We start from the raw sequence: 88,465 nt of genomic DNA on the forward strand, positions 1-88,465 counted from the left end.
CCGTCGAAGACATGTTGGCGCCTCCCACAGTCAGATGTGTACTGTGAAAACCGATTCAACCGCCTGCCAGCTTCACTGTCATCGCATCCGGCTCACCATCAAAGAACGTATCCAGTACTTCCTGAAACACAGGCCGGTCAGGCGCAGCGAGTCGGAACAGGGTCATGCTTGAATGCAGCTTCAGGTCGTCCGGTGAATTGAATATTTGTCGCGCCGTACGTTCTACCTGTGGGGCGATGAGGTGCGCGCACTGTTCGAGGCGTGGGCCGAGTACAGGATGTTTCAGATATGCCCTGGCTTCATCGAGGCTGCTGATGGCATAGCGCTGGGCCATGTCGCTACGACCCAGGCCACGGATCTGCGGAAACACGAACCACATCCAGTGGCTGCGTTTCTTCCCGTCTTCAAGTTCCGCCAGCACCTGTGCAAATACCGGTTGCTGAGCCTCCACAAAGCGTTGCAGGTTGTAAGCATCGTTCACGATGAGCCTCCTGTTTTTGAGCGAGCCTGCGTTTGCGGCCGTATGATGGCCGACCTTCAGGGGTTGGTCCGGTATCAAGAGTTCTATTGCGTATGCCCGTTTTCAAGCGTTTTTCGTCGTTCATGCAGCAGGCCTTTCGGGCGATGCAACTGGTCTGGACCACCTCCAGATGGCTGTCGCTGGGCCTGATCCTTGCCACGCTGGTGGCCGGTCTGTTGCCCGCACTGGCCGCCTGGCTGGGTCAGCGCATTGTGGATGCCGTGGTCAGCGCCATGCAATTGCATGCCAGCACCGGCGAAGCGCCGCTCTGGCCAGTATTGCGCTACGTGCTGTTCGAGGCGGGCGTGCTGGCATTGCTGGCCGCTGCCCAGCGTGGCCTGTCTGTTCAGCAAGCGCTGTTGAGAGTGCTGTTGGGGCAGAAGGTCAACACCCTGATTCTGGAAAAGGCCCAGACCCTGTCTTTGATGCAGTTCGAAGACTCGGAGTTCTACGACAAGCTGGTGCGCGTGCGGCGAGAGGCCTCGACAAGACCGCTGGCGCTGGTCACCAAATCGCTGGGCCTGCTGCAGAACCTGATCTCGCTGATCAGCTTTGCCGTGCTGCTGGTGCATTTCTCACCTTGGGCGCTGGTAATTCTGGTGCTCGGCGCATTGCCGGTGTTCTTTGCCGAGGCGCATTTTTCCGGTGATGCATTCCGTCTGTTCACCCGCCGCGCTCCGGAAACACGCCGCCAGAACTACATCGAAACGCTGCTTTCTCACGAGGGCTACATCAAGGAGGTCAAGCTGTTCGGGTTCGCGCCGCTGCTGCTCAAGCGCTATCGCGAGACCTTCGAGCGACTGTACGCCGAAGACCGTCGCCTGACCGTTCGCCGCGACGGTTGGGGTTTCTTACTCGGTTTGCTGGGCACTGCCGCGTTCTATCTGGCCTACGCCTGGGTGGTGGTCGATGCGGTGCATGGCCGTATCACGCTCGGCCAGATGACCATGTACCTGGTGTTGTTCAAACAGGGGCAGGCCGCCGTCAGCAGCAGCCTCAGCGCGATCAGTGGCCTCTACGAAGATGGTCTGTATCTGGCGGACCTGTATGTCTACCTCGCCCAGCCGGTCGTCGTGCCAGCCGGAAGTCTGACGTACGGCGCCTTGCCGGGTGATGGCCTGCGTTTCGAAGACGTGAGCTTCACCTATCCCGGCACCAGCCGTCCTGCGCTTGAACACATTGACCTGCATCTGGCGCCGGGCCGCAGCGTGGCGCTGGTCGGCGAAAACGGTTCCGGCAAGACCACGCTGATCAAGCTGCTGACCCGTCTCTACAAGCCTGATCACGGGCGCATTCTGCTCGACGGCAGCGACCTTCAGGAATGGGATGAAGAGGCGCTGCGTACCCGTATCGGGGTGATCTTTCAGGACTTCATTCGCTACCAGTTTCTGGTCGGCGAAAACCTCGGCGTCGGTGACACTGACGCGTTTCATGACGAAAGCCGCTGGCGCGAAGCCGCAGCGCAGGGCATGGCTGCACAGTTCATCGAACAGCTCGACAAGGGGTACGAAACGCAATTGGGCCGCTGGTTCGCGGGCGGCCAGGAGCTGTCCGGCGGCCAATGGCAGAAGATTGCGCTGTCACGTGCGTACATGCGCCGCGACGCCGACATTCTGATTCTCGACGAGCCGACGGCCGCGCTGGATGCCGGGGCGGAAGCGGCAGTGTTCGATCATTTCCGCGAGTACGCCAAGGGGCGCATGACCCTGCTGATTTCCCACCGTTTCTCCAGCGTGCGCAACGCCGAACACATTGTGGTGCTGGAACACGGCAAGGTCCTGGAACGCGGCAGCCATGACAGCCTGATCGAGGCGCAAGGCCGCTATGCGGCGCTTTTCGACCTTCAGGCTCAGGGCTATCGCTAAATGAAGACTGTCATGAAAAGCGACAAAAGTCCTTGCAGTGCATCATCGACAGGCGTTTTATAGGGCTCGTTTTTATGGCACCCCTGTGTGCTTTTTTTCTGAAACCGGATGGAGTCATCAATGCAATTTCGTTCATTGGGCAAGACTGACCTGTCGGTCAGCGCCATCACCCTGGGCACCATGACCTGGGGCGAGCAGAACACGCAGGAAGAGGCATTCGAACAGATTCGCATGGCCAAAGAGGCTGGCGTCAACTTCCTTGACACCGCCGAGATGTACCCGGTGCCGCCGCGTGGCGAAACCTACACCAAGACCGAAAGCATCATCGGCGAGTACTTCAAGAAGTACGGCGACCGCAGCGACTGGGTGCTGGCCAGCAAGGTTGCCGGGCCGGGCCGCATGGACCATATCCGCGATGGCAACCCGCGTCTGGACCGCCACAACATTACCGCCGCGCTGGATGCCAGCCTCAAGCGTATGAACACCGATTATCTGGACCTGTACCAGTTGCACTGGCCGGACCGCAAGACCAACTTCTTCGGCGTTCTGGGCTACACCCACGACCCGGACGATCAGTCGGTCGAGATTGAGGAAACCCTGTCGGTGCTGGGCGATCTGGTCAAGGCGGGCAAGATCCGTCATTTCGGCCTGTCCAACGAAACGCCATGGGGCACCCAGCGTTTTCTGCATCTGGCTGAAAAGCTGGACTTGCCGCGCGCCGTGTCGATTCAGAACCCTTACAACCTGTTGAACCGCACCTTCGAAGTGGGCCTGGCGGAAATCGCCATTCGTGAGCAGATCGGTCTGCTGGCGTATTCGCCGCTGGCGTTCGGTGTTCTGGCTGGCAAATACCTGGACGGCGCACGTCCGGCCGATGGCCGTCTGACCCTGTTCGAGCGCTTCCAGCGTTACAACAACCCGCAGGCCGTCAGTGCAACAGCCAAGTACGTGGCATTGGCCCGCGAGCACGGCCTGGACCCCTCGCAGATGGCACTGGCCTATGTCACCAGCCGGCCTTTTGTAACCAGCAACATCATCGGGGCTACCAAGCTGGATCAACTGGCTGTCAACCTGGCGAGCATCGATGTCACGCTGTCCGACGACGTGATTGCCGGGATCGAAGCCATACATATTTCGCAACCTAACCCGGCTCCGTAAGCGCAACGGCAGTGAACTAACTTTCGGCCTCGCAAGTCAGCATCTAGGGTGCTTACTTCGAGGCTGAAAACCGATGCATATCTCTCTCAAGCAACAAGTCGCACTCGTCACCGGCGCCAGTTCCGGTCTGGGCGCTGCGGCTGCCCGCGCTCTGGCAGATGCCGGGGCGGCGGTCGTGATCAATTACCACTCCAAGGCTGAACCTGCTGAAAAGCTCGCGGAAGAAATTCGTGCGGCGGGCGGGCAGGCAATCGCCATTGGTGCCGATGTTTCCAAGGAAGACGAGGTCGAGCGGCTGTTTGCCCAGACCATCGAGCAGTTCGGTGCGCTGGACATCCTGTTCGCCAACTCGGGTCTGCAAAAGGACGCCGCGTTCGTCGACATGAGCCTTGAGGACTGGAACACGGTCATCAACGTCAACCTTACCGGCCAGTTTCTCTGTGCCCGCGCTGCCGTGCGTCAGTTCATCAGCCAGGGCATGCGCAAGGATGTATCACGGGCAATGGGCAAGATCATTCACATGAGTTCAGTGCACCAGCTGATTCCCTGGGCGGGGCACGTCAACTACGCGGCCTCCAAGGGCGGCGTCGATCTGTTGATGCGCAGCATTGCCCAGGAAGTGGGCGAGCAGAAGATTCGTGTCAACAGCATTGCACCTGGTGCCATCCGCACCCCGATCAATGCCGACGCGCGGCAGGGCGATGCAGAAAAGAAAATGCTCGAACTGATTCCCTATGGCCGCATCGGCGAGCCGGAAGACGTGGCCAATGCCGTGGTCTGGCTGGCGTCCGATGCTTCGGACTACGTGCATGGCACGACGCTGTTCATTGACGGCGGCATGACCCTTTACCCGGAGTTCCGCGGCAATGGCTGACTTTCCAGAAGAGGCGCAGAACGCGATCGAGAACCACGGCATCATTGGCGATATGCGCAGTGCTGCGTTGATCGCCGACACCGGGAGCATCGATTTCTGCTGCTGGCCGGATTTCGACAGTCCCTCGATCTTTACCGCATTGCTGGACACCAACGACGCGGGCATCTTTCAGCTGGCGCCAGACCTGCCCGATGCGCGGCGCCTGCAGATTTACCTGCCGGACACCAACGTGCTGCAGACCCGCTGGATATCAGAAGAAGCTGTCGTGGAAGTGACTGATCTGATGCCCATCGGCGAGGATCAGGACGACCTGCCGCGCATCGTGCGGCGCGTTCAGGTGCGCTTCGGCAAGGCCACGATCCGCATGCGCTGCAAGGTGCGCATGGATTACAGCCGCGCCGACACCACGGCGCATCAGGACGGCAATGACGTCTGCTTTCAGGCCGAGGGCCAGCCCGGCATGCGTCTGTCTGCGGCGACGCCTTTGCATGTGGAACACGACGCAGCGGTCGCCGAGTTCCAGATGGAAAAGGGCCAGACCATCGAATTCATTCTCGGCGGTGTCGATGATCCGCACGTGGCGGCGGGCAAGTGTTCACGCTATTTCGACGACACCCTGGCGTTCTGGCGTCGCTGGGCGGGCCAGTCCGAGTACAAGGGCCGCTGGCGCGAGATGGTCATGCGCTCGGCGCTGGCACTCAAGCTGCTGACGTCGCGCAAGCACGGCGGAATCATCGCCGCAGCGACCTTCGGCCTGCCGGAAACCCCCGGCGGCGAGCGTAACTGGGACTACCGCTACACCTGGATACGGGATGCATCCTTCACCGTGTATGCTTTCATGCGGCTGGGCTATACCGACGAAGCCAACGCTTTCATGGGCTGGATGCGCGGTCGGCTGGATGACAGCTGCGAGAACACGCAAAAGATGGGCATTCTTTATGCCCTGGACGGTCACGATAAGCTGCCTGAGGAACACCTGGATCACTTGACCGGCTACGGCGGCGCGTTACCCGTGCGCATCGGCAACGAAGCCTACGAACAGACGCAGCTGGATATCTATGGCGAACTGATGGATGCCGTTTACTTGGCCAACAAGTACGGCGACGCCATTTCCCATGATGGCTGGAAGCACGTGGTGCGTCAGGTGGATTACGTCTGCGAGCACTGGAGCGACCGGGACGTAGGCATCTGGGAAATGCGCGGCGGCGATCAGCACTTTCTGCATTCGCGGCTGATGTGCTGGGTGGCGCTGGACCGGGCGTTGCGCCTGGCGTTCAAACGTTCGCTGTCCGGGCCTTTCGAGCGCTGGACCAAGGTGCGCGAGCAGATTCACGACGACATCTGGGAAAACTTCTGGAACGACGAACTGGGGCATTTCGTGCAGCACAAGGGCAGCCGCAATCTGGATGCCTCGATGCTGTTGATGCCGCTGGTGCGTTTTGTCGGTGCCAGCGATCCCAAATGGCTGGCGACGCTGGATGCCATCGAACGCACACTGGTGCGTGACGGCATGGTGTTCCGCTATCGCAACGACGACGATCATGACGACGGCCTGGCAGGCGAAGAGGGTGCGTTTGTCGCCTGTTCGTTCTGGTACGTCGAATGCCTGGCCCGCGCCGGGCGGGTCGGTCAGGCGCACCTGGAGTTCGAGCAACTGCTGCGCTACGCCAACCCGTTGGGTCTGTACGCCGAAGAGTTCGACCCGCACGCCCGTCATCTAGGGAATACCCCGCAGGCGCTGAGTCATCTGGCGCTGATCAGTGCGGCCAGTTTCCTCGACCGCAAGCTCGGCGGAGGTCAGGCGCTCTGGCAGCCCTGATTCACTTGGTAGCATGGGATTTGCGTTACTTGGTGTGTAACGCAAATCCCACTGACTTGTCCTCCACCGCGTAATTGTCCGCAATCATCCCGCAATAGCTCAGGCGCGCCAGATAGACGCCCGGGTTGCCCAGATAGGCGCGGATGTCGATGTTGTCGCCGCACATCGCCAGCCTGCGACCGCGCAACAAACCGACTGCCTGCCCGGAGCGTATCGCGCCCATCGGCGTCCAGTCAGCGATGATCAGCGCGCCTTCCGGCACGGACTGCTCGTACGCGTTCACGAACTGCTCGGCAGACCGGTCGGGCAGGTAGGGCACCATGAAGTAATGAATGTCCTCGCGAAACGGCAGTTTCTCTTTGTGGGTCGGTAAATTGATCACACCGCTGGCATACAACGACCAGGCCAGCACGATTACCAGTGGCGACGTCAGCACCGAGGCATTGAGCAGCGCGGTGCCAGCTCGATTGCGAGGTAGCAGCGCAGGCAGCTGGATCATGCCGATAACGCTCAACATTGCGATTCCCGGCAGGAAGAAGGTAAAACGGTCGGTGACATTGTAGGAAATCGCGAAGATCAGATTCAGCAACGCTGCGCTCCACAGCAGGCGCAGTCGGCTGTCTCTGGGAAACAACAGCAGTCCGGCGATCTGCGGACCCATCAGCGACAACATCAGCAGCACCACCGAGTTTTTCTCGTGCCACATGTCATCGAAACGAAACAGGCTGCCTTCCCACTCAGGTCCGGCGATAGTGGTCGAGGCGCCTGTCAGGTAGCGGCGGGCGATATCGATCAGGCTCAATCCGGCATTCAGATCGTTGAACACCGCGACGGCGGCAGTGGCGAACCCGAGCGCGAATCCGGGCACGGTCATCAGGATCCGCGCCTTGTGCTGGATCAGCAACTGGATATAGAGCGGCAGCATCACGATGAAGGTCAGTTGATGAATCGACGCGCTTATGCCAGTCAGGACACCGATGACGAACAGCTTCTTCAACGGCGTCCATCGCGAGTGGGCGCTGAACTGCACGGCATAGGCCAAGAGCACGAACAGTGTGTGCAGCAGATACACCTCGGCTTTGGTCGACACCCAGAACACCGCGTGGGCCAGTACCGTGGCGGTCGCCGCAAGCAGCGCCTGACGGGCTGTTGCACCGACGCTGATGGCCAGTCGGTAGATGATCCACGCCAGCGGCAGCAGGAGCAGCGAGTTCATCAGGCTGAGCACCTGAGAGCCAAACAGGGCGTAAAACATCGAGCTGAAGAAGTGATAGAACGGATGATCCAGCGGGCCGAGTGACTGACTGAAATACTCGCCTGAGGTGGCATCCGCCAGAAACACACCATTGTCCATCCACTGGATCGGGCCGCTGGAAGCGATGAAGCTGGCTGCGATCGCAGCGCATAGCAGCAGCAACGGTATGACGACTGAATGCCTGGCGTTGAATGAACTCATTGAGCGGTTCCTCCTTGAAATGAGCAATGGGTAGTCCTTTGTTTGCTGCGCGACAGCGCTACGTCGAAGGCGTGGTGGGGTCTGCCACGGCGTTGTTCAGCGGCTATAGCTTGTCGAATCCCTGAACCGTCCCAGCATCACCGCGCCAATCGCGACTGCAAACCACAAGGTCGCGAGACGAATCAGGATGGTGGCGGCAATTGAGTCGGCAGCCGGCATGCCCTTGAACATCAGCAGCCCGATCATCACCGCCTCGGCACCGCCCAGCCCGCCGGGCATGAAGCTCAGGGCACCGGCGAGCATCGCCAGTGCATAAGTGAACACCGCGAAGGACAGTGGAATCTCTGCGCCCATCCAGCCGAGCACCCAATGAAACGCCAGCGCCTCGGCACTCCAGGCGATCAGGCTGAGCAGGCTGGCACCCAGCAACACATCCAGCCGATGGCATTGGCGAGCGGCCAGCAGCACGTCGAACAGGTGCCTGAACAGTGTCGGCAGTCGAGTCGCTGTTAGCGGAATCATCCCGCGCAGCCATTCCAGCAAACGCCGCTGGGAAAGAACCAGCAACCCCGGTAGCACCAGAACCAGACCCATCGCGATCATCGGTTGCGCGGACGGATACCAGGACAGGCCTAACAGCGTCAGCAGGGCAATCGCCAGCAGGTCGGACAGACGCTCACTGACAAACGCTGCAAAACTCTTCGGGTAGGGCACGCCCAGCGGCTTGAGCAACACCCCGCGCAACGCTTCGCCCGCTTTACCCGGCGTGGTGGTCAGGGCGAATCCGGCGAGATAGGCACCGAGGCTGGGACGCCAGGGCAGCGTATGGCCGAGCACACGAAGGTAAAGCTGCCAGCGCACGAAACGCAGCCCGTAATTGACGGCTGACATCAACAGAGCAAGGGCGATGCCCATCGCGCCAACCCTTGCTGCGGCCTGCGCCACCTCGTGCCAGCCGCCCCACAGACAAAAAGCCAGATAGCCCAGCGCCGAGCCGATGACCGACAGCACCATGGCTCTGTAGCGCCAGCCGGACAGCCAGGGCGCGGCCGTCACAGGTTCAGCCTCTTGAACAACGGCTGCGGAATCGAGCGGATGACCAGCATGATCAGTGCCCAGAATCCGGGCGCATACAGGCTGGTTGACTGCCGCGCGATACCGTTGACGATCCGTTCGGCGACCTGTTCCGGCTGCGCGAGCAACGCCGCTGGCAACGACAGGCCCTGAGTCATCGGCGTATCGACAAAACCGGGCTTGATAGTCAGCACGTGCACGCCGACCTTGAACAGGCGCGCCTGCAGACCGTCGCAAAAGGTCGAGACCGCAGCCTTGGCGGCCCCGTAAAGGTAATTGGAAGGCCGGCCCCGTTCACCTGCGACCGACGAGATGACCGCCAGTGTGCCGCAACGCTGGAGCTCGAAATGCTGGGCAAGCAGGGTCAGCAGCGCGATCACCGACGCGCTGTTGGTGATGAACTCCTGCAGGGCCAGCCCGACATCCTGCTCGCAGGCTCGCTGGTCAGGCAGGGTGCCATGGGCGATCAGTACCACATCGATCTGGCCGAGCACCTTGAGGCAGTCGGCGAGCATTCTCGGGTGCTCGGCAAAGTGCGTGGCATCCATTTCGTGCAGGGTGACGGTCCTGGCGCCGCGCCCCTCGAGATCGGCCGCCGTGACCTGCAGCCTGTCGGCACTGCGTGCCACCAGAAAGAAATCGCAGCCTTGCGCAGCCCAGAGACGGGCGCAGGCATGGGCGATGGCCGAGGTGGCTCCGATGATCAGAATTCGTTTCATGGCAGGACTCGTTTCCAGAAGCGGGACATCAGGGATGGGTCGCGCAGGGCTTCCAGTCGCTCCCAGGCCGGGTAGGCCTGGCGGAAATCGCTCCCGTTCATGTGGGCGTCCTTGGCCGGATACAGACGTCCGCCCGCGTCATGGACAATGGCGTCCAGACGCGGGAACAGCGCGCCGGCAAGGTCACGGTGTTGCGGAAAATCCAGCGCCAGCGAGGTGCCCGGCATCGGGAACGACAGCAACCCCGGCGAGGCAATATCGCCGCAGCGTTTGAGCACCGCCAGAAACGAGCCCTGACCGGACTCGGCGATGGTATCGAGCAGTGCCTGCATGGCGTCCTGCGCACAGTGTTCGGGGATCACGCACTGGTACTGCTGAAAGCCGCTGCGCCCATAGATCCGGTTCCAGTGCAGCACGCGGTCCAGCGGGTAGAAAAAGGGCTCGTAATCGCTGCGCTTCGGCGTCGGTCGGGCAGGGTGGGCATGCCAGTACAGCGAATTGAACAGGCGCAGCGACAGGTTATTGATCAGCGACAGCGGCGGGGTGACCGGCACGCTCAGTTTGCTGCGCCGCTCGACCTCAAGCGAGCCGAAGCGTGCATGGTCGCCCACGATGTATACGCCGCGCCCGCTGTTGCTGCCCCGCGCCAGACAATCGACCCAGGCCACGCTGTATTCATGCTGATGGTCGAGTTCCCGAGAGAGGGCGAAGAATTCACCAAGATTGGCGAAACGCACCACCGTGCTGTCGATCTGGCTGGTGCGGATCGGCATCAGCTGAATATCTGCCCAGTGAATTACCCCGGTCAGCCCCAGTCCGCCGATGCTGGCGGCATACAGCAGCGGGTTTTCCACGGGCGAGCAGATCATCGCCTGCTCACCCTGACGCAGCAGGCCGAAGCGCAGGGTATGGCAGCCGAACGTGCCGCGCAGATGGTGGTTCTTGCCGTGCACGTCGTTGGCAATCGCGCCGCCCACGGTAACGAACTGGGTGCCTGGTGTGACCGGCAGAAACCAGCCGTGCGCAATGGCCGCTGCGAGCAGTTGAGCCAGGGTCATGCCTGCTTCGACGCGTACGATGCCGGTTTTCCAGTTGGCAGCGATGAACCGGTCCAGCCTATGCATGTGCAGCACATGGCCGCTGCTGGCCAGGCAGCTGTCGCCGTAGCTGCGGCCATTGCCAAACGGCAGGCTGGTTTCGTGCCGGTCCAGTGTGGCCGTCAGGTGCCGTGGCAGGTCATCGATCCACGTGCATGCGTGGCCCTGCTGCGCGACCTGGGGATACCGACCCCACGGATAGAGAGGCACGGTCATGCGGCAATCCAGAACACGAGCAGGAACAGCGCACCGATCCCCTGGCTGATGCGGTCGCGAATGGCGAAGACCACGGGGTCATCGTTCATCAGCCCGCGGTGGGTGAGCATCCAGATGCGGGTGATCCAGAACAGCAGCAACGGACACGCCAGCCAGATGACATGCGGGTGCTGATAGAGCGCGACGGTGGCGCCTTCGTGGATGTACAGGGCCAGAACCATCACCGCGAGATTGCCGGAGGACGCGCCGAGGGACGCGATCATGTCCAGGTCGCCGGGGTAGTAACCACGGCCGCGAGTCTTGCCTTCCACCTCGCGCACCCGTGCTTCACGCAGTTCAGCGTAGCGCTTGACCAGCGCCAGGCTCAGGAACAGGAACATGGAGAACGCCAGAATCCAGAACGTCAGTGGCAGATGGAACGCTGCCGCGCCTGCGAGAATACGTGTGGTGTAAAGCATCGCGAGCACGATGACGTCCACTGCCATGTGCCGCTTCAGGTACAGCGAGTACACCAGCGTCAACAGGTAATAAGCGCCCAGCACGGCCGAAAACTGCCACGGCAGGAACGCCGCAGCACCGCCGAAGGCCAGCAGCAATAAGGTCGGTACGGCAATCAGCCCCGATTTGATGGGCAGACGGCCGCTGGCAAACGGGCGATTGCGTTTGCTGCGATGGTGCCGATCATCCGCCAGATCCAGCAGATCGTTGAGCACGTACACGCTCGACGCACACAGGCCGAAGAACAGAAATGCAAGCAATCCATCGATCACCTGCTGCGTTTGCTGAATCTGATGCGCCGCCAGCAGCGGGACGAAGATCAGTGCGTTCTTGAGCCATTGATGCAGGCGCAACGCCTTGCGCCAGTCCCCGAGGCTTGCTGCGCCCGCATTGAGCACTTGATCGACATTGCCCTGCGCCTGCGCCCGCCGCTGTACGCCAGTGTGCGGATTGGCAACGATGGCTTTTCGCGCTGCCGCCCAGATGCACAGATCGTCCGTGGAATTGCCGATGTAGTCGAAGCCGCTCTGACCGTAGTGATCGATCAGCAGGTCACGCTTGCGATGGGCCGACAGGTTGGTCTCGCCATCGGACGCCCACACCTGATCGAACAGATTGAGGTGCCCGGCAATTCGTGTGGCCAGTGTTTCGTGAGCAGCGGTCGCGAGGACGATCAGTCTTCCTGTGTTGCGCTGCACCTCAATGTACTCGATGACCTCCGCGTCGTAAGGCAGCAGGGCGATGTCGAGCCGGGTGGCCAGCGCGAGCCCGCGCTTGAGGGAGGCTTTGCCCTGTAACAGCCAGAGCAATAATTTGAACACCTGTAATGGATGTTGCCGGATGAATGCCATGGCGGTTTCAAACAGCAAGTCTGAACGCAACAGTGTCCCATCCAGATCGACCACCAGCGGTGGGTGGGTTTGCAGAACGCTTCCCTGAATTCCCGACATGGACGGTGGCTCCTGTGAACGTGAGCGCACTATGGAACGAAAACGGACAATCGCCTCTTGAATAAAATTAAACACAATGGAATTTATTGCCGTCGTCATGACGTCAGAAAACGCCCGTTTTATTTAGCTATTAGAGCGCTGACTCTATTGTTTCATCGAAGTTACACTTTCATCGGACAGTCCTCATTATTTGAACGCTATAAACGCCCGTGACGGCGGGGTATTGAACGGAATATATGTATCACTCTTGATACGACGCTGGCGGCATCGGGAGCACGGATGTAAGGCCGTTGAGACAGGTGTCGGGGTGATAGCAAATCGGGTCATAATGACACCTTCGCTTTCACTGTCCTGGAGTCATGATGACCCATCCACTGCTGCGTGCGCTGGTGCCGCTGGTTGCCGATCTGTCCCGTGAACTGCCGGATGAGGAACGGTATCGACGCTTGTTGCAGTCATTGCGTCAGTGGTTGCACTGCGATGCCGCCGCGCTGCTCAGACTGGACGAGGGTGTGCTGATTCCGCTGGCGGTGGATGGCCTTAGCCCTGACACGTTGGGTCGCCGCTTTCGGGTCGAAGAACATCCTCGTTTCAAGGCACTGCTGGAAAGCCCGGTCCCGGTACGCTTCTCCTACGACTGTCCGATGCCCGACCCCTATGACGGTCTGGTGGAGGGGCATGGCCCGCTGGAAGTCCACGACTGCGTTGGCTGCGTGCTGCACTTCCAGGAGCGGCCGTGGGGGCTGATCACGCTGGATTCTCTGGACCCGTCGAGCTTCGGCAAGGTCGATCTGGATAATCTGCAGGCGTTTGCCAGCCTGGCTGCCGCTACGGTCATGGCCAGCGAGCGTATTCAACACCTGTCGCGTGGGGTCGAGGATCAGCGGCAATTGGTCGAGGTCTACAAGCGGGCTGCAGGCGGTCGGGCGCCTCGCGAACTGATTGGCCAGAGTGAGGTGCTGGAGCGCTTGCAGCAGGAAATCCAGCTGGTCGCCAATAGCCCGCTCACCGTGCTGGTGACCGGTGAAACCGGCGTCGGCAAGGAGCTGGTGGCCGAGGCCATCCATTTGCATTCTCCCAGGGCTCACAAGCCGCTGATCAGCCTCAACTGCGCGGCACTCCCGGAAACGCTGGTCGAGAGTGAGCTGTTCGGACACGTCAAAGGTGCGTTCTCAGGCGCGGTCAACGGGCGCAGTGGCAAGTTCGAACTGGCCGATGGCGGCACGCTGTTTCTCGATGAAGTCGGCGAGTTGCCGCTTTCCGTGCAATCCAAGCTACTGCGAGTGCTGCAGAGCGGACAGTTGCAGCGGGTTGGCTCGGATCAGGAACATCGTGTGGACGTGCGCATTATCGCTGCCACCAACCGCAATCTGGCTGAAGAGGTACGCTCCGGTCGGTTTCGCGCCGATCTGTATCACCGCCTGAGCGTGTATCCGTTGCAGGTGCCGACATTGCGCGAGCGGGGCCGTGACGTGTTGCTGCTAGCCGGGTATTTTCTGGAGGAGAACCGTCTGCGCATGGGCTTGCGCAGCCTGCGTCTGAACCCCGAGGCGCAGCGGATGCTGCTGGCGCATGCCTGGCCCGGCAATGTCAGAGAACTTGAGCATCTGATCAGCCGTGCCGTGCTCAAGGCATTGTCCGGTCATGCACAGCGGCCGCGTATTCTGACCATCGAGCCTCAGTCCCTCGGCCTGGATGAAGCCGTCGACAGCCTGCCGCTGTTGCCGCCAGCCCTGGAGGTTGCCACGGGAGTCGAAGGGCAGGGGCTCAAGGCCGCGGTGGATGCCTATCAACGTGCATTGATTGCCAATGCACTTGATCGACATCAGGGACGATGGACCGAAGTTGCCCGCGAGTTATCGGTAGATCGCGCCAATCTCAACCGGCTTTCGAAACGACTGGGGATCCGCTGATATACCGTGACGCGTGTTATTGGTCGCTGAACGTTGAAAAAGACTGAATTTTTTCATAATGACTTGGGTCACCTGTTACTCAAGCCACCACTGAAAAAGGATCAGGCGTTCAATGGCACTGCCCAAACACTATCGAATCGATTATCTAATGAACGGCTCTTTCAAGAGTTTCTATATACGAACCGAACATATGGATAACGTTGAGGCCTGGCATTATGCGAGTGTTGACGCAGGCCTTGCGCGTATCCCGAAATACCGCCTGGAGAAAGTGCCCCGCGTCTCCAAACCCTACGCAGAACACTTTGGCGTGACCGATGTGGAGTGGGCTCAGGCCTGAGCCCACTGTCTGCGTGATCTAGCGATGGGCGATGTTTTCCAGCGCCAGATTGCGGGTACGAGGACCGAAACCGCCGATGGTGATGATCACGATCAACATGCTGCTGACGATGAACGCCAGGACGCCCGGTGTACCGAAGTGCTCCAGGAATATTCCGATCAGCAGACTGCTGAAAACCGTCGACAGGCGGCTGAACGAATAGCAGAAGCCCACGGCACGCGCACGAATGTTGGTTGGAAACAGCTCACCCTGATAGGAGTGATAACTGAAACTCAGCCAGGCGTTGCTGAAGGTGATCATGATGCCGCAGAAGATCAGCCCTGCTGCACTGGTCTGAAACGCGAACAGCGTGCCGAAGATCATCGAACTCAGGGCGGAACCCACAATCTGCCATTTGTTTTCAAACCGATTGGCAAACTTCACGAACAGCAGCGGACCCAGCGGATACGCCAGCGTAATCACGAAGGCGTAGCTCAGGCTGTGGGTCACGCTTACCCCCTGGCCCGATAACAACGCTGGCAGCCAGTTGCCGAAACCAAAGAAACCGATGGCCTGGAAAATGTGGAAGGCGATCAGCATCAAAGCGCGACGTCGGAACGGCGGCTGCCACATATCGGCGAAGCGACCCTTGCCCTCGACTGCAACGGTTTGCGGTTCAGGCTGATCCAGCGGCTGTTTGTGATCCCTCAGGCAGCGCGCTTCCAGATCATCCACGACCCGTTCGGCCTCCACGAAGCGCCCATGCTGGGCCAGCCAGCGCGGCGACTCGGGCAGGGAAGAACGCAGCCACCAGATGAACAGCGCAAACACCGCACTGCTGATCACCACCCAGCGCCAGCCGGCATAACCGAGCGGATCCTGCGGCACCAGCCACCACGACATCAACGCCACACTGGGCACGGCCAGAAATTGAATCGAGAAGGCAAACGCGAAGGCCGAACTGCGTATGCGTTTGGGGACCAGTTCCGACAGGTAAGCGTCGATGGTGACCAGTTCAACACCCAGGCCGATGCCGACCAGAAAGCGCATGCCGATCACGCCCATTGCCGAGGTCTGCAGGCCCATCATGACAGTCGCCACGGTGTACCAGATCAGTGCGCAGGTGAAGATGGCGCGGCGGCCGAAACGATCAGCGATTGGACTGACCAGACTGGCACCGAAGAATAGACCGAGAAAGGTCGCCGAAGCGAAGGCTGCCTGATCGGAGAAGCCGAACAGCCCCTGGCTGCCGGTGGCAAAGATACCTTCGCGAATCAGACCGGGGCTGATGTAAGCCGTCTGGAACAGATCATACAGCTCGAAGAAGCCGCCTATGGAAAGCAGGGCAATCAGTTTCCAGATGGTGGCGACGGCAGGCAATCGGTCGATCCGGGCCGAGATGAGGGCGGCGCGAGCTGGGTCGGCGTGCGTATTATTGTTTGAGTTGGAAGAGGCCATCGTTGGACCGTCCGGCAGGATAGGGATCGTCATCGTACTGGTTTTACATTTGGTAATACTTGCGAAATAAAGCGATTTAAGTGCCAGTTTTGGCGAATTATTGCTTTAAATCTTAGAGTTGCGATTTTTTCTGAAAGCGCGATAAAGATTTTTTTACAAATCCCGGACCGGTCGATTTGGGCCGGAATGCATGATCAACGGCATATGAAACGACGGGAACCGACCGTTACCGGCCACTCATGTATCAAGATGTGTAACAAAACCTTAGGATAGGCGCATCGATTTTTTGCCCTCCCGGATTCTCGTGACGTACAAACTGCCTACTACGGCGACAGCGCCGTTTTGCCCGTCGGCGACCACCGACAGTGTCTCCATCCCGGCCAATGCTTCGCCACTGCGCAAGATGATGTTGTTCATCGGCCCCGGCTTGCTGGTATCGATCGGCTATATGGACCCCGGCAACTGGGCCACAGCCATTGAAGCTGGGTCGCGCTTCGGCTACTCGCTGCTGTTTGTGGTGGTGCTGGCGAGCCTTTCCGGCATGGTGCTGCAAAACCTGTGTTCGCGTCTGGGCATTGCCACTGGCCGGGATCTGGCGCAACTGTCTGCGGCGCGTTACAGCCGCAACGTCGCCAAGGGGCAATGGCTGTTGGCAGAGCTGTCGATCATTGCCACCGATCTGGCCGAGGTGCTGGGGGCCGCGCTGGCGTTTCATCTGCTGCTGGGCGTATCGATCACCGTGGGTGTCGGCCTGACGGCTTTCGATACGCTGATCGTGCTCGCTTTGCAGGGCGCCAATTTTCGTCGCCTCGAAGCCATCGTACTCGGGCTGATCGCGACCATCGCCGCATGCTTTGCCGTCGAGTTGATCCTGATCAAACCGTTCTGGCCGGATGTGGCAGCAGGCCTCAAACCCAGTTGGGATGTGCTGAGCAGCCAGGAGCCGCTGTACATTGCAATCGGCATTCTTGGCGCGACGGTGATGCCGCATAACCTGTATTTGCATTCCTCTGTGGTGCAGACACGCGTCAACGGTTCTGATCTGGCGAGCAAGGCCACCGCCATCCGTTACGCCCGCCTGGACACCATCGGTTCGCTGAGCCTCGCACTGCTCATTAACGCTGCGATCCTGATTCTGGCTGCCGCCGCGTTCCACAAGACCGGCCATACCGACGTGGTCGAGATTCAGGACGCCTACCACCTGCTCGATCCGCTGGTGGGCGGCGCGATTGCCAGCGTGCTGTTCGGCGTGGCCTTGCTGGCAGCGGGGCAAAGCTCGACCTTTACCGGCACCATCGCCGGACAGGTCGTGCTCGAAGGTTTTCTGCAGGCGAAGATTCCCTGCTGGCAGCGGCGTCTGATCACCCGTGCGCTTGCCTTGATCCCTGCGCTGATCGGTGTGGTCTGGCTGGGTGACAGCTCGGTGGGGCAGATGCTGGTGCTCAGTCAGGTGGTGCTGAGTCTGCAGCTGCCTTTTGCCCTGTGGCCGCTGATCCGTTTCACGAGTGACAAAAGTTTAATGGGGCCTTTCGTCAACGGGCGACTGGTACAGATCGCGGCCTGGGGCCTGTTTGGTCTGATCTCTGCTGCCAACCTGACGCTGTTGTGGTTCTGGATCAGCTGAACTTAGGGTCTTGGGCGCGGCTCTCAATCCTGACATTCAGGTCCGTCGTGAAGGAGTCCCGAGATGACAACGATCCAGACGCCGGAAAAGGGCAAGGTGTTCGAGACGGATTTGCCTGCTCGACTGGATCGATTGCCCTGGGGACGTTTTCACACGCTGCTGGTCATAGCGCTGGGCATCACCTGGCTGCTTGACGGCCTGGAAGTGACCCTCGCCGGTTCGGTCGCCGGTGCGCTGAAGGCCAGTCCGGTACTCAACCTCAGCAACAGCGAGATCGGTCTGGCAGGCGCCGCCTACATTGCCGGCGCGGTATTGGGGGCGTTGTTCTTCGGCTGGCTGACCGACCGTCTGGGGCGGCGCAAGCTGTTCTTCATCACCTTGGCGCTTTATATCAGCGCCACCTTCGCCACGGCATTCTCGTTCAGTGTCTGGAGCTTCATGCTGTTCCGGTTTTTGACCGGCATGGGCATCGGCGGTGAATACACCGCCATCAACTCGACCATTCAGGAGTTCACCCCGGCGCGTTATCGCGGCTGGGTGGACCTGACCATCAATGGCACCTTCTGGCTGGGCGCCGCATTGGGTGCGGTCGGCTCCATCGTGTTGCTGGACCCGCAGTGGGTCGGCGCCGAACTGGGCTGGAGGCTGTGCTTTGGCATCGGTGCAGTGCTCGGCCTGTTCATCATGCTGATGCGCCTGTGGCTGCCGGAGAGTCCGCGCTGGCTGATGATTCATGGTCGCTCGGAGGAAGCACGCAAGATCGTCGAGCAGATCGAAGCCGATATGCAGCACCGCGGACATGTGCTGCCAGCTATCGAAGGCAAGCCGTTGCGATTGCATGCCCGCGACCACACGCCACTGGGCGAGATATTCCACACGCTGTTCGTGTCGTTCCGTCAGCGCTCGCTGGTCGGTCTGACGTTGCTCACGGCTCAGGCGTTTTTCTATAACGCGATCTTCTTCACCTACGCGCTGGTGCTCACCGACTTCTATGACGTGCCCTCGGAGCGCGTCGGCTGGTACGTGCTGCCGCTGGCACTGGGCAATTTCTGTGGGCCATTGTTGCTGGGTCGGCTGTTCGATGTGGTCGGGCGGCGGATCATGATCAGCCTGACCTACGGACTGTCGGGCGTCCTGCTGGCGATCAGCGGCTATCTGTTTCAGCAGGGCCTGCTGGACGTCACCCAGCAGGCCATCGCCTGGATGGTGATTTTCTTCTTCGCGTCGGCCGCTGCCAGCTCGGCGTACCTGACCGTCGCCGAAACCTTCCCGCTGGAAATCCGCGCGCTGGCCATTGCCGTGTTCTACGCCTTCGGCACGGGACTGGGCGGAATCATTGGTCCGACGCTGTTTGGTGAACTGATCGAGACGCACGACCGCAGCAATGTGCTGATCGGCTATCTCATTGGGGCGGGGTTGATGCTGTTGGCGGCGTTCGTGCAGTCGATCTGGGGCGCGGCGGCCGAACGCAAATCGCTGGAAGAAGTGGCGCGACCGCTGTCTCAGGCGAAGGATGACTAGCTGAAAACGCCCCGCAGGTCCATGACGGACGCCTTCAGGCCCTGGATCTGCTCGCTGACCGCCTGAGCCTCATTCGACCGTGAATTGTTCTGCAGGTAGGCGAGGTGGCCGGACATGTTGCGCGAAACGCGCTCAAGGTCGTCAGCGGTGCGCTGTACATAAGCCTGAATGTCTTTGAGCTGCTCGATGTGCACGAATGCATTCCTGTAGGTCGCATCCGAGCGCACTGATTGAAGAGGGTTTATCACACTGCTGACAGTCTATCGGCGTTGAAGGCGGGTTGCTTTAGGCCAGGCGATAAATAAATCGATGCTCCTAATCTTCGTCCTCATCGTCCTGCTCCGAATAGGAATCGAGCAGCTCTGCCAGCGCCAGGGTGCGTTTCAGTCCGCTCATGCTGGACATGATGTCAGCCACTGCTTGTGTCGCCGCAATCCTCGCGGCTTCGCGTTCGGCATCAGTGTTATTGGGCGTGGCATCCTGCGCCGCTTCAATAATCGACTGCTCAAAGGTATTCATGTAGCTCGCTCTTGGTATCCGGCAGACTTTGATACAGACAATGACCTATTGTTTCAAGAGCCATCAGTCCCCTTCGTACGGGAAGTCCTGCAAGGTCTGCGTCAGCGCGACTTCCTGCGGGCCCTGCAGGTCGTCGAGTGCCCAGCAGCCATTGGGGTTCTTGACCAGTCGCAGACGCGACGTCTGACTCGCAGGCGCCTGTTGCGGCGCATCCTTGTAGCCCAGCAGGTAGGTCATCTCGACCACGGCCTGTTTGTCTTCGCTGGAGACCAGCTTCCATTCGATGGGTTTGTGCACGTCGCCGTCCTGCGCGTCGGTCCATGGATTGGCGGTAATGGCGCACTGATCCCCACCGGGGCCCTGGCATGTCCAGTCCCGCTTCAACAGGCCCAACAGCGGTTTGGACAGATAGTCCGGCGCGCCTTTGCCGTTGATGTAGAAGTCCTGATGTTTCTCATAGATCCATCGGGCCGTATCAGCCGGTGTGGTCGCCGGGCAGGCGGCATGCGCAGTGGAAGAGAGTAGGCAGGCAAGGACGAGCGCAAGAGGTCGGGACATGTAGCGGACTCGCAGTGAGATAAGAATTGATTACACAGTGATGACATCGCATTTGTAGTCCACACGGTCAAAAAAGCAATCGTTTTGTTCTATGCACGGGTTACGTTTGAGAACGTCAAGGAGGGTAATTTCCTTCAATACGCCCGTGTTTCGGTCGGCTTACCTTGGTCCGGTCTTTCTGATCGTGGTCGAGGAGCTTTCATGAGCCTGTTCATTTCCATGGCCGCCTTTGCGCTGGCGTCGTCCATTACGCCGGGGCCGGTGAATATCGTTGCCCTGAGCACCGGGGCACATTATGGATTCTGGTCCGGCATGCGCCACGTGTTGGGCGCTACGCTGGGGTTCACCCTGTTGCTGGTGCTGATCGGTTTCGGCCTGCACGAAACCTTGCGCGAATGGCCGTTTCTGACCCGGATCATTCAATGGGCGGGCGTGGGGTTTCTGCTGTATATGGCTGTGCGGCTGGCGATGGACGACGGCCAACTGGCTGTGTCCGGGTCGGGGAAGGCTCCATCGATGCTGCACGGAGCGATCATGCAGTGGCTCAACCCCAAGGCGTGGCTGGCATCCATAGCGGGCATGGGCGTGTTCGTCGCCAATGGCGAGGCATTATTGATCGGCCAGTTTGCAGCGATCTATTTCGTCGTGTGTTACCTGTCTCTGGGCTGCTGGGCTTACGCGGGCAGCTTTTTGAGCCATTACCTGCGCAGTGCCAGAGGTGTGCGGGTGTTCAACCGGCTCATGGCGTTGATGCTGGCGGGGTGTGCCCTCTATCTGGTCGTCTGAATCCGGTGGCTCAGAACCGGTACTGCCCGGGCGTTGCAGCCAGGTGTTTTTTGAACTCGCGCTGGAAGTGCGCCTGATCGGCAAAGCCGGTTTCCAGCGCCACATCGGCGATCAGTCGGCCTTCACGCAACCGGTTGCGGGCGTGTTGAATGCGGCGATTAAGCAGGTAGGCGTGGGGTGTCATGTGATAACGCTGCTCGAACGCACGAATCAGGTAGGAAGCCGAAAGGTTGGCTGCTTCGCAGATATCGGACAGCCTGATGGCCTTGGTGAAGTGCTCGTTGATGTACTCGGCTGCGCGGGTCACTTTGGGTGAGCGCGGCTCGACGACGGTTGCTTCGCCGCCCAGCGTTTTGTGCATGAGGGCGAAGAATGACACGGCCGTGCAGTGCTTTTGCAGCGTATCGGCCTGCATATCGATCAGAGTCCCATACAGCGCCGTCAGTGCGGCGAACAGTGCGGGGCCGCGACTGTGGGTCGGTGTCAGCGGTCGAAAGGCCGCGCCGGGTTCGTCCTGGACAGAACCCAGCCAGTCACTGTCGACGTACAGCATCAGGTATGACCACGGCTGATCCTCGATTGGATTGCAGGCATGCACATCCCCCGGGTTCATCAGCACCACGGTGCCCGCAGTCACACGCTGGGAGGTTTTTTCGTGCAGGTAGGTGCTTTGGCCGCGAGTGATCGCGCCAATCGAGAAAATGTCGTGGGAATGACGTGCGTAACACACCTTGCGACCGTCCTGAACCGAACGTGCTTCGATGAACGGCAAGCGCTCGTCACGCCAGAAGAACGGCGTACTGTCAGACGGGCTGAGAGGATGGGTGGTCATGCTGATGTCCCTTCGGCTTGATGTTCTTGTGTGCCGAGGGTAGCTGATTTGGGCCGGGCACGGCCATTGAACCGGATGAAGCGGGAACGACCTGCGGCCGCTCCCGTGCACCTGCTGCTTACTTCTTGACCGGTACGATATCGACGATCTGTCCATTGACCTTCTGGAAACGCACGTACTTGTCGTTGATCTGTACCCACTCGCTTTCCTTGGCAGGCTCTTCCAGACCCTTGGCTTTCCAGTCCTTGATGCTGGAATCGCTGCGGCGGTACTTCTCGGGCACGCGCGAACCCATTTCAAGTTCGTGGGTGTTGTCCTTGGACTCGGCCACTTTTGGCTCGGGCGCATCGGCAGCGTGAACGGGCAGGGTGGCGACCGAGAAGCAGCCGAGCAGAGTCATGCAGGCGATCAACGATTTGCTTTTCATGTAAAGACTCCCAGTCTTTGTCGTAATGCGATGGCTTTATGCCTCGTAAAGACTGGGACCCTCAGCGGTGAAAATCATTCGATCAGGTTTTTCCGCCTCAGCTTTTCAGGGCGTCGGCGATGGTTGCGGAAAGTGGTGTGGTCGGACGGCCGATCAGGCGGCTCAACTGGCGGGTGTCGTCGAACAGCGCGCCCTTGGCGGCTGCCGTGTCCGAGTCGGCGAACAGATGGGCGTAGACCTCCGGCACACCTGCCTTCACCAACGCCGCCTCGAAATCAGCCTGCGAAAGATTCACGTAAGGCACGTCCTTGCCGCTCTGTTTTGACAGTTCGGCGGCGAACTCGGACAAGGTGTAAGTTTCATCACCGGCCAGTTCGTAAACGCGCCCTGACTGATCGTCTTTAGACGTCAGCACAGCCACGGCGGCCTCAGCGTAGTCAACACGTGCGGCCGAACTGATACGGCCCTGTTCCGCGCTGCCGATGAATGCGTCATGGGCCAGCGCGCCGGGAATGGAGGCGGCGTAGTTCTCGGTGTACCAGCCATTGCGCAACAGGGTGAACGGCAGGCCGCTGGCGCGCAGGTAGGCTTCGGTTTCAACGTGTTCGTCGGCCAGCCCCAGCGCAGAAGTGTCCGCACGCAGAACGCTGGTGTAGGCGAGCAATTTGACGCCAGCCTTTTTGGCAGCATCAATGGCGGCGCGGTGCTGGGGGAAGCGCTGGCCTATTTCGTTCGAGGAAATCAGCAGCACTTTGTCAGCGCCCGCGAACGCACTGTCCAGCGTCGCGGGTTGCGAATAATCGCCGTGGCGGACATGCACGCCCAGCGCCGCAAGGTCAGTGGCCTTTTCCGGGCTGCGCACTGCCGCGACGATTTGGTTCGCAGGGACGGTTTCGAGCAACTGTTCAATGACGAGACGACCCAATTGGCCGGTGGCAGCAGTGACAACGATCATGACGCGTGTCCTTGTATTGATTTGAAAGAAAGGCGAGCATAGCGACAGTGCTTACCTTTCGTAAGTACGTACGAAAAGGTAAGTGCCATGCACGATTCAGATACCCCAACCGCGGTCAGTGCTGGCGAGTCCCTGTTGGCGACTATCCGTCAGGGGCGGGTCCTGGCCAGTGACTGTCCATCCCGTATCATCCTCAACCACGTGTGTGGCCGTTGGGGTGTGCTGGTGCTGATTGTGTTGCGCGGTGGCATGCATCGCTTCAGTGAAGTGCGGCGCAAGATCGGCGGAGTCAGCGAAAAGATGCTCGCGCAGACCCTGCAACAGCTGGAGCACGACGGGTTTGTCGATCGCAGGGCGCTGCCGGTGGTGCCACCCCATGTCGAGTACAGGCTGACTGCGATGGGGGAGGAAGTGGCGTTGCAGGTCGAGACGCTGGCGGTCTGGGTCGAAACGAACCTGCCACGGATCATGCAGGCACGTGCTGCCTCTGAACGCGCCGATGCGCGCGCACAAGCCGAGCCTGCATGACGCTTCGCTGACAGATTTTTCATCCAGTGACAGTCAGGTCGGCCCCCTGCAATCACTACTTCTTGGTATGGTGCGCGCCGAAACATTCATTTACATGTTCCGTTGTACCGTGACTTTTACCGAGAAGCTGTAGAAATGCCCGAACCGATTCCTTTAAAGGACCATGAAAAAGAGACGCGACTGGTCAATCAGCGCCTGATTGCCTGCGCCATACTGGTCGCCGTACTGGCTGGCTCCCTGATCGCGCGGATGTATTTCCTGCAGGTCACCGAATTCGAATACCACTCGACCATTTCCGAAAACAACCGGGTGCACGTGTTGCCGATCCCGCCCGAGCGCGGGCTGATTTACGACCGCAATGGCGAGGTCCTGGCCGACAACCGCCCCAGCTTCAACCTGACCTTGACCCGCGAGCGCGCCGGTGACTGGCACAAGGTCATCGATGAACTGATGACCTTGCTGGAACTGCCCGATGAAGACCGCATCCTGTTCGACAAGGAACTGAAACAGGTTCGCCATCCGTTCGAGCCTGCGACGCTGCTATACGAACTGACCGAAGAGCAGATTGCCATTCTGGCCGTCAATCAGTACCTGCTGCCGGGCGTCGATGTAGCAGCGCAGTTCGTGCGTCACTATCCGCTGGGTGACCACTTTGCTCACTCCATCGGCTACGTCGGGCGTATCAACGAGAAAGAAGCCTCGCAACTGGACAACGAGTATCGCGGCACGCAATCCATCGGCAAGACCGGGATCGAGCGGTTCTACGAGTCCGAACTGCATGGCCACGTAGGCTACGAAGAAGTCGAAACCAATGCCCAGGGCCGCGTGTTGCGCGTTCTGAAACACACTGATCCGGTACCGGGCAAGAACATCACCCTGAGTCTTGACGTGCATCTGCAGGAGGCTGCCGAGAAAGCGCTGGGTGATCGTCGTGGTTCCGTGGTGGCGCTGGACCCAGAGACGGGCGAGGTGCTGGCGATGGTCAGCAAGCCCAGTTTCGACCCCAACCTGTTTGTGACGGGTATCAGCTTCAAGCAGTACGCCGCACTGCGGGATTCCATCGACCGGCCGCTGTTTAACCGCGTACTGCGTGGTCTGTACGCACCGGGCTCGACGGTCAAGCCGGAGGTGGCGATTGCCGGGCTGGACAGCGGCGTGGTCAATGCTTCCACCAAGGTCTTCGACCCCGGTTATTTCCAGCTGCCGGACTTCGATCACAAGTACCGTAACTGGAACCACAGCGGCGACGGCTGGGTAGATATGGACACGGCGATCATGCGGTCCAACGACACCTATTTCTACACGCTGGCACACAAGCTGGGCATCGACCGTCTGCACGACTACATGACCATGTTCGGCATCGGCCAGAAGGTCTCGCTGGACATGTTCGAAGAGTCGGCGGGCCTGATGCCGTCTCGCGAATGGAAGCGCGCCACACGCCGTCAGGCCTGGTTCCCCGGCGAGACCGTGATTCTCGGTATCGGCCAGGGCTACATGCAGGTCACACCGTTGCAACTGGCCCAGGCAACCTCGCTGATCGCCAGCAAAGGCGTCTGGCACCGTCCGCACCTGGCGATGGACGTGGGCCATGTGGCACCGGTGGACGAGCACCCGATGCCCAACATCGTGCTGCACGACCCGCGTGAGTGGGAGCAGGTCAACGAAGGCATGCAAATGGTCATGCACGACCCGCGCGGTATTGCGCGGGATGCGGCCAAGGGTGCGCAATACCGCATTGCGGGCAAGAGCGGCACGGCGCAGGTCGTGGCGATCAAGCAGGGCGAGCGTTACAACCGCCTCAAGACCCTGGAACGCAACCGGGACAACGCCCTGTTTGTCGGTTTCGCCCCGGCAGAGCATCCGAAAATCGTCGTCTCGGTGACCATCGAAAACGGCGAGGCGGGTGGTCGTGTGGCAGGTCCCGTAGTGCGCGAAATCCTCGACGCCTGGCTGCTGGACAACGACGGCAAGCTCAAACCGCAATACGCCGCACCGACCAAGCCTGCTGGCAACCCGCACGCCTGACCGTGCCTCAACTGATCGTGCCCATCGCTCTGCGTGGGCATGCCTCCCGTGACGCTCCGCGTCACAAATGTCACAGACTGCACATCCAATGAGCCTGGCACTTGGCTTCTAAGGCACTGGTGCGCCCAATCTGAACACCCCTCAGTTTCCCGGAACTGTCGAGAACGCAACAGGTCGACCACAACAGGCGTAGCAGAGCGCTGCGCAGTTTCTTCCAGTACGGAAGCTGAACCCTATTTGCCTCGACAAGGAACCCCGCATGTCCAAGACCATTGCCGACCATCTCGCGCAAACCCTCGCAGCGGCAGGTGTTTCTCACATCTGGGGCGTTTCCGGTGACAGCCTCAACGGCCTGACCGACAGCCTGGAACGCACCGATTCGATCCGCTGGATGCACACCCGCCATGAAGAAGTCGCCGCTTTCGCCGCCGGAGCCCAGGCTGCCAGCAGCGGCAAGCTGGCGGTGTGCGCGGGCAGTTGCGGACCCGGCAACCTGCACCTGATCAATGGCCTGTACGACTGTCATCGCAACCGCGTCCCGGTTCTTGCCATTGCTGCCCACATCCCGTCCTCGGAAATCGGCCTGGACTATTTCCAGGAAACCCACCCGCAGGAGTTATTCAAGGAGTGCAGCCATTTCGTCGAACTGGTCAGCAATCCGGAGCAATTCCCGCGTGTGCTGGAGCGTGCGATGCGCGCCGCGATCAGCCAGAAGGGCGTTGCGGTGGTCGTGTTGCCGGGTGACGTGGCGCTGAGCGCAGCGCCCGACGTTCAGGTCAAATGGGTTGAACCCACGCCACCGACTGTCGTTCCGGCTGAAAACGATCTGCAGGCCATGGTCGAGCTGCTCAATGACTCCAAGGCCACGACGCTGCTGTGCGGCGCTGGCTGCGCGGGTGCCCACGAACAGGTCGTTGCGCTGGCCGAAAAGCTCGGCGCGCCCATCGTGCATGCCCTGCGTGGCAAACAGCATGTCGAGTACGACAACCCGTTCGACGTCGGCATGACCGGCCTGATCGGCTTCAGCTCCGGCTACCACGCCATGCTGTCCTGCGACACGCTGGTAATACTTGGCAGCAGCTTTCCGTACCGAAACTTCTATCCCGAGAAAGCCAACGTCATCCAGATCGACCTGGACCCGACCCAGCTCGGCCGTCGCACTCCGGTAACGCTGGGGCTGACCGGCGGTGTGCGGGAAACCCTCGACGCGCTGCTGCCCAAACTCAAGCCGCACTCGGACCGCCGTTTCCTCGACAAGGCCCTCAAGCACTACGCCAAAGCCCGCGAAGAACTGGACGAACTGGCTACGCCCACACCCGCCGACACGCCGATCCACCCGCAGTACCTCACGCGCCTGATCGACGAACAGGCCGACGCTGACGCTATCTTCACCGTTGACGTCGGCACGCCGACACTGTGGGCGGCGCGCTACCTGCACATGAACGGCCAGCGCAGCCTGTTGGGCTCGTTCAACCACGGCTCCATGGCCAACGCACTGCCCCAGGCGCTGGGCGCCAAGGCCGAGCACCCGGATCGTCAGGTTGTGGCGCTGTGCGGCGACGGTGGGCTGTCCATGCTGATGGGCGACCTGCTGAGCATTCGTCAATTGAACCTGCCGATCAAAATGGTCGTGTTCAACAACAGCTCACTGGGCTTCGTCGACATGGAAATGAAAGCCGCTGGCTACGTGCCCCACGGCACCGATTTCCACGAAACCAACTTCGCCGGTGTGGCGCTGGGTGCCGGTATTCTGGGCATACGCGTGCAAAGTGCCGAAGAACTGCCCGGTGCCTTGCGTAAAGCCTTCGACCATCCCGGCCCGGTGCTGATCGACGTCGTGACCGCCAAGCAGGAGCTGGGCATCCCGCCAAAAATCAAACTTGCCCAGGCCAAAGGCTTCAGCCTGTACATGATGCGCGCCGTGTTCAGCGGCCGTGGCAGCGAAGTGCTGGAACTGGCCAAAACCAACCTGCGTTAATCACACAAGGGCAGGGGCTCGTCAGGCCGGTCGGCGGGGTGATTCACTCCGTCACTGGTCTGCACCGGTCCCAGATCGAACGGGTTTACACCCTCCAGGCAAGCGACGTTGTAGCCAAACTCATGCGGATTGGAGCGTCGCCGATGGTGCGTATAAACCCCGCACCGGCCGCAGAAATAGTGCTCGGCCGTGCGGCTGTTGAACTGATACAGCCTCAGCATCTTCTGGCCGTGGATCACGCGAATACCATCTTCCGCCACCGTCGCCACGATAGCCCCGCGCCGTCGACATAACGAACAGTCGCAGCGTCTGGGGTCTACAATGCCGTCCGGCAAATCCAGTTCCAATACGATTGCTCCGCAGTGGCAGGATGCGAGATGGGTGGGTTTGATCTCGGTCGGGCCGACTGATTTGATCATTGGGGGATCCCTCCTTGTTGTTTATTGAGGTTACCCCGCGAGCATCGTTTTACTGACACCTTTGGTCAGGCAAATGACCCGTCGACGCCGATCAGGTACTGCGCCAATCATTCAGGGAATGTGATCACCTCCTTGGCGACACCGGCCCGTAGGAGCGGACTTGTCCGCGAAAAGGCCCGTAGCGCTATTCGCGGACAAGTCCGCTCCCACGAAATCATGCTCCTCAGGAGGGCAGGTTGTTCGATAAGACGCGGACGGCGATTTGATCCTCGAGCTGCCACTCAGCACACCCATACAATCCCCGCGCCCTACATTCGTGCCTACTGACGTCAAAGCCTCGCCTCGCAGGCACTTTGATCATCAGCCCACGGAATCCTTCTCATGAATCGCAACGACCTGCGCCGCGTCGACCTCAATCTGCTGGTGATTTTTGAAGCGTTGATGTTCGAGCGCAATCTGACGCGTGTGGCGGAAAAGCTGTTTATCGGTCAGCCCGCCGTGAGTGCGGCGCTGGGGCGGTTGCGTGATCTGTTTGATGACCAGTTGCTGCTGCGCAATGGGCGGGCGATGGAGCCGACTGTGCGGGCGCTGGACATTCTCAAGGAGATACGCCCGGCGCTGGACACCATTTCCGGGGCGGTGAGTCGGGCCAAGGAGTTCGACCCGTCGACCAGTAACGACGTGTTCCGCATCGGCCTGTCCGATGACGCGGAGTTTGGCTTGCTGCCGCCACTGTTGTCGCGTCTGCGGGAAGAGGCGCCAGGCATCATTGTGGTGATTCGTCGGGCCAATTACCTGTTGCTGCCTGCGCTGCTAGCCTCTGGGGAGATTTCGGTCGGGGTCAGTTACACCGTCGATCTGCCGGCCAATGCCAAGCGCAAGAAGCTGCGGGACATCGGTTGCAAGGTCATCCGGGGCGACGCGCGACCGGAGCCGTTGACGCTGGACGAGTACTGCGAGCGGCAGCACGCGATGGTGTCGTTCTCCGGCGATCTGAGCGGCAATATCGATCTGGACCTTGCTCGTGTCGGACGCGCACGCAAGGTGGTGCTGGCGGTGCCCCAGTTCAATGGGTTGCGGGCGTTGCTGGCCGGTACTGAGTTGATCGCCACGGTGCCGGATTACGCCGCGTGTGCGCTGATCGAAGGCTGTCAGTTGCGCGCTGAAGAGCCGCCGTTTCCGATCGTGCCCGCCGAGCTGTCGATGGTGTGGAGCGGGGTGCATGACAACGACCCGGCCGAGCGCTGGTTGCGTGGGCGTATTGCCGAGTACATGGCAGGTCCGCTGGACATCAAGACGCCGCAGTAAGGCAGGCAAAAACAAAGACAGCACATACGTTCAATTTCTGACGCTGGTTTGACGGCAGTATCGTCGACATCCTGAGCCGTACAGATTCGACTGGCCAGGATCCGAATTCAATTTCTGTTTCTGGAGCCTCTGGCCATGTCCGAACCCATCCGTCTTGATACCGAAGCTCGTGTCGTCGGCAGTGCGGTCTTCAATGAAGTCGTCACCCTGGTGATCAAGCACCGGGTCAAGACCGGGCAGGAGAGTGCCTACGAGAGCTGGCTGCGTCGCATCGTGACCATTGCCAGCGGCAAACCCGGTCACTTGGGCGTCGATGTGATCCGTGCCAAGGAAGGCGGACTGCAGATGTTCACCAGCGTGCTGCGTTTTCATTCGACGCAGGCCATGCAGGACTGGCTCGACTCCGATGAACGGAAAAAGCTGGTGCAGGAAGCCGAGCCGATGCTTGCCGATGGCGACCAGACCCTGGTCAATCCGCATAACGAATTCTGGTTCACCCCGACCACCGAAGAAGGCAGTCCGCCGCCGCGCTGGAAGCAGGCGTGCGTGTCGTTCATGGTCATTCTGCCGCTGACGCTGTTCGTGCCGCTGTTCTGGGGACCGATTTTTGCCCGCGTACCGTGGCTGTCCAGCTACTTCGTCAGCACTGCGCTGGTAACCATCACCATCGTGCTGCTGGTGGTGTACCTGATGATGCCGGCCGCGACCCGCCTGATGGCGCCGTGGCTCAACGCGTCCGCGAAAAAATCACAAGGGAAGTGATCCGATGACAGACGACAAAACCGATCTGCAACGGCGCCGTTTCATTGCCAAAGGCTCGTTGTTGAGCGCGGCTGCGGCAATTCTTCCTTCTCTGTCTTTCTCCGGCCTCGCCGGTGCCTCTCAATCTTCCGCCAAAGGTGTAGCGATGAATGTCGAACTGATTCTGTTCAATGGTCAATTCCATACGGTTGACCGCGAAAAACCCAAAGCCAGTGCTGTAGCGATCAGCGGTGGCCGGTTTGTTGCGGTGGGCAGTGATGCTGAAGTCATGGCCATGCGCGGCAGTGCGACAAAGGTGATCGACCTCAAGCAGCGCACCGTGATCCCGGGCCTCAACGACTCTCACCTGCACCTGATTCGTGGCGGCCTTAACTACAACCTCGAACTGCGTTGGGAAGGCGTGCCCTCCGTGGTCGACGCGCTGCGCATGCTCAAGGACCAGGCTGATCGCACGCCGACGCCGCAATGGGTGCGTGTAGTGGGTGGCTGGAACGAATTCCAGTTCGCCGAAAAACGCATGCCGACGCTTGAGGAACTGAACCAGGCTGCACCCGATACGCCGGTGTTCGTTCTGCATTTGTATGACCGCGCGTTGCTTAACCGCGCTGCGTTGCGCGTTGCAGGTTATACCCGCGACACGCCGAACCCGCCGGGTGGCGAGATCGTGCGTGATTCGCAAGGCAATCCGACCGGCATGCTCGTGGCCAAGCCCAACGCGATGATTCTGTATTCGACGCTGGCCAAGGGGCCGAAGCTGCCGCTGGAATATCAGGTCAACTCGACGCGGCAGTTCATGCGTGAACTCAACCGTCTGGGCCTGACCAGCGCCATCGACGCCGGTGGCGGCTTCCAGAACTACCCCGATGATTACGCCGTCATCGAGCAACTGGCGCGTGAAAAACAGCTGACAGTGCGTATTGCCTACAACCTGTTTACCCAGAAGCCCAAGGAAGAGCTGGCCGACTTCAAGAACTGGACCAGCAGCGTGAAGTTGCATCAGGGCGATGACTTCCTGCGGCACAACGGGGCAGGGGAGATGCTGACCTTCTCGGCTGCCGACTTCGAAGACTTCCTCGAACCTCGTCCGGACCTGCCGCCTGGCATGGAAGGCGATCTGGAGCCTGTGGTGCGGCATCTGGTCGAGCATCGCTGGCCGTTCCGTCTGCACGCCACCTACGACGAGTCCATCAGCCGCATGCTGGACGTGTTCGAGAAGGTCAACCGCGACATGCCGTTCAATGGTCTGCCGTGGTTCTTCGACCACTGCGAAACCATTACGCCGAAGAACATTGAGCGTGTTCGTGCGCTGGGCGGCGGTATCGCGATTCAGGACCGCATGGCATTCCAGGGCGAGTATTTCGTGGAGCGCTACGGCGCCAAGGCAGCCGAAATGACGCCGCCGATCAAGCGCATGCTGTCCGAGGGCGTGCCAGTCGGCGCGGGCACCGATGCCACACGAGTGTCCAGCTACAACCCGTGGACCTCGCTGTACTGGATGGTCAGCGGTCGCACCGTCGGCGGTCTGGAGCTCTACCCCGAAGGGCTGCCACGCGAGACGGCGCTGGAACTGTTTACCCATGGCAGCGCCTGGTTCTCGTCGGAACAGGGCAAGAAAGGCCAGATCAAGGTCGGGCAACTGGCCGACGTAGTGGCGCTTTCTGCGGACTACTTCAGCGTCGAGCCTGAAGCCATCAAATGGATCGAATCGGTGCTGACCGTGGTTGACGGCAAGGTCGTATACGGCAGCGGCGATTTCGAAACCCTCGCGCCGCCAACCCTGCCAGTGCTGCCGGACTGGTCGCCGGTGGCCAAGGTTCCAGGCCACTGGCGTCCGACTTCGCCGATGGTCGCCCAGGTGCATCAGTGCAGCGGCCCTTGCGCCGTGCACTCCCACAGCCATGAGCGCGCGCGACTTTCCAATGCGCCGGTCAGCGATTTCCAGGGTTTCTGGGGCGCTTTCGGCTGTTCCTGCTTCGCTTTCTGATCGGATTACCCAGGACGCACGGGGCCGTCGCGCCCCGTGCCATTAGCGACAACCTTAAAGGAGTCAACCATGAGCACCGCAACCCCTTACAACCGTTTGAACAAAGACGACGCCGCCGTTTTGCTGGTCGATCATCAGACCGGTCTGATCTCGCTGGTGCAGGATTTCTCGCCCAACGAATTCAAGAACAACGTACTGGCACTGGGCGATCTGGCCAAGTTCTTCGGCCTGCCGACCATCCTGACCACCAGCTTTGAATCCGGCCCGAACGGTCCGCTGGTGCCTGAGCTGAAGGAAATGTTCCCGGACGCGCCTTACATCCCGCGTCCAGGCCAGATCAACGCCTGGGATAACGATGATTTCGTCGCAGCGGTCAAGGCGACCGGCCGCAAGCAATTGATCATTGCCGGTGTCGTGACCGACGTCTGCGTAGCGTTCCCGACCCTGTGCGCGCTGGCCGAAGGCTTCGAAGTGTTTGTGGTGACCGATGCGTCCGGCACCTTCAACGAAACCGTTCAGAAAGCGGCCTGGGCACGCATGAGCGCGGCCGGCGCACAACTGGTCAACTGGTTCTCGGTGGCCTGCGAGCTGCAGATTGACTGGCGCAACGACATGGAAGGCCTGGCCAACCTGCTGTCCCAGCGCATCCCGAACTACCGCAACCTGATGAACAGCTACAGCGCTTTTACCGCCAAATAACCTGCGGTTCCAGGCGGCACAGTGACTATCCGGTCACTGTGCCGTTTTTTTTTGCCTTGTCGGACAATTATGTAGTGCGTAAAAATATTCACTACATAATGATTGACGATCCCGGTTTCCTTTTGCATTATGCAGCTATCTCCCTGATCGGGAGCGCCGCAAAGATGTATTGAACAGGCTCGGCAAGCCGTCGAGATGTTCCCGGATGTAGGCTGCCCACAAGGCAGATTGATGAAGCTGAACTGGCATGATCGTCCTGATGAGCAGGCGAGAGGCTGGCGAAACGTTCTCATGAAGCTTGTGGTTGATCGTTCGATGATCATCAGGCCTTTGGGTTTCGCGACTTCTTCTCTCTTCGATGACGCTGCCATGTAGCGGCTTTACATCAAGGCTACCTGCAATTCCTTGAGGGCTGGATCTGTATTCGACGAACACTCCATCGTGTTTCGTGCATGAATCGTCTGGCACATGAACTTGATGTATCAACCATTGAACTGCTTACGAGCGAAGGAGCATCAACATGAACATGAACAATCAACCGAACATTGATGAACTGGCTCGTCTGTTTGCCGCCCGCAAAGATACGCTGGATAACCACATTGCATGGATTACCGATTCCGGCGAAGTTCATGTGGACCCCATGACGCCGCACACTCAGGAAGACGAGTTCCGCGACGCCCACCCAGAGCTGCGCGCCGCGCTGGGCATGTTCCGCCGGGGTCTGGGCTATGTAGGCAAGAAGGCTGCCGCTGACCGGTCCTACATGGAAAGCACGCTGCAGGCGCTGAAGATCGAGTGGCAGAACAGCCGCCGTCAGGCGCACAGTCGAGTGGCCTGAAACGATTGAAGTTTCGAACGGGAAGTTTTACCGATAAACGTTGCCAGTTGAAGAACAGGTCCGCTTCCTTGTCAGGCAGGGTGGCGGACTTGTCACTGATCAGCCAATTAACTAACGACGCTTTGACAGGGAACATTTCGTTCAACTGAAGAGTGTTCTTCTCCACGTTGTACATCCCCAATCCGTGTCTAACTTCCTTGCGAGGTGGTTGCTGCCGGTCGCGATTGTCGTCGGTTTTTTGCGTTTATCGCTTCCTCGCCGTTTTTTCACGGTCCAGACACGTCGCAGCAGCGGAGCCTGCCAATTTCCGGTGTTTCCAGCGGTTTCTTTGTACCAACCCGGCTAACTGCCTGTTTCAAATCTGAAAAAAAATCTTGTCTTATTGTTGTACAAAGCGGTGTCACTGGTATAGATTTTTATCACGAGTCAGCGTGTTTGGCGCTGTTTTTGCCGGTTTCGGTATAGACCACACCGCTGACTCTACTGACTTTCTTCACCCGCTGGCGTCCTTGCCAACGGTCCTGCAAGAGGCTGACGATGGTTGCGCCGAGATGGTTATTGATCGTGGTGCTGCTGCTCAGTAGCGGTGTTCAGGCCAGTTGGCGTGAAGCGCTGCCGAATGCTCAGGTCGTCGGTTCCGGTGAGCTCACCCTGTTCGGGTTCCGGATCTACACCGCCAGACTTCTGAGTCCCGCCACGCCTTTCACAGTCAATTCGCCCATGGCGCTTGAACTGACCTACCACCGCGACATCGACCGGCAAGATCTGGTCGACGCCAGCATCGATGAAATCAAGCGCATTTCCGGCAAGTCTGTCACGGCCGAGCAATTGGAAGCCTGGCGGCAGCAGATGAGTCAGGCATTTGTCGACGTCCAGCCAGGCATGAAAATCACCGGAGTCTATCTACCTGGACGCGAGGCGCGTTTCTACGTGGGCGAAAAGCTTCAGCACGTTGTTCCCGACAGTGCGTTCGCCAAAGCGTTCTTCGACATCTGGCTCGACCCGAAAACCCGCAATCCGGAACTCCGGGAACGTTTGCTGGGCAAGGCGCAATCTTGAGAATTCATGGAGGGCTCATGCTCAGAAAATGGTTAGTGTTGTTGTGCCTCGGTTCAGTCCTCGCGGGCTGTGGCGGCGTTCCGGTTACCCGATACAGCCAGGAAACGCCGAAGCTTGATCTTCGTGAATATTTCACCGGTCGCACAGAAGCCTGGGGCATGTTTCAGAAACGCTCGGGTGAGGTCACCAAGCGCTTTCACGTGATCATCAATGGCCACAGTGAAGGCGAAGTGCTGGTGATGCATGAGGCGTTCAGCTACAGCGATGGCACGACGCAGGTTCGCGAATGGCGCCTGCGTCCGGACGGGCCGGGGCGCTGGACGGGTACGGCGGGTGATGTAGTGGGGGTTGCCAGCGGCGAGGTGTCCGGCAACAGCTTTCATTGGCGCTATGTGCTGAGACTGCCGGTGGACGGCACCGAATATGACGTGAGCCTGGATGACTGGATGTACCTGATCGACAAGCAGACCATGGCCAATCGTTCATCCATGACCAAGCTGGGCGTGGAAGTCGGTCAGATCACTCTGTTCTTCCGCAAGCAGGACATGCCGAAATAATCGTGAACCGGCATTAACCGCCGGTCATGTTCATGAAGCGCACCACCTGCACGCCATCGTCATGGGTGAAGTTGTGGCTCCACGGCTTGATCTGCATGGCATCGATGATTGCCTTTTCCAGCTTGTGCGGCTGACCCGGGTTGGCTCTTAACACTGACTTCAGGTCAACCGAGTGCTCGTTGCCCAGGCACAGCAACAGGCGACCTTCCACCGTCAGGCGAACGCGATTGCAGGTGCCGCAGAAGTTGTGGCTGTGCGGCGAAATGAAACCTATACGAATACCCGGCGCCTCGGCCAGTCGCCAGTAGCGTGAAGGGCCCTGCGTCGAATCCGTGGAAGGCACCAGCGTGTAGCGTTCGGCAATGCGTTCACGCACCTGGTCGCTGGAACAAAAGGACTCGGCGCGGCTGTGCTCGCTGATGATACCCAGTGGCATTTCTTCGATGAACGACACATCCAGATTGCGATCGATAGCGAAGGCCAACAGATCGTTGACCTCATGATCGTTGCGACCCTGCATCACTACACAGTTGAGCTTGGTGTGGGTGAAACCGGCGGCGTTGGCTGCGTCGATACCGGCGATGACCTTGTTCAGATCGCCAGTCCGGGTCAATTCACGAAAGCGGGCCGGGTCCAGGCTGTCGAGGCTGATATTCAAACGCGTAACGCCCGCGTCGAACAGCGGCTTGGCCAGTTTGTCGAGCTGCGAGCCATTGGTGGTCATGCACAGTTCGCGCAAGCCGGGCAGGGCAGCGATGCGCTCGCACAGGCCCACCACACCGGCGCGTACCAGCGGCTCTCCACCGGTCAGACGAATCTTGCGCGTTCCCAGCGCAACAAAGCGCTCGGCCACCTGAAGAATTTCTTCCAGCGAAAGGATCTGTTGCCGAGGCAGAAACGTCATCTCTTCGGCCATGCAATACACGCAGCGGAAATCGCACCGGTCGGTCACCGACATGCGCAGATAATCGACTTTGCGGGCAAAGCGGTCCATCAGGACGGGTTCTGACATTTAACCTTCTTACTTGATCGATCAATGAAGTGGCTGCCCGATTTGGACGCCACTGCATGGAAGGAGTTTGATTTTTCGAGCGTGCCGTACAGACCCATAGTAGCCACAGGTCCCGATTATTGCACTGCTATTGAACTGGCTTCATGCCAGCAACGCTACCGAGTCGAAATGCCGCAGTCCAATCGCTTGTTCCAATGGCCTGATCGACTTGATCTATGGCATCCCCCGTGTCCTTTATTCCGGGGCAATACTGGCCTTGGAACTGCGCTCGTAGCGCTCCAGCAGTGGCTGGATACTGATGCCGTGTACCAGAATGCTCAGCGCCACGACTGACAGCGTCATGCCGATCACCAGATGGCCTACATCTTCAGCAAGGCCATGGGACAGGGCAAAACACAGGTAATACAGGCTGCCGATGCCGCGGATCCCGAACCAGCCCACCAGCGCTTTCTGTCGTTTATTGAGCAGGCGTTTGCTGATCAGCAGCCAGACACTCACAGGCCGGATGATGCAAAACAGCGCCAGCCCCAGACCGATTGCGCGCCAGTCCCAGTAAATGGCTAGCGCTGCGCCCAGCAGTGTGATCAGCAGCACTTCCATGGCCCGCTCGACGAGACTGCCGAATGCCAGCATGTCGCCCATCATGACGCCAGCAGCCAGTTGTGAGTCGCTCAGTTCCTCGGCTTCAGCCACCGTGCCTTTCTCGATCGAACCGGTCATGTGCCCGAGCACGGGTTGCGCGACGTGTTCGGAAGGCACCTCCGAGCGAGTGATGCGCGCTTCTGCCTGACGCAAGCCAACCCCGGCCGCGAACACCGAGAGAAAACCGAAAGCGTTCACGCTTTGCGCGACCACGTAGGACAGCGCGATAAGGGCTAGCGCCAGATAGTCGTTGGGCGAGGAGGTGCTGTCCGAATTTCTGATGCGCAGAAAAATCATCAAATGCCCGACGCCGCGACCCATGCCATATCCGATCAGCAAGCCGGCAGGGACGGCCCATATCAGGTGCTTGAAGAACCACAGTTGCACCCAGTCTGCCGTGCTCTCGCCAGAGCTCAGGTATAGCAGCGCAAAGATCACAAAGGGGAACGCCGTGCCATCATTCAGCCCCGCCTCGCCGGACAGCCCGAAGCGCAGGCGGTCCTGGTCCTGAGCATTATTGACCTGCACCATCCCGGCCAGCACCGGGTCGGTCGGCGACAGCACCGCGCCCAGCAGCAACGCGATCCCCCACGTCAGGCCGAACAGATAATGAGCGGCGATGGACACGCCGGCAATGGAGGCCAGCATCACCGGCCCCGCCAGCCAATAAGCCGAATGCCAGGCCTTGCCGCGTAAAGGCAGGCGCAATTTGATGCCGGTGCTGAACAACGAAAACAGCACCGCGGCTTCGGTGAGGCGTTCCAGCCATTCGTAGGACTCCTTGAAGTCCAGATCCAGAACGCCAAGCCCCATGGGGCCAATGCCGAAGCCAAACGCCAGGCACACCGCCGAGGTGGTGACCGGCATCCAGCGCAAATAGGAAGACGTTAATGCCAACAGCATCAACAGCGCGCCGAGCACGCTCATGCAGACAATGAAACTCATAATAGAAGGTTCGCCGTGAAAGCGCCTTGAAAAGAGGGCGTAACCTTGGGACTGCACTCAGGGGAAATAAGTTGAAATAATTTGTTCACGGATGGATGAGCGTGCTTTTTGCTGATCATTGCCGTGTTCTTACGGGGGAAATGATCGCTCCTACGCCTCTGCGCTCGTCGTTATACATAAGTCTGGAAGACGCGCAAAACGGGGGCCAAAAACGAAAGTGACTGACTGAATGCATACCCCGTGGGAGGCGGCTTGCCGGCGATGGCGTCCGTTCAGTCANTGGGTATAACGCTGAGCGCAAGCATGGGCATGATCGGCGTGCTTGAGATCACGCTGATCGTTCCTACGCTCCGCGTGGGAATGCCGCTCAGGACGCTCCGCGTCCGTATCGAATGTGGCGCAGATGCGTGGTCAAGCTCCAGCGTTATCCACGTCATGCGCTCGGCTCACTGAATCCGCAATCTGTGCCATTTGTGACGCGGAGCGTCANCGGCATGCCCACGCGGAGCATGGGCACGATCAGTGATGAGGCAGACTCATCATTCTGCGTCAGTCATTACTACCGCTCGATACTACGACTCCAGCGCGCATTCCACTCCGGACGAATCTGGTTCACCTGATCCCAGTCGATGGTCACGGCTGTCTCAAGGTACTTGTTCATCGCCTCGACCTGAGTGCGGGTCTTGTCGGTGGTCGGGGTTTTCGGGTTGGACGGGATTTGATCACCGAACTCCAGCGCCGGAGCCTGCGCTTCGGGAGTCAGCAGATAAGCCGCGAGTTTCTGAGCCAGTTCCGGCTGGGTGTTGTTAGCGATGGCGCATTCCGCCACGTTCAATACCACACCGCCTTCCTTCGGCGCTGCGTACTCCACCGGAACGCCCTTGATTTTCAAGGCGGTCACCTGAGTCGGGGTCAGCGGGAACAGCGCGGCTTCGTCGGTCTGCACCATCTCGGAAATCTTCGCCGAGCTGGCGATGTACTCCAGCACGTTCGGCCCCACGGTTTTCGGCCATGCCTTGAAGCCCGGCTCTACATCCTTCTCACTGCCGCCCTGAATGCGGTTGAACATCAGGAAACCATGCAGGCCGAAGGTCGAGGACGCCAGCGACTGAAACACCACCTTGTCCTTGAAACGCTTGTCCGCCAGGTCCATCCACGAGGTCGGCGCCGCCCAGCCTTGCTCCTTGAACATGCGCGTGTTGTACGCCAGGCCAGTCACGCCGAGGCTGACCGCTGCGGCCTGTTCCTTGATCTTCGCCTTGGCCGGCAAATCGCTGAGCGCCGCGCTGGGCTGCAGGGTGTCGCACAGGCCCATGGAAATAGCGCGGTACATGATGCCGTCGTCAAGAAAGATGACGTGCATCTGGGGGTTGTCCTTGCTGGCCTGAACCTTGGCCAGAATATCCGCCGAGGTGCCCGGCACGATCACCACTTTCACGTTGTTGGCTTTCTCGAAGGCGGGCAGTACTTGATCGGCGTAAAGACGCTCCATCGTCCCGCCATTCATGCCCAGATAGAGCGTGGTTTCGGCGCTGGCGGGCATGGACGTGAGCAAGGCCGCCAGGGGCAGGCAAGACAGACCAGTGAGGGCGACACGTTTGGCGATGTTCATAAAGGCGACCTTCCTCTGTGCAATGGGATGACGTTCGAAACGGGTTCGGGAGCAGAGCGGGGTGAGACGATGAGCGTTGAATCGGCAACGGATAGAGACTGTTCGGCCCGGAACCGGCCGATCGAGAAGGCATCCAGTGATATCGACGAGTGACCGGCGCAGACCCATTCAGCCAGTGCTTCGCCCGCTGCAGGCCCGATCTGGAAACCTGCGCCGGCAAAGCCGAAGCCATGCAACAGGCCCGGTTGGGCAAGGCTTGGACCCAGCACCGGCTCACGATCTGGCAGATAGCCCTCGGTACCACTCCAGGTACGAATGGCCTGAGCACCCTTGAGCGGGGGATACAGTTCGACGGCGTTGCGCAGGATATCCAGCACAGCAGCCTGACCCGGCCGCGCACGCGCGGGATCCAGTGCAAAACCCTGACCGCCACCCAGCACGCAATTGCCTCGCGCTACCTGACGTGCATAGATAACGCCACCTTCGACGCCGGTGCTGACATCCATGAACATGGGCAGCGGTTCGGTGACCAGCATGGCCGGGTGTCCTGAATACATGGGGACCGGCTCGTTGAATTGTGCGGCAAGCTGACCGGCCCAGGCCCCCGCGCAATTGAGCAGCCAGGGTGCGCGCAGTTTCAGGCCGTTGGCGGTTTCGACGATGAACGCCTGCCCGTCGTGATTGACCTGCGTAACCTGCGCCTGCTCGAAGACCTGAGCACCGGCCAGACGCGCGGCGCGGGCAAAGGCGGGCGAGACCAGACGCGGGTTGGCGTGTCCGTCATCGGCGCACAACGACGCGCCGACCGCGACATCACCGGCCCAGGGAAAACGCGCCCGAAGCTCGGCGCGATCCAGCAACTGCAAGTCCAGCCCGAAACCCTGACTGGCCTGGGCATAGGCGCGTAGCGCGTCCATGTCCTGGTCGGAGCGGGCCAGCTTGAGGTGCCCGGAGCGCTGATATTCGCCATCGATGCCGATCAGATCACGCAGATTGCCCCAGATCTGATGGGCGCGCTGCGACAGCGGGAGTTGTGACAGCGGACGACCCTGACGGCGAACGCCGCCGTAGTTCACGCCGCTGGAGTGCGAGCCGCAAAAGTCCCGTTCGAGCAGGGCAACGCGCTTGCCTTTCAGGGCCAGTGTCAGCGCCGCTGAAGCGCCGACAATGCCGCCGCCTATGATCAACGCATCGGTTTCGATCAGCGTGCTCATGCCTGTGTCTCCACACCAAACGGAATCGGCTTGATCGGCGATTGCCCGCGCAGACGACCCACCTCTTGCACCGTGCGACCGCTCTCACACGCGACCAGCTCTGCCGCCGCCAGGCCACACATGCGGCCCTGACAGCGTCCCATGCCGACCCGGCACATGGCTTTGACGCGGTTCATCTCCCAGTGGCCTTCCTGCACCGTGCGACGTATATCGCCTGCGCTCACTTCCTCGCAGCGGCAGATCAGCGTTTCATCGGGAATGTTGGCCGCCCAGTCATCCGGGAACGGGAAAGCAGTTTCCAATCCGTGACGAAAACGTGTGATGCGCTTGAGCTGTGCTTTCAGCCGGTCGATGCGATGCTCGTCCACGTCGCGACCACAATCCTGCAGCAGGCTCAGCGCGGCCAGTTCTCCGGCCATTTCGGCTGCGTCGGCGCCCATGATCCCGGCCCCGTCGCCTGCCAGATAAACCTGCTCCACGCTGCTGCGCCCGGCATCGTCGCGAACCGGTAGCCAGGCGCGGTTCAGCGGGCTCCAGTCGAACGCGCAGCCCAACAGGTCGGCAAGTTGCGTCTCGCTGCGCAAGGCATGAGCGAAGGCGACAGCGTCGCACTCCAGGCGTCTGGTCTGCCCGTTGCGCTCCCAGCTCACACTGCTGATCCGTTGCTGTCCCTCGACACGCTTCAGGTGCGCCCCTTGATGCACTGCAATGCCGTGCGCCGTCAGCCAGGCGCGGTAATATAGCCCTTTGGCGAGGGTTGCGGGCTGACCAAGCAGCGCGGGAAGCGCACGGCATTGCGCGGAGAACGGTGCACTGTCGAGCACCGCCAGCACCTTGGCACCGGCCTTGGCGTACTGATAGGCGACCAGATACAGCAACGGTCCGCTGCCGCAGAACACCACCCGCTCACCAATGGCGCAGCCCTGATATTTCAGGGCAATCTGCGCTGCGCCCAAGCTGTAAACGCCCGGCAGGGTCCAGCCAGGTACAGGCAGGACCCGATCGGTCGCGCCAGTGGCCACGATCAGATGGGAGTAGTCGACATGGCCGCAAAGCCCGTTCTGAAGAACGTCGAGTCGACCCTGTTCGGCGCTCCAGACCAGCGTTTGCGGGCGATAGTCGATGCTGTTCGTCAGCGCGTCCAGCGTCTGGTGCACGGCGACAGCCTTGTGTGCTTCAAAGCCGTAGAGCGCTTTTGGCGAACGCTTGAAATTTTCGGGCTGACGACGGTAGATCTGTCCGCCCCCGCGCAGCCCCTCGTCGATCAGGCAAGGCTTGATGCCATGAGTCTGTAACGTTTGCGCCGCCCGGATACCTGCAGGGCCGGCACCGATGACCACTACTTTTTCAGTGCTCACGAGCGTGGCTCCCCGGAAAGACGCCGCCCGGGCTCACGAATGACCGTCTGGCCAGTCTCCAGCAATGTCGAGCAGGCGCGTACCCGCTGACCGTCACCCAGGCGTACCCAGCAATCCTGGCAGGCGCCCATCATGCAGAAACCTGCGCGCGGTTCGGCGCTGAAGTCGCTGCCGCGCAAGTGATCACTCGCAGTGAGCAGCGCAGTCAGCAGCGTGTCGCCCAGCAGGCCGCTGGCCGGTTGCCCGTCGAGTGTGAAGGACAGCGCCGGGCGGTCTTGCTCGGCCAATCGTTTAAGCAGTGCCATCGCTATGCTCCAGGCCCGGAATCAATGTTTGCCGACCAGCACGCGGTCGAGTCCGTAGACCCGGTCGAGCAGAATCATGGTGGCGGCCGTGAGGGCGATGACCAGCGCCGAAACGGCAGCCATCATCGGGTCGATGGATTCGGTGGCGTACACGTACATGCGCACCGGCAGGGTCTGTGTCGCGGGCGAAGTGACAAAGATCGACAAGGTCACCTCGTCGAAGCTGTTGATGAACGCCAGCAGCCAGCCACCTGCAACGCCGGGCAGAATCATCGGCAGGGTGATCTGGCGAAACAGCGTGAAGCGACTGGCGCCCAGCGATTCGGCGGCGTGTTCGGCGCTGCGATCAATGCCGATGGCAGCGGCCAGTACCAGGCGCAGCACGTAGGGCGTGATGACCAGCACGTGGGCGAAGATCAGCCAGGTGAAGCTGCCGTTGACGCCCATCAAGGCAAACAGGCGCAGCATTGCCACACCCAGCACCAGATGCGGAATGATGATGGGCGACAGAAACAGGGCGTTGAAAAAGTTGCGTCCCGGAAAGCTGTGCCGAGTGATCGCCAGCGCGGCAGGTACCGCTATCAGCGTGGCCAGCGTTGCCGACACAAACGCCAGAATCAGGCTGTTGTAGAACGAATCAATGAAGTCGGCCCGTTCGAATACTGCCTTGAACCAGCGTAGCGAAAACTCCGTGGTCGGCAGGCTCAGGGTGTTTTCAGGCGTGAACGCCACCAGGCAGACGACCACCAGTGGCGCCATCATGAACACCACGACCAACGCATGAAACGACAGGGCCAGAGGACCGTTCTTGGACATGGATCATACCCCCAGGGTTTTCTTGTAACGGCCTTCGATCATGCGGTTCCACGACAGCATCACCAGCAGGTTCACCAGCAACAGCGCCACGGCCAGCGTCGCGCCCATAGGCCAGTTCAACTCGGACAGGTATTGGTCGTAGATCACCGTGGCGACCATTTTCAGGCGGCGTCCGCCGAGCAGACCGGGAATCGCGAACGAACTGGCAGCCAGACCGAAAACGATCAGCGATCCCGAAAGCACACCGGGCATGACCTGCGGCAACACAATCAGTCGCATGACTTTCGCCTGACTGGCGCCCAGTGACAGCGCCGCCTGTTCTGCGGTGGGGTCGAGCTTCTGCAGCGAGGTCCAGACCGGAATGATCATGAACGGCAGCATCACATGCACCAGCGCGATGACCACTGCGAACGGGGTATACAGAAGCTTGACCGGACGTCCGCCCAGGGCCTGGATGCCCTGATTGATCAGACCGTCCGCGCCCAGCAGCAGGCTCCAGCCAAAGGCCCGCACGACCACTGAAATCAGCAGCGGCGTGAGAATCAGGATCAGGAAAATCGAACGCCAGGGCGTACCCATGCGGCTCAGTATGTAGGCCTCGGGCACACCGATCACCACGCAGAGCAAAGTGACCAGCGCGCTGATCCAGAAGGTGCGCAGAAAGATTTCGTAGAAGTAGCTGTCGGTCAGCACCGCACCATAGTTATCCAGCGTGTAACTGTCGCTTTTGACGCCCACCTGATAGTCGAACACGTTGAACGACAACAGCAGCGTCAGGCCCAGCGGCAATACCAGCAGGCCGATATACAAGGCCAGCGCCGGGGCGGACAGCCAATAGCCGCGCCGACCCTGACGCATTTGAGTCAGCAGGCTCATGCGCGCACCTCGTCGGCATCCAGCACGCGCAGCAGTTCGGAGGACCAGTCCAGACCGACCGCTGCGCCTTGCTCGAGCGGTGGCTGCCCGTCGTTGCGGCGCACCACGGTCAACTCGCCAACGCCGGTCTGAATGCTGTACAGCCATTGGCTGCCGAGAAAGTAGCGGGTGACGATGCGTCCCGACAGACGACCACAGCCAGGCGCGACCAGATCGATCTTTTCCGGCCGCAGACTGAGGGTCAATGCACCTTCGCCCGGCAACTGACGTATCTGCGGCAAGCCGCTGTCGTCCAGATCACCCTGCAACATATTGGCCTTGCCGACGAAGCCGGAGATGAAGCGCGTACGCGGATGCTCGTAGAGTGTGTAGGGTTCATCGATCTGAGTGATACGTCCGGCCTGCATGACCACTACTCGGTCGCTGATCGACAACGCTTCTGCCTGATCGTGAGTCACCATCAGCGTGGTGATGCCCACTTCGTTCTGGATCCGGCGAATCTCGAACTGCATTTCTTCGCGCAGATTGGCGTCGAGGTTGGACAGCGGTTCATCGAGCAGCAGCACCGGTGGCTCGATCACCAGCGCACGTGCCAATGCCACACGCTGACGCTGACCGCCGGATAACTCTCTTGGATAGCGTTCTGCGTGCTGATCCAGGCGCACCAGCTTCAACACCTTGCCGACTCGGCTCTGGATCTCGGCGGCTGGCACCTTGCGCATGCGCAGGCCGAACGCCACGTTGTTGGCAACCGTCATGTGCGGGAAGAGCGCGTAACTCTGAAACACCACGCCCAGGCCACGGCTGCTGGGTTTGGCGTGAGTGATGTCGCGTCCGTCGAGCACGATGCGTCCGTCACTGACGTCGACAAAGCCGGCGATCATCTGCAGGGTGGTGGTTTTGCCGCAACCGGACGGGCCCAGCAGCGAAACGAATTCACCCTTGTCCACGTTCAGGTCGGTGGCAACCACGGCATTGATCGAGCCGTAGCGTTTGGAGAGACCTTCGAGCTGCAGAAATGCCATGCCTGCTTCCACCTTATATGCACGCGCGCCGGAGCACGCTTTTGTCATGGGCAGATGCGAAGTGAGCCTTTGCAGCATTGGACGTTGGTGCTCGATCTGGGTCGGCTACCGGTTGATTGTTCAAATCGCCCCTGTGGACTGAGAGTAGGACGAAGGCTAGGATGCGCTCAATCAGGAATTTCACTGAACAACATATTTTTTCAGATTCATTCACTGAGTGAAAATCTATATGAGCACTGGAATAAAAGATTCCACTGATCGGAATCATGAACACAAGGATGTGGGTGTTGGAGCCGTTTCCAGATTGTTCGCGGTACTGCGTTGCCTGGGTGAGTGTGATGAGGGCGGTGAGCGGGTGACGCAACTGGCGCAGCGCGTTGGCCTGTCCCAGCCCACGACTCACCGTTTGCTGCGCAGCCTGATGGACGAGGGCATGGTCGAGCAGGATCTACTCAGCAAGCGCTACCGGCTGAGCATCGAGTTCTTCGCGCTGGCCGCGAAGGCAGGCAATACCGGCAACCTGCGGGATCTGGTCAGGCCCAGCCTGCTTCGGTTGTCCGCCTCGCTGGGTGACTCGCTGTTTCTGCTGGCGCGCAGCGGCTTTGATGCCATCTGTCTGGACCGCAGCGAAGGACCGTACCCGATTCGCACGTTTACCGGCGACATCGGCGGGCGCGTTGCCTTGGGCGTGGGGCAGGGAAGCCTGGCCATTCTGGCGTTTCTGCCCGAAGACGAGCGCGAAACGGTGATCGCCTACAACCTGCCCAGGCTCAAGGATTTTCATCTGTACGACGAGGTCTTCCTGCGCTCTGAAGTCGAGAACGTCAGGCGTCTGGGTTATGCCGCGCGCAACACCGGCGCATTGCCAGGAATGGCCGGGCTGGCGGTACCCATTCTGGACCGTAACGGCCGCGCCGTCGCGGCGCTCAGTGTCGCCACTATCTCTGACCGTCTGGGCCCGGACCGGCTGACAACAGTGGTCGAATTGCTCAAGCGCGAAGCCACGGCGATCAGTGCGCGCATCAACCCGTTTGATCCGTCATTGAGGCGCCCGAGTCAGGTATTCGGGCAGGCTGAGTAGCAGCCGATGTTCATTGAATCTGTTCTGGGGCAGATTCGAATGAGCACCTGACGGCGCTTTATTGACGTGCTGAGCTTGCGGGTTCTTTTGTTACGGGTCGCTCAAGAAAAATTGACATATGCCGATGGTCATATCATGGGGCCATACATGCCGATTCCCTCGAACGGCTGTACAGGGAGGTGGCCTGTTCTTCTATCTGCACGCCTTTGCAGGTCCGTTTTTTTCCAGAGACGCAACCCATGTCCAAATCCCTGAAGCTTCAGATTCTTGCCTTGCTGGGCGGTAGCCTCGCACTGGTCTTGCTCATCGCCCTGGCCTGTTTCAGCTTCCTCTCCAACAACATCCAGGCGTATCGGAGCCTGCTTGACGGCCCCGTTCAATCTTCGCAAATGATCGACGAAGCCAATCTGCTGTTCAAGGTTCAGGTCCAGGAGTGGAAGAACGTACTGCTGCGCGGCAAGACGCCCGCCGAGCGTGACAAATACTGGGCGCAGTTTGAAGAGCAGGAGCGCCGGGTTCAGAGCACGCTGGGCAAGCTTGCCGAGTTGAAAGGCATTGATGCCGCGCTCAAGGGTCAGGTTCAGAAGCTTGCTCAGGAACACCGCACACTTGGATCGGCCTATCGCACCGGTCGCGATGCGTTCATTGCCTCTGGAGGTGACGCCACGGCGGGTGATCTGGCCGTCAAAGGCGTGGACCGTCCGACCAGCGAACAAATGGCCACTCTGGTTGACCAACTGCATAAGCTCAGTGCCGACCAGTCGATCATCATCAGCGATGAAGCTGCGCGGACCATTCTGGTGGGCACCTCAGTCATGCTGGCCTCGGCTCTGCTGGTCGGTCTGCTTGCACTGTGGATGGTCAACCGCAACATCGTTGCGCCGATTCGCATGCTCATTGAATACGTGGCTCAGTTGAGCGAAGGCAAGTTCGCCGACCGCGTCGAGGTCACCCGTCAGGATGAACTGGGTCGTCTGGCAATTGCCGCCAACACCCTGCGTGATTTTCTGGCAGATACGTTCAGCCGTCTGAAACGCAGCACCAGCGATCTTGATGCTGCGGGTGGTGAGCTGAACGCCATTGCAGCGCTGATGGCCCAAGGCACGCACGAACAGTTCGAACGTACCGATCAGGTCGCCACCGCCATGACCGAAATGTCGGCGACGGCTCAGGAAGTGGCTCGACACGCGGCCGCCGCAGCTCGCGCGGCAGATGAGGCTGATCAAAACGCACAGACAGGCGAAAAGGTCATGCAATCGACCATCGCTACCATTACCCGGATGCGTTCCGAGATAACGTCCACTGCCGGCGTCATCCAGCGTCTGGAAACGGACAGCGGGCGCATTGGCAAGGTGCTGGAAGTGATTCGCGGCATTGCCGAACAGACCAACCTGCTGGCGTTGAACGCGGCAATCGAGGCCGCACGGGCGGGCGATGCCGGGCGCGGTTTTGCAGTGGTTGCCGATGAGGTTCGCACCCTGGCGCAACGTACTGCAGTATCCACTGCCGAGATCAATCAGATCATCACGTCAGTGCAGACGGGCGCTACCGACGCCGTTCAAGCGATTCAGGGCGGCCAGGCGCGCAGTGAGGAAAGCATGGAGCAGGTCACCCATGCGGGTGAAACCCTGCAACGAATCACCGTGGCCGTGGAGAACATCCGCGACATGAACCGTCAGATCGCAACGGCGGCGGAAGAACAGACGTCGGTCGCCGAGGACATTTCGCGCAACCTGACAGAAATCACCGCCATCGCGGTGACCAATCAGGACAACGTCAAGCGTACACAGAGCGCCAGTCAGGACTTGAAAGGCCTGTCGACCGGGCTCAACGATGTGATTTCACGGCTGAGTGCCTGATCATTCCGACACGCTTCCTCAAGCGTGGAAAGCAGGTCAGGCCCAGCCTGACCGGCTTAATCCTTCGGCCTTGAACACCAGTGCTTTCAAACCGCCGTCCACACGCGCATCGGGAAACTCCGGTGGGTTCTCCAGACGCTGCTCGTAGCGCAGGCAGGGCGCTTCGGTGGCTGTGTGTTCGATCAGAAACTCAGGCCCTACCGCCGGATCGTTCATGCAGGCCAGCACCAGACCGTCTTCCTCCAACAACTCCGGCAGGCGGCGCAGGACACGCTGGTAATCCTTGTCGAGCATGAAGCTGCCTTTCTGGAAAGAAGGCGGGTCGATGATGACCAGATCATAAGGGCCGGAGCGCGTGACCTTGGCCCAGGACTTGAACAGGTCATGGCCCAGAAAGGTGACGCGACTCAGGTCATGTTCGTTCAGGCGATGGTTCTCGCGCCCTCGATTGAGCGCGGCGCGGGCCATGTCCAGATTCACCACATGGTCGGCGCCACCGGCAATCGCTGCGACCGAAAAGCCGCAGGTGTAGGCGAACAGGTTAAGGACGCGTTTGCCCCTGGCCTGGGCCTGCACCCATTCGCGGCCGTAGCGCATGTCCAGAAACAGTCCGCTGTTCTGCTTTTTGCCGAAATCGACCTTGTAGCGCAGACCGTTTTCAGTGATGACCCACTCATCCACTGCCTCACCCGTCAGCCACTGGGTGGTGCTCTGCGGCAGGTAACGGTGTTGCAGCAGCAAGGTATGAGCCTGACTCTGTTGCCATTGAGGCGTTTCGATCAGCGCCAGCAGCAGACGATTCAGTGCGGCAAGCTCGGATTCCTGCGGCTCCTTGAACAGCGACACGAGCACCACGCGTTGCATCCAGTCGACAGTGATGTGCTCCAGCCCGGGCCAGACGCGCCCGCGGCCGTGAAATAACCGGCGGGTTTCAGTCGGGACGTCGCTCAGGGCGTTGAGCAGATGCTGTTGCAGAATGGCGAGCGCTTCGGGAGTCATGGGGCAGGGTCGGTCTGAAAAATGGCGCGTATGGTAAACCTATTTGCTTCACCGCGGCATGTACAGGCGCTGCCACCGATGAGGGATGCCGAGCGAGGCGAGCCCCAGCAATGCCGACAGGCTGGCGCTGACCAGTAGGGCGTTCAGCCCGAGCTTACGTTCGATCAGGGCCCCGATCACTGCGCCGACGAACATGCCGAACCAGGGAATCAGTTGAACCTGCCAGCCATTCTTCCGCTCACCCATCAACCAGCGACACAGGCCACGTCCGAAGCGGGACAGGGCACCGGTCACGTAGGTCAGCCCCACCGACTGGCCGTTTACCTGTTCAACCGCAGCGTTGAGCATGCCCATCGCCAGAATCGCCCAGACCAGCGCCAGCAGATTCTTCTCCATTGGCCAGGCAGCGGCTGCACATAACAGCGTCGCGACAACCAGCAGCAGCGGCAATGCACGACGATTGCCCAGCCGGGCGATGACAATACCCAGCGCGTTGCCCGCAATGAACACGCTGATCGCCAGCGTCAGGCGAGCGGTCATGCCCATGTCTCCTTCGCTCAACGCCACTGCCAGTCGCGTGGTGTTACCGCTCATGAAGGAAACAAAATCGCCCGTTGCCATGAAGCCAATGGCGTCGGTCATCCCCGCCAGAACCGAAAGACTGGCGGCCAGAGTCATGCCGACCCCGGTCCGCCGTTTCTGTAACGCCAGGTATCGAACACGGGTATGAGTGAACGCTGACGGCATCGACGGCTCTCTGAAACGTTAGGACTGCGGGATCAAAAGGCTATTTGGGTCAACGATTCAAGGTAGCTTGGCGCGGACGATTCGCTTCGCCCTGACCTCATCGGCATAAGCCTTGAGCTGGTCGGCGTCGCTGTAAAGGCGATTGACCATTTGCAGAACGGCCGTGACATCGACCTCTTTCATCTGTGAGGCGAGCTTGAGAATTTCATCTGCGGTGGTTTCGAGGTTGGTGGCCGTGCCCTTGAGGTGCTTTTTCAGCTCCTGGGTCGACTTGTTGAGCGCCATGGGGTGTCCTGTCAGAAGTCGTTGAATTCCATACCCTGAGCATGGCTTTTTCTGCGCGTGTGCGCAATCCGACAAACTAAGTGTGATCGGGATGCTGAGAATAAACACGCAGCACGCCCGGCCGCACGGTCAATCGTCGCGTGTCAGGACTTCCAGCAGTTCTATGTCGAAGCTCAGGTCGGATCCCGGCTGAATGTGAGCGCCCATTTTCCGGTCACCGTAGGCGAGGTGAGCCGGAACGAACAGCGTGCGACGGCCTCCGACTTTCATGCCCATCAGGCCTTGATCCCAGCCCTTGATCACGCGCCCCGTGCCGATCACGCACTGAAAAGGCTTGCCGCGCTCGTGGGAAGAGTCGAACACCGTGCCGTCGGACAGGGTGCCGGTGTAGTGGGTAGTGATCAATGCGCCCTTGACCACGGTCTTGCCGTCGCCAATCTGCAGATCGGTTATGAGTAGTTCGTTGTTCATGGCCAGATATCTCCTTGCTTATGCGGGCAGCTTTCTCGCAGAAACCCAGGCATCTGACAAGCGTTGAAACGCAAACGGGGAAGCCTCAGCTTCCCCGTCCGGTGTTGCAGGCTGGCCGCTTACAGATTCTGCGAGCTGACCACCATCGCTTGCGCGATATTGGCTTTCTGTTCCTGAGTGAAGCCGTCCCAGACATTGACCTTGGCGTAGTAGCCCAGACCGGCCAGGCAATACAGGCTCAAGGTCAGAATGATAGCGACGGACACAAAGGTCCAGCGGCCTTCATCGTTTTTACGGGTGAAATCACGGGATTCGCTGTACTGCGATCCTCGGGAGAGCAGGCCGGAAGACAGGCGCTTGAGCCACTGGAATAGATGAACGACAACGATGCGCAACATGAAGCAAGATCCTCAAAGGTCAGAAAACGGGGTTGGTTGCCATGCGTGCGATTCATTGGCCGCATGGCGTGCAAAAGCTGAAAACGAAAAAAGCCCGTCTATGACGGGCTTTCTTTTTATGATTCTTGTCAGGTGGCGTCAGGGATGAGCCCTGCGCAGGTGTGACGTTATTGCAACATTTTAAAACAATTGCTCGGCGCCATCTACCGTACATCGGGCGTCGTCAGACAACTGGTCGTGGATTCGGGTGCGACAAAACGTCGCCCGGCAGGGCTTACGAGAAGTAGGTCAGCGGTTCAGCAGTCAACTCTTGTAATACTTATTCCGCGCGCGGATTTGATCTGTGTATTGTAGGATCATCGCCCGTATCAAATTTCAGGACCGTATGAACACCCTCCAGGAACCTCCGAGTCGTTTTCCTTCCTCAGCATCAGGCTGGCCATTCCTCTGCACCCCATGCGGCATAAAGCCTTATTCAAGCCTTGCTTCATCCCCTTTTTCGCGTATTGCTTCTGCCCAAGTCTATTCAGCCTGTCTGGATGCATCCCTGCATTCGGCGCTGAATCTCCGTGCGCAGCTCAACGCATCAGGCGCTCCCGCCCACTATTCTGTTCAGAAGGCTGAATAAATCCCATGGAATGGATTGCTGACCCCACGGCCTGGCTTGGCCTGCTGACTCTGATCATTCTGGAACTGGTACTGGGTATCGATAACCTGGTGTTCATTGCCATCCTGGCCGACAAGCTTCCACCCGCACAACGCGACAAGGCACGCGTGATCGGTCTTTCGCTGGCGCTGATCATGCGCCTTGGCCTGCTGGCCAGTATCTCCTGGATGGTGACGCTGACCGAACCCCTGTTCGAGGTCTTCGGCAAGACGTTCTCCGGCCGTGACCTGATCATGCTGTTTGGTGGTGTATTTCTGCTGTTCAAGGCCACCATGGAGCTGCACGAACGACTCGAAGGGCACGTCAGCCAGAAGGCTGGCAATGCCGGATACGCGCTGTTCTGGCCTATCGTGGCGCAGATCGTGGTGCTTGATGCGGTGTTCTCGCTCGACGCGGTGATTACTGCGGTGGGTATGGTCGAGCACCTGTCGGTGATGATGATCGCGGTGATCTTCTCCATCGGCCTGATGATGATTGCCAGCAAGCCTCTGACCAAGTTCGTCAACAGCCGCCCGACCGTCATCATGCTGTGTCTGGGCTTCCTGATGATGATCGGCTTCAGCCTGACCGCTGAAGGCCTGGGCTTCCACATTCCGAAAGGCTATCTGTATGCGGCCATCGGTTTCTCGATCCTGATCGAGGTCTTCAACCAGATCGCCCGCAAGCGCAGCAAGAAGTCCGCTCATGGTCATCTTCCACGTCGCGAACGTGCTGCCCATGCGGTCATGCGTCTGTTGGGTGGTCGCCGGCTGGAGTCGGGCGATGTCGACGAAGAAATCATCGAAATGATGGAAGGCGAAAGCACCGAGCCGGTGTTCGACCGCCGCGAGCGGGTGATGATCAGCGGCGTATTGCAATTGGCAGAGCGTCCGATCCGTACCGTCATGACGCCGCGCGCCGAGGTCGATTACATCGACCTGAGCGACGACGCCGACAAGATCCGTCTGAAACTGATGCATTCATCCTATTCGCGCCTGCCGTTGATCGGCGAGGGCGGCATCGATGAGCCGCTGGGCTTCGTTCACAAGAAGGAACTACTCAAGGAGTTGCTGTCCGGTAACGAGCCTGACCTGAAACTGCTGTCGCGCAAGGCCATCAACCTGCTCGAAAACTTTACGATCCTTAATGCATTGGAGCAGATGCGCAAGGAATCGACCCACATCGCGTTCGTGGTCAACGAATTCGGTGATTTCATCGGTGTGCTGAGCATGACCGACATCCTGGAATCCATTGCCGGCCAGCTGCCTGATGCCAGCGAAGTGGAAGGGCCGGACATTGTTGCGCAGGGTGATGACTTCATCGTCTCGGGCGCGTTGAACCTGAGCCTGATCCGCGAGCGGACCGGTTTCCAGGCCAAGGCCACCGACGATTACCAGACGCTGGCGGGGCTGGTCATGAGCCTGCTGGATCGTCTGCCAACCATGGGCGACAGCCTCCACTGGCAGGGTTGGGACCTCAAAGTGGTCGGTGTTGAAGAGCGCCGCGTCACCCGTGTGCTGCTGCAGCGTCAACCCGAAATGGGTGCTGGCAAATAGCGATATGAAACGTGAGTGAGAAACGGGCCGAAAGGCCCGTTTTTCGTGGCGTTGCGGTTTGTCGTCCGGTCGCAACGAAGGCATTTCAAGCGTGGTCTATTCTGCGTCAACCACGTGGCTTCACCGTGCAGTCAGCCACTTCATAGCGGAGACTGCCATGACTGCTGCCTTCATCTTCAACCCCAACCTGACCTATGACGTTATCTCCAGCCGCAAGCGCTATCCGGTGTGGCGCATTCGCGAACGCAAGGTCTACGCCTACCTCGAACATGACCCGCGACGGGACTGGAGTGGCGAAATAGGCACGCTAAGCCTGGGGACCCCGCAACGGCTGGTCGACCACGACGGGCAGACCATCGCCTACATCGTAGGGACCGAAGTGCGTGACACCAAGGGACACCGATTCTCGCTGAGCGAGGTCAAGGAATGAGCCGCCAGGCACATTGCAGCTTCAAGGGATAAAAAGCTGAGGGATGCAGGGAAGATGGCTCCCTTCAAGGTCGCAACCGGACCTGACGTGAGGGAGCCTGCACCAGACTATTTGCGGCGGGGGCGTGACACTACAGACTCGATATTCTTGCGACCGATCAGCAGGGTCCGCGCAGGCTCCTGAACTTCAGGGGCATCGCCCAGCCACTTGAACATCACCAGACAATCCACCAGCCCCAGGCGTGCATGCCGATAAGCCTTGGGCAGGCGACCCACTGTCTCAAAACCGAGCTTGTGCCACAGCGCGACCGCCACTTCATTGGTGGCAACCACTGAATTGAACTGCATGGCCAGAAAGCCGCTGTCGCGCGCCAACTGCTGCGAGTGCTCACACATCAACCGCGCCACCCCACGACCCCGCGCTGCGTCCGTCACCATATAGCCACAGTTGCAGACATGACTGCCCGGACCTGCCGCATTCGCCTTCAGGTAATAACTGCCCAACACCTTGCCATCCTCTTCCGCAATCAGCGTGTGCTGTGGCAGCTTGAGCCACAAGTCACGAGCCTGCTCGAACGTCAGCGCCGGGTCGTAGGCGTAGGTTTCCCGGGCCTGAACGACTGAGTGAAAGGTCGGCCAGAAGTGGTCGAAGTCGTCCGGGGTCATGGGGCGGATGTGGATCATTGGAGGCCTTTGGTAAACGTATTTCGTGGGATTGGTGCGACGGATAGCACCTTATTCGTTGGGTGGGGAGGGTGCAAGGGGAGCAGGTGAACCGCGATGACTGCGGTTCATATGGATGAGCCACTCACTGTGCACCCTGATCCAACTGGTACAGGAAGGAAAAATTGTCCGCCTTGGGGGATATATCGATTCCTTCGGCTTCCAGAGACCGATAGTACTCTTCAATGTTCAAGGTATCGCTTAGGCGAGCTTTCACGATGCACGGTGATTGCTGCCATGGATAGCGCTTCAACTGCTCGGTGAGCTGTTTTGCACCACCTGCTTTCCAGCCGTTTATCGTTTGGTCCCGCCATCGGCGTTCAGGTCTTCCGGTTTGTACATCATGAGCGGCAGTAACTGGGTCCAGATGCCGACTTTGTTCCAGCACCGGCAGGTCTGGTAGCGGTTGGGTAACGTCCATATATCGCTGCAGGCAATCCCAGAATGCCAACGCATTGACCCTGTCCAGCCCCAGCGCATGTACCTTGACGGCCAGGCAAAGTTTTTTATTGGTATAGCGGTGGTACAGCCAGATGGCATAGTCATGAGAACCATGGCCTGTCGGCATGACCCTGAGTACCGGATCAAACTCCTCGAACGGTGCGACGAACAATTTTCTGAACCGCCGCTTGAAGCGCACCATCCCGTCGATGCGGTTGAACTCACTGCCATCGTGCTTACTGAACAGGCTGTAAAGGTGCAGCAGAGCATCGCACCCTATGGCGCCCATGAAGTAAAGGAAGGTGCCGATCCAGAGTGAGATGTGCATGTCGGTCGAGCCCCATAGCGTGCCGGTAACCCATAGGACAACGCTGGAGCAGACTACGAAACCCGAGAGATTTAAATAGTGCCCGGCTTTTCTGGTTGTCATGCAAAGTATAAAAGAAGCAAAAAGTAAAACGACTGATAGTGTAGCGATCAGGGTGGCGAGTGCTGTGCCGGGGTTACCCTGCCCGAGTTCAGGCTGTATATCAGTGAATATGCCTATTCCCCAGGACAGCCACAAAAAGGAATAGCAAACCATCTTTAGCACAAATAAAAGGTGCGGGACGTTCCCTGAATACTGGAATCGCCAACGCCCAGCGTCACAATATGCTTCTGGGGGCATATTGGTTTCCTGTTGTCGCTCATAAATCTTATGTTCGCCAGACTCCAGTTGGGCGGTGATCTCTATTGCGGAATCCAAACTGGCGTAGTGCCCGAACGAGAGGAGAGTAGCGCTCTTGGCATTGCAGTGGGAAGACCTTATAGGCGCGGGAAGGTGCTTTGTCCTGTCGCTACGGTAGGCAGTGGTTTTGTAGGCGGTGCTACTCGGCTTCATAGGGGATGCTCATTTATTTCAACCTGCCAATACAGTGGCCTTTTATTTGATAAGTCACCTCCAGGTAGACGACGATTGTCATTTGTGGAAGGTTTCCAATTGCAGGTTTTGGCTGTGGCAGGGATCGCTTCGTGGCCCTTGAAGGCGAGTACCTGAAAGCCATGATCGATGCCATCAAGGTTGAGCTTGAAATGATTTTTACTGAAAGATTCAGGCTTCATGGCTTATCCCATGTTGATTGAGGCAAAGAACCATCGACCCTTTCGGGTCGATGGTGTTAATTACGCAGTCTTCTCTTTCCCGTGGGTACGCCAGTCATCAGAACCTGACGTTCCGCATACTTCATGAGTCCATGTGATTTTCCGATAGGCGAAATGTATGTCCTCAAGGTGGGTAAAACTAGCCATGGCAAGATCCTGGCAGTTGTGCATGTAATCCTTTATCTGAACTATCGTCGCGTCTGTCAGAACCGTTGTGAAGTAAAGCTCCTGTTGGCCTGCGGCTAATGTGCGGTACCACTCGATTCTGACTTCACTCAAGCACTCCCCCGACGTCAGTGCTTGCTGAAGCAATGGTGAGGCTTTGTCGAAGATTTTAGTGATGCACAGAGGTTTGTGTATTCGCAGTCCGCTGGGTTGCCCCGTCTGAGGATCGCAAGGAATAACAACCTCATGGCTGAAGGCTTGTACCAGCGCCTGATCTTCGTGACCTTCCTGATAAATGTTTCCTACTGAATGTGCCGTAAACGCACCTTCAGTTATAAGCTTCTGTTTTTCACCGATGATGGATATGTAAGCAGGTGTTGCCATTATAATGTCTCCTGATATCTGAGTGGTCAGCCAGAATTAGACGTGCCGACCATTGGATGATTAACAAGAACTATGCCAGTTACCCGTATGTCCTTTATTTCAAGGCTTTGATGAGATCTCAAGGTGCATTGTTGTCCTCGGAACTGTGTTAGGTAGCCGAAAATTGCGCATATTCTTGCGCACTAGGTAAAATTTCTGCGCAGGTGTACGGACGTCTCGATATCTGTTGGAGCAGAGAGGCTGGGTTTGTCGTAGCACGCGGTGAAGGTGCGCAATAAATAGCGCAGTTGAATCAGGTTTTGGGCAATGGGAAATATGCAGTTCAGCGTTATGGAAAAGCGATTTCTTTATTCCATGAATGCTGTGTGCTTTTGCTTCCTACATTTGTGCCATTCAGCAATGTAGGAAAATTCTGAAAAGATACTGTGTGGTATTTGGCGGCTTGTTAAACGAGGAGTGAGCAGTTAGTGTTTGCGTCGCTGACCAAGGGTTGGCATTTACGATACTTGACGCGTGAGGAGGTAACAGCGAATGACTCATTTGGATACATTGTCTGAACGCTACCTTCATTTAGTAAAAGGTCCTGTATCCAGCGATAATTATGCGGGCAGCGATGTCCGATTTTCCGAGGAGTTTGAGGCCTTGGAAGCACAATTGAATAGCGAACGATCAGTTTTGAAGTCTGTAAATGTCGATTGGTTAAAAGTTCGTGAAGAAAGCGAAAGCATTCTGCGTGATCAGTCGAGAGATCTGCGTGTGGCGTGCTGGTTGACATGGGCGCTTTATAAAGTTGAGGCGTTTCCGGGGTTACTGGCTGGTATGGGTATGCTGCGTTATCTCTGTGAATACCACTGGTCAGCGCTACACCCCGTCAAGCACAGGACGCGTATCGCCGCTTTTGCATGGTTGTTGCCCAGGCTTGACAAGGTTCTCGTCGACGACGTGTCCATGAAGCAACAATTTTCGCTGTTTCAACGTTTGTCAGGACATCTCGAAGCGCTTGACGGGCTGCTGAGGCAGCATCTGGGTGACGACGCGCCGTTGATCTTGCCGACCTGCAGACGATTGGCCCGAATGCTCCAGGCCGCCTCGCAAGACGAAAGCAAACCGATGACGATTGCTGCGCAGGTGAAGGAAGTAGCCACTCAGCTGTTCAGCCAGTCTTCTGTAGACAATGAAAAGGACGCCCGTAAAGCCCTGAATACGCAGCAGGACATAACACAGTCATTGTGTGCCTGGTGGTTGAAGCAGAAAGCCACCGATGTTCGCGCTTTGCGCCTGAATCGCACTGTGATCTGGCTCACGCTCGATGCTGTTCCCGTGTCTAACGCCGAGCGCATAACAGCAATACGCGGCTTGCCCATAGACCGATTGAATCAATACAAAGAGCGTTTCGAGCAAAGCAAATATGCGGACCTGATTGTGGACCTGGAGTTGAGCATCGCTCGTTCTCCCTTCTGGTTCGACGGCCAACGCATGGTATGGGAAAGTCTGCAGGCGCTCAACGCGGACCTCTCCATGCGTGAAGTTGAAGTTCAGTTCGCGCTTTTTTTGCAACGAGTGCCTGGCATCGCAGAATTGCGTTTCCACGACGGTGTGCCCTTTGCTGATGACGCAACACAGATCTGGATATCGACTCATGTGATGCCTCACGTAATTTCTGCCCAACCTGAACTTGTCCAGGACAATACCGATGTCCAGCCAGCCTGGAATGTCGTTCTGAATGAAATGATTCAGAGGCTGCACAAGGATGGCCTGAAGTCTGTGGTCAAGGAGTTAACCCTGCAGCTGAAAGATGCAAAGAGTGAGCGTGAACGATTCTTCTGGCAATTCAGCATTGCTCGTATCTGTCTCCGGGCAAAAAAATATGATTTGGCCAGGGTTCAACTTGAATTGCTTGATCAACAACTTGAGAGCGAAGGGCTTGAAACCTGGGAGTCCGAAGTGTTTCTTGAGATTTCTCGGCTTTTATACAATTGTCACGAGAAGCTTCCGTCTGATCAGACTTCACGAGCAAGCAAGGACAAAATATATCGGCGGTTGTGCAAATATGATGTTGAAACTGTTCTGAATAAAACATAAGCAGTGTAAAAGGCAAGGGGGAAATGCAATGGCAAAAGAAGGCTCTGTCGCGCCCAAAGAACGTATAAATGTTACTTTTAAGCCGGCGACTGGTGATGCACAGGAGGAAATCGAACTCCCTTTCAAGCTGTTGGTGCTGGGTGATTTTATTCAGCGAGCGGATGAGCGAAAGCTTGAAGACCGCAAGTCGATCACAGTTGATAAAAACAACTTCGATGATGTGCTTGCAAAACAGAATCTGACGCTTTCACTGAGTGTTCCCAATCGTCTGCAGGATGAAGGCGAGGCTGAAGAGTTGGCGATTGAAGTCCGCGTCAACGCAATGACTGATTTCAATCCGGCCAGCCTTGTAGAGCAAATTCCAGAGCTCAGGAAACTCATGGAATTGCGTGACGCCTTGATGGCCCTCAAGGGACCGTTGGGCAATGCGCCTGCCTTTCGCAAGGCGATTGAAAATGTGCTTGCCGACAAAACGTCGCGTGATCGAGTGCTTGGCGAGTTGGGACTCGATGCTGTAACGGAATGAAGTGTCTGGAACGTCAGGAAGAAAATCTATGAGCACCACCGCTGCACAACAGGATAACCACGGGACTGTCGAGTACGGAATTCTCGATCAGATTATCGCCGAGACCAGAATGTCTCCCGGCGACGAAGCCTATGCCATAGCCAAGCGTGGTGTTGCCGCTTTCATCGAGGAGTTACTGAAGCCACATAACAGCGCCGAGCCGGTAAAGAAGGCGCTCGTTGATCGAATGATCACCGAGATCGACGTCAAGCTGAGCCGTCAGATGGATGAAATTCTGCACCATTCCGAGTTTCAGTCGTTGGAATCCTCATGGCGCGGCTTGAAGTTGCTCATCGACCGAACGGACTTCCGGGAAAACATCAAGGTCGAGATGTTGAGCGTTTCGAAGCAGGACCTGCTCGATGACTTCGAAGATTCTCCGGAAGTGGTCCAGTCGGGTCTGTATAAACACGTTTATACCGCGGAGTACGGTCAGTTCGGGGGAAATCCGGTAGGTGCGATTATCGCAAACTACTACTTTTCGCCCAGTTCTCCGGACGTCAAGACAATGCAGTACGTTTCCAGCGTGGCCTGCATGGCACATGCGCCGTTCATCGCCGCTGCGGGACCTCAGTTTTTTGGGCTAGAGCAATTTACCAGTCTGCCTGATCTCAAGGATCTGAAGGACCATTTTGAAGGCCCGCAGTTTGCCAAATGGCAAAGTTTTCGTCAGCAGGAGGACGCTCGATACTTCGCATTGACGGTCCCTCGGTTTCTGCTTCGCAGCCCCTATGATCCTCAGGAAAATCCGGTCAGGACATTCGCCTACCGGGAGAACGTTGCAAACGCGCACGAACATTATCTCTGGGGTAACACTGCTTATGCGTTTGCTACCCGGTTCACGGACAGCTTCGCCAAGTTTCGCTGGTGCCCCAACATCATAGGACCGCAGAGCGGTGGAGCAGTTGAGGACCTTCCTCTGCATCATTTTGACAGCCTGGGTGAGATTGAAACCAAGGTGCCGACTGAAGTGCTGGTGTCCGATCGCCGGGAATATGAACTGGCAGAAGAGGGCTTCATTGCGTTGACAATGCGCAAGGGCAGTGACAACGCCGCTTTCTTCTCCGCCAGTTCCGTACAAAAGGCCAAATTCTTCGGCAACAACCCGGAAGGTAAGGTGGCCGAGCTCAATTATAAGTTGGGTACCCAACTGCCCTACATGATGATCGTCAATCGCCTGGCTCATTACATAAAGGTTCTTCAACGCGAGCAGATCGGATCATGGAAAGAACGTACGGACCTTGAGCTTCAACTCAATAAGTGGATACGCCAATACGTTTCCGATCAGGAAAATCCTGGTGCCGAGGTTCGCGGTCGACGACCCCTGCGTGCCGCACAGATCACGGTGAGTGATGTGGAAGGCGACCCAGGCTGGTACAGGGTTGCACTTAACGTGCGTCCGCATTTCAAGTACATGGGGGCCGCTTTTACATTGTCGCTGGTTGGGAAAATGGACAAGGAATGATTCGCTGCACGAGTCTTTTCGAAAGGCTGGCCGGGGTGTCTGAAAAGCGGCTCGGTTCGAACCGGGAAACGCAGCTTGTAACGTCAGTTGCCAGTCATCTTTCAAGGATGTTGAGCACTCGGGCGGGCAGCGTACAAACGCTGCCCGATTACGGGCTTCCGGATTTGAATGACCTGCGATTCAGCCTCAACGACGTGATGCGCTATTCCCGGACAGTCATTGAAGAGTTTATTTGTGCCTATGAGCCGCGACTCATGAATGTCCGTGTCGTTGCCAAGCCACGCGACGACGATGCGCTTGAACTGAGATTCGACATCCAGGCGTTTTTGAATGTCGACGGTGTGAACCGGGACGTGCTTTTTCAAGCGGTGCTCAATGGCCGAGGGCGCGTCGATGTGAAGGTGTGATCAATTTTGCCAGGAGCGGAGTGCCTGCTTGAACTTGCAAGTCAGGCACGTCGTTTCTCAACGCCTTTAATCGCTGTTCTCGATGAACTTGAAACAGGTAATCAACGTTGTCTTTCAATGACTACTATCAGGATGAACTTGCAGCCTTGCGCCAACTGGGTCGCCGTTTTTCCGAGCGCAATCCTGCGCTGGCGCCTTTTTTGGGACAGTCGGGACGTGATCCTGATGTCGAGCGATTGCTTGAGGGGTTTGCGTTTCTGACAGGACGGCTGCGTCAGAAGCTGGACGATGAGTTGCCAGAACTGACTCATTCATTAATGAACCTGCTCTGGCCAAACTATCTGCGACCGCTGCCATCGGTGAGCATGCTGCAGTTCGAGCCATTGCTTCGGTCAGGACCTGCGGTGCTGGTTGAACGATCGACGCCTGTTGAGAGCGATCCGGTCGGTGAACACATCTGCCGTTTTCGCACCTGCTTTGCAACCGAAGTCCTGCCACTTGAACTGAAAGACCTGTGTCATTCGCCCACCAGTGACGGAGCCACTCTGAAGTTGTCCTTCGTCATGAGTTGTGAAGGTCACATGGGTGAACTGGAGTTGAAAAGGTTACGGCTGCATCTTGCCGGTGATCGTCATGTCAGTCGGTCCCTGTATCTCGGGCTGATGCGCAAACTCGAGGGCATCACCCTACGCTTGCTTGACGCTGATGGGAGCGCACTGGAAGACGGACACGGAAATACGATCGAGTTCAATATCCCGGTCAGTGAAGTGCAAGCGGTCGGCTTTGCTGAAGAAGAAGCACTGATACCTTATCCTTTCAATACCTTTCGTGGTTATCGCTACTTGCAGGAGTACTTCTTCTTTCAGGAAAAATTCATGTTTGTCGACGTAATGGGGTTGGGCGTTCTGGGCGCTTTACCCGGTCCTGTACTCAAGCGTGCTCATGGCGTGCAGCTGGCGTTGAAGATCAAAGGTGCAGACATCCAGCGCCTTCGGCCCACCCTCGATAATGTAAAACTCTACTGCACGCCGATCGTCAATTTATTCAAACAGGATGCCTTGCCCATTCTGGTCGACGCCAAGCGGGACGATTATTTACTTATACCTTCCAGAGATGATCTCGACAGCTGTGCAGTGTATTCGGTGGACCGGGTAACCGGTTGGCAGTCTGGCGGTCTTGGCTATCAGGACTACGCCTTGTTTGAATCCTTCGAGCATGATTCAGGGCAGGGTTCGAAGAAGGGCAGGCCTTTTTACAGCGCTCGGCAGCGCCCATCGATGCAGTACGATGGCCTGGATACCTATTTAAGCTTTGATCATCGAAGTTCGGAATACCCTGAAACGGTATCTGTCGAGTTGACCTGCACCAATCATGACCTTCCCTTACAGATCAAAGCGGGCGGTATCTGCAGATCCTGTGACGGAACGCCGGATTTCCTTCGCTTCAAAAATATTACACCCACCACGCCGAGCTATGCGCCTCCTGTCACTCGCGATTTTCTATGGCGTGTGATCAGTAACATGTCGTTGAACTATCTGTCGCTGGCCAATATTGATGCGTTGAAAATCATACTCGAAACCTATGACTTGCCGCGCTATCACGATCAACAAGCCGAAAGAGCCAGTCAGCATCTTCTCAATGGCCTTGAATCGATAAGCCATCGTCCTGCTGATCGACTTTACAAGGGGCGGCCTGTGCGTGGTGTCAAGACAGAGTTGATCATCAATCCTGACGGATATGGGGGGGAAGGCACTCTTTTCCTGTTTGCATCCGTGCTGAACGAGTTTTTCGCACTGTATGCCAGCCTCAACTCTTTCCACGAACTGAATGTGAAAAGTACTCACGGAGAACGCTACGAATGGACACCTCGCATGGGGCACCAGCCGCTTCTTTAATTGCACTCAGTCATACAATCCGTGAGCACTCCATTTATCAGGCGATCCCGCAGATTCTGAAGCTGCTTCGCGAGGTTCATCCGAACGCTGATGACGAGTCGCTGCATGACTTTCTCTTGCTCAAGGCGAACCCGGGTTTCGGCTTTCCTGGAAGCGATATCGAATGTCTGGAACTGTTTGAAGCGCGCGGGAAATTGCACGTAAGGCTGTGCCTGAATGTCATCAGCCTTGTCGGATCCGGCTCCCCCTTGCCAGCCTTTTACGCGGAGCAGGTTTTGGACGAGGATAACTCGAGCGCAACGCGTGATTTTCTTGATGTTTTTCATCACCGTCTGCAGAAGCTAATGGTGCCCGTCTGGCGCAAATATCGTTACCACTCGGTGTTCGCTGACGGCGCGACGGACCGTTTTTCCGAGTATCTGTTTGCGCTGATCGGATTGGGTGGTGCAAGGGTCAGGGAGGCTGCCGAGCTCGACTGGAAGCGGCTCCTGCCTTACCTGGGGTTGCTCAGTTTGCGAGCGCACTCTGCGGCCCTGATCGAGTCGGTTCTGCGTTACTACTTCAAGCATGCTGATTTCTTCATCGAGCAGTGTGCCGAACGTGTCGTTCACATCAGTCCCGAACAGCGCAACTTCCTGGGCAAGGCCAATAGTCAGCTAGGCCACGATGCTGTTCTGGGTGAGCGGATTCGAGACCGAAGCGGCAAGTTTCGTATCCACATCAGGCGATTGTGCTGGGACAGCTTTCATCAGTTTCTTCCCCAGGGTGCCTGGAATCAGCCGCTCGGTGCCTTGGTGCGGTTCACGCAACGAGATTTTCTTGAGTACGACATATGTCTTGTACTGCTGCGAGAGGAAATCCGGGCTCTGCGTATCGGGGCACAGAACACCTGCCGCCTCGGCTGGACCAGCTGGCTGGGGCGTGAGCGTGCCGATGGTGTGGTGACGCTTGGCCAGTCGATTCATTAAGGACAGATATTCATGATCAATGTAGACCTGCAACAACTGGTCAACGCGCTGGACGTGCCCACCCGGATGAGTCTGGAGAGTTGCGCAGCGCGTTGCGTGGCGAGAGGAGGCAGCAGGATTCTTGTGGAGGATCTGCTGCTGGCACTTCTGGAGCACCCCCACAGTCTTCTTTCCCGAGCGATGTCGGATGCTGATGTCGACGCCGCGCATTTTGCGGCCCTGTTGCAGCCGGCCATGGAACACAGCGCTTCTCGTAATCCGGTGTTCGCGCCTGAACTTGTCCAGTGGCTACAGGACGCGTTGCTGGTGGCCAATCTTGAACTGGGCCAGAGCCATATTGAACAGGCGGCGCTCGTTCTTGCACTGTTGCGCAATCCGATTCGCTACGCAGGCAGCCGTTATCAGCCGCTGCTGGCCAAGATCAATGCGGACCGATTGAAGGATTTCTCTCTCGCCGAGCAGCGAGGCTGTGAAGGACATAAGCCGGAAAACGCAGATGAATCGCTGCTGGAACGCTTCACGCACAATCTGACACAACAGGCTCGGGAAGGCCGGATTGACCCTGTCCTGTGCCGCGATGAAGCAATCCGGCAGATGATTGACATCCTTTCCCGGCGACGCAAGAACAATCCGATCGTGGTGGGCGAAGCCGGGGTTGGTAAGACCGCTATCGTTGAAGGCCTGGCGCTGAGAATAGTTCAGGGTGAAGTGCCTGAGTCTCTCAAGGATGTCGAACTGCTGACACTGGATATGGGCCTGCTGCAGGCTGGGGCTAGCATCAAGGGCGAGTTCGAGCGTCGTCTGAACGGAGTGATCGAAGAGGTCAAGGCATCCGCGCGCAGCGTCATTCTGTTTATCGATGAAGCTCACACATTGATTGGCGCAGGAGGACAGTCGGGCGGTTCCGACGCCGCCAACCTGCTTAAGCCAGCGCTGGCCCGGGGAGAGCTTCGGACAATCGCTGCGACCACCTGGTCGGAATACAAGAAGTACTTCGAGAAGGATCCGGCTTTGGCCCGACGCTTCCAACCCGTTCGCCTGCTGGAGCCTACTGTGGATGAGGCGATAGCCATTCTGCGTGGCCTGGCTTCGGCCTATGAGAAAAGCCACGGTGTCTATTTGCGCGATGACGCTGTAGTGGCTGCGGCCCGCTTATCGGCGCGTTATCTCACTGGGCGGCAGCTACCGGACAAGGCAGTTGATCTGCTTGATACGGCCTGCGCCCGTGTTCGCATCAGCCTGGCGGCCGCCCCGCAACGACTGGAGCGCTTGCGTACCCGCTACGCCGAGGATCAACGGCAACTCGACGCTATGCGGCGCGACGCACAGGCGGGTCTGGGCGTTGATGAACGGGTTCTGCTGACTCTTGAAGAAAGTCTTCAGGAACTGCAGAGGCAAATAAGCGAAGTCGAAGCCCTATGGAACCAGCAGCGCACCGATGTCGAGCAGTTGCTCAGGCTACGCGGGCAATTATCCGCACTGCGTGCACAGCACGAGCTGGCAGCAAATACCGATACCGAGCGGTCTCCAGAGCTGTTCGCACTCATCGAGTCGCTGGAAACAGAACTGGCCGACGTTCATCAAACGTTGACTGAAGCAACAGAGCGACTGGTCAGTTTTGAGGTGTGTCCCCGATTGATCGCAGAGGTGGTCAGCGCCTGGACTGGCGTTCCGCTTTCACAGCTTGCACTGGAGCACAGTTCCAAAGTTGCCGGTTTCGCGGAGGACCTGAAAAAACGCATTCGTGGCCAGGATCAGGCTGTTTGTGCGCTTGACCGAGCGATGCGCGCGGCGGCGGCGGGGCTGAACAAGCCGGATGCACCGGCAGGTGTCTATCTTCTGGCCGGCCCCAGCGGCGTGGGCAAGACCGAAACAGCCATTGCGCTGGCTGACTTGTTGTATGGCGGCGAGCGTTTTCTCACGGTCATCAACATGTCCGAATTTCAAGAGAAACATACGGTTTCACGCCTGATAGGCGCGCCGCCCGGTTATGTCGGATACGGGGAGGGCGGTCTGCTCACAGAGGCTGTCCGGCAAAAGCCCTATTCGGTCATTCTGCTGGATGAAGTAGAGAAGGCCGATCCCGATGTGATGAATCTGTTTTATCAGATATTTGATAAGGGCATTGCCAATGATGGCGAGGGGCGAGAGATCGACTTTCGCAATACGCTTATTCTCATGACATCCAATCTTGGAAGCGAACTTATCACGACGTGCTGCCAGTCAGGTCAACGACCTGATGTCGAACAGCTCGAAGCACGCATTCGCCCGATTCTGACTGCGCATTTCAAGCCTGCACTGCTGGCGAGGATGCACGTCGTGCCGTATTACCCGGTCACTGGGGAAATACTGCGCGAACTGATCGAACTTAAACTTTTGCGTTTGGCAGATCGATTGAAAGGTCGAGGACTCACTTTCGCGTATTCAGAGCCTCTTGTCTCTTTCCTGCTTGAACGGTGCTCGCAAGGTGATACAGGGGCGAGGTTCGTTGATCGCTTGCTGGACACTTGCCTTATTCCGTTGATTGCCAATCGCCTGATCGACGCCATGTCAGACGGTCAGGATGTCCAGCGCGTTTACGCGACACTGGATGCTGCGGGCCTTGTCATTTGCGAGTTCGACTGAAATGACATCGATGTTCAATGCTGTCCACAATCCGCTCGACTACGCGCATACGCTATGTTCGGTCTATACCAGCCTGTCGCGCATAGGTGACAGCGAGGCGCTGTTGAAGGGCTTTGCCCAGGCCGCCTCTCAGCTTATCGGCTGTGAATTGATCCAGCTGTTCAGCTTCGACGCACCCACTGGACGCCTTGATCTGAAGGTTCAGGTTCTGGATGACATTGTTAAGCCGGAAACTCTCGCAGGCGACCACGCCGATTACAGTACAGAGAATCTGCTTGAGTTCGCCCTGTCGCAGGATAGGCCCGTCAGCGTGAACGAAATGGGTCCCGGTCTTTACGACACCAGCTTCCTGCCCTTAAGACCGTCAGGCTGGAACTCATTGCTGTGCGTGCGTCTCACCACTACGGATAACGTCACTGCGGGACTGCTTGTGTGTGCCAGCGATGCGTGCAGATCACTTGATTGTTTCGCTGCGTCACTGGAAGCGCTGGGTTCTTTCGTGCTTGCGCTGCAGGTTCTGCTCGAGCGCCGTCATGCCCTCACGGAGATGCCGAGGCTGGAGCCCAAGTCCTCGAGTTACGGACTGATCAGCAAAAGCGAACCCATGCGGCGGACCTGCCAACTGGTCGGCAAGGTGTTGCATAGCTCCTATACCGTTTTGCTGACGGGCGAGACCGGGACAGGCAAAGAGGTTGTGGCTCGAGCCATTCACACCTGTGGACCTCGGCGCAAAAAGGCTTTTGTGGTGCAGAACTGCGCCGCGTTTCCCGAAAACCTTTTGGAAAGCGAATTGTTCGGCTATCGCAAGGGCGCCTTCACCGGCGCTGATCGCGATCGACGCGGTCTTTTCGATATCGCGGATGGCGGCACCCTCCTGCTGGATGAAATCGGCGACATGCCACTCGGTCTTCAGGCAAAGCTTCTGCGAGTCCTGCAGGAAGGAGAAATACGACCGCTCGGTTCAGACACGGTACGCAAGGTCGATGTACGCATCATTGCCGCTACCCACAGAGACTTGCCAGCGCTGATATCGCAAGGACGATTTCGTGAGGATCTTTATTACCGACTTGCCCAGTTTCCCGTTTCATTACCTCCGTTGCGGCAACGAGTTGAAGACATCGAACTGCTGGCCAGACAGTTTGCATCCGACGCCTGCAGTGCTCTGCGACGTGAACCGGTGCGTTGGTCGGAGTCTGCGCTGTCTTTTCTCTGTGATTACTCTTTTCCCGGCAATGTGCGGCAGTTGAAAGGGTTTGTCGAACGCGCTGTTCTGCTTAGCGATGACGGGCACCTGTTGCCGGAACACTTTCCTGTTGCAACCGGTGCCGAAGTTTCTTCTCACGGGGTGACGTTGCGTGAACGGATGGAGCATTTCGAGCGCGATGTGTTGCTTGAATGCTTGCGCAAAAGCAACGGCAATCAAACGCAGACCGCGCGGAAGTTAGGTGTTTCACGACGTACGCTGCTTTATCGAATGACGCGCCTGGATATCAACAGCGCCAGAAAGAACACCGCCAAGTGCCATAAATAATCGGATTGTCAGTTTACGGAGATGCCTGATGAACATCAGTCAATGGAAGGCTGCGCTCTTTTTTTGTGCGCTGTCGATTCTTATGGGCGGTTGCAGTGGTCCGTTCAAGTTCAGCGATAGTGAATATCGCGTCTTGGGAAATTCGACTTCAAACCATCGCAATTAACGATCAGAGAGACAGGTTGATGGAACTGGTGTTGGAAGTAATCAACACGCCGGAACTCAAGGAGGGGTGCTCACAATCGTGGCGCTTCAAACAGAGCGGTGGTGTTTTGGGGCGCAGCTCCGAGTGTGAGTGGCGCATTGAAGATCAGTCGTTTTATGTGTCCAGGCAACATGCGCGCGTCAGTCATGACGACAACGCGTTCTACCTGACAGATATCAGTCGCAACGGCATTCTGCTGAATGGTGTTGAAGCCATTGCTGCCGGAGAAAAGCGACGTGTCGAGCATGGCGATACTTATCGAATGGGAGGTCTGGACCTGCGAGCTTGTCTGGTCGGCCCCCGAAACGTACGAGCCAACCCGGCAGCCCACTCATCGGATGCCGGATATCCGGTTTTCGCTGAACTCGATCCACTCGCCGCATGGCAGACAAGTGATGGAAACCACTATCTGTCCAATGATCTTTCATCCCCGATGGAGGAGCGGGGCGGGTCTTCAGGCGTTGATCCCTATGTGTCTTCAGATCGCGAGCAGTTGTTGCTGCCGGAGTTGGTACCTGTGCCGCTGCCTGCTGCGCGGTGTTATCCGAGAAGCGCCGATGACACGGCCGGCTTTTTCCGACAGCGGCTTGCCGAAGCGCTCGATGTGGACATGAGCGGCGTCGACTCGACGGCGTGCGAGGCGCTGGCGATAGAGGTGGCTCGGCTGTTCAAACAATGCATTGATGGCCTGGAGCACGGTGCATCGACTCGCAATGAGCTCGAGTCTGAATTGGGTGCCTGCCATCCCGAGGCCGGATCCGGCAGGGAACGCACGGTCGATTCGGTGGATGCTGGCCTGATCATCCAGCAGCTTTTGCAACGTCAATCCGGGCAGGCGTCCCGGATGATCTCCCGATCATTTCGAGCTTCCCGGTCCCATCAGGTTGCTCTTCTCGCGGGTTGTCGGGCTATGGCGCGCTCGGCCCTGGAGCATTTCTCTCCGCAAAGGCTGCACTGGCAGTTCGAACATGAAGACAAGCCTTGGCTACGTACGGCCGGGAACCGATGGCGCGCCTATGTTCGTCACCATCGCACCCTTGCTCAGGACGATCAGTGGACCACGGAACTCTGGAACCGGGATTTTCTGAAGGCGTACGACGAACATATCCGCCTGATCAACACCCTTTACCCGAACTGACTGAGATAAACCTGAATGCCTATGTATTACGCCAGGCCATTGATCCTGGCCGCGCTCATGTCGCTGGGCGGTTGCTCGGCGCTGTCGCCTTATTCCACACAAACCCGGCTGGAGATCAGTCTGACCGGTAGCGATCGACTCAATCCCGACCTCAATGGCCGACCATCACCGACCGTCCTGCGGCTGATGGAGCTGAAGCATCCCGCGACGTTTCAGAGCGTGGATTTCTTTTCCCTCTACGAACGCGCCAGAGACGTGCTCGCGCAGGATCTGGTCGCGACGGAGGAACTTGAGTTGCGACCTGGCGAGCGCGTTGATCTGAAGCTGAAGTTTCAACCCGGCAGTACTTATGTCGGGGTGCTGGCTGCGTATCGCGATCTGCCTGAGGCTCGATGGCGTTACGTGATCCAGTTGACCCCCGAAGCGCTGACGCGCGCCGAATTCACTCTGGATGAAGCCGGGTTGCATCGCAGTGACGAAACCGTTTCAAGGGCAGGGAGTTAATCATGAACGCTCATAAGGTTATCTGGCAGGAAGGCATGCTTTTGCGCCCTCAGCACTTTCAGCATAACGATCGATACCACGATCAGCAGATGAGGCTGTGCACGCAACTGACCGGCATCCATATGTGGGGCTTCAAAGCGGTTGAAATCAATCAGCAGTTTCTGGGCTCCGGTCAGATTGTTCTCAATCAGGCATCGGGTGTCCTGCCGGACGGCACCTTTTTCGATTTGGGTGACAGGGAAAAACCGTTGGCACTGGAGATACCGCCAAACACGGCCAACACTGCCGTCTATCTGGCGTTGCCACTGGTAACGGGTAACTGCATCGAGGCTCGTAGTTCCGAAGAGCCGGATGTGGTTGCGCGATTTACCGCCTACGCCACGGAGGTCGCCGATTCGAACGCCGGAGAAGATGCCCGCACCGAAATACTCTGCGCCCGGCCAGAATTTCAGTTGCTGCTTGGGGATCAGAAAACCGAGCACGCTTACGTGAAGCTCAAGCTGTGTCAGGTGCTGGTCAGCACGCCTGACAAGGCCATCAGACTCGACGCCGGATTTGTCCCTTCTTTCATCAATGCGGGCGGGTCGGCTTATCTGATGTCGTGCTTGAAAGAAGTCGTGAGCCTGCTTGAAAACAGAGGCAACGCCATCGCCGGACGTATTCGCTCCAACGGTCAGACAGGCAGCGCCGAGGTCGGTGATTTCATGATGCTGCAACTGATCAATCGTACGGAGCTGGTGCTTCGGCACTACCTGACCCTTCAGGACGTTCACCCCGAGCCCCTCTATCGCGCGCTTCTGGCGTTGCTGGGCGAGCTGTCGACCTTTGGCGCCGAAAGCAAGCGCCCGTTGCTGGACAGTCAGTATCAGCACAGCGATCAGGGCGCAACGTTCGGCAAGGTGATGATTGCGATTCGACAGGTGTTGTCGATGGTTCTTGAACAGCACGCGATTGAGCTGGAGTTACAAGTCCGCCAGTACGGCGTACTGGTTTCCCCGCGTGTGGATCGCCAACTGTTGGGCTCAGCCTCGTTCGTGCTCGCTGCCCGGGCGCAATGTGATGCTGAAGAGCTGCGTCACAGGTTGCCCGCCCACCTGAAGGTCGGCTCGGTCGAAAGTATCCGCGAGCTGGTCAGTCTGCATCTGCCGGGTATGCGTCTCAGGCCTTTGCCAGTGGCGCCGCGTCAGATCCCGTTTCATTCGAACAGAACCTATTTCAGCCTGGAGCTCAACGAGAAGGAGCAGGCGCAAGTGGATACGTCAGGTGGTTTCGCCTTCCATGTTTCAGGGGATTTCGCCGGGCTTGAACTGCAATTCTGGGCGGTCAGAAACTGATGGTCAGGGATATGCACGGCCATAACGATAACCCGACCCGCCTGCACGGTAAGCGCCCAGGTAACCGCACTCACGAGAGGCTTACTGACGCCGCTGAACGTCATCCTTTCGAAAGCCTTCAGGAACGATTGACCTACAGTGCCCGGCTGGCGCCCGAAGAGCGTGTGGACTTTCATATCAACCCGTTGATCGCTGCTGCAAGTGATCTGCTGTCACACCTTTCCAGGCTTGCCGCTGCACCTGAAGAAGGGGACATCCGCCCTTTGAACAGAACGCTGATCGGGCAGGTGAAGCTGTTCGAGGCCCATGCCGGCCATCACGCGATAGAGCACGACCAGATGCTGGCTGCACGTTACGTGCTGTGTACGGTGCTGGACGAGGCTGTCCTGACCACTGCCTGGGGCAGTGCGAGTAATTGGTCGACCATGAGTCTGCTGAGTCATTTCCATCAGGAGACGTTTGGCGGCGAGAAGTTTTTCCAGTTGCTGGAGAGACTGGGCAGTAACCCAGCCAAACACCTGCACCTGCTGGAACTGATGTACCTCTGTCTGGCCCTGGGATTCAAGGGCAAGTACCGAGTCACCCTGCGCGCAAATGACGAGCTGGACGATATTCGCGACGGCCTCTACCGACAGATACGTCAACTAAGAGGTGAGGTACCCATGATGCTTTCGCCTCATTGGCGTGGCTCGCAGGAAGATTCCCTGGAGCCTCCACGGCTCGTGCCGTCGTGGCTGGTCGTCATCTTCACGCTGATGACGCTGGCGGTGATGTATTCGGGCTTTGCGTGGGTGTTGGGCAAGCAGCGCGAGACAGTCCTCAAGCCTTATCAGTTCGTTGATTCAGTGGCGCTTGAGCGTCAGTCGCAAAACCGGGGAACCCGATGAAGATGTTCTGGAAAAAGCTGTTGTCCGTGCTAGGCAAGACCTGGGTCTGGTCGTTGTTGCTGGTGGTCGTCCTGAGCGCCCTGGTCTGGCTATTCGGGCCTTTGTTCGCGGTGGCTGAACTCAGGATTCTGGAAGGCGCGACGTCGCGTCTGCTGGTGGCCATCACGCTGTTGCTTGGCTGGGGGCTGGCAATGGTCTTCGTCGGATGGCGTGCTGGCAAACGCGATGAAAAACAACAGGCCAACGACACAGAAAGGGAGCGCGTGCTTGAGGGCATCGCGATCGACAAGGAGTCTCGGGAACTGACCCTCCGGTTCAAGGATGCCGTAAGGTTGATCAGCCGTTCGAGTCTTTACGACGGGCGCGGCGAGTCCGCCCGTCAGGAGTTGCCCTGGTACCTGATGATAGGCCCGGAAGGCAGCGGCAAGACCAGCTTGCTGGATTTTTCCGGGCTCGACTTCCCGTTGAACAAGGTGCAGCGCAAGCTCACACGCGATACCAGAAGCACGAGCTGTTGTGACTGGTACCTGACTGATCAGGCGGTGATCATGGATACCGCCGGCCGTTACCTGAGCCAGAAGCGGTCAGAAGTTGACGGCAGCGCGTGGCACACATTGTTGTCATTGTTGCGCGAGAGACGACGCGCGCGTCCGCTCAGTGGCGTGCTGGTCACTCTGCCAGTCGAGCTGCTGATCGAGGACAAGTCAAGCCAACTGGAATCGGTTGCCGAGACCGTTCGAGCGCGTCTGGACGAGATCCATCGTCAACTGAGCATTGAGGTTCCCGTCTATCTCGTGCTGACCAAGACGGACGCAGTAGAAGGCTTTGATGAGTTCTTCGATCAGTTGTCCCGCGAGGAAAGCCGACAGGTACTGGGCTCGACGTTCGGCAAGGGCGAGCGGGGCACCGACATCGATGTTGTCGGCAAGGCATTCGACTCGTTGTTGCAAAGGTTAAGCAGCCAGGTTATCACGCGACTTCATCAGGAACGCGACATTCAGCGCCGCGGGCGCATGCTTGAATTTCCCGCCCAGTTGGGACGTATCGCCCATAGTCTGAAGATATTTGTCGAACTGGCTTTTTCGGGAAATCGCTACCAGCGCGCCAGCCATCTGCGCGGTTTTTACCTCACCCGTGCGCCTCACATGGTCGATCAGGCCAAGCCTTCGCAAGAGCAGGCGGCGCAGGATCACGACAGCATCGGTCTGCCTTTGCGGCATGTCGGACGCCCGCGGTTTATCCATGATCTGCTGGCACGGGTCATCTTTCCCGAGTCCAGGCTGGCGATGCTCGACAAGGACGTGCGTCGACAGCTCGATTGGCGACAGCGCGCGGTGTTCGGTGGCGCTGTTCTCTCGGTCGCTTTAGCAGGCTTGGTCTGGTCAATCGGATTCAACACCAACCACGACCGCCTTGAAACACTTCGTCTTACCGCACAACAATTGGTCAAGCAGCGCTCGCAGATAGCGCCACAGGATGACGTTCTGACGGTGCTTGATGCTTTGAACACTCATTACCAGGCCACCCGGGTGTTCCCCGATACCGCAGATCTATCCTTGTACGAGCGCAACGGCTTGTATCAGGGCCCGGCCGCCAACGAGGCGTTGCTGGCCGGTTACCATGCACAACTGCAGCGCTTGTTGTTACCCCGTCTTGCAGGATTGCTTGAAGCACAGATGCAAGCGTCCACTTCCGATCGCGACCAGTTGCTGGGCAGCTTGCGCGCCTATCTGATGCTTACCCGCCAGGAGCGACGGGACCGTGCCTGGCTGAGGGAGTGGATCGCTGCTGACTGGACGATACGCTATGCCGCTCATGCCCAGGCACAGCGTCAGTTGAATGAACATGTGCAGCGTTTGCTGGATCTGCCGTTTGACTACCCCGGCAACGCCGAGCTGGTAGCACAGACTCGGCAGGTGTTGCGCAATGAGTCTCTGGCCAATGTGATTTACCGCGTGCTGCGTGAGAAGGCGCGCACGCTTCCTGAGTACAGCCTGGCTCAGCGAATCGGTCCGCAGCAGATAGCGCTGACAGGCACTGACTATCGTATTCCCGGCTTTTATACCCGGCATGGTTATCAGCAATATTTTGTGGTTCAGGGCTCGGCAGTGGTCAGCGACATCCTGCGCGACAATTGGGTGCTGGGCGAGAGCGCAGCGCTTGGTACGGCGGACTTGCGACGGTTGATGGTCGAACTGGAGCAGCTTTATTTCCGCGACTATGCCAATCACTGGTCCGAAGCGGTCGGCAAGACGTCGCTGCAGCCCTTTGAAGGGCCGAAGCCGGGGGCGTTGCAGATTGCCGGTCTGAGCGCAGCCAACTCGCCGCTGGTGCAGTTGCTGGTCGAAGTCCGGGAAAATACCCGCTTTGCGACCGTGGCCGAGAGCGTCGATAAACTGTCAATCCAGGACAAGACAGGTGCTATTGGCAAGGCTGTTTCAACCGTGGGAGGTCAGGCGCAGCAAGCGCTTGCCGATAGCCTGCCCGACGCTTCGAAGAAGGCGCTGCAACGTCGCTTCGATCCGTTGCATCGGCTACTGGACGAAGAAAATGCTCCCGGTCCTGATCTGATGTCCGTGTTCAGTGCACTGGATGACGTTCAGCGGCAAATGGCGACATTGGGCCGCTCTGGTCAGCCTGAACTGGCCGCATTCGAGATGGCACGAGGCCGCATGGGCGGGCAGCGAGACGCGTTGAGCAATCTGCGTAATACGTCGGCATCGCTGCCGCAGCCTGTGGCCGGCTGGTTCAACGGCCTGGCGGAAGATGCCTGGAGCTATGTCTTGCATCAGTCGTATCAGTACGTCAACCAGCGCTACAAGGACGAGTTGTACAGCTTTTACGGCCAGGCCCTCGACAAGCGTTATCCGTTTTACGCTCACAGTCACAGCGACGTTGCGATCAGCGATTTCCGCGAGTTCTTCAAATCCCAGGGGCTCGCTGACCGCTTCTTCAACAGTTACCTTAAGCCTTTTGTCAGCGGCGAGCCTGGGCACTACCGCTTGCGCAGCATCGATGGCTACAGCCTGCCAATGAGCCGGGCGTATCTTGATCAGATGTCTGTGGTGCACGCCATACGCAACAGTTTTTTCGCGGGAAGCGCTCAGGAACCCCAGGTGCAGTTCAAGCTGGAGCCTTACACACTGGACCCGAATGTCAGCCGCGCCGAGTTTCGTCTGGGCAACCAGTCGATGGAGTATCGTCATGGCCCCATCGTACCCGTGGCTTTCACATGGCCGACCGAGATCGAGAATGGCCGGGCCAGTCTGGTCATGGAGCGCATGGCAGATCGCCCGATTGGTATCGAGAAGAACACCGGTCCGTGGTCATTGTTCCGCCTGCTGGATCTGATGCAGACCGAACCACTCAAGGGACGTGACGTTCTGGTGCTCAAAGCCGATGTCGGCGGGATGCGAGCCAACTATCTGCTGTTGAGCCAGCGTTCTGCAAACCCCTTCGATATGTCGGCGTTGCGAGGGTTGCGCATGCCTGCACAGCTTTGAAACCCCGAGAGGCGCAAGACAGGCTCCCCGATGTGCTCTCACGCCGCTACAGAATCGAGCGTTTGCTTGGCTCTGGCGGCATGGGAGTCGTCTATCAGGCCCGCGACCTGCTGCATGAACTGATGGGCGAGCCTGATCCATGCATCGCAATCAAGGTGCTCAATGATGACCTGGCGACGGCACGGGACGCCGATGCGCTGCTTTACAGCGAGTTTGCCCTGACACGGCGACTTCATCATCCGCACATCGTTCGTTCTTATGCATTTGGCGTGGACGACGAATGCAGCCGAGCCTTCATGACGCTTGAATTCATGCGCGGTGTGCGCCTTGATCGAGTGCTCAATGAAAATCCCGGAGGATTGCCCTGGGCGCAGGCGAGGGAAATCGCAACAGCGCTGCTGGACGCCCTGACATATGTTCACCAAAAAGGCGTGCTGCATGGGGATGTGAAGCCCGAAAACATCATGCTCACCGAGCGGGGCTTGCGACTTTTTGACTTCGGCCTCGGGCAGCCCGTTGACGGCGTGCTCACCGGACTGCCGCAGCTGAACCGACAACACTTGCAGCCCTGGACACCTCGTTATGCGGCGCCTGAGGTGCGTGACGGTGGCCCACTCACGACACAAGCCGATGTTTACGCAGTTGCACGAGTGCTTTACGAAATGGCGGCAGGAAGAAAAGCACTCATGGATGTAAGCGACCTCCAGTCCTGCCCGGTTAGCGGGGCTTCATCGTTGCGAAAACCCGAAGGTTTGCCGTCCGCCTGCTGGTCTGAACTCCGTGTGGCGCTGATGGCTGATATCCGTGAAAGAACAATAAGCGCCCGCCAGTTACTCGACGTCTATCAGAGCGCGTCGAATCGGCGGTTTTGGCGATGGGGTCGAGCAATGATTACCCATAAATGACCCCCGACGACTAGGGTTAGTCCGTAGATCACACTTCATCCAACCTCAAGGAGCACGCATGCACCGTCTGGACTGGCTCGTCGACCACATGGAACACAGCGACATGATGGCGCTGTGGCTGCATCGGCAGTTCAACTACGAGTTTGCGCAGCAATCGCTGGCCGACTGGGAGGAAGAGTTTGCCGAGGGGCAGTACAACAATGAGTGGAAATGTCTCATCGCGATCGAGGACGGGCAGTTGCTGGGTGGCGCAGCGTTTGCCGATAACGATCTATCTGACCGACCCGAGCTCGGACCTTGGCTAGCGTGCGTGTTCGTCAGGTCGGAAGCTCGGGGCAGGGGACTTGCAGCCGAGTTGATCGAAAGCATTTGCAGCCATGCCAAACGGAGTGGCGTAGACCGGTTGTACCTGCACACGCACGATCAGCAAGCTTATTACGCCAAGCGTGGCTGGCATTTGCAGGAACGCTTTGATGCCTGGGGTATGGCGCAGTGGTTGATGTTTCGCGATCTGTAAAAGCCGAAGCATCTGAAGTCGCCTAATCGAGTAATCTCACCAGCTGCGGCTCCAGCGAAGGCCCCTGCACATCGAGCAACGCAAGCGTCACCGGCAGTTTGAAACGACGCCGTCCCGCACTGCCGGGGTTGATGTACAACCGCTCCCCGCGCCATTCAATAAGCGGTTTATGCGAATGCCCGGTGACTACGATCCGCGTGCGCTCATCAAGCAGGGCAGGCACATCGGCGATGTCGTGTACCAGCAATATCTGCCAGCCGCTTAGTTCGAAAATCAGGTGATCGGCAATCTCGCTCGCCCAGGGCGAATCCACGTCGTTGTTGCCACGCACAATGTGCAGCGGGGCGATGGCCTTGAGCTGCTCGACGATCTCTGCGCTGCCAATGTCTCCGGCGTGGATGATCTGCTCGCAGCCTTGGAGCGCGGTGACCGCTTCCGGGCGGAGCAAACCGTGAGTATCGGAAATGATGCCGATTTTCATGAGGGCCTCTTGGCGGGAGCTGAACCATTGGGACAGCTTTAATCGGCAAGCGTGCCTGTGAGTTGGCACCGTCACGACTTAATGCCGTCATCACAAATGAGCGCTTGCGTGACAATTTTCATAAGCGTACCGTAAGGTTCACTTATGAAGAGGGTCGCATCATGTTAGCCACTTCGAAAACGCGTCTGCTTCACGAGCCGATCAAGCCTGTCATCGGCACCCGGATTCTCAATACCAAAGAGGAGCTGCTGAGCGGCGAGCTTGCGGACGAGATTCGCGGTTTGCTGGAGCAGCGGGGCGTGCTGGTTTTTCCGCGAATCGGTTTCAGCGATGCCGAGCAGATCGCGTTCACCCGCACATTGGGCGCGTTTTCGGCGGAAGCCAGCGACGGTCAGAATGTCACCAAAATTACGCTGGATGCCAAGGTGAACCCGTCGGGTGCCGAGTTTCTGAAGGGTTCGCTGTATTGGCACATCGACGGCACCAGCAGTGATGTGCCCATCCTGGCCTCGCTTCTGGCCTGCAAGGTGACGGCGACCTGGGGTGGCAATACCGGGTTTTGCAATACCTATGCGGCGTATGAGGCGTTGTCTGCGGCGGACAAGCTGCGCTATGCAGGCATGCGTGTCGTGCACGCGCCCTGGTCGTCGCTGTTTTACTACAATCCTGAGCCGAGTCTGGCGACGCTCAAGGTCATGCAGGCCATTGGCGAGAAAGAGCTGCCGCTGGTGTGGACGCATCGCTCAGGTCGCAAATCGCTGATTCTGGGCTGCACGGCGCAGCAGGTGGCAGGCGTCAGCCGGGCCGAGAGCGCAGGGATTCTGGTCGAACTGCGTGAGTGGGCGACGGGTGATTCGTTCAGCTACAGCCACGAATGGCAGGTGGGTGATCTGGTGATCTGGGACAACACGGGCACCCTGCATCGTGCCGAGGCGTATGACCCGGAATGCGGGCGTTTGATGCATCGCACCAAGCTGCAAGGCGAGGAACCGTTTGAATGAGCCCGACTGTGATGTTGTTCGAAAACAGACTCATGTGTACATTTACGCATTGACTCACACCATGCGTTCACATGTTCGCGACATTCGGGCGCTTATGCTCGGTCAGTCATTGGTGTAACGAGCCGTTATCAGTCGGCTGGAGGAAAGACCCATGTGCGGATCCATGCGCGGTACCAAGGAACCCATCGCAGGTGTGTTCGTATTGCTGTTGCTGGCTGCAGGAGGCTGGGCGGCGCAAGAGCCTTTTCCCCACTTTGGCAGCGATATCACGCCCGATACGCAGGTGAATGAAAAGGTCCGTACACAGCCGGTTCAGTCACGTCAGCTGCCACCGGACAATCTGCGTCGTTTCAGTAACGCCGGATCCACGCCTGACTATGTCCATGCCGTTGCCAGCGCCCGCTGTTCGCCGAGTTCTGTCGCTAAGGCCTGAACAAATGGGCATGACCTGCCCGATACAGTGATGATTCGCTGAACGTATCGTTTGCCAGCACGCGTCCTACCAGTATCAACGCGGTGCGCCGGAACCCTTTGGCCTGCACCTTTTCTTCGATGTCCACCAGCGTGCCCTGTACCCAGTCCTGATCCGGCCAGCTGGCGCGATGCACCACGGCAATCGGGCAGTCCGCGCCATAATGCGGTATGAGCTCTTCGATGATCCGGTGCAGATTGTTGACCCCCAGATGAATCGCCATGGTGGCCCGATGCTGCGCAAGGCTGGCCAGTTCTTCGCCGGGCGGCATTGAAGTCTTGTCGGCGTAGCGGGTCAGGATCACGCTTTGCGAGATGTCCGGCAGGGTGAGTTCTGTGCCGAGCAACGCCGCGCAGGCGGCCGTTGCGGTGACGCCAGGGATGATTTCAAAGGGAATGCCCAGCTCGCGCAAATGACGGATCTGCTCGCCGATGGCGCCATACAGGCTTGGATCACCCGAATGCACGCGTGCCACGTCCTGGCCTTGCGCATGGGCGGTCTTGATCAGGTCGATGATCTGTTCCAGGTGCAGCTCGGCGCTGTTGACCACCTGCATAGCCTGATTGCCCTCCAGCACCGCGACGGGCACCAGCGAGCCTGCGTAGATGATGACAGGGCAAGTGCGAATCAGGCGCTGGCCCTTGACGGTGATCAGCTCCGGGTCGCCGGGGCCTGCGCCGATGAAAAAAACGGTCAAGGGAATCTCCTGAAGTGAGTCATTGCCGGAATTATCCGCCGGTTGCGGGGCTGGTTGCCAAGGCAAATGTGGCGTGGGTGCTTTTCTGGCGTTCGATCACCAGTCCGGCAGAGCCATCACCCAGTTGCGCCGCAAGAGCCAGCGCCGAACCTTCGGCGACGCCGTGGCAGCCGGTGTGTTGCAGCACATTCGCCGAGCGATGGGTGAGGTGAAGATCCCAGTACACCAGTTGCGCCGCGTTGAAGAACACCAGCGGCACGGCCAGTTGTCGCGCCAGTGCCAGCAGGCCGGGCTCTTCGCTTTTCAGGTCGATGGAGGCCAGCGCGGTGATGTCGCTCATGTCGAGTCCGTGCGCATTGAGATGGCGCTCCAGCAGTTCATGCAACTGCAGGGCAGAGCAACCGCGCCGACACCCCAAGCCCGCGACAATGACTGAAGCGGGCAGGGCGTTCGTCTGCTCAGGCCGGGTACGGTTCGGCATGCTGCAGATCGGCGTTGTTGCGGCGGAACAGCCAGGCGCTGATCAGGCCCAATGCTACCCAGAACACGGCATTGGTCAGCAGCGAAGCGATGATGAACTGCGATTCAAGTGCTTCAGGCGCGAGACTCTCATGAACCAGCGGCTGCGGTGCGCCGATCACATGAGGCGCAACCAGAATGGCAACGCCCAGCACTTTGAGCAGCAGGTTCTGACCGAAGATCAGCAGCGCGAGGCCAGCAGCGGTAGAGGCTGCGGTGCCAATCCACCAGAACTGACGCTGACTGAGTTCGGCGGCTGCGGTGCCCGGCAGTTCCGGTGGCAGGCCAAGGGTTGGAGCCAGCACGAAGACGGCGAAACCGGCCAGTCCCCATCCGGCGCCCTGAAGCGGGCTGCCCGGTGCGCGCAAGGTATAGAGCCCGGCAAGCATCAGCGCAAAACCGACCGCGACCACCAGATTGCCACCGGTGGTGGACAGCACGCGCTGCCAGCCGTTTTCCGGTTCCCAGGCGGCTTCGTCATGTTCGTGACTGTGCTCGGCCGCAACGCCGCCAGCCTGTTCATGCACGTGTTCGGCAGGTGCGTTTTCGTAAGTCTCGGCCTGTTGGATCAACGGGACGACCCAAAAGCTTTGCAGCAGGGTCAGCAGCAGCGCTGCGAGCAGGCCGGTGAAGCCTGCGGTGTAGGCGATTCGCTTGAACATTGTGTTGTCCTCAATGACAAGGGAAGGCGGCGCTGTGGCGAGTGTCGTGTGCCGCGTTGTGCACGGCGGCGATGTGCGAGAACCCGGCAAAGTACACAAGGCATGCGCCCAGCAGCGCGGCACTGATGGCGGCGGTGAGGCGTTGTGTGCGGGAGGAGCTGGATGTGGCCGAATGGCTGCTGCTGATGGTCGTCATGGCGTTCCCTCTGGAGACGTGGGCAAAAGCGGGCCATGCGCACAGATACCCGCTGACGAACGTCAGAGGTTTCAACGGCGCCCGCCCACCGCGGGTGTGTCATTTGCAAACGTAGCGGGCCGGTCTCCGGGCTCGCGAGGGGGCGTGACAGCACTGTCCGTCCTTCGAAGTCACCTTCCCATGCCTGAGCACAGTGGATCTGACTTCCTCTCGCTTACCGTTGCGGGGGCAGCACCGGACTTGCTCAGCGATCTGAGCGCACCGGTTTCCCGTTTCACCCCGTGAGGGGCACCCGTAACAAGGCGCACAGGAGACCACGCGTAGCGGGGGATCGTCAATCTCAGCGATTGACCTGCCAGCGGTCACTGCGTAGCCTTGCCGGTTCGAGGTTCTTCGCTTGCAGCCCAGTGCGCAAGCACAGCTAAGACGGGAATGCGGTCAATGCCGCAGCTGCCCCCGCAACTGTAAACGGTCATGTTCATCGCACAGCCACTGCCCAGGCGGGAAGGCGCGATGAGCGCGCGTTGGCAAGGCCCGAAAGCCTGCAATGTGCTGCCGTAAGCCAGGAGACCTGCCTCGAACCGGGCCAAGGCCTGCGAATTCTCACTACAACCGGGCGGGGTGATCCGGTGGCGATCTGATCCGTGTGCGTCGCACGCGGCTCTCGTCCTGTTTGCCCGCCGCATCGCCACAAGGGCATCTGATGAAAACACTGGCCAAGCTTCCCGTCACCATCGTCACCGGCTTCCTGGGGTCGGGCAAGACCACCCTGCTGCGGCACATGCTCGACAACGCCGAAGGGCGTCGTATTGCCGTGATCGTCAACGAATTCGGCGAGCTGGGCATCGACGGCGAAATCCTCAAGCAGTGCACCATCGGCTGTACCGAAGAGGAAGCCAATGGTCGTGTCTACGAGCTGGCCAATGGCTGCCTGTGCTGCACCGTTCAGGAAGAGTTCTTCCCGGTGATGCGCGAGCTGGTCGCCCGTCGTGGCGATCTTGATCACATCCTGATCGAAACCAGCGGGCTTGCACTGCCAAAGCCCTTGGTTCAAGCCTTCCAGTGGCCGGAAATCCGTAACGCCTGCACGGTCGATGCGGTCATCACCGTCGTCGACAGCCCGGCGGTACTGGCGGGCACTTTTGCGGCCTTCCCGGATCAGGTCGATGCCCAGCGCAAGCTGGACCCGAACCTGGACCACGAATCGCCCCTGCACGAGCTGTTCGCCGATCAACTGGCCAGTGCCGATCTGGTGATCCTCAACAAGGCCGACATGATAGACGCTGACGGTCTTGCCAGGGTTCGCGCCGAAGTCGCTGAAGAACTGCCGCCTGCCGTCAAGGTGATCGAGGCCAGCAGTGGCCGCCTGCCGATCAGCGTCTTGCTGGGTGTCGGTGCCGAATCCGAAGTCCACATCGACGGTCGCAAGACGCACCATGACCATCATGACGGTGAAGACGATGATCACGATCACGACGCCTTCGATTCGATCTCCATCAAGCTGCCACAGGCCGATGAAGCAGTATTGCTCAAGGCGCTGACCCAACTGGTCGTGCAGCACGGCATCCTGCGGGTCAAAGGCTTCGCGGCGATTCCCGGCAAGCCGATGCGCCTGCTGATCCAGGGCGTGGGCACACGTTTCGACAAGCATTTCGACCGTGCCTGGCGCACCGACGAAGAGCGCCTGACCAATCTGGTGCTGATCGGCCAGGAACTGGACGCCGCCGCGCTGGAAGCTCAACTCAACGCCGCGATCGCAGGCTGACCCATGCACCTGCTGAGAACCCAGCCCGGCGGTTTCGTACCCGACGACAGCATCGCTGACCTGGGGCAGACCCCGGCCGATCTGGTGATTCTCTGCAGCGGCGATTCGAGCCTCGCGCTGCTCGCCGAAGCGGCCCGGCAGTTGCCGGAGGACTACCCCAGCCTGCGTCTGGCCAACCCGATGCAGGTGCAGAATCACGCGTCGGTCGACCTGTACGTCGACGACGTGCTGCGTCACGCCAAGGTCATCCTGCTGTCGTTGCATGGCGGCATCGGCTACTGGCGCTACGGCGTCGAGCGGTTGATGGAGCTGGCCGCGCAGGGCGTCACGGTGATTATGGTGCCGGGTTGTGACCGGCATGATCCGGAACTGATCGACCTGAGCACCGTTGCAGCAGCCGACTGCAACCGCCTGTGGCAGTTCCTGCGTCAGGGCGGCCTGCAGAATGCGCTGGACCTTTATAGCTGCATCGCCAGCACCTGGCTGGCACGCGATTATTCATGGGCCGAACCCCAGCCACTGCCACGCACCGCTATTTATCATCCGAAGCGGGCAACTGCCGGATTGGCGGACTGGCAGGCTGACTGGCGCAACGATCAGCCTGTTGCAGCGCTGCTGTTCTATCGTTCGCACCTGCAGGCCGCCAACACCGGGTTCATCGACGAGTTCTGCGAGCGATTACAGGCACAGGGTCTCAACCCTTTGCCGATCGCCGTCGCCAGCCTCAAGGAGGCTGGCTGCTTCACGCAGGTAGAAGACTGGCTGGATGAGGGCGGAGTCGAGCTGATCCTCAATACCACCGGCTTTGCCCAGTCGAGCCCTGAAACGCCGCATCTGCGGCCGTTTCGGCGCGATGTACCGGTGATCCAGGCCATCTGTGCGCAAGACAACGAGCCTGCCTGGAGTGCCAGTGCACAAGGCCTGGGCGCCCGCGATCTGGCAATGCACATCGCGTTGCCGGAGCTCGACGGACGCATCATCAGTCGCCCTATCAGTTTCAAGGACCTGGCATGGCGCAGCGAGCGCAGTCAGTCTGATGTGGTCTGTTACCGGGCGCATCCCGAGCGCATGGACTTCGTTGCCCAACTGGCACGACGCTGGATTCTGCTGGCGCGCCTGCCCAACGCCGATAAGCGTGTGGCGCTGATTCTGGCCAACTATCCCACTCGCGACGGCCGAATCGGCAACGGCGTCGGGCTGGACACGCCCGCCGCCGCGCTGAATATCCTGCGCGCCATGCAGGCCGAGGGCTATCCGCTGGCCGAGCTGCCTGACAGCGGCACCGAACTCATTCATCAATTGCTCGGCGGCGTGACCAACGATCTGGACAGCATCGATCAGCGTCCATGTCAGCAGAGCATGGCGCTGGATGAGTACCTTGAAGCCTTCAATGCATTGCCGCAGGCCAACCGTGACGCGGTGAACGCCCGCTGGGGCGCGCCGGATGCCGATCCCATGTTTCGCAGCGGCCGGATGATGATCGCAGGCCTGCGCTTTGGTCTGACCTTCGTCGGCATCCAGCCGGCCCGTGGCTATCAGGTCGATCCAAGCGCGGTCTATCACGACCCGGATCTGGTGCCGCCGCATGGCTATCTCGCGTTTTATTTCTGGCTGCGCAAGGCGTATGGCGCCGATGCAGTAGTGCACGTCGGCAAACACGGCAACCTGGAGTGGCTGCCCGGCAAGGGCGTCGGCCTGTCCGAGAATTGCTGGCCGGATGCTGTGCTGGGCCCGATGCCGAACATCTATCCGTTCATCGTCAACGATCCGGGCGAGGGTGCACAGGCCAAGCGTCGTACGCAGGCCGTGATCATCGACCACTTGATGCCGCCGCTGACCCGCGCCGAAACTTATGGCCCGTTGCGCAATCTGGAGCTGCTGGCGGACGAGTATTACGAAGCGCAGCTGCTTGATCCTCGCCGCGCCCGCGAGCTGCAGCGTGACATTCTGAATCTGGTTCGCGAAACGCAGATCGACCGTGAGCTGGCGCTGGACGAGACGACCGACAGCGATGCCGACGCAGCAATCTGGCTGCCGCGTCTGGACACCTATCTCTGTGATTTGAAGGAATCGCAGATCCGCGATGGCCTGCATATATTTGGTCAGTCACCTGAAGGACGTTTACGCACCGACACGCTGCTGGCCCTGTTGCGTATTCCCCGTGGCGATGGCCGTGGTGCTCAGTCGAGTCTGTTGCGGGCGTTGAGCAAGGCATTCGATCTGGGCTTCGACCCACTGGACTGCGAACTTGCCGAACCCTGGCAAGGGCCGCGTCCGACCGAGTTGCTGGGCTTGAGCACTGACCCGTGGCGCACGGCTGGCGACGCGCGTGAGCGCCTTGAGCTTTACGCAGCTGCCCTTATCGAGCGCATCTGCGACGGTCAGGACGTGACGGATTTGCCGGAGCATGCCGACCTGGCACTGATCCTCGACAGCCTGCGGGAAGTGGTCGCCCCACGCCTCGATGCCTGCGGCCCCGGAGAAATGCAGGGCATGCTGGATGCACTGAGCGGCCGCTTCGTGCCTGCCGGGCCCAGCGGTGCACCCAGTCGCGGGCGGCTGGATGTATTGCCAACCGGGCGCAATTTCTTCAGCGTCGACGTACGTAACCTGCCGACCACCACCGCGTGGCGGATTGGTTTCCAGTCGGCGAACCTGCTGCTGGAGCGCCATCTTCAGGATCACGGCGACCACTTGCGGCAGCTGGGTCTTTCGGTCTGGGGTACGGCGACCATGCGCACTGGCGGCGACGACATTGCGCAAGCCATGGCACTGATGGGCGTGCGTCCGGTCTGGGCGACGGGCAGCCAGCGTGTCGATGACTTCGAGATTCTGCCGATCAGTCTGTTGGACCGCCCGCGCGTGGACGTGACGCTGAGGGTTTCCGGCTTCTTTCGCGATGCCTTTGCCAACCTGATTCGTCTGTTCGACGCGGCCGTGCAGGCTGTTGCGGCGCTGGACGAGCCGGATGATCTGAACCCGATTGCCGCCCGGGTACGTGAAGAACGAGCGAGTTTCATCGCTGAAGGTCTGAGCGAGGACGAAGCGGTACGTCAGGCTGGGTGGCGGATCTTCGGTGCCAAGCCCGGCGCTTATGGCGCGGGCGTTCAGGGCGCCATCGATGGACGCTTGTGGCAAAGCCGCGAAGATCTGGCCGAGGTTTATCTGAATTGGGGCGGTTATGCCTATGGCGGCTCCGACGAGGGTACGCCCGCCCGGCAGCGCTTCGCTCAGCGCCTGTCTCAGGTGCAGGCCGTGGTACAGAATCAGGACAACCGCGAGCACGATCTGCTCGATTCCAACGATTACTACCAGTTTCAGGGTGGCATGCTGGCCGCCGCCGAAACCCTCAGCGGCGTGAAAACGGCCAGCTACCATGGCGACCACAGCCAGCCGGACCTGCCGAAGATCCGCACCTTGAAGGAAGAGCTGAATCGCGTGATCCGCTCGCGGGCAGCCAACCCGAAGTGGATCGACGGCGTCAAACGTCACGGCTATAAAGGCGCGTTCGAAATGGCCGCGACGGTGGACTTCCTGTTCGCCTTCGATGCGACGACCGAGCTGATCGATGATCACCAGTACGCACTGTTGGCCGATGCCTACCTGCTTGATCCGTCGACTCGTGAATTCATCGAGCAGCACAACCCCGATGCCTTGCGTGACATGACCGAGCGCATGCTCGAAGCGCAGCAACGCGGCCTCTGGCAGGAACCGGGCGATTATCAGCAAGCCCTGGAAGACCTGCTGCTGGATATAGAAGAGAAGTGATGACCTTGTCTGACTCAAGCCTTGCCAATACGCCACATTTTCCACTGGCCGCCGTCGTGGGCGCCGATGACCTTAAGCTGGCGCTGTGCCTGACCGCGATTGATCCGCGCATCGGTGGCGTCTTGATCGAAGGTCCGCGAGGCATGGCCAAATCGACCCTGGCGCGCGGACTGGCGGATCTGCTCGCCAGCGGGCAGTTCGTGACGCTGCCACTGGGCGCGACCGAAGAACGGCTGGTCGGGACGCTGGACCTGGATGCCGCGCTGTCCGAAAGCCGTGCGCGTTTCTCGCCCGGCGTACTGGCCAAGGCTGACGGCGGCGTGCTGTATGTCGATGAGGTTAATCTGCTGGCCGATCATCTGGTCGATCTGCTGCTGGATGTCGCTGCCAGCGGCGTCAACCTGGTGGAGCGTGATGGCATTTCCCATCGTCATGCCGCCCGTTTCGTGTTGATCGGCACCATGAATCCGGAAGAGGGCGAACTGCGTCCGCAACTGCTGGACCGTTTCGGCCTCAACGTCGCTCTCAGCGGACAGACGCTGCCTGCCGAGCGCAGCCAGATCATCCGCAGACGTCTGGATTTCGATGCCGATCCGCATGCGTTCGGCGCGCAGTGGCAACTCGAGCAGGATGCATTGAAACAGCGTTGCGAGCAGGCCCGTTCGCGGCTGGCCGGTATCGAACTGGATGACGCGTCGTTGGCGTTGATCACCGAACGCTGTTTCGCAGCAGGTGTTGACGGCATGCGTGCTGATCTGGTCTGGCTGCGTGCCGCACGGGCACATGCAGCCTGGCGCGGCGTCGCGCAGATTGAAGAGCAGGACATTGATGCCGTGGCCGAGTTTGCGCTGCGCCATCGCCGTCGCGAACAGTCGCCGCCTCCACCAACACAGCAATCGCCTGAAACGCCGCCTTCCGGTTCATCGCAGAAGCAGGATGACTCAGGCGGGCAGGGCAGTTGGGGTGAGCTACCGGCTCAGGCAGTGCCTACCGGCTCACGTCGCGAAGTGCCGAGCTGGCCAAAAAAGCCTTAGGCATCCGCCCCAAGCGCTCCAAGGAGGCGGATGCCGTGCCCCGGCCGGGTCGACTTGCTTCGGGGAGGACAGGCGCGTCAAGAGCAGGTTCGGACGGCCCGGTGCAATGGCTGCCTACCCTGATGAAAGGTCGTCCGAAAAAGGCCAGCGATCTGGTTCGCCAGCCGCGTAGCAGTCGCCCCAGTGAGCTGTTGCTGGTGATTGTCGATGCGTCTGCATCGACGAAGCGGCATCAGGCGCTCAGCCAGGCCAAGGGCGTGCTGTCTCAGCTATTTGACGATGCCTATCGCAGCCGCACCCGTCTGGCCTTGCTCACGGCCAGTGGCCACGCGCCGAGCTGGCAGCATCAGGGTTTGAAAGCATCGTCGGCGCTGAGTCCGTGGCTGAGTGCGCTGGGGGCAGGGGGCGGAACGCCACTGCCGCAAGCTTTGGAAGAAGCCCGACTCTGGCTGACGAAACGCAGCAAGCGCTACCCGTCTGAACAGCAGCGGGTGCTGGTGCTGACCGATGGCAGGCTCAAGCAACTGCCTGCGCTGCTGGCCTTCGAGTGCGCGAGTCTGTTGATCGATATGGAAAAAGGCCCGATCCGGCTGGGGAGAGCGCGGGAACTGGCGCGCGGCCTGGGGGCGGAGTATCGGCATATTGATGAGCTTGGCTCAGTCGAATGACGCTCAGAATTGACTCAAGTGAAGCGCTCTGCTCACTGAGTCAGTGTCATTTGTGGCGCGGAGCGTCATGGTGTGCCTGCCCATGCGGAGCGCTCATCGCTCCCACTCTGCGCTCATCGTTATACACAAGTCATCTGGCTATCCGGTGAGACAGCGGCCCTGCCGTGCTTTTTTACGCGATAGTGCGGACACCGCCGATTGCGACGTGGGTGAAGGCTGAGTTCTGGCGC

Annotated in this window: 80 protein-coding genes and 2 riboswitches; of the genes, 44 read left to right on the plus strand and 36 right to left on the minus strand. The window is 59.0% G+C overall.

What is annotated here, in order from left to right; all coding sequences use genetic code 11:
- Nucleotides 1-55: 55 nt before the first annotated feature.
- Nucleotides 56-481, minus strand: a complete 426-nt coding sequence (locus tag AO065_RS15460) for a DUF1810 domain-containing protein (protein WP_004885253.1) — start codon at nucleotides 479-481, stop codon at nucleotides 56-58.
- A gap of 92 nt (nucleotides 482-573) precedes the next feature.
- Between AO065_RS15460 and AO065_RS15465 the strand changes: the two genes are divergently transcribed.
- The 4 genes from AO065_RS15465 to AO065_RS15480 all read left to right on the plus strand — a co-directional run bounded on the left by AO065_RS15465 (nucleotide 574) and on the right by AO065_RS15480 (nucleotide 6,236).
- Nucleotides 574-2,385, plus strand: coding sequence for an ABC transporter ATP-binding protein (locus AO065_RS15465; protein ID WP_004885255.1), 1,812 nt, complete (start codon nucleotides 574-576; stop codon nucleotides 2,383-2,385).
- Between the two features lie 120 nt (nucleotides 2,386-2,505).
- Nucleotides 2,506-3,543 carry an NADP(H)-dependent aldo-keto reductase gene (locus AO065_RS15470; protein ID WP_004885258.1) on the plus strand — a complete coding sequence of 346 codons (1,038 nt, stop codon included), beginning with the start codon at nucleotides 2,506-2,508 and terminating at the stop codon, nucleotides 3,541-3,543.
- Nucleotides 3,544-3,616: 73 nt separating this feature from the next.
- On the plus strand, nucleotides 3,617-4,417 hold the full coding sequence (locus tag AO065_RS15475; RefSeq protein ID WP_004885259.1) for a glucose 1-dehydrogenase: 801 nt from the start codon (nucleotides 3,617-3,619) through the stop codon (nucleotides 4,415-4,417).
- Nucleotides 4,410-6,236 (plus strand): glycoside hydrolase family 15 protein, encoded by a 1,827-nt coding sequence (locus AO065_RS15480; RefSeq protein WP_004885261.1) that lies wholly within the window; start codon nucleotides 4,410-4,412, stop codon nucleotides 6,234-6,236. Before AO065_RS15475 ends, AO065_RS15480 begins: the two co-directional genes overlap by 8 nt.
- Before the next feature lie 25 nt (nucleotides 6,237-6,261).
- Here the strand turns inward: AO065_RS15480 and AO065_RS15485 are convergent, their stop codons facing one another.
- The 5 genes from AO065_RS15485 to AO065_RS15505 all read right to left on the minus strand — a co-directional run bounded on the left by AO065_RS15485 (nucleotide 6,262) and on the right by AO065_RS15505 (nucleotide 12,246).
- Complete coding sequence (locus AO065_RS15485) at nucleotides 6,262-7,692, minus strand: hypothetical protein (RefSeq protein ID WP_004885262.1); 1,431 nt, start codon at nucleotides 7,690-7,692, stop codon at nucleotides 6,262-6,264.
- 96 nt (nucleotides 7,693-7,788) lie between these two features.
- A complete protein-coding gene (locus AO065_RS15490; protein ID WP_412778557.1) occupies nucleotides 7,789-8,706 on the minus strand; it encodes a lysylphosphatidylglycerol synthase transmembrane domain-containing protein in 918 nt (305 codons plus the stop codon).
- Between the two features lie 38 nt (nucleotides 8,707-8,744).
- Nucleotides 8,745-9,485, minus strand: coding sequence for an SDR family oxidoreductase (locus tag AO065_RS15495; protein WP_004885267.1), 741 nt, complete (start codon nucleotides 9,483-9,485; stop codon nucleotides 8,745-8,747).
- Complete coding sequence (locus tag AO065_RS15500; RefSeq protein WP_004885269.1) at nucleotides 9,482-10,798, minus strand: FAD-binding oxidoreductase; 1,317 nt, start codon at nucleotides 10,796-10,798, stop codon at nucleotides 9,482-9,484. Before AO065_RS15500 ends, AO065_RS15495 begins: the two co-directional genes overlap by 4 nt.
- Complete coding sequence (locus AO065_RS15505; protein WP_004885271.1) at nucleotides 10,795-12,246, minus strand: UbiA family prenyltransferase; 1,452 nt, start codon at nucleotides 12,244-12,246, stop codon at nucleotides 10,795-10,797. Before AO065_RS15505 ends, AO065_RS15500 begins: the two co-directional genes overlap by 4 nt.
- Before the next feature lie 359 nt (nucleotides 12,247-12,605).
- Between AO065_RS15505 and norR the strand changes: the two genes are divergently transcribed.
- A complete protein-coding gene (gene norR, locus AO065_RS15510) occupies nucleotides 12,606-14,159 on the plus strand; it encodes a nitric oxide reductase transcriptional regulator NorR (RefSeq protein WP_032651872.1) in 1,554 nt (517 codons plus the stop codon).
- Between the two features lie 112 nt (nucleotides 14,160-14,271).
- The gene (locus AO065_RS15515; RefSeq protein WP_004885276.1) at nucleotides 14,272-14,496 is read left to right on the plus strand and encodes a DUF6555 family protein; all 225 of its coding nucleotides are present in this window, start codon (nucleotides 14,272-14,274) and stop codon (nucleotides 14,494-14,496) included.
- 18 nt (nucleotides 14,497-14,514) lie between these two features.
- On the opposite strand, the gene AO065_RS15520 is transcribed toward AO065_RS15515, so the two are convergent.
- Nucleotides 14,515-15,933: an MFS transporter gene (locus tag AO065_RS15520; RefSeq protein ID WP_032651874.1), complete on the minus strand. Its 1,419-nt coding sequence runs from the start codon at nucleotides 15,931-15,933 to the stop codon at nucleotides 14,515-14,517.
- A gap of 316 nt (nucleotides 15,934-16,249) precedes the next feature.
- On the opposite strand from AO065_RS15520, the gene AO065_RS15525 reads away from it, so the two are divergent.
- Both AO065_RS15525 and AO065_RS15530 read left to right on the plus strand, forming a co-directional pair.
- The gene (locus tag AO065_RS15525; RefSeq protein WP_162234371.1) at nucleotides 16,250-17,557 is read left to right on the plus strand and encodes an Nramp family divalent metal transporter; all 1,308 of its coding nucleotides are present in this window, start codon (nucleotides 16,250-16,252) and stop codon (nucleotides 17,555-17,557) included.
- Nucleotides 17,558-17,620: 63 nt separating this feature from the next.
- Nucleotides 17,621-19,078, plus strand: coding sequence for an MFS transporter (locus AO065_RS15530; protein WP_043305893.1), 1,458 nt, complete (start codon nucleotides 17,621-17,623; stop codon nucleotides 19,076-19,078).
- Here AO065_RS15530 and AO065_RS15535 read toward each other — a convergent pair.
- From AO065_RS15535 to AO065_RS15545, 3 genes are all read right to left on the minus strand, one after another.
- Nucleotides 19,075-19,272 carry a hypothetical protein gene (locus AO065_RS15535; RefSeq protein ID WP_004885282.1) on the minus strand — a complete coding sequence of 66 codons (198 nt, stop codon included), beginning with the start codon at nucleotides 19,270-19,272 and terminating at the stop codon, nucleotides 19,075-19,077. The two genes, AO065_RS15530 and AO065_RS15535, sit on opposite strands and share 4 nt — an antisense overlap.
- Nucleotides 19,273-19,393: 121 nt before the next feature.
- Nucleotides 19,394-19,597 carry a hypothetical protein gene (locus AO065_RS15540; protein WP_004885283.1) on the minus strand — a complete coding sequence of 68 codons (204 nt, stop codon included), beginning with the start codon at nucleotides 19,595-19,597 and terminating at the stop codon, nucleotides 19,394-19,396.
- Between the two features lie 63 nt (nucleotides 19,598-19,660).
- Nucleotides 19,661-20,155 carry a hypothetical protein gene (locus tag AO065_RS15545; RefSeq protein ID WP_004885284.1) on the minus strand — a complete coding sequence of 165 codons (495 nt, stop codon included), beginning with the start codon at nucleotides 20,153-20,155 and terminating at the stop codon, nucleotides 19,661-19,663.
- 201 nt (nucleotides 20,156-20,356) lie between these two features.
- Here AO065_RS15545 and AO065_RS15550 point away from each other — a divergent pair, with 201 nt between their 5' ends.
- Nucleotides 20,357-20,941 carry a LysE family translocator gene (locus AO065_RS15550; RefSeq protein ID WP_004885287.1) on the plus strand — a complete coding sequence of 195 codons (585 nt, stop codon included), beginning with the start codon at nucleotides 20,357-20,359 and terminating at the stop codon, nucleotides 20,939-20,941.
- 10 nt (nucleotides 20,942-20,951) lie between these two features.
- Here AO065_RS15550 and AO065_RS15555 read toward each other — a convergent pair whose 3' ends face one another.
- The 3 genes from AO065_RS15555 to AO065_RS15565 all read right to left on the minus strand — a co-directional run bounded on the left by AO065_RS15555 (nucleotide 20,952) and on the right by AO065_RS15565 (nucleotide 23,155).
- Nucleotides 20,952-21,773 (minus strand): helix-turn-helix transcriptional regulator, encoded by an 822-nt coding sequence (locus AO065_RS15555; RefSeq protein WP_004885288.1) that lies wholly within the window; start codon nucleotides 21,771-21,773, stop codon nucleotides 20,952-20,954.
- A gap of 118 nt (nucleotides 21,774-21,891) precedes the next feature.
- Entirely contained in the window at nucleotides 21,892-22,200 is a 309-nt protein-coding gene (locus AO065_RS15560; protein WP_004885291.1) for an RcnB family protein, read from the minus strand.
- A gap of 97 nt (nucleotides 22,201-22,297) precedes the next feature.
- On the minus strand, nucleotides 22,298-23,155 hold the full coding sequence (locus AO065_RS15565; RefSeq protein ID WP_004885292.1) for an SDR family oxidoreductase: 858 nt from the start codon (nucleotides 23,153-23,155) through the stop codon (nucleotides 22,298-22,300).
- A gap of 87 nt (nucleotides 23,156-23,242) precedes the next feature.
- Between AO065_RS15565 and AO065_RS15570 the strand changes: the two genes are divergently transcribed.
- The 3 genes from AO065_RS15570 to poxB all read left to right on the plus strand — a co-directional run bounded on the left by AO065_RS15570 (nucleotide 23,243) and on the right by poxB (nucleotide 27,686).
- Complete coding sequence (locus AO065_RS15570) at nucleotides 23,243-23,683, plus strand: winged helix-turn-helix transcriptional regulator (RefSeq protein WP_004885294.1); 441 nt, start codon at nucleotides 23,243-23,245, stop codon at nucleotides 23,681-23,683.
- Between the two features lie 135 nt (nucleotides 23,684-23,818).
- The gene (gene mrdA / locus AO065_RS15575; RefSeq protein WP_025996107.1) at nucleotides 23,819-25,708 is read left to right on the plus strand and encodes a penicillin-binding protein 2; all 1,890 of its coding nucleotides are present in this window, start codon (nucleotides 23,819-23,821) and stop codon (nucleotides 25,706-25,708) included.
- Nucleotides 25,709-25,967: 259 nt separating this feature from the next.
- Complete coding sequence (gene poxB, locus AO065_RS15580) at nucleotides 25,968-27,686, plus strand: ubiquinone-dependent pyruvate dehydrogenase (protein ID WP_004885297.1); 1,719 nt, start codon at nucleotides 25,968-25,970, stop codon at nucleotides 27,684-27,686.
- Here poxB and AO065_RS15585 read toward each other — a convergent pair.
- Nucleotides 27,683-28,105 (minus strand): GFA family protein, encoded by a 423-nt coding sequence (locus tag AO065_RS15585; RefSeq protein WP_004885298.1) that lies wholly within the window; start codon nucleotides 28,103-28,105, stop codon nucleotides 27,683-27,685. The genes poxB and AO065_RS15585 overlap by 4 nt on opposite strands.
- Nucleotides 28,106-28,486: 381 nt before the next feature.
- Here AO065_RS15585 and AO065_RS15590 point away from each other — a divergent pair, with 381 nt between their 5' ends.
- The 7 genes from AO065_RS15590 to AO065_RS15620 all read left to right on the plus strand — a co-directional run bounded on the left by AO065_RS15590 (nucleotide 28,487) and on the right by AO065_RS15620 (nucleotide 35,312).
- The gene (locus AO065_RS15590) at nucleotides 28,487-29,413 is read left to right on the plus strand and encodes a LysR substrate-binding domain-containing protein (protein WP_004885300.1); all 927 of its coding nucleotides are present in this window, start codon (nucleotides 28,487-28,489) and stop codon (nucleotides 29,411-29,413) included.
- Between the two features lie 135 nt (nucleotides 29,414-29,548).
- Nucleotides 29,549-30,175: an antibiotic biosynthesis monooxygenase gene (locus tag AO065_RS15595; RefSeq protein ID WP_004885302.1), complete on the plus strand. Its 627-nt coding sequence runs from the start codon at nucleotides 29,549-29,551 to the stop codon at nucleotides 30,173-30,175.
- A 145-nt stretch (nucleotides 30,176-30,320) separates the two neighbouring features.
- Nucleotides 30,321-32,159: an amidohydrolase gene (locus AO065_RS15600; RefSeq protein WP_004885304.1), complete on the plus strand. Its 1,839-nt coding sequence runs from the start codon at nucleotides 30,321-30,323 to the stop codon at nucleotides 32,157-32,159.
- A gap of 69 nt (nucleotides 32,160-32,228) precedes the next feature.
- Nucleotides 32,229-32,858 carry an isochorismate family cysteine hydrolase YcaC gene (gene ycaC, locus AO065_RS15605; RefSeq protein ID WP_004885305.1) on the plus strand — a complete coding sequence of 210 codons (630 nt, stop codon included), beginning with the start codon at nucleotides 32,229-32,231 and terminating at the stop codon, nucleotides 32,856-32,858.
- 520 nt (nucleotides 32,859-33,378) lie between these two features.
- A complete protein-coding gene (locus AO065_RS15610; protein WP_004885307.1) occupies nucleotides 33,379-33,696 on the plus strand; it encodes a hypothetical protein in 318 nt (105 codons plus the stop codon).
- Between the two features lie 537 nt (nucleotides 33,697-34,233).
- Nucleotides 34,234-34,755 (plus strand): chalcone isomerase family protein, encoded by a 522-nt coding sequence (locus tag AO065_RS15615; RefSeq protein ID WP_004885309.1) that lies wholly within the window; start codon nucleotides 34,234-34,236, stop codon nucleotides 34,753-34,755.
- 17 nt (nucleotides 34,756-34,772) lie between these two features.
- Nucleotides 34,773-35,312 (plus strand): DUF3833 domain-containing protein, encoded by a 540-nt coding sequence (locus AO065_RS15620; protein WP_032651876.1) that lies wholly within the window; start codon nucleotides 34,773-34,775, stop codon nucleotides 35,310-35,312.
- A 13-nt stretch (nucleotides 35,313-35,325) separates the two neighbouring features.
- Here AO065_RS15620 and moaA read toward each other — a convergent pair whose 3' ends face one another.
- From moaA to AO065_RS15670, 9 genes are all read right to left on the minus strand, one after another.
- Nucleotides 35,326-36,324, minus strand: coding sequence for a GTP 3',8-cyclase MoaA (gene moaA / locus AO065_RS15625; RefSeq protein ID WP_004885311.1), 999 nt, complete (start codon nucleotides 36,322-36,324; stop codon nucleotides 35,326-35,328).
- Nucleotides 36,325-36,558: 234 nt separating this feature from the next.
- A complete protein-coding gene (locus tag AO065_RS15630) occupies nucleotides 36,559-37,911 on the minus strand; it encodes a cation:proton antiporter (RefSeq protein WP_004885313.1) in 1,353 nt (450 codons plus the stop codon).
- 559 nt (nucleotides 37,912-38,470) lie between these two features.
- Nucleotides 38,471-39,523: an ABC transporter substrate-binding protein gene (locus AO065_RS15640; RefSeq protein ID WP_004886643.1), complete on the minus strand. Its 1,053-nt coding sequence runs from the start codon at nucleotides 39,521-39,523 to the stop codon at nucleotides 38,471-38,473.
- On the minus strand, nucleotides 39,520-40,737 hold the full coding sequence (locus AO065_RS15645) for an NAD(P)/FAD-dependent oxidoreductase (RefSeq protein ID WP_004886641.1): 1,218 nt from the start codon (nucleotides 40,735-40,737) through the stop codon (nucleotides 39,520-39,522). The genes AO065_RS15640 and AO065_RS15645 overlap by 4 nt, the downstream gene beginning before the upstream one ends.
- Complete coding sequence (locus AO065_RS15650) at nucleotides 40,734-42,095, minus strand: FAD-dependent oxidoreductase (RefSeq protein WP_004886639.1); 1,362 nt, start codon at nucleotides 42,093-42,095, stop codon at nucleotides 40,734-40,736. Before AO065_RS15650 ends, AO065_RS15645 begins: the two co-directional genes overlap by 4 nt.
- Nucleotides 42,092-42,400: a (2Fe-2S)-binding protein gene (locus AO065_RS15655; protein ID WP_004886637.1), complete on the minus strand. Its 309-nt coding sequence runs from the start codon at nucleotides 42,398-42,400 to the stop codon at nucleotides 42,092-42,094. The genes AO065_RS15650 and AO065_RS15655 overlap by 4 nt, the downstream gene beginning before the upstream one ends.
- A gap of 21 nt (nucleotides 42,401-42,421) precedes the next feature.
- Nucleotides 42,422-43,216 (minus strand): ABC transporter permease, encoded by a 795-nt coding sequence (locus AO065_RS15660; RefSeq protein ID WP_004886635.1) that lies wholly within the window; start codon nucleotides 43,214-43,216, stop codon nucleotides 42,422-42,424.
- Nucleotides 43,217-43,219: 3 nt separating this feature from the next.
- Nucleotides 43,220-44,092, minus strand: coding sequence for an ABC transporter permease (locus AO065_RS15665; protein WP_004886633.1), 873 nt, complete (start codon nucleotides 44,090-44,092; stop codon nucleotides 43,220-43,222).
- Nucleotides 44,089-45,117, minus strand: coding sequence for an ABC transporter ATP-binding protein (locus tag AO065_RS15670; RefSeq protein WP_004886631.1), 1,029 nt, complete (start codon nucleotides 45,115-45,117; stop codon nucleotides 44,089-44,091). Before AO065_RS15670 ends, AO065_RS15665 begins: the two co-directional genes overlap by 4 nt.
- A 241-nt stretch (nucleotides 45,118-45,358) precedes the next feature.
- On the opposite strand from AO065_RS15670, the gene AO065_RS15675 reads away from it, so the two are divergent.
- Nucleotides 45,359-46,198: an IclR family transcriptional regulator gene (locus tag AO065_RS15675; protein WP_032652160.1), complete on the plus strand. Its 840-nt coding sequence runs from the start codon at nucleotides 45,359-45,361 to the stop codon at nucleotides 46,196-46,198.
- 239 nt (nucleotides 46,199-46,437) lie between these two features.
- A complete protein-coding gene (locus AO065_RS15680; protein ID WP_004886629.1) occupies nucleotides 46,438-48,057 on the plus strand; it encodes a methyl-accepting chemotaxis protein in 1,620 nt (539 codons plus the stop codon).
- 36 nt (nucleotides 48,058-48,093) lie between these two features.
- On the opposite strand, the gene AO065_RS15685 is transcribed toward AO065_RS15680, so the two are convergent.
- The 5 genes from AO065_RS15685 to AO065_RS15705 all read right to left on the minus strand — a co-directional run bounded on the left by AO065_RS15685 (nucleotide 48,094) and on the right by AO065_RS15705 (nucleotide 50,957).
- The gene (locus tag AO065_RS15685; protein WP_004886627.1) at nucleotides 48,094-49,056 is read right to left on the minus strand and encodes a class I SAM-dependent methyltransferase; all 963 of its coding nucleotides are present in this window, start codon (nucleotides 49,054-49,056) and stop codon (nucleotides 48,094-48,096) included.
- Nucleotides 49,057-49,104: 48 nt separating this feature from the next.
- Nucleotides 49,105-49,803 carry a YoaK family protein gene (locus AO065_RS15690; protein WP_032652151.1) on the minus strand — a complete coding sequence of 233 codons (699 nt, stop codon included), beginning with the start codon at nucleotides 49,801-49,803 and terminating at the stop codon, nucleotides 49,105-49,107.
- A 57-nt stretch (nucleotides 49,804-49,860) separates the two neighbouring features.
- Nucleotides 49,861-50,088: a hypothetical protein gene (locus tag AO065_RS15695; RefSeq protein WP_004886622.1), complete on the minus strand. Its 228-nt coding sequence runs from the start codon at nucleotides 50,086-50,088 to the stop codon at nucleotides 49,861-49,863.
- 129 nt (nucleotides 50,089-50,217) lie between these two features.
- Nucleotides 50,218-50,559 (minus strand): FKBP-type peptidyl-prolyl cis-trans isomerase, encoded by a 342-nt coding sequence (locus AO065_RS15700; protein ID WP_004886620.1) that lies wholly within the window; start codon nucleotides 50,557-50,559, stop codon nucleotides 50,218-50,220.
- Between the two features lie 119 nt (nucleotides 50,560-50,678).
- Nucleotides 50,679-50,957, minus strand: a complete 279-nt coding sequence (locus AO065_RS15705; protein WP_004886618.1) for a hypothetical protein — start codon at nucleotides 50,955-50,957, stop codon at nucleotides 50,679-50,681.
- 633 nt (nucleotides 50,958-51,590) lie between these two features.
- Between AO065_RS15705 and AO065_RS15710 the strand changes: the two genes are divergently transcribed.
- Nucleotides 51,591-53,159, plus strand: coding sequence for a TerC family protein (locus AO065_RS15710; RefSeq protein ID WP_004886615.1), 1,569 nt, complete (start codon nucleotides 51,591-51,593; stop codon nucleotides 53,157-53,159).
- A gap of 157 nt (nucleotides 53,160-53,316) precedes the next feature.
- Nucleotides 53,317-53,589, plus strand: coding sequence for a hypothetical protein (locus AO065_RS15715; RefSeq protein ID WP_004886613.1), 273 nt, complete (start codon nucleotides 53,317-53,319; stop codon nucleotides 53,587-53,589).
- A gap of 107 nt (nucleotides 53,590-53,696) precedes the next feature.
- On the opposite strand, the gene AO065_RS15720 is transcribed toward AO065_RS15715, so the two are convergent.
- The 3 genes from AO065_RS15720 to AO065_RS15730 form a co-directional block, all read right to left on the minus strand.
- Nucleotides 53,697-54,272 carry a GNAT family N-acetyltransferase gene (locus AO065_RS15720; protein ID WP_004886611.1) on the minus strand — a complete coding sequence of 192 codons (576 nt, stop codon included), beginning with the start codon at nucleotides 54,270-54,272 and terminating at the stop codon, nucleotides 53,697-53,699.
- 124 nt (nucleotides 54,273-54,396) lie between these two features.
- Nucleotides 54,397-55,632 (minus strand): hypothetical protein, encoded by a 1,236-nt coding sequence (locus AO065_RS27440; protein WP_004886608.1) that lies wholly within the window; start codon nucleotides 55,630-55,632, stop codon nucleotides 54,397-54,399.
- Nucleotides 55,633-55,913: 281 nt separating this feature from the next.
- A complete protein-coding gene (locus AO065_RS15730; RefSeq protein ID WP_004886605.1) occupies nucleotides 55,914-56,441 on the minus strand; it encodes an Hcp family type VI secretion system effector in 528 nt (175 codons plus the stop codon).
- 531 nt (nucleotides 56,442-56,972) lie between these two features.
- Between AO065_RS15730 and tssA the strand changes: the two genes are divergently transcribed.
- The 15 genes from tssA to AO065_RS15805 all read left to right on the plus strand — a co-directional run bounded on the left by tssA (nucleotide 56,973) and on the right by AO065_RS15805 (nucleotide 76,972).
- Nucleotides 56,973-58,523, plus strand: coding sequence for a type VI secretion system protein TssA (gene tssA / locus AO065_RS15735; protein ID WP_004886604.1), 1,551 nt, complete (start codon nucleotides 56,973-56,975; stop codon nucleotides 58,521-58,523).
- Nucleotides 58,524-58,551: 28 nt separating this feature from the next.
- Entirely contained in the window at nucleotides 58,552-59,049 is a 498-nt protein-coding gene (gene tssB, locus AO065_RS15740) for a type VI secretion system contractile sheath small subunit (protein ID WP_004886602.1), read from the plus strand.
- Between the two features lie 28 nt (nucleotides 59,050-59,077).
- On the plus strand, nucleotides 59,078-60,553 hold the full coding sequence (tssC, locus tag AO065_RS15745; RefSeq protein WP_004886600.1) for a type VI secretion system contractile sheath large subunit: 1,476 nt from the start codon (nucleotides 59,078-59,080) through the stop codon (nucleotides 60,551-60,553).
- Nucleotides 60,550-60,960, plus strand: coding sequence for a type VI secretion system baseplate subunit TssE (tssE, locus tag AO065_RS15750; RefSeq protein WP_004886599.1), 411 nt, complete (start codon nucleotides 60,550-60,552; stop codon nucleotides 60,958-60,960). The genes tssC and tssE overlap by 4 nt, the downstream gene beginning before the upstream one ends.
- Nucleotides 60,961-61,067: 107 nt before the next feature.
- Nucleotides 61,068-62,855 carry a type VI secretion system baseplate subunit TssF gene (gene tssF, locus AO065_RS15755; protein ID WP_004886596.1) on the plus strand — a complete coding sequence of 596 codons (1,788 nt, stop codon included), beginning with the start codon at nucleotides 61,068-61,070 and terminating at the stop codon, nucleotides 62,853-62,855.
- A complete protein-coding gene (gene tssG, locus AO065_RS15760; RefSeq protein WP_029241523.1) occupies nucleotides 62,819-63,823 on the plus strand; it encodes a type VI secretion system baseplate subunit TssG in 1,005 nt (334 codons plus the stop codon). Before tssF ends, tssG begins: the two co-directional genes overlap by 37 nt.
- Nucleotides 63,824-63,835: 12 nt before the next feature.
- Nucleotides 63,836-66,448 carry a type VI secretion system ATPase TssH gene (tssH, locus tag AO065_RS15765; protein ID WP_004886590.1) on the plus strand — a complete coding sequence of 871 codons (2,613 nt, stop codon included), beginning with the start codon at nucleotides 63,836-63,838 and terminating at the stop codon, nucleotides 66,446-66,448.
- Nucleotides 66,449-66,458: 10 nt separating this feature from the next.
- Nucleotides 66,459-67,979 (plus strand): sigma-54 interaction domain-containing protein, encoded by a 1,521-nt coding sequence (locus AO065_RS15770; RefSeq protein WP_004886587.1) that lies wholly within the window; start codon nucleotides 66,459-66,461, stop codon nucleotides 67,977-67,979.
- Between the two features lie 185 nt (nucleotides 67,980-68,164).
- Nucleotides 68,165-69,322, plus strand: a complete 1,158-nt coding sequence (locus AO065_RS15775; RefSeq protein ID WP_004886585.1) for a type VI secretion system-associated FHA domain protein — start codon at nucleotides 68,165-68,167, stop codon at nucleotides 69,320-69,322.
- A gap of 15 nt (nucleotides 69,323-69,337) precedes the next feature.
- On the plus strand, nucleotides 69,338-69,826 hold the full coding sequence (gene tssJ / locus AO065_RS15780; protein WP_032652146.1) for a type VI secretion system lipoprotein TssJ: 489 nt from the start codon (nucleotides 69,338-69,340) through the stop codon (nucleotides 69,824-69,826).
- Between the two features lie 2 nt (nucleotides 69,827-69,828).
- Complete coding sequence (gene tssK / locus AO065_RS15785; RefSeq protein ID WP_004886581.1) at nucleotides 69,829-71,160, plus strand: type VI secretion system baseplate subunit TssK; 1,332 nt, start codon at nucleotides 69,829-69,831, stop codon at nucleotides 71,158-71,160.
- Nucleotides 71,160-72,047 carry a type IVB secretion system protein IcmH/DotU gene (gene icmH, locus AO065_RS15790; protein ID WP_004886580.1) on the plus strand — a complete coding sequence of 296 codons (888 nt, stop codon included), beginning with the start codon at nucleotides 71,160-71,162 and terminating at the stop codon, nucleotides 72,045-72,047. Before tssK ends, icmH begins: the two co-directional genes overlap by 1 nt.
- A complete protein-coding gene (gene tssM / locus AO065_RS15795) occupies nucleotides 72,044-75,550 on the plus strand; it encodes a type VI secretion system membrane subunit TssM (RefSeq protein ID WP_004886578.1) in 3,507 nt (1,168 codons plus the stop codon). The genes icmH and tssM overlap by 4 nt, the downstream gene beginning before the upstream one ends.
- Nucleotides 75,551-75,582: 32 nt before the next feature.
- The gene (locus tag AO065_RS26705; protein WP_155500410.1) at nucleotides 75,583-76,455 is read left to right on the plus strand and encodes a serine/threonine-protein kinase; all 873 of its coding nucleotides are present in this window, start codon (nucleotides 75,583-75,585) and stop codon (nucleotides 76,453-76,455) included.
- A gap of 58 nt (nucleotides 76,456-76,513) precedes the next feature.
- Nucleotides 76,514-76,972, plus strand: a complete 459-nt coding sequence (locus AO065_RS15805) for a GNAT family N-acetyltransferase (RefSeq protein ID WP_004886573.1) — start codon at nucleotides 76,514-76,516, stop codon at nucleotides 76,970-76,972.
- 22 nt (nucleotides 76,973-76,994) lie between these two features.
- Here AO065_RS15805 and AO065_RS15810 read toward each other — a convergent pair whose 3' ends face one another.
- Entirely contained in the window at nucleotides 76,995-77,453 is a 459-nt protein-coding gene (locus AO065_RS15810; protein WP_004886571.1) for a metallophosphoesterase family protein, read from the minus strand.
- A 161-nt stretch (nucleotides 77,454-77,614) separates the two neighbouring features.
- On the opposite strand from AO065_RS15810, the gene AO065_RS15815 reads away from it, so the two are divergent.
- Complete coding sequence (locus tag AO065_RS15815; protein ID WP_004886569.1) at nucleotides 77,615-78,454, plus strand: TauD/TfdA dioxygenase family protein; 840 nt, start codon at nucleotides 77,615-77,617, stop codon at nucleotides 78,452-78,454.
- A 163-nt stretch (nucleotides 78,455-78,617) separates the two neighbouring features.
- Nucleotides 78,618-78,887 (plus strand): hypothetical protein, encoded by a 270-nt coding sequence (locus tag AO065_RS15820; protein ID WP_050562202.1) that lies wholly within the window; start codon nucleotides 78,618-78,620, stop codon nucleotides 78,885-78,887.
- Here AO065_RS15820 and cobM read toward each other — a convergent pair.
- The 4 genes from cobM to AO065_RS15840 are packed head-to-tail and all read right to left on the minus strand — an operon-like array spanning nucleotide 78,877 to nucleotide 81,000.
- The gene (cobM, locus tag AO065_RS15825; protein ID WP_004886564.1) at nucleotides 78,877-79,623 is read right to left on the minus strand and encodes a precorrin-4 C(11)-methyltransferase; all 747 of its coding nucleotides are present in this window, start codon (nucleotides 79,621-79,623) and stop codon (nucleotides 78,877-78,879) included. The genes AO065_RS15820 and cobM overlap by 11 nt on opposite strands.
- A 31-nt stretch (nucleotides 79,624-79,654) precedes the next feature.
- Nucleotides 79,655-80,104 carry a cobalamin biosynthesis protein gene (locus tag AO065_RS15830; RefSeq protein WP_004886563.1) on the minus strand — a complete coding sequence of 150 codons (450 nt, stop codon included), beginning with the start codon at nucleotides 80,102-80,104 and terminating at the stop codon, nucleotides 79,655-79,657.
- Nucleotides 80,082-80,804 (minus strand): CbtA family protein, encoded by a 723-nt coding sequence (locus tag AO065_RS15835; protein WP_004886561.1) that lies wholly within the window; start codon nucleotides 80,802-80,804, stop codon nucleotides 80,082-80,084. Before AO065_RS15835 ends, AO065_RS15830 begins: the two co-directional genes overlap by 23 nt.
- 10 nt (nucleotides 80,805-80,814) lie before the next feature.
- Complete coding sequence (locus tag AO065_RS15840) at nucleotides 80,815-81,000, minus strand: CbtB domain-containing protein (protein ID WP_004886559.1); 186 nt, start codon at nucleotides 80,998-81,000, stop codon at nucleotides 80,815-80,817.
- Between the two features lie 100 nt (nucleotides 81,001-81,100).
- Nucleotides 81,101-81,311, minus strand: a riboswitch (cobalamin riboswitch).
- 58 nt (nucleotides 81,312-81,369) lie between these two features.
- A riboswitch (cobalamin riboswitch) is annotated at nucleotides 81,370-81,593 on the plus strand.
- A 110-nt stretch (nucleotides 81,594-81,703) separates the two neighbouring features.
- Between AO065_RS15840 and cobW the strand changes: the two genes are divergently transcribed.
- The 4 genes from cobW (at nucleotide 81,704) to AO065_RS15860 (ending at nucleotide 88,235) form a co-directional block, all read left to right on the plus strand.
- Complete coding sequence (gene cobW / locus AO065_RS15845) at nucleotides 81,704-82,765, plus strand: cobalamin biosynthesis protein CobW (RefSeq protein ID WP_004886558.1); 1,062 nt, start codon at nucleotides 81,704-81,706, stop codon at nucleotides 82,763-82,765.
- 3 nt (nucleotides 82,766-82,768) lie between these two features.
- Nucleotides 82,769-86,533: a cobaltochelatase subunit CobN gene (gene cobN / locus AO065_RS15850; RefSeq protein WP_004886557.1), complete on the plus strand. Its 3,765-nt coding sequence runs from the start codon at nucleotides 82,769-82,771 to the stop codon at nucleotides 86,531-86,533.
- On the plus strand, nucleotides 86,533-87,567 hold the full coding sequence (locus AO065_RS15855) for a magnesium chelatase ATPase subunit I (RefSeq protein ID WP_004886555.1): 1,035 nt from the start codon (nucleotides 86,533-86,535) through the stop codon (nucleotides 87,565-87,567). Before cobN ends, AO065_RS15855 begins: the two co-directional genes overlap by 1 nt.
- A gap of 122 nt (nucleotides 87,568-87,689) precedes the next feature.
- Complete coding sequence (locus AO065_RS15860; protein ID WP_080597988.1) at nucleotides 87,690-88,235, plus strand: vWA domain-containing protein; 546 nt, start codon at nucleotides 87,690-87,692, stop codon at nucleotides 88,233-88,235.
- Nucleotides 88,236-88,465 lie beyond the last annotated feature (230 nt).

This window comes from Pseudomonas viridiflava (assembly GCF_001642795.1).
Lineage (GTDB): Bacteria > Pseudomonadota > Gammaproteobacteria > Pseudomonadales > Pseudomonadaceae > Aquipseudomonas > Aquipseudomonas viridiflava.

Excerpts from the sequence above, each read along its gene's own strand:
- AO065_RS15730 (WP_004886605.1), bottom strand. The coding sequence starts at position 56,441 with ATGGCAACACCTGCTTACATATCCATCATCGGTGAAAAACAGAAGCTT.
- cobW (WP_004886558.1), top strand. The coding sequence starts at position 81,704 with ATGAAAACACTGGCCAAGCTTCCCGTCACCATCGTCACCGGCTTCCTG.
- AO065_RS15665 (WP_004886633.1), bottom strand. The coding sequence starts at position 44,092 with ATGAGCCTGCTGACTCAAATGCGTCAGGGTCGGCGCGGCTATTGGCTG.
- AO065_RS15495 (WP_004885267.1), bottom strand. The coding sequence starts at position 9,485 with ATGAAACGAATTCTGATCATCGGAGCCACCTCGGCCATCGCCCATGCC.
- AO065_RS15670 (WP_004886631.1), bottom strand. The coding sequence starts at position 45,117 with ATGGCATTTCTGCAGCTCGAAGGTCTCTCCAAACGCTACGGCTCGATC.
- AO065_RS15515 (WP_004885276.1), top strand. The coding sequence starts at position 14,272 with ATGGCACTGCCCAAACACTATCGAATCGATTATCTAATGAACGGCTCT.
- AO065_RS15705 (WP_004886618.1), bottom strand. The coding sequence starts at position 50,957 with ATGTTGCGCATCGTTGTCGTTCATCTATTCCAGTGGCTCAAGCGCCTG.
- AO065_RS15855 (WP_004886555.1), top strand. The coding sequence starts at position 86,533 with ATGACCTTGTCTGACTCAAGCCTTGCCAATACGCCACATTTTCCACTG.
- AO065_RS15565 (WP_004885292.1), bottom strand. The coding sequence starts at position 23,155 with ATGATCGTTGTCACTGCTGCCACCGGCCAATTGGGTCGTCTCGTCATT.
- AO065_RS15590 (WP_004885300.1), top strand. The coding sequence starts at position 28,487 with ATGAATCGCAACGACCTGCGCCGCGTCGACCTCAATCTGCTGGTGATT.
- AO065_RS15505 (WP_004885271.1), bottom strand. The coding sequence starts at position 12,246 with ATGTCGGGAATTCAGGGAAGCGTTCTGCAAACCCACCCACCGCTGGTG.
- AO065_RS15470 (WP_004885258.1), top strand. The coding sequence starts at position 2,506 with ATGCAATTTCGTTCATTGGGCAAGACTGACCTGTCGGTCAGCGCCATC.
- AO065_RS15680 (WP_004886629.1), top strand. The coding sequence starts at position 46,438 with ATGTCCAAATCCCTGAAGCTTCAGATTCTTGCCTTGCTGGGCGGTAGC.
- AO065_RS15860 (WP_080597988.1), top strand. The coding sequence starts at position 87,690 with ATGAAAGGTCGTCCGAAAAAGGCCAGCGATCTGGTTCGCCAGCCGCGT.
- tssC (WP_004886600.1), top strand. The coding sequence starts at position 59,078 with ATGAGCACCACCGCTGCACAACAGGATAACCACGGGACTGTCGAGTAC.
- AO065_RS15655 (WP_004886637.1), bottom strand. The coding sequence starts at position 42,400 with ATGGCACTGCTTAAACGATTGGCCGAGCAAGACCGCCCGGCGCTGTCC.
- AO065_RS15570 (WP_004885294.1), top strand. The coding sequence starts at position 23,243 with ATGCACGATTCAGATACCCCAACCGCGGTCAGTGCTGGCGAGTCCCTG.
- AO065_RS15465 (WP_004885255.1), top strand. The coding sequence starts at position 574 with ATGCCCGTTTTCAAGCGTTTTTCGTCGTTCATGCAGCAGGCCTTTCGG.
- AO065_RS15805 (WP_004886573.1), top strand. The coding sequence starts at position 76,514 with ATGCACCGTCTGGACTGGCTCGTCGACCACATGGAACACAGCGACATG.
- AO065_RS15710 (WP_004886615.1), top strand. The coding sequence starts at position 51,591 with ATGGAATGGATTGCTGACCCCACGGCCTGGCTTGGCCTGCTGACTCTG.
- AO065_RS15840 (WP_004886559.1), bottom strand. The coding sequence starts at position 81,000 with ATGACGACCATCAGCAGCAGCCATTCGGCCACATCCAGCTCCTCCCGC.
- cobN (WP_004886557.1), top strand. The coding sequence starts at position 82,769 with ATGCACCTGCTGAGAACCCAGCCCGGCGGTTTCGTACCCGACGACAGC.
- AO065_RS15660 (WP_004886635.1), bottom strand. The coding sequence starts at position 43,216 with ATGTCCAAGAACGGTCCTCTGGCCCTGTCGTTTCATGCGTTGGTCGTG.
- tssE (WP_004886599.1), top strand. The coding sequence starts at position 60,550 with ATGATTCGCTGCACGAGTCTTTTCGAAAGGCTGGCCGGGGTGTCTGAA.
- AO065_RS15485 (WP_004885262.1), bottom strand. The coding sequence starts at position 7,692 with ATGAGTTCATTCAACGCCAGGCATTCAGTCGTCATACCGTTGCTGCTG.
- AO065_RS15560 (WP_004885291.1), bottom strand. The coding sequence starts at position 22,200 with ATGAAAAGCAAATCGTTGATCGCCTGCATGACTCTGCTCGGCTGCTTC.
- tssJ (WP_032652146.1), top strand. The coding sequence starts at position 69,338 with ATGCCTATGTATTACGCCAGGCCATTGATCCTGGCCGCGCTCATGTCG.
- AO065_RS15520 (WP_032651874.1), bottom strand. The coding sequence starts at position 15,933 with ATGGCCTCTTCCAACTCAAACAATAATACGCACGCCGACCCAGCTCGC.
- AO065_RS15720 (WP_004886611.1), bottom strand. The coding sequence starts at position 54,272 with ATGATCCACATCCGCCCCATGACCCCGGACGACTTCGACCACTTCTGG.
- tssG (WP_029241523.1), top strand. The coding sequence starts at position 62,819 with ATGGACACCTCGCATGGGGCACCAGCCGCTTCTTTAATTGCACTCAGT.
- AO065_RS15500 (WP_004885269.1), bottom strand. The coding sequence starts at position 10,798 with ATGACCGTGCCTCTCTATCCGTGGGGTCGGTATCCCCAGGTCGCGCAG.
- AO065_RS15640 (WP_004886643.1), bottom strand. The coding sequence starts at position 39,523 with ATGAACATCGCCAAACGTGTCGCCCTCACTGGTCTGTCTTGCCTGCCC.
- AO065_RS15620 (WP_032651876.1), top strand. The coding sequence starts at position 34,773 with ATGCTCAGAAAATGGTTAGTGTTGTTGTGCCTCGGTTCAGTCCTCGCG.
- poxB (WP_004885297.1), top strand. The coding sequence starts at position 25,968 with ATGTCCAAGACCATTGCCGACCATCTCGCGCAAACCCTCGCAGCGGCA.
- AO065_RS15695 (WP_004886622.1), bottom strand. The coding sequence starts at position 50,088 with ATGGCGCTCAACAAGTCGACCCAGGAGCTGAAAAAGCACCTCAAGGGC.
- AO065_RS15615 (WP_004885309.1), top strand. The coding sequence starts at position 34,234 with ATGGTTGCGCCGAGATGGTTATTGATCGTGGTGCTGCTGCTCAGTAGC.
- AO065_RS15685 (WP_004886627.1), bottom strand. The coding sequence starts at position 49,056 with ATGACTCCCGAAGCGCTCGCCATTCTGCAACAGCATCTGCTCAACGCC.
- mrdA (WP_025996107.1), top strand. The coding sequence starts at position 23,819 with ATGCCCGAACCGATTCCTTTAAAGGACCATGAAAAAGAGACGCGACTG.
- AO065_RS15540 (WP_004885283.1), bottom strand. The coding sequence starts at position 19,597 with ATGAATACCTTTGAGCAGTCGATTATTGAAGCGGCGCAGGATGCCACG.
- AO065_RS15645 (WP_004886641.1), bottom strand. The coding sequence starts at position 40,737 with ATGAGCACGCTGATCGAAACCGATGCGTTGATCATAGGCGGCGGCATT.
- AO065_RS15600 (WP_004885304.1), top strand. The coding sequence starts at position 30,321 with ATGAATGTCGAACTGATTCTGTTCAATGGTCAATTCCATACGGTTGAC.
- moaA (WP_004885311.1), bottom strand. The coding sequence starts at position 36,324 with ATGTCAGAACCCGTCCTGATGGACCGCTTTGCCCGCAAAGTCGATTAT.
- AO065_RS15830 (WP_004886563.1), bottom strand. The coding sequence starts at position 80,104 with ATGCCGAACCGTACCCGGCCTGAGCAGACGAACGCCCTGCCCGCTTCA.
- AO065_RS15690 (WP_032652151.1), bottom strand. The coding sequence starts at position 49,803 with ATGCCGTCAGCGTTCACTCATACCCGTGTTCGATACCTGGCGTTACAG.
- AO065_RS15810 (WP_004886571.1), bottom strand. The coding sequence starts at position 77,453 with ATGAAAATCGGCATCATTTCCGATACTCACGGTTTGCTCCGCCCGGAA.
- AO065_RS27440 (WP_004886608.1), bottom strand. The coding sequence starts at position 55,632 with ATGAAGCCGAGTAGCACCGCCTACAAAACCACTGCCTACCGTAGCGAC.
- AO065_RS15815 (WP_004886569.1), top strand. The coding sequence starts at position 77,615 with ATGTTAGCCACTTCGAAAACGCGTCTGCTTCACGAGCCGATCAAGCCT.
- tssB (WP_004886602.1), top strand. The coding sequence starts at position 58,552 with ATGGCAAAAGAAGGCTCTGTCGCGCCCAAAGAACGTATAAATGTTACT.
- tssM (WP_004886578.1), top strand. The coding sequence starts at position 72,044 with ATGAAGATGTTCTGGAAAAAGCTGTTGTCCGTGCTAGGCAAGACCTGG.
- AO065_RS15610 (WP_004885307.1), top strand. The coding sequence starts at position 33,379 with ATGAACATGAACAATCAACCGAACATTGATGAACTGGCTCGTCTGTTT.
- tssK (WP_004886581.1), top strand. The coding sequence starts at position 69,829 with ATGAACGCTCATAAGGTTATCTGGCAGGAAGGCATGCTTTTGCGCCCT.
- AO065_RS15530 (WP_043305893.1), top strand. The coding sequence starts at position 17,621 with ATGACAACGATCCAGACGCCGGAAAAGGGCAAGGTGTTCGAGACGGAT.
- AO065_RS15770 (WP_004886587.1), top strand. The coding sequence starts at position 66,459 with ATGTTCAATGCTGTCCACAATCCGCTCGACTACGCGCATACGCTATGT.
- AO065_RS15820 (WP_050562202.1), top strand. The coding sequence starts at position 78,618 with ATGCGCGGTACCAAGGAACCCATCGCAGGTGTGTTCGTATTGCTGTTG.
- AO065_RS15630 (WP_004885313.1), bottom strand. The coding sequence starts at position 37,911 with ATGAGTTTCATTGTCTGCATGAGCGTGCTCGGCGCGCTGTTGATGCTG.
- AO065_RS15550 (WP_004885287.1), top strand. The coding sequence starts at position 20,357 with ATGAGCCTGTTCATTTCCATGGCCGCCTTTGCGCTGGCGTCGTCCATT.
- AO065_RS15475 (WP_004885259.1), top strand. The coding sequence starts at position 3,617 with ATGCATATCTCTCTCAAGCAACAAGTCGCACTCGTCACCGGCGCCAGT.
- AO065_RS15545 (WP_004885284.1), bottom strand. The coding sequence starts at position 20,155 with ATGTCCCGACCTCTTGCGCTCGTCCTTGCCTGCCTACTCTCTTCCACT.
- icmH (WP_004886580.1), top strand. The coding sequence starts at position 71,160 with ATGGTCAGGGATATGCACGGCCATAACGATAACCCGACCCGCCTGCAC.
- AO065_RS15595 (WP_004885302.1), top strand. The coding sequence starts at position 29,549 with ATGTCCGAACCCATCCGTCTTGATACCGAAGCTCGTGTCGTCGGCAGT.
- AO065_RS15700 (WP_004886620.1), bottom strand. The coding sequence starts at position 50,559 with ATGAACAACGAACTACTCATAACCGATCTGCAGATTGGCGACGGCAAG.
- AO065_RS15555 (WP_004885288.1), bottom strand. The coding sequence starts at position 21,773 with ATGACCACCCATCCTCTCAGCCCGTCTGACAGTACGCCGTTCTTCTGG.
- tssH (WP_004886590.1), top strand. The coding sequence starts at position 63,836 with ATGATCAATGTAGACCTGCAACAACTGGTCAACGCGCTGGACGTGCCC.
- AO065_RS15835 (WP_004886561.1), bottom strand. The coding sequence starts at position 80,804 with ATGTTCAAGCGAATCGCCTACACCGCAGGCTTCACCGGCCTGCTCGCA.
- AO065_RS15490 (WP_412778557.1), bottom strand. The coding sequence starts at position 8,706 with ATGGTGCTGTCGGTCATCGGCTCGGCGCTGGGCTATCTGGCTTTTTGT.
- AO065_RS15775 (WP_004886585.1), top strand. The coding sequence starts at position 68,165 with ATGGAACTGGTGTTGGAAGTAATCAACACGCCGGAACTCAAGGAGGGG.
- tssA (WP_004886604.1), top strand. The coding sequence starts at position 56,973 with ATGACTCATTTGGATACATTGTCTGAACGCTACCTTCATTTAGTAAAA.
- AO065_RS15480 (WP_004885261.1), top strand. The coding sequence starts at position 4,410 with ATGGCTGACTTTCCAGAAGAGGCGCAGAACGCGATCGAGAACCACGGC.
- AO065_RS15585 (WP_004885298.1), bottom strand. The coding sequence starts at position 28,105 with ATGATCAAATCAGTCGGCCCGACCGAGATCAAACCCACCCATCTCGCA.
- ycaC (WP_004885305.1), top strand. The coding sequence starts at position 32,229 with ATGAGCACCGCAACCCCTTACAACCGTTTGAACAAAGACGACGCCGCC.
- norR (WP_032651872.1), top strand. The coding sequence starts at position 12,606 with ATGATGACCCATCCACTGCTGCGTGCGCTGGTGCCGCTGGTTGCCGAT.
- AO065_RS15715 (WP_004886613.1), top strand. The coding sequence starts at position 53,317 with ATGACTGCTGCCTTCATCTTCAACCCCAACCTGACCTATGACGTTATC.